This is a genomic window from Pseudomonas sp. NMI760_13 (assembly GCF_021283245.1).
Lineage (GTDB): Bacteria > Pseudomonadota > Gammaproteobacteria > Pseudomonadales > Pseudomonadaceae > Aquipseudomonas > Aquipseudomonas peradeniyensis.
On record NZ_JAJSRC010000010.1, the window covers coordinates 1 to 112,989 of the forward strand.

At 64.6% G+C, this 112,989-nt stretch carries 101 protein-coding genes, 4 tRNA genes and 3 pseudogenes (1 of these 108 only partly in view); 59 read left to right on the plus strand and 49 right to left on the minus strand.

The annotated features are described in order from the left end of the window. Positions 1–284 precede the first annotated feature (284 nt). A complete protein-coding gene (locus tag LU671_RS12765) occupies positions 285–2,696 on the plus strand; it encodes a TonB-dependent siderophore receptor (protein WP_232855831.1) in 2,412 nt (803 codons plus the stop codon). Positions 2,697–2,755: 59 nt separating this feature from the next. Here LU671_RS12765 and LU671_RS12770 read toward each other — a convergent pair whose 3' ends face one another. The 3 genes from LU671_RS12770 to LU671_RS12780 all read right to left on the minus strand — a co-directional run bounded on the left by LU671_RS12770 (position 2,756) and on the right by LU671_RS12780 (position 7,642). Next, on the minus strand, positions 2,756–3,778 hold the full coding sequence (locus LU671_RS12770) for an acyltransferase family protein (protein ID WP_269806726.1): 1,023 nt from the start codon (positions 3,776–3,778) through the stop codon (positions 2,756–2,758). 220 nt (positions 3,779–3,998) lie between these two features. Then, positions 3,999–6,998, minus strand: a complete 3,000-nt coding sequence (locus tag LU671_RS12775) for an autotransporter family protein (protein ID WP_232855833.1) — start codon at positions 6,996–6,998, stop codon at positions 3,999–4,001. Positions 6,999–7,429: 431 nt separating this feature from the next. Next, the gene (locus tag LU671_RS12780; protein WP_232855834.1) at positions 7,430–7,642 is read right to left on the minus strand and encodes a hypothetical protein; all 213 of its coding nucleotides are present in this window, start codon (positions 7,640–7,642) and stop codon (positions 7,430–7,432) included. A gap of 17 nt (positions 7,643–7,659) precedes the next feature. On the opposite strand from LU671_RS12780, the gene LU671_RS12785 reads away from it, so the two are divergent. From LU671_RS12785 to LU671_RS12795, 3 genes are all read left to right on the plus strand, one after another. Continuing rightward, positions 7,660–8,292 (plus strand): hypothetical protein, encoded by a 633-nt coding sequence (locus tag LU671_RS12785; RefSeq protein ID WP_232855835.1) that lies wholly within the window; start codon positions 7,660–7,662, stop codon positions 8,290–8,292. Between the two features lie 77 nt (positions 8,293–8,369). Next, complete coding sequence (locus LU671_RS12790; RefSeq protein ID WP_232855918.1) at positions 8,370–9,077, plus strand: winged helix-turn-helix domain-containing protein; 708 nt, start codon at positions 8,370–8,372, stop codon at positions 9,075–9,077. Next, entirely contained in the window at positions 9,078–10,400 is a 1,323-nt protein-coding gene (locus tag LU671_RS12795) for an ATP-binding protein (RefSeq protein ID WP_232855836.1), read from the plus strand. Here LU671_RS12795 and LU671_RS12800 read toward each other — a convergent pair. Further along, a complete protein-coding gene (locus LU671_RS12800) occupies positions 10,388–11,179 on the minus strand; it encodes a MipA/OmpV family protein (RefSeq protein WP_232855837.1) in 792 nt (263 codons plus the stop codon). The two genes, LU671_RS12795 and LU671_RS12800, sit on opposite strands and share 13 nt — an antisense overlap. A gap of 219 nt (positions 11,180–11,398) precedes the next feature. Between LU671_RS12800 and LU671_RS12805 the strand changes: the two genes are divergently transcribed. From LU671_RS12805 to LU671_RS12855, 11 genes are all read left to right on the plus strand, one after another. After that, on the plus strand, positions 11,399–11,713 hold the full coding sequence (locus LU671_RS12805) for a DUF2388 domain-containing protein (protein WP_232855838.1): 315 nt from the start codon (positions 11,399–11,401) through the stop codon (positions 11,711–11,713). Between the two features lie 100 nt (positions 11,714–11,813). Next, positions 11,814–12,428, plus strand: a complete 615-nt coding sequence (locus LU671_RS12810; RefSeq protein ID WP_232855839.1) for a YjfI family protein — start codon at positions 11,814–11,816, stop codon at positions 12,426–12,428. Between the two features lie 16 nt (positions 12,429–12,444). Beyond that, positions 12,445–13,146 (plus strand): PspA/IM30 family protein, encoded by a 702-nt coding sequence (locus LU671_RS12815; RefSeq protein WP_203647419.1) that lies wholly within the window; start codon positions 12,445–12,447, stop codon positions 13,144–13,146. Between the two features lie 291 nt (positions 13,147–13,437). Continuing rightward, positions 13,438–14,094: a DUF2491 family protein gene (locus tag LU671_RS12820; protein ID WP_232855840.1), complete on the plus strand. Its 657-nt coding sequence runs from the start codon at positions 13,438–13,440 to the stop codon at positions 14,092–14,094. Between the two features lie 12 nt (positions 14,095–14,106). After that, complete coding sequence (locus LU671_RS12825) at positions 14,107–14,532, plus strand: DUF350 domain-containing protein (protein ID WP_028692698.1); 426 nt, start codon at positions 14,107–14,109, stop codon at positions 14,530–14,532. A gap of 25 nt (positions 14,533–14,557) precedes the next feature. Beyond that, on the plus strand, positions 14,558–15,310 hold the full coding sequence (locus LU671_RS12830) for a DUF1190 domain-containing protein (RefSeq protein ID WP_203647417.1): 753 nt from the start codon (positions 14,558–14,560) through the stop codon (positions 15,308–15,310). Positions 15,311–15,312: 2 nt separating this feature from the next. Then, positions 15,313–16,470: a glutathionylspermidine synthase family protein gene (locus LU671_RS12835; protein ID WP_232855841.1), complete on the plus strand. Its 1,158-nt coding sequence runs from the start codon at positions 15,313–15,315 to the stop codon at positions 16,468–16,470. 374 nt (positions 16,471–16,844) lie between these two features. Then, on the plus strand, positions 16,845–17,330 hold the full coding sequence (locus LU671_RS12840; protein ID WP_203647415.1) for a formate dehydrogenase subunit gamma: 486 nt from the start codon (positions 16,845–16,847) through the stop codon (positions 17,328–17,330). Beyond that, on the plus strand, positions 17,324–18,868 hold the full coding sequence (locus tag LU671_RS12845; protein ID WP_232855842.1) for a formate dehydrogenase beta subunit: 1,545 nt from the start codon (positions 17,324–17,326) through the stop codon (positions 18,866–18,868). The genes LU671_RS12840 and LU671_RS12845 overlap by 7 nt, the downstream gene beginning before the upstream one ends. Beyond that, positions 18,865–21,741, plus strand: a complete 2,877-nt coding sequence (gene fdhF / locus LU671_RS12850) for a formate dehydrogenase subunit alpha (protein WP_232855843.1) — start codon at positions 18,865–18,867, stop codon at positions 21,739–21,741. The genes LU671_RS12845 and fdhF overlap by 4 nt, the downstream gene beginning before the upstream one ends. Beyond that, a complete protein-coding gene (locus tag LU671_RS12855; protein ID WP_232855844.1) occupies positions 21,738–21,950 on the plus strand; it encodes a formate dehydrogenase subunit delta in 213 nt (70 codons plus the stop codon). The genes fdhF and LU671_RS12855 overlap by 4 nt, the downstream gene beginning before the upstream one ends. Positions 21,951–22,120: 170 nt before the next feature. Here LU671_RS12855 and LU671_RS12860 read toward each other — a convergent pair whose 3' ends face one another. Then, a complete protein-coding gene (locus LU671_RS12860; RefSeq protein WP_203647411.1) occupies positions 22,121–22,540 on the minus strand; it encodes a GNAT family N-acetyltransferase in 420 nt (139 codons plus the stop codon). A 161-nt stretch (positions 22,541–22,701) separates the two neighbouring features. Between LU671_RS12860 and LU671_RS12865 the strand changes: the two genes are divergently transcribed. Further along, positions 22,702–24,516, plus strand: a complete 1,815-nt coding sequence (locus LU671_RS12865) for an ABC transporter ATP-binding protein/permease (RefSeq protein WP_232855845.1) — start codon at positions 22,702–22,704, stop codon at positions 24,514–24,516. Positions 24,517–24,573: 57 nt separating this feature from the next. Here LU671_RS12865 and LU671_RS12870 read toward each other — a convergent pair whose 3' ends face one another. The 3 genes and pseudogenes from LU671_RS12870 to LU671_RS29710 form a co-directional block, all read right to left on the minus strand. Then, positions 24,574–25,767, minus strand: a complete 1,194-nt coding sequence (locus LU671_RS12870) for an MFS transporter (protein WP_232855846.1) — start codon at positions 25,765–25,767, stop codon at positions 24,574–24,576. Between the two features lie 192 nt (positions 25,768–25,959). Beyond that, the gene (locus LU671_RS29705; protein ID WP_375547222.1) at positions 25,960–26,739 is read right to left on the minus strand and encodes a methyl-accepting chemotaxis protein; all 780 of its coding nucleotides are present in this window, start codon (positions 26,737–26,739) and stop codon (positions 25,960–25,962) included. Positions 26,740–26,862: 123 nt separating this feature from the next. Then, a pseudogene (locus LU671_RS29710) lies at positions 26,863–27,912 on the minus strand (cache domain-containing protein); the annotation flags it as partial. Between the two features lie 596 nt (positions 27,913–28,508). On the opposite strand from LU671_RS29710, the gene LU671_RS12880 reads away from it, so the two are divergent. Beyond that, the gene (locus LU671_RS12880; protein WP_232855848.1) at positions 28,509–28,796 is read left to right on the plus strand and encodes a hypothetical protein; all 288 of its coding nucleotides are present in this window, start codon (positions 28,509–28,511) and stop codon (positions 28,794–28,796) included. 381 nt (positions 28,797–29,177) lie between these two features. On the opposite strand, the gene LU671_RS12885 is transcribed toward LU671_RS12880, so the two are convergent. The 3 genes from LU671_RS12885 to LU671_RS12895 are packed head-to-tail and all read right to left on the minus strand — an operon-like array spanning position 29,178 to position 30,290. Then, entirely contained in the window at positions 29,178–29,627 is a 450-nt protein-coding gene (locus tag LU671_RS12885) for a GNAT family N-acetyltransferase (RefSeq protein ID WP_232855849.1), read from the minus strand. 35 nt (positions 29,628–29,662) lie between these two features. Then, positions 29,663–29,983: a helix-turn-helix domain-containing protein gene (locus LU671_RS12890; protein WP_232855850.1), complete on the minus strand. Its 321-nt coding sequence runs from the start codon at positions 29,981–29,983 to the stop codon at positions 29,663–29,665. Continuing rightward, positions 29,970–30,290, minus strand: coding sequence for a transcriptional regulator (locus LU671_RS12895; protein WP_203647405.1), 321 nt, complete (start codon positions 30,288–30,290; stop codon positions 29,970–29,972). The genes LU671_RS12890 and LU671_RS12895 overlap by 14 nt, the downstream gene beginning before the upstream one ends. A 185-nt stretch (positions 30,291–30,475) precedes the next feature. Here LU671_RS12895 and LU671_RS12900 point away from each other — a divergent pair, with 185 nt between their 5' ends. Then, positions 30,476–30,847, plus strand: coding sequence for a hypothetical protein (locus LU671_RS12900; RefSeq protein ID WP_232855851.1), 372 nt, complete (start codon positions 30,476–30,478; stop codon positions 30,845–30,847). Positions 30,848–30,864: 17 nt separating this feature from the next. On the opposite strand, the gene LU671_RS12905 is transcribed toward LU671_RS12900, so the two are convergent. Then, positions 30,865–31,437, minus strand: coding sequence for a biliverdin-producing heme oxygenase (locus tag LU671_RS12905; protein WP_203647403.1), 573 nt, complete (start codon positions 31,435–31,437; stop codon positions 30,865–30,867). A 150-nt stretch (positions 31,438–31,587) separates the two neighbouring features. On the opposite strand from LU671_RS12905, the gene LU671_RS12910 reads away from it, so the two are divergent. After that, positions 31,588–32,628, plus strand: a complete 1,041-nt coding sequence (locus LU671_RS12910; RefSeq protein WP_232855852.1) for a DUF1176 domain-containing protein — start codon at positions 31,588–31,590, stop codon at positions 32,626–32,628. A gap of 30 nt (positions 32,629–32,658) precedes the next feature. Further along, on the plus strand, positions 32,659–33,708 hold the full coding sequence (locus LU671_RS12915) for a DUF1176 domain-containing protein (RefSeq protein WP_232855853.1): 1,050 nt from the start codon (positions 32,659–32,661) through the stop codon (positions 33,706–33,708). Positions 33,709–33,850: 142 nt separating this feature from the next. On the opposite strand, the gene LU671_RS12920 is transcribed toward LU671_RS12915, so the two are convergent. Together LU671_RS12920 and LU671_RS12925 are read right to left on the minus strand one after the other, a co-directional pair. Next, positions 33,851–34,636: a sulfite exporter TauE/SafE family protein gene (locus LU671_RS12920; protein ID WP_232855854.1), complete on the minus strand. Its 786-nt coding sequence runs from the start codon at positions 34,634–34,636 to the stop codon at positions 33,851–33,853. 260 nt (positions 34,637–34,896) lie between these two features. Then, complete coding sequence (locus tag LU671_RS12925) at positions 34,897–35,499, minus strand: helix-turn-helix domain-containing protein (protein ID WP_203647400.1); 603 nt, start codon at positions 35,497–35,499, stop codon at positions 34,897–34,899. A gap of 113 nt (positions 35,500–35,612) precedes the next feature. Between LU671_RS12925 and LU671_RS12930 the strand changes: the two genes are divergently transcribed. The 3 genes from LU671_RS12930 to LU671_RS12940 all read left to right on the plus strand — a co-directional run bounded on the left by LU671_RS12930 (position 35,613) and on the right by LU671_RS12940 (position 38,313). Continuing rightward, positions 35,613–36,749: an NAD(P)/FAD-dependent oxidoreductase gene (locus LU671_RS12930; protein ID WP_232855855.1), complete on the plus strand. Its 1,137-nt coding sequence runs from the start codon at positions 35,613–35,615 to the stop codon at positions 36,747–36,749. A 12-nt stretch (positions 36,750–36,761) separates the two neighbouring features. Then, positions 36,762–37,142, plus strand: a complete 381-nt coding sequence (locus LU671_RS12935; RefSeq protein WP_110738477.1) for a RidA family protein — start codon at positions 36,762–36,764, stop codon at positions 37,140–37,142. Positions 37,143–37,248: 106 nt separating this feature from the next. Beyond that, the gene (locus LU671_RS12940) at positions 37,249–38,313 is read left to right on the plus strand and encodes a YkvI family membrane protein (protein WP_232855856.1); all 1,065 of its coding nucleotides are present in this window, start codon (positions 37,249–37,251) and stop codon (positions 38,311–38,313) included. Between the two features lie 42 nt (positions 38,314–38,355). Here the strand turns inward: LU671_RS12940 and LU671_RS29715 are convergent, their stop codons facing one another. From LU671_RS29715 to LU671_RS12950, 3 genes and pseudogenes are all read right to left on the minus strand, one after another. After that, positions 38,356–39,099, minus strand: coding sequence for a methyl-accepting chemotaxis protein (locus LU671_RS29715; RefSeq protein WP_442964126.1), 744 nt, complete (start codon positions 39,097–39,099; stop codon positions 38,356–38,358). A gap of 114 nt (positions 39,100–39,213) precedes the next feature. Further along, positions 39,214–40,245 (minus strand): annotated as a pseudogene (locus LU671_RS29720) (HAMP domain-containing protein); the annotation flags it as partial. A gap of 150 nt (positions 40,246–40,395) precedes the next feature. Further along, positions 40,396–41,274 (minus strand): LysR family transcriptional regulator, encoded by an 879-nt coding sequence (locus tag LU671_RS12950; protein WP_203647396.1) that lies wholly within the window; start codon positions 41,272–41,274, stop codon positions 40,396–40,398. 100 nt (positions 41,275–41,374) lie between these two features. On the opposite strand from LU671_RS12950, the gene LU671_RS12955 reads away from it, so the two are divergent. Beyond that, positions 41,375–41,803 (plus strand): PACE efflux transporter, encoded by a 429-nt coding sequence (locus tag LU671_RS12955; RefSeq protein ID WP_232855858.1) that lies wholly within the window; start codon positions 41,375–41,377, stop codon positions 41,801–41,803. Positions 41,804–41,928: 125 nt separating this feature from the next. Here LU671_RS12955 and LU671_RS12960 read toward each other — a convergent pair whose 3' ends face one another. Together LU671_RS12960 and LU671_RS12965 are read right to left on the minus strand one after the other, a co-directional pair. After that, the gene (locus tag LU671_RS12960; RefSeq protein ID WP_232855919.1) at positions 41,929–42,906 is read right to left on the minus strand and encodes a hypothetical protein; all 978 of its coding nucleotides are present in this window, start codon (positions 42,904–42,906) and stop codon (positions 41,929–41,931) included. Between the two features lie 190 nt (positions 42,907–43,096). Further along, positions 43,097–43,540 carry a GNAT family N-acetyltransferase gene (locus LU671_RS12965; protein WP_203647394.1) on the minus strand — a complete coding sequence of 148 codons (444 nt, stop codon included), beginning with the start codon at positions 43,538–43,540 and terminating at the stop codon, positions 43,097–43,099. Positions 43,541–43,639: 99 nt separating this feature from the next. On the opposite strand from LU671_RS12965, the gene LU671_RS12970 reads away from it, so the two are divergent. Continuing rightward, complete coding sequence (locus tag LU671_RS12970; protein ID WP_232855859.1) at positions 43,640–44,224, plus strand: isochorismatase family protein; 585 nt, start codon at positions 43,640–43,642, stop codon at positions 44,222–44,224. A 6-nt stretch (positions 44,225–44,230) separates the two neighbouring features. Here LU671_RS12970 and LU671_RS12975 read toward each other — a convergent pair whose 3' ends face one another. From LU671_RS12975 to LU671_RS13000, 6 genes are all read right to left on the minus strand, one after another. Next, positions 44,231–45,088 (minus strand): lectin MOA-related protein, encoded by an 858-nt coding sequence (locus LU671_RS12975; protein ID WP_203647392.1) that lies wholly within the window; start codon positions 45,086–45,088, stop codon positions 44,231–44,233. Between the two features lie 507 nt (positions 45,089–45,595). Beyond that, positions 45,596–46,624, minus strand: coding sequence for a lectin MOA-related protein (locus LU671_RS12980; RefSeq protein ID WP_203647391.1), 1,029 nt, complete (start codon positions 46,622–46,624; stop codon positions 45,596–45,598). 259 nt (positions 46,625–46,883) lie between these two features. Continuing rightward, entirely contained in the window at positions 46,884–47,564 is a 681-nt protein-coding gene (locus LU671_RS12985; RefSeq protein WP_232855860.1) for a GntR family transcriptional regulator, read from the minus strand. A gap of 19 nt (positions 47,565–47,583) precedes the next feature. Beyond that, entirely contained in the window at positions 47,584–48,285 is a 702-nt protein-coding gene (locus LU671_RS12990) for a FadR/GntR family transcriptional regulator (protein WP_203647390.1), read from the minus strand. Positions 48,286–48,355: 70 nt separating this feature from the next. Then, positions 48,356–49,666 carry a C4-dicarboxylate transporter DctA gene (locus tag LU671_RS12995; protein WP_110738147.1) on the minus strand — a complete coding sequence of 437 codons (1,311 nt, stop codon included), beginning with the start codon at positions 49,664–49,666 and terminating at the stop codon, positions 48,356–48,358. 209 nt (positions 49,667–49,875) lie between these two features. Continuing rightward, a complete protein-coding gene (locus tag LU671_RS13000) occupies positions 49,876–50,190 on the minus strand; it encodes a helix-turn-helix domain-containing protein (RefSeq protein ID WP_203647389.1) in 315 nt (104 codons plus the stop codon). Positions 50,191–50,433: 243 nt separating this feature from the next. Between LU671_RS13000 and LU671_RS29725 the strand changes: the two are divergent. The 3 genes and pseudogenes from LU671_RS29725 to LU671_RS13010 form a co-directional block, all read left to right on the plus strand. Next, positions 50,434–50,748: pseudogene (locus tag LU671_RS29725) on the plus strand (PAS domain-containing protein); the annotation flags it as partial. A 174-nt stretch (positions 50,749–50,922) separates the two neighbouring features. Further along, positions 50,923–52,032 (plus strand): methyl-accepting chemotaxis protein, encoded by a 1,110-nt coding sequence (locus LU671_RS13005; RefSeq protein WP_442964127.1) that lies wholly within the window; start codon positions 50,923–50,925, stop codon positions 52,030–52,032. Positions 52,033–52,044: 12 nt separating this feature from the next. Further along, positions 52,045–53,727 (plus strand): putative bifunctional diguanylate cyclase/phosphodiesterase, encoded by a 1,683-nt coding sequence (locus tag LU671_RS13010; protein WP_232855862.1) that lies wholly within the window; start codon positions 52,045–52,047, stop codon positions 53,725–53,727. Positions 53,728–53,812: 85 nt separating this feature from the next. Here LU671_RS13010 and rdrB read toward each other — a convergent pair whose 3' ends face one another. From rdrB to folD, 10 genes are all read right to left on the minus strand, one after another. Continuing rightward, positions 53,813–56,494, minus strand: coding sequence for an antiviral RADAR system adenosine deaminase RdrB (rdrB, locus tag LU671_RS13015; protein WP_232855863.1), 2,682 nt, complete (start codon positions 56,492–56,494; stop codon positions 53,813–53,815). A 1-nt stretch (position 56,495) separates the two neighbouring features. Further along, positions 56,496–59,090 carry an antiviral RADAR system adenosine triphosphatase RdrA gene (gene rdrA, locus LU671_RS13020; protein WP_232855864.1) on the minus strand — a complete coding sequence of 865 codons (2,595 nt, stop codon included), beginning with the start codon at positions 59,088–59,090 and terminating at the stop codon, positions 56,496–56,498. Positions 59,091–59,204: 114 nt separating this feature from the next. Then, positions 59,205–59,696 (minus strand): Lrp/AsnC family transcriptional regulator, encoded by a 492-nt coding sequence (locus tag LU671_RS13025; protein ID WP_050705041.1) that lies wholly within the window; start codon positions 59,694–59,696, stop codon positions 59,205–59,207. A gap of 13 nt (positions 59,697–59,709) precedes the next feature. Beyond that, positions 59,710–60,522, minus strand: a complete 813-nt coding sequence (locus tag LU671_RS13030; RefSeq protein ID WP_232855865.1) for an ABC transporter ATP-binding protein — start codon at positions 60,520–60,522, stop codon at positions 59,710–59,712. A 4-nt stretch (positions 60,523–60,526) separates the two neighbouring features. Continuing rightward, positions 60,527–61,240, minus strand: coding sequence for an ABC transporter permease (locus LU671_RS13035; protein WP_050705042.1), 714 nt, complete (start codon positions 61,238–61,240; stop codon positions 60,527–60,529). Then, positions 61,237–61,944 (minus strand): ABC transporter permease, encoded by a 708-nt coding sequence (locus LU671_RS13040; RefSeq protein WP_232855866.1) that lies wholly within the window; start codon positions 61,942–61,944, stop codon positions 61,237–61,239. Before LU671_RS13040 ends, LU671_RS13035 begins: the two co-directional genes overlap by 4 nt. 118 nt (positions 61,945–62,062) lie before the next feature. Then, a complete protein-coding gene (locus LU671_RS13045; protein ID WP_084941448.1) occupies positions 62,063–62,845 on the minus strand; it encodes an ABC transporter substrate-binding protein in 783 nt (260 codons plus the stop codon). A 391-nt stretch (positions 62,846–63,236) separates the two neighbouring features. Next, positions 63,237–64,283: an ornithine cyclodeaminase gene (locus tag LU671_RS13050; RefSeq protein ID WP_232855867.1), complete on the minus strand. Its 1,047-nt coding sequence runs from the start codon at positions 64,281–64,283 to the stop codon at positions 63,237–63,239. A gap of 19 nt (positions 64,284–64,302) precedes the next feature. Further along, the gene (gene ctlX, locus LU671_RS13055) at positions 64,303–65,220 is read right to left on the minus strand and encodes a citrulline utilization hydrolase CtlX (RefSeq protein ID WP_232855868.1); all 918 of its coding nucleotides are present in this window, start codon (positions 65,218–65,220) and stop codon (positions 64,303–64,305) included. Between the two features lie 286 nt (positions 65,221–65,506). Beyond that, complete coding sequence (folD, locus tag LU671_RS13060; protein WP_050705047.1) at positions 65,507–66,361, minus strand: bifunctional methylenetetrahydrofolate dehydrogenase/methenyltetrahydrofolate cyclohydrolase FolD; 855 nt, start codon at positions 66,359–66,361, stop codon at positions 65,507–65,509. A 255-nt stretch (positions 66,362–66,616) separates the two neighbouring features. Here folD and LU671_RS13065 point away from each other — a divergent pair. The 11 genes from LU671_RS13065 to LU671_RS13115 all read left to right on the plus strand — a co-directional run bounded on the left by LU671_RS13065 (position 66,617) and on the right by LU671_RS13115 (position 76,212). Then, a tRNA-Arg gene (locus LU671_RS13065) sits at positions 66,617–66,693 on the plus strand. Between the two features lie 35 nt (positions 66,694–66,728). Beyond that, a tRNA-His gene (locus tag LU671_RS13070) sits at positions 66,729–66,804 on the plus strand. A gap of 56 nt (positions 66,805–66,860) precedes the next feature. Further along, positions 66,861–66,945 (plus strand) — tRNA-Leu (locus LU671_RS13075). Between the two features lie 36 nt (positions 66,946–66,981). Continuing rightward, positions 66,982–67,057, plus strand: a tRNA-His gene (locus LU671_RS13080). Between the two features lie 150 nt (positions 67,058–67,207). Beyond that, positions 67,208–67,507, plus strand: coding sequence for a DUF6388 family protein (locus tag LU671_RS13085; protein ID WP_186716084.1), 300 nt, complete (start codon positions 67,208–67,210; stop codon positions 67,505–67,507). 248 nt (positions 67,508–67,755) lie between these two features. Beyond that, positions 67,756–69,069 carry a trigger factor gene (gene tig, locus LU671_RS13090; protein ID WP_203647383.1) on the plus strand — a complete coding sequence of 438 codons (1,314 nt, stop codon included), beginning with the start codon at positions 67,756–67,758 and terminating at the stop codon, positions 69,067–69,069. 91 nt (positions 69,070–69,160) lie between these two features. Continuing rightward, the gene (gene clpP / locus LU671_RS13095) at positions 69,161–69,802 is read left to right on the plus strand and encodes an ATP-dependent Clp endopeptidase proteolytic subunit ClpP (protein WP_043213484.1); all 642 of its coding nucleotides are present in this window, start codon (positions 69,161–69,163) and stop codon (positions 69,800–69,802) included. Positions 69,803–69,910: 108 nt separating this feature from the next. Next, positions 69,911–71,194: an ATP-dependent Clp protease ATP-binding subunit ClpX gene (gene clpX / locus LU671_RS13100; RefSeq protein WP_050705049.1), complete on the plus strand. Its 1,284-nt coding sequence runs from the start codon at positions 69,911–69,913 to the stop codon at positions 71,192–71,194. 155 nt (positions 71,195–71,349) lie between these two features. Next, entirely contained in the window at positions 71,350–73,746 is a 2,397-nt protein-coding gene (gene lon / locus LU671_RS13105) for an endopeptidase La (protein WP_203647382.1), read from the plus strand. Positions 73,747–73,900: 154 nt separating this feature from the next. Continuing rightward, positions 73,901–74,173, plus strand: coding sequence for a nucleoid-associated protein HU-beta (hupB, locus tag LU671_RS13110; RefSeq protein ID WP_011533117.1), 273 nt, complete (start codon positions 73,901–73,903; stop codon positions 74,171–74,173). A 179-nt stretch (positions 74,174–74,352) separates the two neighbouring features. Then, positions 74,353–76,212, plus strand: a complete 1,860-nt coding sequence (locus LU671_RS13115; RefSeq protein ID WP_186716079.1) for a SurA N-terminal domain-containing protein — start codon at positions 74,353–74,355, stop codon at positions 76,210–76,212. A gap of 221 nt (positions 76,213–76,433) precedes the next feature. Here the strand turns inward: LU671_RS13115 and LU671_RS13120 are convergent, their stop codons facing one another. After that, positions 76,434–77,474, minus strand: coding sequence for a patatin-like phospholipase family protein (locus tag LU671_RS13120; protein WP_203647380.1), 1,041 nt, complete (start codon positions 77,472–77,474; stop codon positions 76,434–76,436). A gap of 158 nt (positions 77,475–77,632) precedes the next feature. Here LU671_RS13120 and LU671_RS13125 point away from each other — a divergent pair, with 158 nt between their 5' ends. The 3 genes from LU671_RS13125 to LU671_RS13135 all read left to right on the plus strand — a co-directional run bounded on the left by LU671_RS13125 (position 77,633) and on the right by LU671_RS13135 (position 79,574). Next, on the plus strand, positions 77,633–77,911 hold the full coding sequence (locus tag LU671_RS13125) for a hypothetical protein (protein WP_046854892.1): 279 nt from the start codon (positions 77,633–77,635) through the stop codon (positions 77,909–77,911). Positions 77,912–77,925: 14 nt separating this feature from the next. After that, positions 77,926–78,693 carry a CHAD domain-containing protein gene (locus tag LU671_RS13130; protein WP_232855869.1) on the plus strand — a complete coding sequence of 256 codons (768 nt, stop codon included), beginning with the start codon at positions 77,926–77,928 and terminating at the stop codon, positions 78,691–78,693. Positions 78,694–78,776: 83 nt separating this feature from the next. After that, positions 78,777–79,574 carry an acyl-CoA thioesterase gene (locus LU671_RS13135; RefSeq protein WP_232855870.1) on the plus strand — a complete coding sequence of 266 codons (798 nt, stop codon included), beginning with the start codon at positions 78,777–78,779 and terminating at the stop codon, positions 79,572–79,574. A 136-nt stretch (positions 79,575–79,710) separates the two neighbouring features. On the opposite strand, the gene LU671_RS13140 is transcribed toward LU671_RS13135, so the two are convergent. The 3 genes from LU671_RS13140 to LU671_RS13150 form a co-directional block, all read right to left on the minus strand. Beyond that, complete coding sequence (locus LU671_RS13140; RefSeq protein ID WP_203647377.1) at positions 79,711–80,079, minus strand: Mpo1-like protein; 369 nt, start codon at positions 80,077–80,079, stop codon at positions 79,711–79,713. Between the two features lie 91 nt (positions 80,080–80,170). Beyond that, a complete protein-coding gene (locus LU671_RS13145; protein WP_203647376.1) occupies positions 80,171–81,649 on the minus strand; it encodes a methyl-accepting chemotaxis protein in 1,479 nt (492 codons plus the stop codon). Between the two features lie 86 nt (positions 81,650–81,735). Beyond that, positions 81,736–82,542 carry a TatD family hydrolase gene (locus tag LU671_RS13150; protein WP_232855871.1) on the minus strand — a complete coding sequence of 269 codons (807 nt, stop codon included), beginning with the start codon at positions 82,540–82,542 and terminating at the stop codon, positions 81,736–81,738. Positions 82,543–82,700: 158 nt separating this feature from the next. On the opposite strand from LU671_RS13150, the gene LU671_RS13155 reads away from it, so the two are divergent. The 4 genes from LU671_RS13155 (at position 82,701) to greB (ending at position 85,771) form a co-directional block, all read left to right on the plus strand. Beyond that, positions 82,701–84,107, plus strand: coding sequence for a transglycosylase SLT domain-containing protein (locus tag LU671_RS13155; protein WP_232855872.1), 1,407 nt, complete (start codon positions 82,701–82,703; stop codon positions 84,105–84,107). 111 nt (positions 84,108–84,218) lie between these two features. Continuing rightward, positions 84,219–84,653, plus strand: a complete 435-nt coding sequence (locus tag LU671_RS13160) for a DoxX family protein (protein WP_050705059.1) — start codon at positions 84,219–84,221, stop codon at positions 84,651–84,653. Between the two features lie 246 nt (positions 84,654–84,899). After that, entirely contained in the window at positions 84,900–85,208 is a 309-nt protein-coding gene (locus LU671_RS13165) for a hypothetical protein (RefSeq protein ID WP_050705060.1), read from the plus strand. Positions 85,209–85,297: 89 nt separating this feature from the next. Continuing rightward, positions 85,298–85,771 carry a transcription elongation factor GreB gene (gene greB / locus LU671_RS13170; protein ID WP_203647372.1) on the plus strand — a complete coding sequence of 158 codons (474 nt, stop codon included), beginning with the start codon at positions 85,298–85,300 and terminating at the stop codon, positions 85,769–85,771. A gap of 153 nt (positions 85,772–85,924) precedes the next feature. Here the strand turns inward: greB and LU671_RS13175 are convergent, their stop codons facing one another. Further along, complete coding sequence (locus tag LU671_RS13175; RefSeq protein ID WP_232855873.1) at positions 85,925–88,432, minus strand: ABC transporter permease; 2,508 nt, start codon at positions 88,430–88,432, stop codon at positions 85,925–85,927. Then, positions 88,432–89,115, minus strand: coding sequence for an ABC transporter ATP-binding protein (locus LU671_RS13180; protein WP_232855874.1), 684 nt, complete (start codon positions 89,113–89,115; stop codon positions 88,432–88,434). The genes LU671_RS13175 and LU671_RS13180 overlap by 1 nt, the downstream gene beginning before the upstream one ends. A gap of 10 nt (positions 89,116–89,125) precedes the next feature. On the opposite strand from LU671_RS13180, the gene LU671_RS13185 reads away from it, so the two are divergent. The 3 genes from LU671_RS13185 (at position 89,126) to LU671_RS13195 (ending at position 91,140) form a co-directional block, all read left to right on the plus strand. Further along, positions 89,126–89,731 (plus strand): arylesterase, encoded by a 606-nt coding sequence (locus LU671_RS13185; protein ID WP_232855875.1) that lies wholly within the window; start codon positions 89,126–89,128, stop codon positions 89,729–89,731. A gap of 58 nt (positions 89,732–89,789) precedes the next feature. Continuing rightward, a complete protein-coding gene (locus tag LU671_RS13190) occupies positions 89,790–90,071 on the plus strand; it encodes a hypothetical protein (RefSeq protein WP_028692618.1) in 282 nt (93 codons plus the stop codon). Positions 90,072–90,165: 94 nt separating this feature from the next. Next, positions 90,166–91,140 (plus strand): L,D-transpeptidase family protein, encoded by a 975-nt coding sequence (locus tag LU671_RS13195; RefSeq protein WP_203647368.1) that lies wholly within the window; start codon positions 90,166–90,168, stop codon positions 91,138–91,140. Between the two features lie 230 nt (positions 91,141–91,370). On the opposite strand, the gene oprI is transcribed toward LU671_RS13195, so the two are convergent. Beyond that, positions 91,371–91,622 (minus strand): outer membrane lipoprotei OprI, encoded by a 252-nt coding sequence (oprI, locus tag LU671_RS13200; RefSeq protein WP_003259780.1) that lies wholly within the window; start codon positions 91,620–91,622, stop codon positions 91,371–91,373. A 491-nt stretch (positions 91,623–92,113) separates the two neighbouring features. Between oprI and LU671_RS13205 the strand changes: the two genes are divergently transcribed. Continuing rightward, a complete protein-coding gene (locus tag LU671_RS13205) occupies positions 92,114–92,395 on the plus strand; it encodes a GNAT family N-acetyltransferase (RefSeq protein ID WP_203647366.1) in 282 nt (93 codons plus the stop codon). A 54-nt stretch (positions 92,396–92,449) separates the two neighbouring features. Here LU671_RS13205 and LU671_RS13210 read toward each other — a convergent pair whose 3' ends face one another. After that, complete coding sequence (locus LU671_RS13210; RefSeq protein ID WP_028692615.1) at positions 92,450–93,526, minus strand: 3-deoxy-7-phosphoheptulonate synthase; 1,077 nt, start codon at positions 93,524–93,526, stop codon at positions 92,450–92,452. Between the two features lie 260 nt (positions 93,527–93,786). Here LU671_RS13210 and LU671_RS13215 point away from each other — a divergent pair, with 260 nt between their 5' ends. The 3 genes from LU671_RS13215 to cysB all read left to right on the plus strand — a co-directional run bounded on the left by LU671_RS13215 (position 93,787) and on the right by cysB (position 96,444). Beyond that, positions 93,787–94,749 (plus strand): putative 2-dehydropantoate 2-reductase, encoded by a 963-nt coding sequence (locus LU671_RS13215; RefSeq protein WP_232855876.1) that lies wholly within the window; start codon positions 93,787–93,789, stop codon positions 94,747–94,749. 95 nt (positions 94,750–94,844) lie between these two features. Beyond that, positions 94,845–95,342 carry a universal stress protein gene (locus LU671_RS13220; RefSeq protein ID WP_110738113.1) on the plus strand — a complete coding sequence of 166 codons (498 nt, stop codon included), beginning with the start codon at positions 94,845–94,847 and terminating at the stop codon, positions 95,340–95,342. Positions 95,343–95,469: 127 nt separating this feature from the next. Beyond that, on the plus strand, positions 95,470–96,444 hold the full coding sequence (gene cysB, locus LU671_RS13225) for an HTH-type transcriptional regulator CysB (RefSeq protein WP_011533140.1): 975 nt from the start codon (positions 95,470–95,472) through the stop codon (positions 96,442–96,444). A 124-nt stretch (positions 96,445–96,568) separates the two neighbouring features. On the opposite strand, the gene LU671_RS13230 is transcribed toward cysB, so the two are convergent. The 5 genes from LU671_RS13230 to rloA all read right to left on the minus strand — a co-directional run bounded on the left by LU671_RS13230 (position 96,569) and on the right by rloA (position 102,146). After that, positions 96,569–97,303: a phosphoadenylyl-sulfate reductase gene (locus tag LU671_RS13230; protein ID WP_050705067.1), complete on the minus strand. Its 735-nt coding sequence runs from the start codon at positions 97,301–97,303 to the stop codon at positions 96,569–96,571. Between the two features lie 207 nt (positions 97,304–97,510). Beyond that, a complete protein-coding gene (pabB, locus tag LU671_RS13235) occupies positions 97,511–98,854 on the minus strand; it encodes an aminodeoxychorismate synthase component I (protein WP_232855877.1) in 1,344 nt (447 codons plus the stop codon). A gap of 234 nt (positions 98,855–99,088) precedes the next feature. Next, positions 99,089–100,069, minus strand: a complete 981-nt coding sequence (locus tag LU671_RS13240) for an alpha-L-glutamate ligase-like protein (protein WP_028692610.1) — start codon at positions 100,067–100,069, stop codon at positions 99,089–99,091. Continuing rightward, complete coding sequence (gene rloB, locus LU671_RS13245; RefSeq protein WP_232855878.1) at positions 100,069–101,604, minus strand: osmotic stress tolerance membrane protein RloB; 1,536 nt, start codon at positions 101,602–101,604, stop codon at positions 100,069–100,071. The genes LU671_RS13240 and rloB overlap by 1 nt, the downstream gene beginning before the upstream one ends. Before the next feature lie 5 nt (positions 101,605–101,609). After that, positions 101,610–102,146: a retropepsin-like aspartic peptidase RloA gene (gene rloA, locus LU671_RS13250; RefSeq protein WP_110738108.1), complete on the minus strand. Its 537-nt coding sequence runs from the start codon at positions 102,144–102,146 to the stop codon at positions 101,610–101,612. A 285-nt stretch (positions 102,147–102,431) separates the two neighbouring features. Here rloA and LU671_RS13255 point away from each other — a divergent pair, with 285 nt between their 5' ends. From LU671_RS13255 to prpD, 6 genes are all read left to right on the plus strand, one after another. Further along, a complete protein-coding gene (locus LU671_RS13255) occupies positions 102,432–103,148 on the plus strand; it encodes a GntR family transcriptional regulator (RefSeq protein ID WP_203647361.1) in 717 nt (238 codons plus the stop codon). Then, the gene (gene prpB, locus LU671_RS13260; protein WP_232855879.1) at positions 103,145–104,035 is read left to right on the plus strand and encodes a methylisocitrate lyase; all 891 of its coding nucleotides are present in this window, start codon (positions 103,145–103,147) and stop codon (positions 104,033–104,035) included. Before LU671_RS13255 ends, prpB begins: the two co-directional genes overlap by 4 nt. 161 nt (positions 104,036–104,196) lie before the next feature. Then, on the plus strand, positions 104,197–105,324 hold the full coding sequence (prpC, locus tag LU671_RS13265; RefSeq protein ID WP_203647359.1) for a bifunctional 2-methylcitrate synthase/citrate synthase: 1,128 nt from the start codon (positions 104,197–104,199) through the stop codon (positions 105,322–105,324). Between the two features lie 165 nt (positions 105,325–105,489). Then, on the plus strand, positions 105,490–108,078 hold the full coding sequence (gene acnD / locus LU671_RS13270; RefSeq protein ID WP_232855880.1) for a Fe/S-dependent 2-methylisocitrate dehydratase AcnD: 2,589 nt from the start codon (positions 105,490–105,492) through the stop codon (positions 108,076–108,078). Positions 108,079–108,228: 150 nt separating this feature from the next. Next, positions 108,229–109,419, plus strand: a complete 1,191-nt coding sequence (gene prpF / locus LU671_RS13275) for a 2-methylaconitate cis-trans isomerase PrpF (protein ID WP_232855881.1) — start codon at positions 108,229–108,231, stop codon at positions 109,417–109,419. Between the two features lie 158 nt (positions 109,420–109,577). Continuing rightward, entirely contained in the window at positions 109,578–111,062 is a 1,485-nt protein-coding gene (prpD, locus tag LU671_RS13280; protein WP_232855882.1) for a 2-methylcitrate dehydratase, read from the plus strand. A 181-nt stretch (positions 111,063–111,243) separates the two neighbouring features. Here prpD and acnB read toward each other — a convergent pair whose 3' ends face one another. Next, positions 111,244–112,989: the 3' portion of a bifunctional aconitate hydratase 2/2-methylisocitrate dehydratase gene (acnB, locus tag LU671_RS13285; RefSeq protein WP_203652677.1), read on the minus strand. 864 nt of this gene lie beyond the right edge of the window; the window shows 1,746 of its 2,610 coding nt (coding positions 865–2,610); the start codon falls outside the window, past its right edge — the gene reads right to left on this strand; the stop codon is at positions 111,244–111,246.

Consider the following 112,989-nt stretch of genomic DNA (forward strand, 5'->3'; position numbering starts at 1 on the left):
GGGCTTGCCCCGCGATGCGATGGCGGCCTTGACGCCCTCATCGCGGGGCAAGCCCGCTCCCACGCCTCGAATCCTCCCGCGTCAGGAATCCTCCCCTACCCGGAATCCTCTCGCGCCTCGAATTCTGGGCGATGAAGCAGGTTGAACGCCTGGGAGATTTTTTATCCTGTCACAACATTCGAGAATTTTTCGCATTTGGGGTAGCAGATTTCTCGCGCTGCTTCGGCTCTTGAGGGCGCGCGCTTCAAGCGTGCCCATGCCAACCAGTACAGGAACCCCTTTTCATGTCCGCACGCCGTACCTCGCTAGCCTGCAGCATCCGCCAGGCGACCCTCGCATTGAGCCTGTGCGCTGGCGCATTGGCGACCTCGACCGCCTGGGCCGCCCCGCAGCGCTACGATATCCCGGCCGGCAGCCTGGCCGCTGCGATCAGCCAGTTCGCCGCCGCCAGCGGCGTGACCATCAGTTTCAGCAACGACGAAACCAGCGGGCTGCATTCATCGGGGCTGCAGGGCAGCTTCGAGCTGGAGCAAGGGTTTGCGACGCTGCTGCAGGGCTCCGGGTTGCGGGTGCAGCAGGTGGGCGAAAAGCGCTATGTGCTGAGCAAGGTGCAGAACGACGGCGCCGTCGAGCTGGGTGCGACCAGTGTCGATGCCCTGGGCCTGGGCAGCACCACCGAAGGCACCGGCAGCTACACCACGGGTTCTGCCAGCACCGCGACCGGCCTGCGCCTGTCGGCGCGAGAGACGCCGCAGTCCGTCAGCGTGGTGACCCGTCAGCAGATCGAGGACCAGAACCTCACGGACGTGACCCAGGTGCTCGAGCAGACGCCGGGTGTGGTCGTCGACAGCATGGGGCCGGCCGGTAGCGACGCCAACCATATCTATGTGCGGGGTTTCCAGGTTGGCAGCATCCAGGTCGACGGCGTCAACCGCCCGGATAGCTACGGATTCCGCGATGATCTCGCCGACATGGTGTCGTACGACCGGGTGGAAGTGGTGCGTGGTGCCACCGGCCTGATGTCGGGCACCGGCGATCCCGGTGCCACGGTCAATCTGATTCGCAAGAAGCCGACCGTCGAGACCCAACGCAAACTGACTCTCAAGGCCGGCTCCTGGGACAACTACCGCACCGAGCTGGATGTGTCCGGCAAGCTGTCGGAAAGCGGCCATGTGCGCGGGCGTTTCGTGGCCTCGACCACCGACAGCAAGAGTAATGTCGACCGCCAGTCGCTGGAACGGCAGGTAGCCTACGGCGTGCTGGAATGGGACGTCACCGACAGCACCATGCTGACCGTGGGCGCGGAATACCAGGAGATGGACAACGACGGCGCGGGCAACCACGGTTTTCCGATGTACAACGCCGATGGCAGCCACTTCAACCCGTCACGTTCGTTCAACTCGGCGTCGGACTGGAGCTACCACAAGCGCAGCGCGAAGACCCTGTTCACCACCCTGGAGCACCAGCTGGACAACGGTTGGCAACTGAAGCTGAACGCCGAGCACAGTCGCCGCAGCTATGACGACGCCTTTGCCACCGCCGCCAGCGGCACCGTCAAGCCCGACGGCAGCGGCATCAGCACCTGGACGGGGCGTTGGGCAGGGGACCCGCGGCAGACGTCGTTTGACCTGTCGGCTTCCGGTCCGTTCGAGCTGTTTTCCCGTGAGCACCAGGGGTACCTGGGCGCCAGTCACTACCGCGCCTACTACCGTAACAACGGTTACCCGCTGTGGTCGTTCCAGACCATCGACAACATCCACACCTGGGACGGTTCGCTGGCAATCCCGGCGGCCATCCACACCAAGTCCACGGAGGATGCGCTGGATGAAACCCAGGACGGTTTGGTGGCCTCGGTGCGCTGGAGCCTGACCGATGACCTGGCGCTGATTACCGGTGCGCGGCTGATCGACTGGAAGCGCGACGAAAGCCATACCACCCTGGCAACCGGTGCGACCACGCGCACCTCGCGCAGCGAGACCGGGGTGGTCACGCCCTACGTGGGGCTGATCTACGACTTCGCCGAGAACTGGTCGGCCTACGCCAGCTATACCGCCATCTTCAAGCCGCAGAGCAGGCAGGATGCCAGTGGTGGCTATATCGAACCGCTGGAGGGCGTGAACTACGAACTGGGCATCAAGAGCGAGTTCTGGGACAAGCGCCTGACCACCGCCTTCAGTGTCTTCGAAGTGCAGCAGGACAACCTGGCCGTGGCCGACGGCGACAAGCTGGCACCGGACGGCAACCAGGCCTACCGCGCCGAGTCCGGCACCAAGACCCGTGGTTTCGAGATGGAGGCGGCCGGGCAGATCCTGCCCGACTGGCAAGTTTCCGCCAGCTACACCTATGCCCAGGCCGAGGACGCCGAAGGCAAGCGCCTGCTCACCGAAGTGCCACGCGATACCTTCAAGCTCTTCACCAGCTATCAACTGCAGTCCCTGCCGCAGTTGAAAGTCGGCGGCGGCGTGCGCTGGCAGGGCATGGAGTACAAGAAGAAAGCGGGACCCCATGGCGAGACGTTCACCCAGGACGCCTACAGCGTGGTCGACCTGATGGCGCAGTACGCGTTCACGCCGCAAACCAGCGTTTCGTTGAACCTCAACAACGTGCTGGACGAGAAGTACTACTCGGCGATCGGCGCGCGAGGGTGGTATGGCACCCCGCGTAGTGCCACGGCGACGTTGGTCTACGCGTTCTGACGGAGGCGGCGGGTGGTTCCCATGCGTGGGAGTCACCCGCCAGCTCCGTGGGCGAACACTCAGTTTCCGAGCGCAGGGCTGTCAGTCTGGCGCCTGTCGGTTCGCTTCGCGAGCCTTGCAACCGGTTTTTCCACCAGGTTGAAGCTGATCGCGGAAACCAGGGCTATCAGGGCAAGCGAACCGATCAAGGTCGCGGTTGGAGGCAGATCCGTATTGTTCTGCAATTCCAGCATCAGGCTGAGAATCGGGATATGGCACAAGTAGGTGGAGTACGACCAGTTACCCAGTGCATTCAGCCAGGTCATGTTGTGCAGCAGCCGCTCCTGGGAAATCGCGCAGATGACAATCAGCGCGCAGGGGATTCCCCATTTGAAGGGGTTGTGGGTGGCTTCGCCGAACCTGGCGATGACGAACAGTGCTGTTGCCAGAAGGGCAAGGGCGACCCAGGGCCGGATCGAGTTGAATGTGCCCCGCTGGTGGAGGATGCCGACCGTCACGCCGAAGAGAAACTCATAGACGATCTTGTGCTTGTAGAACTCGAACGCGCCACCCAGTTCCGGCAAGAGTTTGCGCAGCGCAAGGATGCCGAGGAAGAGTGCGGCGATACGATACTTCCCGGGGAGAAACAACGAAGCGAAAAATACGCTGTAGAACATCATTTCGTAGTTGAGCGTCCAGCCGACGGTCACGATCGGGAAATACTCTATGCCGGAGGGGTTCAGGGCCGGTATGAAGAAAATGCTCTTGAGGAAAAACAACGGCTCGAACCCTGTGAAGGGAATGACGCCTGGCAGGCAGATCAGCAACGCTGCGGTAATGGACGTGAATAACCAGTAGGCCGGGACCACGCGAGCGATTCGGTGCTTGGCAAATTCCAGGGGCGTGACAGGTTTCCTGGACACCGACAGGTAGATGACGAATCCACTGATGACAAAGAACAGGTCGACCCCGATGGCACCGTAGCGTTGCAGCGCAACGGATAGCGGGTCCATCAATTTAAAGTTGTAGGTGATCTGCATGTAGTGATGGAACACCACTATCCATGCTGCGATGGCTCGCAGGATCTGTATAGAATTCAGCATTTTTATTGTTGTTCCAACCAAACCTCAATCCTATCAAGGCTCCGCTCGGAAAATCCATTGGCGACCCTGCAAGCCGTGCTTGGCGCATGGGCGGGTCTCCACTGGGAGCCGCGGGATCAATGAGTGACACGTAGCTCCAGGCAGAGAGGGCTTGACCCGTAGCCAAGCTCAGCCCTGCTCCTTCATGTTTCCCACTGTTCGCTTACCCGCAGGGGCGGTCTCAGAACATCATCTGCCACTGCGCCGTCAGCGCCTGGTTGCGACTATCACTGCCCAGCTCGCCGCTGTACCCCAGGTTCAGGCTGTGCCGTGCCGACAGGCCAATCCCCAGCCCGGCCTCGAGCATCAGGCTGTCACGATCCAGCGCGGTGCCTTCGACGCTGAAGGCGCTGCCGCCGGAAACGAAGGCCTGGCGCACCTCACTGTCCACGCTGCCATACACATGCCGCCAGCCGAGGCTGGCCCGTGGCGTCAGGCTGATGCCGTTGTCCAGTTGGCTCAAGTGCGCCAGGCGTACGCCGAAGGTGCTGCTGAAGTTGTCCTGGCTCTGCCCGTCGACGTCCAGCGCGGCGATGCCGCCTTTCTCCCGATAGCTGTCGCGGTGATAGCGCTGGTAGCCGAGGTTGGCGAAGGGCTCGACATTCAGGCGGCCGCTGCCGAGGTTGTAACCCAGCTCGACGAAGGCCTGCTGGCTGTCGGCGTCGTAGTCGCCCTTGGGGCGCTCGCTGAAGCGCTCGAATTCGATGCGCCGCTTGCTGTCGCCGTCGTGCCGGCTGTAGGCGGCGCCCAGGCGCAGGGCCAGCGGGCCGCTTTGGCGCAAGGCATAGAGGCCGGCGTGCCAGCTGTCCAGGGTGCCCTCGTCGGCACCGCTGTCCAGGCGGGTTTTCGAATAGCCGCCCAGCACGCCCAGGCGCCAGGTGTCGTTCAGCGCCCAGTCGACGCCGAGCAGGGTGCCCTGGGTGCGTTGTTCCAGGCCGGCGCTGCCGTGGGCGCCATCCAGTTTGCCGTAGCCGCCGATGCCCTGCAGCCACACCCGGCCACGGGCGTGCGGGTCGTTGAGGTTGCGCAGCTCGCTGGGCACGCCGGTGGCTGCGACGCTCGGGGCCTGCACCGGGTCGAGCGCCAGGGCCAGGCCTGCACCGCTGCCCATCTGGTACATGGCCGCGAGCATGCTCGTGCCGACCTGGGCGCTGCTGCCGAGAATCGCGGCACCGAGGTTGGCGTTGCCGCTGCCGGCCAGTTGCTCCAGGGCCGAACTGGCCGTGGCGGGGCTGGCGTAGAGCAGGGCGCCGTAAACCGGGGTGTTGGGGTCGCTCTCCCACCAGTAGTCGTTCGGTCGGATGCTCTCGGCCAGCCGCTGGCTGTTAGGCGTGGTGGCGTACTCGGTCATCTCCACGTCGTTGCGCGTCAAGGTCATGTTCACGCGGGTGTCGGTATAGCTTAGCTCCGGAGTCAGGAACGCATAGTAAGTATCCTGAACCTGAGCGAAACGGCCGACGACCTGGCCGGCTTCGAGCAAAGTGTAGTGGCTGTGCCATGGCCATGGCGTATCACCGAAATTGGGGGTGATGCGCAGGCTGGCGTCATTGAGGTAGGCGGTGCCGCCCACCCGCAGCGCGCCGCTGCTGCCATCGGGGTTGACGCCGATATCGACGATTGCCTGGTTGCCCAGGGTCAGGTTGCCGATGACCCGGGTGGCGCCTTCGGGCTTGCTGTACAGCGTGCCGTTGACATTGAGATGGCCGACCGAGCCGCCGCCGGCATAGGTGCCCCATTGATCGACATCCACGGTGCCGTTGAGGGCGCCCTGGTTGACCAGGTGCGCGTAGTCGAACACCCGGCTGGTGTCGCTGAAGTCGCCGTGGCTGGTGACGGTCCAGGTTCCGCCCAGAACCTGCAGGGACTCGAAATTGCGGCTGTTGCCAAAACTGCCGCTGCCTGACCAGTCGTATTTGCGCCCCAGCTCCACGGTGTCATGGCCGCTGCCCCCGTCGACGAGGCCTTCGAAGCGGCCCCGTGTGGAGACCTGGAGGAGGTCGTTGCCGCCGCCCAGGTCCAGCGCCAGGCCGTTGTTGCCCCTTATCAGGCCATCGTTGACAAGCCTGTCGTCGAACGCGCCGACGAACTTGACGCCATGGCCGTTCAGTCCCTGGATGGTGCCGACGTTGCTCACCCAGGTGCCGCCCAGCGCCGCGCCATCGCGGTTGCGCGCGCTGCCGATCGTCACGCCGTTGTCAGCGCCGACGATCAGGGCGTCCGGGCCGTTGACCAGCCGGCCGCCGCCGAGTACGACGCCCTCGCTGGTGTTCGCGATGCCGTTGCGATCGAGGCCAGCGGCACCTTCGCCGCGAATCGTGCCACTGTTGGAGACCTCGCCGATGCCGGCGATACGCACGCCATCCCCGTCACCGTAGGCCTGCGCGCCATTGGCGCCACCGACGATCAGTCCACCCTGGTTGAAGACGTTGCTGTCGCCAGACGAATTGAACCCGGCGTCGTTGCGGCCAATGACCGTGCCGAAGGTGCTGAGCGTTCCATTTGCATCGGCGTTGACGCCATGCCGACCGCCATCGATCTGTCCATGGTTGGTGACATAGGTACCGGTTGCGGCGCGCAGGTTGACGCCGTCGAAGCCATCGCTGGAGATCTCGCCGAAATTGTCGATCCTGGCATTCGAGCCCGTGGTCATGCCGTCGGCGGCATAGGCACGAATCACACCGCCGCGTGCGTTGGTGACGTGGGTGGTGTAGTAGCTGCTGCCGACCATTGCATCAAGGTTGATGCCCTGGCCGAAGGCGGAGCTGATAGTGCCGCTGTTGACGATATCCAGGGAGCCGTAGGAGGTGGTGTTGTTGATGCGGATGGCGTCGCCGTTGCCCTGGATCAGCCCGCCAGCGCTGTTGTTTATCTGGTAGTAGCCTGTGGTGTTGGGCAGATCGAGGGTATCAATCGCTCTGGAACCGGTGGAGATTATCGAGCCCGCGTTGTCGATCGAGACCGAGGGGATGTAGCCGTGGTTATTCAATGTCACGGCTTGTCCGTTGGCCACGATGACGCTGCCGGTGCTACCGATGTTCAGCCTGTCGATGTTGCCTAGCTGCTGGGGAACAAAGGTGGGGGTGTCGATGAAATACTCCGCCCCCTGGGCGTGCAGCGAAGCGCCACTGGAAACGACAAGGGCAATCTGCAGGGCAAGACGGTTTTTGCGGGAACGGTGCATTTGAAGTAAACGGTCCATGTTTGCCGGATTCGGATCCGATACTCGTGCTAGCTATTTGCTATTGCAAGCCGCTCTTTTATAAAAAATCGAAATAATTCTCTGATGAGTGAGGCGGGGGCGATCGGACCGGCGGCGAAGGTGATATTGCTGACCGCCCAGCCTTGTTGAAACATCCGGCTAATCCTCGAAAGCACCTGTTACACAGGTGTCCAACCCAGCTAATCCCGTCAAGCCATAGTTCATCCGCACGTGTCATCCGCATCTCGACATGGCTGATGCGCCGCTGGTCGGGTGAATCGACCTGAAGGTGGATTCATTCAGGATTTTGTACGATGATTTTCGTATCGTGAGGAAGGGTCATACCAAAGGGCTTCGGGGCAGTCAGGCGCGCGGTAGTCGCCGCGCTCGAATCCGGGGATTACCTGCACGTCTCACGGGGTGATATCGAGGTCAAGAATCTGCTGGCCATCGGGGAGGTCGGCGCAGGCAAAGTCATCGATATCATCAATGCTTGCGACGGCAGCCACTACAGCAGTAGCCCGCACCACGCCGTGCCGGCCATCGAGGTCCATGTGCTGAAGCGCCGCGGCTGGTACATCAAGTTCTATTTCATCGAACCCCAGACGTGGTTCATCAGCGTTCACCAATGAGTATCCCGACCATGAAGATCCTGTTCGAAGGCGATACCGGCCAGGCCTTGTGCGAGCATTGCCAGGCGCTGGTCGCCATGCATTACACCCGGCGCGATGTGCCCTTCAGCGATGGCCAGGGCATCGCGCGGGATATCCTGGTGGGCGTGTGCGATGGCTGCGACACGGTGGTGGCCATCCCGCCGCAGTCCACCCCGGCGATTCGCGAGGCGCGCAAGCAGCAGCTCAAGTCCATCGAGGCGCGGCTACCGGCGGTCTATCTCGATGTGCTGGATGCGGCGATGCAGGCCGTGTGCAGCGAGGCGGGCGCGCACCTGCGCAAGCTGTTCCTGGCCCATTACTTCCAGTGGCTGGTGCAGGCCCGCCAGGGCATGGGTTTGCAGCCTGGCCACGAGGCCTTCGTGACGGCCCTGGAGGCGCAGCGGCGTCAGCGTGGGTTACAGACATCGGGGGCGACCCGGCGCTTGTCGATGAAGGTCAACGCACACATGGCCGAGGACTTTCTGGCGCTGCTGCAGCAGACCCGGATGAGCCAGACCGAGCTGCTCAAGGCGGTGATTGCGCGGATCCAGATGGACGTGCTCGAAGTGCGCGATCCGCAGGTGATCGAGGGGTTGCAGCGGTTGGTGCGGGTGGCGGGATAGGGCGCGGGCCGACATGGTAGTGACACCTGCGCAAGGGCATAATGCACGCACTTCTCTAAGGACTGGAACGCGTGATGATGGATGGCTCTGGCCCAGGCAAGGTGCTGTTGGTGGAGGACGACGTGAAGCTCTGCGGGCTGATCGCGACCTTCCTGTCGCAACATGGCTTCGAAGTGCGCGAAGTTCATCGCGGCGACCTGGCGCGGCAGGCGTTCGTCGAGTTCCGGCCGTCGATGGTGGTACTCGACCTGATGCTGCCCGGAAAGGATGGCTTGCATGTCTGCCGCGAGATCCGCGCGCTCAGCGACACGCCAATCGTGATCCTCACCGCCCGCGAGGATGACCTGGACCATATCCTGGGCCTGGAGTCCGGTGCCGACGATTATGTGATCAAACCCATCAAGCCACCGGTACTTCTGGCGCGCTTGCGCGCCTTGCAGCGCCGTCATGTGCCACAGGGCAGCACGGGCGGGGCGCTGGAGTTCGGCGAACTGAAAATAGACCCTGTGTGTCGCGAGGTGACCCTGGGGGGCGAGCCGGTCGAGTGCACCACCATGGAGTTCGACCTGCTCCAGCTATTGGCCGGCAATGCCGGGGTGATCCTGTCTCGCGACGATATCCTCAACAAGATGCGCGGCATCGACTTCGATGGCATGAACCGCAGCGTCGATGTGTACATCAGCAAGCTGCGCAGCAAGCTCAACGACACGCCGCGTGAACCGACGCGGATCAAGACCGTCTGGGGCAAGGGCTACCTGTTCAACCCGTTCGCCTGGGAGCGCTAGATGCTGCGCCTGTTCCTGGGCTTGTACCTGATACTGACGGTTGGCCTGGTGGTGGCGCTGCAGACGGTCGAGCATACCTTGGATGCGCTGCTCGCCCCGCAGATGGAGGCGGCCAGTCGCGAGACCTTTCGCGGCACGGTTCACGCGCTGGTCGAACAACTGCGTGGCGTACAGGGCGAGCAGCGCGCACAGCGCCTGGAGCGATTGCGACCTGCCTACGGTCTGGGGCTGGATCTTGTGCGGCGTGACCAGTTGGCGCTGAGCGAGCGTGAATACGCGCAGTTGGCCCAGGGCCAGCTGGTGCTGCGCGAGCAGTACACCCAGCTGTTCAGCCGCATCGATGACGGCGACCAGTTGCTCAGCGTCAAGCTGCCGCGCGAACCCAACTTCATGCCGGTATACATCGGCACGGCCTACCTGATGCTGGCACTGCTGCTGGGGGTGGTGTTGTATTTCTGGGTACGGCCACACTGGCGCGACCTGGAGAAACTGCGCCTGGCCGCCCAGCGCTTCGGCGACAACGACCTGTCGGCGCGTGTGCGCATGCCGCGGCGTTCGAGCATCAGCGATGTGGCGGGGCACTTCGACCTGATGGCCGCGCGTATCGAAGTGCTGATCGCCAACCAGCGCGAAATGACCAACGCGGTTTCACATGAGTTGCGCACACCCATCGCACGCCTGAACTTCGAGCTCGACCAGCTCAGGAAACTGCCGGACCCGGCCAGCGCCCACCAGTTGATCGGCGATATGTACGCCGACCTGGGTGAGCTGGAAGACATGGTGTCCGAGCTGCTGACCTACGCCAGCCTGGAGCACGGAGCGACCGCCATGAGCGTGCAATCGGTCGAAGCCGGCAGTTGGCTGGACAGCGTGATTGCCAGCGTAACCCTGGAAGCCGAGGCCAGCGGCGTGCAGATTCATCTGGCACCGTGTCAGGTCGAGACCTTGAGTATCGAGCCGCGATTCTTGGCCAGGGCCGTGATCAATCTGCTGCGCAACGCCATCCGTTATGCCAAAGGGCATATCCACGTCTCGCTGTCATGCAGCGGCGGTGAGTACCGGCTGCAGGTCGACGATGACGGGCCGGGTGTGCCGGTGGCGGGCAGGGACAGGATTTTCGAACCGTTCTCGCGGCTCGACAGCAGTCGTGACCGGCGTACCGGGGGCTTTGGCCTTGGGCTGGCGCTGGTGCGGCGGGTGGCGCAGTCCCACGGCGGTTACGCGCAGGTGGGCGATGCGGCGGCTGGGGGCGCGTCCTTGCGCATGATCTGGCCTGTCCGGGGCGAGACTGCCCGGACGCCTGAAAAAGGTCAGAAGGTATAGGTCATCTGGGTAACCAGTGAGGTTTGCAGGCGCTTTTCGACCAGAGGGCTATCGCCAGCATCGTCGTTCAGGTAGTCCGCCGCCAGCACGGTCGCCATGTGCCAGTGCTCGTCGAAGGGCATGCTCCAGGACAGCTCGCCACCGCGGCTGATCAGGCCACCACGGGCATCGTGGGCGTGGAACTGGCTGCCTGCGGCCTGGGCCTGGCTTACGCCATACCAGGTGCGCATATAGTCGCCGTCGCCGAACTGACTGTTGACGCTGCCCACCAACTCGCCGATGCGGCCCTTGTACAGTTGCATACCCAGGCTCAGTTTCAGGTGGTTGTAGGCCGAGCCGGTGTCGGGCTTGTCCTTGTCCTGCTCCAGGGCGTGCTCGAAGTTGGCGGCCAGCGTCAATGGGCCGAGGTGGTAGGCAGCGTCGAGCCCCAATTGTGGCCGCGACTTGATCGAACCCATGCCGTCGAGCCTGTCCGAACCTTCGAAGCCGGAGCGATGATCCTTGCGCGCGGTGCTGGCGCCCACTCGCACCCCAAGGTCGAACGTGTCGCCTTCGTGAGCCCAGCCCAGGCCCTTGCTGGTGTCGAGAAAAAAGCCGGCGGGGCTGGTGATGCTGCCACCGAGCAGCGGTGCCGTGGCCCGTTCGCCGGCTCCGCTGTAGCGAGGGGCATTGGCGATGCCGGCGTTCAGGCGATACTGCCAGTCCCCGGCGCGCAGGTCGGTGGCGCACAGCAGCAGGCAAGCGCAGGAGAGGGGCAGCAAACGATTCGATACAGACATGGCGACACTCGATGAGGATTGATGGCGCCATGCTAGGGAGCGGCTCTGCGGCAATCTTTGGCAGCTTTGTCGGGAAACTGTCAAAGACTGTTAACGGTGTCGGGCAAGCTTCTGGGTGATCGGCTTCGCACTTTTTAACAATCCTTTGCAAAGCTCATGAAGTTGCAGCAGGCGCGTCATTGCTAGGGTGCGCTCCCCTCAAGCCACCTCGAGAGTTTCATGAATATCCCGCAGCCGTTCCACCTGCTCGGTCTGTTCGCTTGCCTGCTCACCAGCCAGGCCCAGGCCACCAGTTTCGTGATGACCACTGACATGACCGTCAGCCTGAGCATGAGCGCCAGCAAAGGCACCAGCAGCTCGTTCAAGGATGACAAGATTGTCCTTGCCGCCAAGGATGACGCTGCGGCGTTCGTCGCCAGCGATGGCGCCATTCGCAGTGCGCGCATGGAGGCGGCGTTTACGCGGATTCGCCAGGTGCTGGATGAGCCTGGCGTGTCGGACCGGGCGCTGGCACAGGCGATCCTGGCGCTCTGAGTCATCCGCTTCGTTCTGCCGAGCTGGCTCACATGTGAGACTTGCGAACGTCACAATCCAGGCGTAACGTACCTCACATGTGAGACAAGGACACCCCTCGATGGCAGGCAAGAAAAGCTCCACCGACTACATGCGTGACATGCGCGCCCGGCTCAAGGCCGCGGGCCTGGTCAAGCGTGAGTTGTGGATCCTGCCAGAGCATGCCGCCGCCTTGCGCGGTATCGAGAAGGCTTTACGTCAGCCCCTCACGGGCAAACAGGTCAGAACGGAGGATTTCATGACCGAGCACAACCACTGGACGATCGAATCGCTGCACGGCGCCCTCCAGGGCCTGGAGGATGTACGCGGCGGCGCGATCGGCCTGTCCCTGCAACAGGGCGCCGAACCCAGCCTGAAGCTGGTGATGAACGAACTGGACGGCCTGCCTTTGTACATCGCCGTGGCCGGTGAGCAGATCCTGGTCGACACGCTGCTGGTTGAGGCCAGCCAGGTGAAGGATGCGGCAGCCTTCAACGATGCGGTGCTGCGCACCCGCGATGTCTTCCCGCTGTCGTCGATCGGCCTGCACACGCTGCCCTCGGGCGAGTTGGTGTACACCATGTTCGGTGCCCTGAGCGCGGCCTCGTCGCTGGACAACATCGTCCAGGAGATCCACACCCTGGCCGACAACGTCATCACCGCCGCCGAAGATTTCGAAGACTACTTCACCCACTGATTCCGGAGATTGCCCCATGAGTTTGTTGAGAAAGATCGTCACCGCCCTGCGTGGCGGCGCTTCGGAAGTCGGTGAGGCGATCGTCGACTCCCAGGCCCTGCGCATCCTCGACCAGGAGATCCGCGACGCGGACAACAACCTGATCGATGCGCGCAACCAGCTGGTCAAGATCATGGCCAAGCACAAGACCGCGCAGCAGCGCATCACCGAGTTCGACAAGACCATCGGCGACTGGGAACAGAAAGCCATCGCTGCCCTGGACAAGGGCGAGGAAGGCCTGGCCCACGAATGCGCGGCGCGCATCGCCGACCTGACCAACCAGCGCGATTCCGAGCAGGCGCTGGCCGACCAGTTCGGCGCGTCGGTCGCGACCCTGACCGCCACCGTGAGCAAGACCGAGGCGCAGATCAAGGGCCTCAAGCAGCAGGTGGACCTGGTCAAGGCCCGCGAGAGCGTGCAGCGTGCCCAGGTGAGCGCGGCGTCGGCCACCGGCGGCGCCAATGGCAGCCTGGAAACGGCGGTTGGCTCGCTGGACCGCATCAAGAAGCGTCAGAGCGAGCGTGCTGCCGAGCTGGAAGCGGCGGCGGAGCTGGCGGGCAAGGCTGACGGTAGCGATCTGGAAGCACGCCTGAAGTCGGCCGGAATCGGTGCCAGCAACAGCGGCGCCGATGATGTGCTGGCGCGCTTGAAGGCCAAGGCGGCGAAGCCGGCGGAGTGATCCGCTGAGTGGGCCGGCCTCATCGCGGGGCAAGCCCGCTCCCACGAGTAAAATCTGCACCGGCTTTGTGGGAGCGGGCTTGCCCCGCGATAAGGCCGGCCAGGCTGGCGCAAAACCCTGCCGCAGACCTGTTGGCGGAGCGCACGAAAAGCAGTATCGTGTCGCCCCCGCCAAAGGACTGCCGCGACCCAAGGGATCTACAATGTCGCCTTCTCCCCACAGGCTCTGCCTGTTCGCTTCAGCGCCTGCATTGGCTCCGGTTCCGTCACCCTCTCACCCAGGAGATGCCCCGTGGGTTGGTTGAAACGCTTCATGGGCTTCGAAGCCCCCAAACCTGCCGCCGGCAGCCCGGTCAAAGGCAACCTGCCGTTCGGCCTGGGCAGCGGGCGCATGCTCAAGCTCGACCCTTCGCTCAAGCTGCTGCTCGATGGCCATAGCGAGCTGGAAGTGCCCGGTCAGGAAGTGGTCTGGGCCGTCGGTGAGGTCGACCTCGGCCAGTCGGTGCGCCTGGCGCGCTTCTACATGGAAGACGAGGACTACTGGCTGCAGGTGGTGATGAACGGCGCGTCGGCCGACGATGTGCGCGATATCATCCTGTTCGGCTACTACAGCGTGGTGCCGGTCAGCAGCGACGCCGAACTCAAGCGACTGGTCGGCCCTGAGTCGACCATCGGCCTGCCGTACTACGAGCATGAAGGCTACGAGTTCGTCCGCCAGTGGGGCAGCGAGGAAGGGCAGACCGAGCTGACGCCGATCAGCGAGTGGGTCACCAGCCCCGAAACCAGCTACCGCATCCAGCACCTGTCGATGCTGTATGCCCGCGAAACCGGCCTGACCGATCGCCGCGAATTCCTCCTGTTGTCGGTGGAGGAGGACGAGGACGGCAATGTCAGCCTGACCACTTCGGTGGGTGTCACCCTGCAATCAACGGACTTCAACGTCATCTGACAAGGATTCACCATGCTCGACGCTCTTCGCATGTCGCTCAACGCCCAGGCAGTGATCGGCTTCATCCTCTACATCAGCGTGGCGCTGGTGCTGTTCTGGGTATTCCAGTTCATCTACACGCACCTCACCCCGCACCGCGAGTTCGCCCTGATCCGCGACAACAACAGCGCCGCGGCCATCGCCCTGGGCGGCGCGCTGATCGGCTTCTCGCTGCCGGCCAGCAACATCATCGCCTACAGCGTCAGCCTGCTCGATTTCGTGGTCTGGGTGGTGATCGCCGCGGTGGTGCAGTTGCTCGCCTTCGGCATCACCAGCCTGGTGCTCAAGGGCCTGGCCAGCCGGATCGCCAAGGGCGAGATGGCCGCCGCGATCTACGCCGCCGCCGTGGCGATCAGCGTGGGCTTCCTCAACTCGGCCTGCATGACCCCGTCGGTCTGAGCCGTTTGCGCGCAAGGAGCCCTACATGAGACGAAGTTCCGTCAAGCTGGTGCTGGCCAGCTCCCTGCCGCTGGCGCTTACCGCGTGCAGCGCGCCCGAGGAGACCTACACGGTCAGCAAGCGCAGCAACTACACCACTGTCCAGGCCTGCGTCGATGACAAGATGCCGGTGGATGTGTGTTCCGATGCCTACATGGAGGCGCTGGCCGATCACCGCCGGGTCGCCCCGACCTATGGCGACAAGGCGGCCTGCGAGGCCGATTTCGTGCCGGACTACTGCCAGGTCACCAGCGACGGCCGCTACATGCCGCGCCTGGGTGGGTTCGAGCTGGCGGTGTCGGGCGAAGTGAGCCAGTCGCAGGTCGACGCGGCACGCGCCCAGGTCGAGAACAGCGGCCAGGCCGTCAGCGGTGGCAGCAACTTCAACGGCCTGCTCACCGGCCTGCTGCTCGGTCAGATGATGAGTGGCGGGAGCCGCCAGTACTACTCGCAGCCGGTGTACCAGTACCGCGACAGCCGCGGCGACTACCGCACCACCACCCTCGGCCAGCAGATCGACCAGGGCAAGCGCTTCGAGCGCTCCGACCAGGCCCAGCAGAGTGGCGGCAGCTACAGCAGCTACTACTCCGGCAGCTCCGGCGGTAGCAGTTACAGATCCAAAACCTCGACCCGCTCCAGTGTGTCCTCGTCGATCTCCCGCGGCGGCTTCGGCAGCCAGGCCACTGCGCGCAGCGGCTGGGGCGGCAAGAGCAGCGGCGGCTTCAGCTTCGGCGGTTGAGCATGCGCAAGATCAGCATCGACGAACGCCCGGACTGGCACGCCACCGCCGAACGCGAAGGTTTTTCCTTCCACACCATCGACGGTGAGCGCTACTGGGACGAGCGCGGCTACTACCAGTTCAGCGAGGCCCAGGTCAGCCGTGACCTGGAGGCGCCCACGCAGGAACTGCACGCCATGTGCCTGGATGCGGTCGAGCGCATCGTCGACAGCGAGGCGTTGATGACCCGCCTGGCGATCCCGCCGGCGTTCTTCGACCTGGTGCGCCGTTCGTGGAAAGAGGGGCATCCGCACCTCTACGGGCGCTTCGACTTCAGCTACGACGGCCACGGCCCGGCCAAGCTGATCGAGGCCAACTACGACACGCCGACCTCGCTGTACGAGGCGGCGGCGTTCCAGCTGATCTGGCTGGAGCAGCAGATCGAGCGCGGCGTGCTGCCGGCCCATGCCAGCCAGTTCAACACCCTGGCCGAGGACCTGGTGCGGGCCTTTGGCGCCTTCGAGCGCGAAAGCCCGTTCTACTTCTCGGCCATTGCCGGCTCGGTCGAAGACCGTGGCACCACGGATTTTCTGCGCAAGATGGCCGGGCACGTGGGTATCAGTACCCGGCACATCGATGTGGAGGACATCGGCTTGAACGGCGAGGGGCGTTTCGTCGACCTCGAAGGCCGGCCGATTCCGCGCCTGTTCAAGCTGCATGCCTGGGAGCATATCTTCCACGAGGACTTCGGCCAGGCCATCGCCGGCTGCGATACCCAGTTCGTGGAACCGGCCTGGAAGTCGCTGATCTCCAACAAGGGCATCCTGCCGCTGCTGTGGGAGTGGCACGAAGGGCACCCGAACCTGCTGCCGGCGTTCCTCGACGAAGACCCTCGGCGCCCGGTGCCCAAGGGCTGGGTGCGCAAGCCGTACTTTTCCCGCGAGGGGGCCAACGTGGATATCCGCACCAGCGACGACCAGCGGGTGTTCGAGGACGGTCCCTACGACGATGCGCCGTACATCCTCCAGGGCTTCGCGCCGTTGCCGAAGTTCGGCGACAGCTACACCCTGATCGGCTCCTGGGTGATCGGCGACCTGGCCTCGGGGATCGGCATTCGTGAAGACGACTCGCTGATCACCAAGGACAGCTCGCGCTTCCTGCCCCATGTAGTGCTGGACTGACCGCCTGCGCCCCCCCTGTAGGAGCGGCCTTGTGCCGCGAAAGGGCCGCAAAGCGGCCCCGGCGATCGTTGCATCAATGCTGAAATCCTGGGGCCGCTCCGCGCCCCTTTCGCGGCACAAGGCCGCTCCTACACAGGCCATTCCTCATCCTCCGGTGGTCGGTTTCAGGACGCGCCGGGTCGCCCGCGCACAACCCCCTCGCGCAATAACTGCCATGCTCTGAGGATGCCCGTGGACCGAGCGCAGCAAGACGCCCGGCCAGGGACAACGAGGGTGCCCGGCCTGCCGCCACCGTGACCTGGCCCGCACCGCAGCTGAACACCGCCGGACCGCCGCCCGCCAACGGGCCGCCCCGGGATGCCGAGGTCTGCTGTATGCCTGATGACTTGAACCACCTGCCCCTGATCCAACGCGTCCTGGCCCGTGAGCAGGACACTCCCGGCGCCCTGTTGCCGATCCTCCACGCCATCCAGGCCGGCGCCGGCTACATTCCCGACAGCGCCGTCGCCGAGATCGCCCATGCCCTCAACCTCAGCCAGGCCGAGGTGCGCGGGGTGATCAGCTTCTATCACGATTTCCGTACCACGCCAGCGGCCCGCCATACCCTGCGTCTGTGCCGCGCCGAGTCCTGTCAGAGCCGCGGCGCCGAGGCGCTGGCCGCGCAGTTGCGTGAGCAGCTTGGGTTGGACGACCACGGTCGCACCGAGGATGGCGCGCTCGACCTGCGCCCGGTGTATTGCCTGGGCGCCTGCGCCTGCTCGCCGGCCCTGGAACTCGATGGCCGGCTCCACGCCCGCGTCACCCCCGAACGCCTGCAGGCGTTGGTGGCCGCTTGCCGCGAGGAGGTGAAGGCATGCTGAACCTGTGCATCCCCTGCGATTCGCTGGCCTGTGCCGTCGGTGCCGACCAGGTGGCCGAGGCGTTGACCCGCGAAGCCGCGCAGCGGCGCCTGCCGCTGCATATCAACCGCACCAGCTCCCGTGGTCTGTACTGGCTGGAGCCGCTGGTGGAGCTGGATACCGCCCAAGGCCGCCTGGGCTTCGGGCCGGTCACCCCCGAGGATGTGCCCGGCCTGCTCGACGCCCTGGCGGGCGACCCCGGTAGCCATGCCCTGGCGTTGGGGCCGGTCGAAGCGATTCCCTACCTGAAGTCCCAGCAACGCCTGCTGTTCGCCCGCGCCGGCATCACCCGGCCGCTGTCGCTGGACGACTATCACGCCAACGGCGGCTTTGAAGGCCTGCGCCAGGCCACCCTGCTGGACGGTGACGAAGTGGTCGCCGCGGTGCTCGACTCCGGGTTGCGGGGCAGGGGCGGCGCGGCGTTCCCCGCGGGCATCAAGTGGCGTACCGTGCGCCAGGCAATGGCCGGGCAGAAGTACGTGGTGTGCAACGCCGACGAAGGCGACTCCGGCACCTTCGCCGACCGCATGCTGATGGAGGGCGATCCGTTCCTGCTGATCGAGGGCATGATCATCGCCGGCCTCGCCGTGGGGGCGAGCATGGGCTACATCTATGTGCGCTCGGAATACCCGGATGCCGTGCGTACGCTGAACGAGGCCATCCTGCTGGCCCGCGAGGCCGGCTATCTGGATGTCGCCGGCAACGGCGTGGCCTTCCACCTCGAGGTGCGGGTGGGGGCCGGGGCGTACATCTGCGGCGAGGAAACCGCGCTGCTCGAGTCCCTCGAGGGCAAGCGCGGCATCGTCCGGGCCAAGCCGCCGCTGCCGGCGCTCGAGGGCCTGTTCGGCCAGCCGACCCTGGTGCACAACGTGCTTACCCTGGCCTCGGTGCCGATCATCCTGGCCAGGGGCGCGGCGTTCTACCGCGACTTCGGCATGGGCCGCTCGACGGGTACCTTGCCGTTCCAGCTGGCCGGCAATGTCCGCCATGGCGGCTTGGTGGAGCGCGCCTTCGGCCTGACCCTGCGCGAGCTGGTGGAAGGCTACGGCGGCGGCACCGCCAGTGGCCGGCCGATCAAGGCGGCGCAGGTCGGCGGCCCGCTGGGCGCCTGGGTGCCGCCCGCACAGTTCGACACCCCGTTGGACTATGAGGCTTTCGCCGCCCTGGGCGCGATGCTCGGCCACGGTGGCGTGGTGCTGGCCGACGACACCCTGAACATGGCGGGCATGGCCCGCTTCGCCCTGCAGTTCTGCGCCGAGGAATCCTGTGGCAAGTGCACGCCGTGCCGGATCGGCTCGACCCGTGGCGTGGAGGTGGTCGACCGCTTGATCGCGAGTACCGACCCGGCCTACCGCGCGAGCCAGGCCGGCCTGCTGCGCGACCTGTGCGACACGATGCAATACGGCTCGCTGTGCGCCATGGGCGGGATGACCCCGTACCCCGTGGTCAGCGCGCTCAAGCACTTCCCCGCCGATTTCGGCCTGGAGGCCGCGCAATGATCAACTACTTCGACCCCCGCAGCGATATCGACCTGGGCACCCCGGAGCGGGTCAACGACGTGCAGGTCAGCCTGGTCATCGATGGCCGTTCGATCAGCGTGCCCGGCGGCACCTCGGTGATGCGCGCCGCCGCCTTGCTCGGCACCAGCATTCCCAAACTGTGCGCCACCGACAGCCTCGAGGCCTTCGGCTCGTGCCGTATGTGCATGGTCGAGATCGACGGCATGCGCGGCTACCCGGCCTCGTGCACCACGCCGGTCAGCGAAGGCATGGTGGTGCGCACCCAGACACCGCGCCTGGCCGACCTGCGGCGCAACGTGATGGAGCTGTACATCTCCGACCACCCGCTGGACTGCCTGACCTGCTCGGCCAACGGCAACTGTGAGCTGCAGACCGTCGCCGGCCAGGTCGGCCTGCGCGAGGTGCGCTACGGCTATGACGGCGCCAATCACCTGAGCGAACAGAAGGACGTGTCCAACCCGTACTTCGACTACGAGCCGAGCAAGTGTATCGTCTGCAACCGCTGCGTGCGGGCCTGTGAGGAGATCCAGGGCACCTTCGCCCTGACCATCATCGGGCGTGGCTTCGACTCGCGGGTGGCGGCGGCCGGCGGCGACGATTTCCTCAGTTCCGAATGCGTGTCCTGCGGCGCCTGCGTGCAGGCCTGCCCGACCGCCACCCTGAGCGAGAAGAGCCTGGTTCAGCTGGGCCAGCCCGAGCGGGCGGTGATCACCACCTGTGCCTACTGTGGCGTGGGTTGCTCGTTCCGCGCCGAGATGAAGGGCGAGCAACTGGTGCGCATGGTCCCGGACAAGAACGGCGGCGCCAACCATGGCCATGCCTGCGTCAAGGGGCGTTTCGCCTGGGGCTACGCGACCCACCCGGACCGCATCACCAAACCGATGATCCGCAAGCGCCTGGAAGACCCGTGGCAGGAGGTCAGCTGGGACGAGGCGGTGACCTATGCCGCCAGCGAGTTCCGGCGGATCCAGCTCAAGTACGGGCGCGATTCCATCGGTGGCATCACCTCCAGCCGCTGCACCAACGAAGAGGCGTACCTGGTACAGAAGCTGGTGCGCACGGCCTTCGGCAACAACAACGTCGACACCTGCGCGCGGGTCTGCCATTCGCCGACCGGCTACGGCCTGAAGCAGACCCTGGGCGAGTCCGCCGGCACCCAGAGCTTCGACTCGGTGATGCAGGCCGACGTGGTGCTGGTGATCGGTGCCAATCCCACCGACGCGCACCCGGTGTTCGGCTCACAGCTCAAGCGTCGCCTGCGCCAGGGCGCCCGGCTGATCGTCATCGACCCGCGCCGCATCGACCTGGTCGATTCGCCCCACGCCCGCGCCGAGCTGCACCTGCAACTGCGACCGGGCACCAACGTGGCCATGCTCAACGCCCTGGCCCATGTGATTGTCACCGAAGGCCTGCTGGCCCAGCACTTCATCGACGCCCGCTGCGAGACCGAGGACTTTGCCCGCTGGCGCGATTTTGTCGCCCAGCCCGACAACGCCCCTGAAGTGCTCGGCCCGGTGTGCGGCGTGCCCGCCGAGCAGATCCGCGCCGCCGCCCGGCTCTACGCCACCGGCGGCAACGCGGCAATCTACTACGGCCTGGGCGTGACCGAGCACAGCCAGGGCAGCACCGCGGTGATGGGCATCGCCAACCTGGCCATGGCCACTGGCAACATCGGCCGCGAAGGGGTTGGGGTGAACCCGCTGCGCGGGCAGAACAACGTGCAGGGCTCATGCGACATGGGCTCGTTCCCTCACGAGCTGCCCGGCTACCGGCATATCTCCAACGAAAGTGTGCGCGCCGAGTTCGAGCAGGCCTGGGGCGTGACCTTGCAACCTGATCCGGGGCTGCGCATTCCCAACATGTTCGAGGCCGCGCTGGACGGCAGCTTCAAGGCGCTGTACTGCCAGGGCGAGGACATCGCCCAGAGCGACCCCAACACCCAGCATGTCACGGCCGCGCTGCTGGCGATGGAGTGCGTGGTGGTGCAGGACATCTTCCTCAACGAGACCGCCAAGTTCGCCCATGTGTTCCTGCCGGGCAGCTCGTTCCTGGAGAAGGACGGCACCTTTACCAACGCCGAGCGGCGCATCTCGCGGGTGCGCAAGGTGATGGAGCCGCTGGCCGGCAAGGCCGACTGGGAGGCCACCGTGGCCCTGGCCGGTGCTTTGGGTTACCCCATGCAATACCGTCATCCCTCCGAGATCATGGACGAGATCGCCCGCCTGACCCCGACCTTCCGCCGGGTCAGCTATGCCGAACTCGACCGCCACGGCAGCCTGCAATGGCCGTGCAACGACGCCGCGCCCGACGGCACGCCGACCATGCACATCGACCAGTTCGTGCGCGGCAAGGGGCGCTTCATGCTCACCGGCTACGTGCCCACCGACGAGAAGGTCAACAGCCGCTACCCGCTACTGCTGACCACCGGGCGTATCCTCAGCCAGTACAACGTCGGCGCGCAGACCCGGCGCACCGACAACGTCGCCTGGCACGACGAGGACCGCCTGGAGATCCATCCCAGCGATGCCGAGAGTCGGGGTATCAGCGACGGTGACTGGGTGGGTATCGGCAGTCGCTCCGGGCAGAGTGTGCTGCGCGCCAGGGTCAGCGGCCGGGTGGCGCCGGGGGTGGTGTACACCACCTTCCACTTCCCCGAGTCCGGCGCCAACGTGATCACCACCGACAACTCCGACTGGGCCACCAACTGCCCGGAATACAAGGTCACTGCGGTGGAAGTGGCAAAGGTGTTCCAGCCGTCGGAATGGCAGAAGCGCTACCAGCGCTTCAGTGACGAGCAGCGCAGGTTGCTCAAGGAGCGGCGGCAGGCCGAAGCGGCGGAGGTGCGCCGATGAGCAGTGACAATCTGGTGAAGATGGCCAACCAGATCGCCCATTACTTCGACAGCGAGCCGGATCACGCCAAGGCGGTGCAGGGAGTCAGGCAGCATCTGCAGAGCTTCTGGACGCCGGCGATGCGCCGGCAGTTGGGTGAACGGCTGCAGGCCGAGGGCGGCGAGGGGCTGGATGTGTTGGTGCGCGAGGCACTTCAGCCGGTGGTTTGATTGCGCAATTCACGCCTGCCCCTGTAGGAGCGGCCTTGTGCCGCGAAAGGGCCGCAAAGCGGCCCCAGGATTTCAGCGTTGACGCTGCAATCGCCGGGGCCGCTACGCAGCCCTTTCGCGGCACAAGGCCGCTCCTACAGAGGGGCGCGATAGGGCCCTGGAACGCTGGCTCAATCGCATCGCCAGAAATAGACCTGCTCCGGGTCCCCTTCGTCGAGGTGCTCGACAACGCCGCTCTCGACAAAGCCCCGGCGCTCCAGCAAGCGGCGCATCGGGCCATTGGAGCGGTTGGTCGAGGTGAACAGCTTCTGTCCCGTGCAGTCGGCCTGTATGCGGGCCAGCAGCGCGGCTCCCAGCCCACTGCGCCGATGGCCCTGGCCGACCATCAGCATCTCGATGAACGGGCAACCGAAGAAGTGTTGGTGCATCACCGTATAGGCGGCCACCTTGCCCTGTACCTCGGCCACCAGGCAATGGTACTGCCCGAGCCAGTCGGCAATCTGTTCGGCACGCTGCGGGTCCTGGCGGACGACGCTGTCGATGGCGATCAGGGCGGGTAGATCCTGTAGTCCGGCAAGGCGAATGTTCATGGCTTGGTTCTGCAGTGGCGGTGCCGCGATTATCCGCGCCCGGACAAGTCATGCACAGACGTTGTTGCAGCGCATGGCCTGGATGAAATATCCGTAATGTTTGCAGGGTTATTGCAGGTCCGGTGCTACGCTCGCAACAACATCCTCTATGGAAGCGCACCATGGACATGAACTGGCACCAGGCCCTGCAAGAGAGTTTGAGCTGGCTGGCAATCGCCTCGTTGGTCACCCTTGTCTGCTTCACCTTTACCGCCTTGCTGGCGGTGCGCTACACCCGCTGGGGGGCGCAGTTCTGGCAACTGGCCGGGCCCTATTTCAGCTTGCGCCGCAGTTGGCGACCGTTGCTGGCCTTCGCCCTGCTGCTGGTCCTGACGCTGTTCGCGGTGCGCCTGAACGTGCTGTTCTCGTTCTGGTACAACGGCTTCTACAGCGCCTTGCAGGCACTGGACCAGACCGCGTTCTGGTACCTGCTCGGGGTGTTCGCGGTGCTGGCGACCATCCATGTACTGCGCTCGCTGTTCGCCTTCTACGTCACCCAGGCGTTCAACATCCGCTGGCGGGTGTGGCTCACCGAGCGCCTGACCGCCGACTGGATGCACGGCGATGCCTACTACCGTGGGCAGTTCCTTGCCGAGCCGGTGGACAACCCCGACCAGCGTATCGAACTGGATGTGAACGCCTTCGTCAGCGGCTCCGTGTCGCTGGCGCTGGGGGCGGTCAGCGCGCTGGTGTCGCTGGTGGCCTTTACCGGCATTCTCTGGGGCCTGTCGGCGCCGCTTGAAGTGGCCGGCGTCGAAGTCCCCCGGGCGATGGTGTTCGCCGTGTATGTCTATGTGCTGGTCGCCACCTGGATCGCCTTCCGCCTCGGCCAGCCGCTGATCCGCCTGAACTTCCTCAACGAGAAACTCACCGCCAACTTCCGCTACGCCTTGATGCGCCTGCGCGAGAACGCCGAGAACATCGCCTTCTACCAGGGCGCGCAGGTGGAGCGGGGCACCTTGCTCGGGCGCTTCTTCGCGCTGATCGGCAACGCCTGGGCGCTGGTGTTTCGAAACCTCAAGTTCAGCGGCTTCAACCTGGGCGTCAGCCAGGTGGCGGTGGTGTTCCCGTTCATCCTCCAGGCGCCGCGCTTTTTCAGCGGCGCGATCAAGCTCGGCGACGTGATGCAGACCGCACAGGCGTTTGGCCAGGTGCAGGATTCGCTGTCGTTCTTCCGGGAGTCCTACGACACCTTTGCCCAGTACCGCGCCACCCTCGATCGCCTGACAGGCTTTCTCGATGCCAACCAGCAGGCCAGCGCCTTGCCACGCGTGGCCACCGTGGATCAGGCTCATGGATTGGGGATTCAGGGCTTGCAGGTGCGACGCCCCGATGGCCATGCGTTGATCGCTGATCTCGATCTAAGCCTGCATAGCGGTCAGGCGCTACTGATCAAAGGGCCTTCGGGCAGCGGCAAGACCACCTTGCTGCGCGCCCTGGCGGGCCTGTGGCCTTATGCCGAGGGCGAGGTCAGGCGACCGCTGGGGGCGCAGGCGCTGTTCCTCTCGCAGCGCCCGTACCTGCCGTTGGGCGACCTGCGCACCGCCATCGCCTATCCGGCACAGCGCGTGCCCGGTGACGATGCGCGCATGCAGCAGGCCTTGCGCCAGGTCAATCTCGCCCATCTGGCCGAACGGTTGGACGAGCAGCGCGACTGGTCGCGGATCCTGTCGCTGGGCGAACAGCAGCGCCTGGCGTTCTCCCGGGTACTGTTCAACCGGCCGCAGGTGGTGTTCCTCGACGAGTCCACCTCGGCGATGGATGAAGGGCTGGAGCATGCGCTGTATTCGCTGCTGCGCGCAGAGTTGCCGGCGACGCTGCTGGTCAGTGTCGGGCACCGCAGTACCTTGGCGGGATTCCACTCCCACCGCCTGGAGGTGGACGGGCAGGGGGGATGGTCGTTGCTGGAGCAGCAGCCGGCAGCCATGACCCTGTAGGAGCGGGCTTGCCCCGCGATGGCGTCAGGTCAGGCAATGAAGTTGTTCCTGCCGGCCTCATCGCGGGGCAAGCCCGCTCCCACGATCAGCCATGAACCACAAACCTGCCATTGTGGTAGCGGCGAACACGCCCCCCGCCATGAACGTCGCCTGATACCCCACCCAGTCCCACAGCCCTCCGGCCAGCACACTGGCCACCAGCAACGCCAACCCTGTCACCAGGTTGAACACGCCGAATGCGGTCCCCCGCAGATCCTCGGGTGCACTGTCGGCGATCAAGGCGCTGAACACGCCTTGGGTAAACCCCATGTGCAGCCCCCACAGGATCACGCCCAGGGCCAGGCCGGGCAGGCCCGGCAACCAGGCCAGCAGCAGATCGGCCAGCACCAGCAGGGCCAGCCCGATCATCAACACACCCCGTCGCCCGACCTTGTCGGAGAGTGCCCCGGCAGGATAGGCCGACAGTGAATACGCCAGCGACATCAATACCAGCACCGCTGGCGCCCACAAGGCGGCAAGGCCAAGCGCCTGGCCGCGCAGCAGCAGAAATGCTTCGCTGAAGCGCGCCAGGGTGAACAGCGTGGCCAGGATGACCAGGCGCCAGTAACCGTTGCCCAGCCGGGCCAGCTCGCGAAATGCCAGGGGCGCAGCCACTGTGCCGACTGCTGCAGGTTTTTCGGGCTCGCGGACGAAGGCAACCAGCACATAGAGCGCCATGAACGCCGGAATCACCGCCACCCAGAACACCGTCTGGAAATGGCTGGCGGTCAGCCACATCAACAGGATTGCCAGCAATGGCCCGAGAAACGCCCCGACCGTATCCAGCGCCTGGCGCAGGCCGAAGGCCGCGCCGCGCAGCTCGGCGGGGGTGACATCGGCGATCAGCGCATCCCTAGGCGCGCCGCGGATGCCCTTGCCGACGCGGTCGACGAAGCGCGCCGCGGTCAGCCATTCCAGCCCGGGGGCCAGCGGGAACACCGGCTTGGTCACGGCGGCCAGGCCGTAGCCGATCACCGTCAGCAGCTTGCGCTTGCCCAAGCGGTCGCTGAGGGCGCCGGAGAACACCTTGGTGATCGCCGCCGTCGCCTCGGCGATGCCTTCGATCAGGCCCACGGCCAGCACCGAGGTGCCGAGCACGGTGACCATGTACAGCGGGAGCAGGGCGTGGATCATCTCGGAGGAGATGTCCATCAGCAACGAGACGAAGCCTAAAGCCCAGACGCTGCGGGGGATGGGGCTGTGGTTGGGCATGGTGCTCTCGAGGGTGGCGTCGAGTTCACTGTAGCCGAGCCATACGCAAGTCCTGGTAGGAGCGGCCTTGTGCCGCGAAAGGGCTGCGGAGCAGCCCCGGGATTTCAGCGTTGATGCACAGATTGCCGGGGCCGCTTTGCGGCCCTTTCGCGGCACAAGGCCGCTCCTACAGGGCCCGCGTGAAGCCAAAGGTCACGACTTGAAGCGTCCCACCAGCCCGTTCAGCTCATCCGACAACTGCGCCAACCTGCCGGAGTCGGCCTGGGCGGAGCTGGCCAGCCCCTCTACCAGCCGTGCCTCGTCGTAGATCTGCTGGATATGCCGGTTGATCTCCTCGGCCACGCTGTGCTGCTCCTCGGCGGCGGCGGAGATCTGCAGGTTCTGGTCGCGGATCTCGTTTACCGAGAGCTGGATGCCCTCGAAACTGTCCCGCGCGCTTTCGATCGACGACACGCTGGCCCGCGACAGGTCCAGGCAGCTTTCCATCTTCTGCGAGACCTCCTGGGTCTTGCCGCCGAGGGTGTTGAGCAACTGGTCGATCTCGCCGGTGGAGTCGGCGGTGCGCTTGGCCAGCGCCCGCACCTCGTCCGCCACCACCGCAAAACCACGGCCCTGGTCGCCGGCCCGGGCGGCCTCGATGGCGGCGTTGAGCGCCAGCAGGTTGGTCTGCTCGGCGATGGCGCGGATGGTGCCGAGGATCTGGTTGATACTGCGGCTGCCTTCCTCCAGCTCGACCATGGCCTGGGACGATTCGCTCAGGCGCCGACCCAGGCGATTGACGTTGTCGGTGGTCGCCTCGATCTGCTGCTTGCCCTCGGCCACCCGGCGGTGGCCGTGCTCGGCGGCGTCGGCGGCGCTGCTGCACGAGCGCGCCACTTCGTTGGCGGTGGCGACCATCTCGTTGAACGCGGTGGACACCAGCTCCACCGCCTCGCGCTGGCGCCCGGCGGCCTCGTTCATGTTGCCGGCCATCTCGCTATTGCTGCGCGAGGCTTCGTGCAGATTGGTCGAGGCCGCGCCGATGCGCTGGATCAGCTGGCGGATGGCGGCGAGGAACTTGTTGAACCAGCCGGCCAGCTCGGCGGTTTCGTCCTTGCCCTGCACCTGCAGGTCGCGGCGCAGGTCGCCTTCACCTTCGGCGATCGACTGCAGGCCGATACTGACCTGGCCGATCGGCTTGACGATCACCCGCGAGAACGCCGCCGCCACCAGGGCGAAGACCAGGGCCAGCACCACCACGATCAACGCGGTGACATAGGTCATGCGTGTGGCCGCGGCCATCACCTCGTCGTACTCGATCAGGCCGACGAAGCGCCAGCCAAGGCCTGGCGAGGTCCACACGTTGGCCATGTAGCGCACGCCGTCGATAACCACGTCGGTGGAGCCCTGGGAAGTGGCGGCCAGTTGCGCGTAGGGTACGCCGAGGTCCTTGAGCTGCTTGAAACCGTGGCTGGCGTTGCGTGGGTCGACCAGCACGGTGCCGTCCTCGATCAGCATCACGTAGCCGCTGTCGCCCAGCTTGATGCTCTTGACCAGCTCGGTGAGGTTCTTCAGCGACACGCTGACCACGAACACGCCCTTGGCCTTGCCGGTTTCGTCGAGCAGCGCCCGGGCAGTGCCGACCAGGGCCACGTCGTCCTTGTCGTAGTAGTAGGCGGCGGTACGCACGGTCTTGTCCGGGCTGGCCATGGCGGCCTTGTACCAGGGGCGGGTGCGTGGGTCGTACTTGGCCAGTTGCGGGTCGTCCGGCCATTTGGCGTAGCTGCCGTCCTCGAGGCCGATGGACAGGATCGCCGCCGCCGGGTGGGTGGTGCCGTAGCGGGCGAAGGCGTCGATCACCTTCTGCGCGGCCTCGGGCATCGGCTGGCGGGCGGCATCGGCGCCGGTGTAATCCTTGAGCGAGGTGACCGAGGTGTATACAAGATCCTTGGCCATTTGATCGACGTTCTGCAGCGTGCCATCGAAGAACTGGCGCATGTTGCCGTCGATCTGGCGGATTTCCCGGGTGCTGCCATCGAGGAACTGGTCGACCGCCTCGCTGCGGATGTTCAGCACCGAGATCCCGCCGACCAGGGCGACCGGGATGAAGGCCACCAGTACGAAGGCCAGGATCAGTTTGTTTTTTATTTTCATGGTGACGCCCATCCGTGAGAGTGAAGGGTGTACATGGCCGCTTCGCTGGAGTGGTGGCCACTTGCTACCTTTTCTGTTTCGGCGGGCGGAATATAAACCTTTAGTAGATGTTTCGTGTACAGGAAATTTAGAAATTGTCCTGACTTTCAGGGCAAGTAGGAGGAGATGCGTGGGAGCGGCTTGCCCCGCGATGAGGCCAGGACAGTTCTTTCAAGCGGATGACTAAGACTTTCCCTATTTCACGTAGGACGTTTCCCAAGCATGCTTTTACGGCCTTTCAGCTGTTGTTCTGGCCAGTCGCGCTCCTTAGTCTTGTCCTGTCGTTGCCAATTCAACGACCGGGTGTGCAAGCCCGTACAGGTACAACGCGAAAGCGCTTTTGGGCCTTGCCGGCAGTCTGCGGTTCTGGCCCTCCAATGGCGGCTATGCGTGGGAGGCCCTTGGGCCTGCCGAGTTCCTGTACCCTCGGTCTTGCACACCTGCGTATAGCTGCCACCTATTCGAGTGCAAGCGGATTCAGGCAGTTTTCCCATGACGGTACAGGAGTGCTGAACCATGCTGAAAATCGTGCCCGACCCACCCCGCGCCTTGCCCCGGGAGGTTCGCCCATGACCCTCGATACGACTACTCGAACCTCCCGGCCCACCACGGCCAACGCTCATTTCGGCACTTGCCACGACGCCCATCCACCGATGTTCTCGGTGCATGCCGGCATTGATGGCGAGGATGCGCTGGTGTGCGCGGTAGCGGCCTTGCAGGCGGCCTACGAAACCAATGCCATGGCCCTGGAAAAAGCCAGCGAACCGCTGCGCAGCCTGCTGGTGGCGACGGAGAACTCCCTGGAAAAAGGGCTGGCCTTGGCGTCGGCTGTGCTGGATGGGATAGAGCGGGGTTGATCGGGTCGCTCAGGTACTTTCGGCGCCAAGGTTGTTGACTGTATGAGGGCCGCCAGGTGTCCGCCGCAATCCTTGCAGCGCCTATCAGATCGAGCGCCGCCCGCGCGGCGCATCGCGGCACAAGGCCGCTCCTACATTTGTTGCAACGTACCGAACCTGTCAGGCCATGGTTGCCCGCCTTGGTGCATGTCTTGAGACGAGTGGGGCGGCGGCAATGCCCGCCAAAAAATCGCGTCGAGCGCACAAGGCTAACAACCATGGCCTATCAGGCATGGTCACGTTACAACAAATGTAGGAGCGGCCTTGTGCCGCGATGCGCCGCGCGGGCGGCGCTCGATCTGATAGGCGCTGCCAGTCTCCCGCCGAACACCCCGACAAGTCTCAGCAATCGAGCATCTTGTGATAGGTCACGAAGTCCTGCTCGGCCACATACCCCAGCGATTCATACAGTGCCTGGGCGGCAAGGTTGCTCCGGGCGGTGTCCAGGCTCAACCGCTGCGCGCCCTCGGCCTGGAAAATCTCGGTCAGTTGCTGCATCAGGTAACGGGCATGACCACCCCTGCGGGCGTGCGGAGCAACGAACAGGTCATACAGCCAGTAGAAGCGCTTCATCGCCAGCGAGCAGGTGGCCGGGTACAACTGGGCAAAAGCGATGGCCTGGCCGTCGGCGTCCAGCAGCAGGTAGATGCGCGAGTTGCCGGTTTCGAGGTTGGCCTTGAGGAATGTGCGGGAAGCGGGGAGGTCATCCGCTTCCTGGTAGAACATCCGGTACTGGTTGAAGAGGTCCGCGGCGGCGTCCAGGTGGTGCAGATCACAGGCAATGACGTTCATGTCGGGGCTCGCTATCAGGCTGTCCAGCGCCCTTGCTATGTGGGGCGATCCTGCAGGATTTCATGAAACACATCCGGTCGTACAGATGCGATATGCAGTAGCGTACGTGCAGCTCCCGAAGGCGTGCGCCGGCCTTGTTCCCACTCTTGCAACGTACGTACGGAGACGCCGAGCAGCTCGGCGAACTTCAGCTGGGACAAGCCGGTCTTGCTGCGGGCCTCTGCGGCTTCGGTCACCTCGACCTGGTGTACAGCGCCAAATCGTCCGGCTTTGACATCGCGAATGGACTGAAGCAGCTCCTCTGCGATATTGCGCTTGGCATCGCGCTGCATCAGTTCTTTTTCAGTCAGGGGCATGGTTCAGTTCCTTCACGATCTGGCGCAGTACATGCGCGGGTATGCTCTCGGTGGCGCTCTTGCCGTAGATAAGCAGTGCTACCAGAACACCATTGTCTAGCTGGGCGGTGTAGATGACCCTCACGGCGCCGCGCTTGCCTTGGCCTTCGATGCGCCAGCGTACCTTGCGGCAGCCACCGGAGCCGGGGATGACTGCGCCGCCATCAGGGTTGTTGGCCAAGTGGTGCATGAACGCGCCATGTTCGTCAGCGGTCCAGTAGTCGGGCCACAGCTTCGAAAACAGTGGCGCTTCGATGATCGTCAGCATACCGCATCCTTACGTCTTTGACGTAGGGATTCTGCTGTGTGGCGCCAAGCTGGAAAAGCAGGTCTTTGTCACGAGGGGTTGCCGGCCAATACTGTGGCTTGCTGGCGGCCATTCCGGCCATTAGCATCCGTTTTCCTCACTCACGGCCCTGCGCAAACCATGGCCGGCTCCAGGATCAAGGACGAATGTTGCCGTTGCTTTCCCGTTTCCTGCTGCACGCACTGGCCTGTGTGGCGTTTCCCTTCCTCTTGAGGCTGGGCTTCGATCTGTACCGGCAGTATATCGGCCCGCCGATGGCGCGAGGCGTCAGCGTTGGCTTGGCAACGATGATGGTGTTCTACGCTTTCGTGCTCTTCAACCTGCTGATGGTGGCAATTCCAAGAACGTCAATCCGCTACGCGCTGGCGATGTTGCTGATGCTGTTGGTACTGGCATTCTTCAATACCTTGCACCCGCTGCGGGCGCTGGGCTTCGCGCTGCTATGCGGTGGTTTGTGCGGGGCGGCGATCAGCATGACGCCCACGGTGACATCGCTGTTGAACAAGTGCCGTAGGTAAGGCCCCAGCGCGGGGGATCAGCAGGCCAGCACGCGTCGCTCTTCAAGCCATTGTTCGAAGCAGGTGAAGGTCTCGACCGCTGCCTTTACCGTCCGGGCCTGGGCGGCAGGCTCCGGATCTGCGCCAGCCAGTCGAGCGAGGAAGCTGCGCCAGCGTGCGCCGGTCTGCGCGCCGTAGACGTCGAGAAACGCACCGCCGCTGTCGGCGTCGATGCCCAGGCGTTCAGCCATGGCTCGCTTGAGTAGCTGGCCGCCCAGGGTGGAGCCTTCCAGTACATACATCACACCGAGTGCACTGGCTTCATCGTCGATGCGAGGCAGGGCGTGGCACAGCGGCAGTGCTTCGACATCGATGGCCAGGGCGCTCAGGTCGCGGGACAAGGCGGGTGTCTTGTTGCGTTCGGCGGCCTGGTACCCGGCCAGCAAGGTATCCAGCGGCGCATGGAAACCGTGGTAAGCCGCAAGCAGGCGCGCATAGGCCGCCCGGTCGAAGCCTTCGCTGAAGAACGGCAGGCGCGCCTCCAGCCCTTCGTGACAGGCGCGGGTACCCTCGCGCAAGGCAAGCAACAGCGGGCTGACGGTAGCGGACATGGCGCAGGCTCTGAACAGGATGCAACCGATACTGCCAGATCCCATGGCGCCACCACCACTGCCGATTTTCCGCACCTGGCATTTGATCTGTGGAATCATTGCGCCGCCTCTGGAGTGGGGCTTTCACGGCTAAGACAGGAATGCAGCACGATGCGCGCAACAACAAGGAACTTGCTGGCCCTCGGGCTGGCGTTGCTACCCGGCCTGGTCGGCGCGGCGGAGCCAGAGCCGGTACCGGTGTACCGGGAGATCAAGGACTGGGTGGTGGGCTGCGACAACACGCGCTTCTGCACCGCGGTGCTGGCCGATCATCCGGAGAAGATGCGGGTGGGCATGCTGGTGCAGCGCGAGGCGGGCACCTGGGGTAACCTGCACCTGACCCTGGTGGGCAGCACTGACTGGTCGGGCGAGCCCCTGCTCGACGGAGAGCTACTGGTCGCACCCTGGCGCATGACCCGCGGCGTCGAGACCACCCTGGAACTGGAGGGCGCCGATGCCTATGCCGTGTTGCGGCAATTGCGCAATGGCCAGCGCCTGGTGGACGACACCCGGCCAGGGGAGCGCGTGAGTTCGCTGCAAGGCCTGAGCGCCGCCTTGCTGCTGATGGATGCGGTGCAGGGCCGGGTCGGTCACTACAGCGCGCTGATGCGACCCGGTGACAGCGTCGCCGACGCCCAGTTGCCCACCCCGGCCAAGCCCCAGGGGCCGGCCTTTGTGGCAGCCACGCCCCTTAGCGAGCAGGAACTGGCGGGCATCAACCCGGTGGTGATGGCCAAGGCGGCCGCCGAAGACCAGTTGAAGAACGAATACGATGTCGCTCCCAAGCTTGAGCTGCATGCCCTGGACAACCAGCATGCCCTGGCGTTGCTCAGCTACAACTGCAACGACTTCCATTGCCTCTACGCGTTGTACAAAGTGTCGCGAGAGGCGCCTTACGCGCTTGGGCCGCTGGAGTTCGAGGCACCGTCCAGCCCGGTGCTGATCAGCCGGATGCGCGACGCCATCGAGTTCTACCCCAAAAAAGGCGAGCTCTACAGCTATGCCAAGGACGACTATCCCGGCAGTTGCGGGGTCGAGGAAAGCTGGCGCTACGACGGCATGCGCATGCGCCTGGTCAGGTTGTCGCGGATGGACCGGTGTGCCGAAGTGGGCACTGACACTTGGCCGGTACTATGGCGCAGCGAAGGCTGAAAACGCGAAAGGGATGTCAGGGGCAACACCATGCAATGGATGAAACGCCACCGTGCGGCACTGCTGCTGGCGCTCATGGCACCACTGGCCGCGCAGGCCGAAAGCGACCCGGCAGCGCTCGAGGCGGTGCCGCTGTACCGGCAGGTCAAGGACTGGGCGGTCGGCTGTGATAACACCCGTGCCTGCACGGCGTTGCTGGCGATCGATGACGAGCTGATGAGCGGCCTGCAGACCATCGTCCGGCGCGAGGCAGGGCCGCAGGGTAAGCTCGAGCTGACGCTGCGTGTCGGGCCGGCGTTTGCCGACCAGGTGTTGCTCGATGGTCAGGAACTGTCTGCTCAATGGCGGCGGATCCAAGGTGAGTACGATTTCGACCTGCAGCTCGAAGGTGATGCGGCACTGGCGCTGATCCGTCAGATACGCAACGGCAATCGCCTGAGTTCGTTGACCGAGGATGGCGAGCTGGTGGCGTCGTTGCAGGGGATTAGTGGCGCGTTGCTGGCCATTGATGCGGTCCAGGGTCGGGTAGGGCATGCCGATGCGCTGGTGCGGGTGGGCGACGTCCCGGCTGCCGAGGTGCCTGACGCTCCTGTCGCGGCGGCGTTGCCGCAGTTTGTCGCCGCGCCTGGCATGAGCGACGAGCAGGCGCATGAAATCGGCAGGACGGTGAAGCGCCAGGCGGGTGTCGAAGGTGATGTGCCGGGCCTCAGCTTTAGCCACTATGAGGTGTACCCGCTGGACGCTGACAGTGCCCTGGTCATTCTCAATGTCGGGTACAGTGGCGAGTTCTGCGCCAATTACCTGTATCGGGTGTCTCGTGCCGCGCCCTACCAGATCAGTGAAATGGCCTTCGAGGCGCCAACGCCGTTACTGGCACCGCAGCTCAGTGGCCATGTGACGTTCGATCCGCAAAGTGGCCAATTGCAGGCCACTGATAAAAGCCTGTTGGAGCGCGGTTGCGGCCTGGTCCAGCAATGGCGCTATGACGGTCAGCGCATGCGCCTGGAGCGGGTGGCCCGGCTGGATCGCTGTGGATACGTAAAGCCGGAATTCTGGCCGGTACTGTGGCGCCTAGGTTGACATGTCCCCTGTAGGAGCGGCCTTGTGCCGCGAAGGGGGCGCGTAGCGGCCCCGGCGATTTTTCCGTCAATGCTGAAATCCTGGGGCCGCTGCGCAGCCCTTTCGCGGCACAAGGCCGCTCCTACAGGGTCTGAGGGACGGCTCAGAACGCCAGCTTGTAGCCGATCAGCAACAGCATGGTCGCCAGGCAAGGCCGCAGCACACGGTCGGAGATACGCCCGGTCAGGTGGCTGCCCAGGTAGATCCCCGGCAGCGAACCCAGCAGCAGGTAGCCCAAGAGCGACCAGTCCATGTTGCCCATGCCGGCATGCCCCAGGCCCGCCACCAGGGTCAGCGGCACGGCGTGGGCGATCTCGGTGCCGACCAGGCGGCGGGTGACCAGGAACGGGTACAGCAGGAACAGCGCCACGGTCCCCAGCGCGCCGGCGCCGATGGAGGTGAGGGTGACCATCACGCCCAGCACCACGCCGGTGATCACGGTGAGGAGGTTCAGGGTGCGGTCGCTGAGGTGGTAGTGATCGCCGGCATGCTTGCTGGCGAAGGCCTGCAGGCGCGATTTGAACAGGATCGCCAGGGCGGTGAGGATCAGCACCACCGCCAGGCCTTGCTTGATGATGGCGTTGAGCGCGGAGGTGTCGGCGTGCAGGGTGCTGAGGAACCACAGGGTCAGCGCGGCGGCCGGGACGCTGCCCAGGCTCAGCCAGCCGGTGATCTTCCAGTCGATGTTCTTGTTGCGGCCATGCACCCAGACGCCACTGGCCTTGGTGATGGCGGCGTAGAGCAGGTCGGTGCCCACGGCGGTGGCCGGGTTGATGCCGAACCACAGCAGGATCGGGGTCATCAGCGAACCGCCGCCGACGCCGGTCATGCCGACGATGAAGCCCACAACCAGTCCCGCAATGGTGAAACCGAAAGAACCTACATCCATACGCTACTCGACGCCCAGCTTGCCCGTGATCGGATGGATGCCAGCATATAGATTTTTTTATAGCCAAATAGACTTGTTCGTTATTAGGTTATAACTGGCCCGGCTCATTCACTGGCTTTGTGTAGGAGCGGCCTTGTGCCGCGAAAGGGCTGCGCAGCGGTCCTGGCGATTGTTGCTTGAACGCTGAAATCCTGGGGCCGCTCCGCGCCCCGTTCGCGGCACAAGGCCGCTCCTACAGGGGATGGGTAACCCCTGGCCTTTCACCGATCAGTCATCACCACCATCACCTGCGCATCGCCGCCATCCTCGCTCTCCGACAGGTAGATATGCCCCACCTGGCTGTCGAAATACGCAGTCTCCTGAGGCCCGATGCTGACCGCCTCGCCGGTCTCGAATTCGATGCGCACGCGTCCGCTGATGACCATGGCGAATTCCTGGCCGGGATGGCGGATAAAATCGTCGAACTGGCCGCGTTCACGGGCGATGATGCGGGCATAGGCCGGGGTCATGCGTCGCTCGGGGAAGGCGCCGGCGATCGGGTAGTAGTCGTAGGTGCCGGTGGAATAACCCGCCACCGCCGCCAGCGAATCGACTACCACGGTGGCCGGCTGCGGCGCGCCCACCGGGCCGCTGGCGCGAAACAGCTGGGCGATGTCCAGGTTCAGGGCGCGGGCGGCGGCGGCCAGTTTTTCGTAGCTTACCGAGACCTGCGCCAGCTCCATTTTCGACAGCGTGGACAGCGGTACGCCGCTGAGCGCCGACAGCTGCTTGAGTGTCATCTGCCGGGCCTTGCGCACCTGGCGCAGGCGCGCGCCGACTTCACTGCGGTCGAGCGGGGTGCGGGTGGTGGGGGCGTCGGGCATCGGGGCTCTCGGGCTATGCTGTGGTCGGGCATCTTACCTTGGTGCCTTGCGTATTTCTAAATTCTCATATATTAGAATTCTCACAAATGATAATTAGCGCCGCAGGAGCGTGCATGGGACAGGTCCACGATATTCTGATCATTGGCGCCGGCATCGCTGGCGCCTCCCTGGGTTACCGACTGGCCGGCCAGCGCCAGGTGCTGCTGCTCGAACGCGAGACGCAGCCGGGCTATCACGCCACCGGGCGCTCGGCGGCGATGTTCATGGAGGCCTACGGCACCCCGCAGATCCAGGCCCTGACCCGCGCCAGCCGGGCGTTCTACGAGCAGCCGCCGGCGGGCTTCTGCGAGCATCCATTGCTCGAACCCCGCGGCTGCCTGTATGTCGCCAGCCATGAGCAGCACGATCTGCTTGAAAGCACCTACGCCCAGAACCTGGCCAACGGCACCGCCGTCAGCCTGCTCGACAGCACGGCGGCGCTCGAGCTGGTGCCGAGCCTGCGCGGCGAACTGCTGGCCGGCGCCGTGCACGAGACCGGGGCGATGGACCTCGACGTGCACGCCCTGCATCAGGGCTTCCTGCGCGGCCTGCGCCAAGCCGGTGGCGAGGTGCGCTGCAATGCCGAGCTGGTGCAGGCGTACTATCTGGATGACCTGTGGCATGTCGAGCTGGCCGACGGCAGCCGCCTGCGCGCACGGCAACTGGTCAATGCCGCCGGCGCCTGGGCCGATCAGGTGGCCGGGCAGTGCGGGATCGGCAAGGTCGGCCTGCAGCCGTGCCGGCGCAGCGCGTTCACCTTTCCTGGCCCGGCGCAGCACGACTTCGCCCGTTGGCCGGCAGTGATCGGCGTCGACGAGAGCTTCTACTTCAAGCCCGACGCCGGCCAACTGCTGGGCTCGCCCGCCAATGCCGACCCGGTCGAGCCGCAGGACGCCGCGCCCGAAGAGCTGGACCTGGCGCTGGGGATCTACAACATCGAGGCGATGACCACCCTCGAGATCCGCCGGCCCAGCCACAGCTGGGCGGGGCTGCGATCGTTCGTCGCCGATGGCGACCTGGTGATCGGCTTCGACCCGGTTTCCCCCGCGTTCTTCTGGCTGGCCGCCCAGGGCGGCTACGGTATCCAGTCCGCCGCCGGGGCTTCGCGCCTGGCGGCCGATCTGTTGCTGGGCCTGCCGCTGTGCGCCAGCCTTGTCAGCCAGGGGGTCGAGCCAGCACGGTTGTCCCCGGCACGTTTCATCCAACCCTGAATGGAGCATCCCATGAGCAATGAAATCCAGCGTTTTCCCAGCAGCCTGCCGTTTCCCTTCTCCCGTGCGGTGAAGGCCGGGGGCTTTCTGTTCCTGTCCGGGCAGGTGCCGATGAGCCCGGGCGGCGAGGTGGTGCGTGGCGATATCCAGGCGCAGACCCGGGCGGCCTGCGAGCGTATCGCCGAGAGCCTGGCGGCGTGCGGCGCGCGCTTCGACCAGGTGGTCAAGTGCACCGTGTGGTTGTCGGACATGAGCCATTTCGCCGGCTTCAACGAGGTCTACAAGGAGTTCTTCGGTGCAGCGCTGCCGGTGCGTTCGACGGTGGCCTCGGCACTGGCGCTGGGGGTGGATGTGGAGATCGAGGTGCAGGCCTACATCGGTCAGGACAACTGACACTGTGGGAGCGGGCTTGTCCCGCGATACAGCCATCGCGGGGCAAGCCCGCTCCTACAACAACCCCTGCAACGACCCGACACAACAATAAAAACCAGAGGTGCACATGCAAGAGCAGCTGAAGATCGCCGGCGCATTCGTCGGCGTGATCGTGGGGGCGGGCTTTGCGTCCGGGCGGGAACTGCTGTTGTTCTTCGTCGATTTCGGCGTCTGGGGACTGGTCGGCGCGCTGGTCAGCGCCGCGCTGTTCACGTTTCTCGGCATGGCCCTGGCGGGGCTGGGCAACCGCCTGAAGGCCACCTCGCACAAGGAGGTGATCCAGGCCATCTGCGGTCGGCACCTGGGCGTGCTGGTCGACTGGCTCATTACCTTCTTCATGTTCGGCGTGACCGTGGTCATGCTCGCCGGTGGCGGTGCACTGCTTGAACAGCAGTTCGGCATTCCGGCGCTGGCCGGCAGCGTGCTGGTTACCGTGCTGGTGGTGGCCATCGTCTGCCTGGATGTGCAGAAGGTGATGGTGGCCATCGGCGCGATCACCCCGTTGCTGATCCTGGTGGCCTCGGCCATCGCACTGTATGCGGTGTGTACCCGCAGCTTAAGTTTCGCGGCGCTCGACCAGGTGGCCAGCCAGCAGGAGGCGGGCACCCATCACTGGTTGCTTGGGGCGTTCCTGTATGTCTCCTACAACATCGTTGCTGGCGCGCCGATCCTGGCGATCCTCGGCGGCTCGGCACGCAATGGACGGGTTGCCGTGGTCGGCGGCCTGCTGGGCGGCGCGGCGCTGGGCGGGCTGATGCTGGTGATGAGCGCGGGGCTGCTGTCGCGCCTGGACAGCGTGGCCGCGCTGCCGATGCCGATGCTGTCGATTGCCAGCGAGGTGTCGCCGCTGCTCGGGCTGGTGATGTGCCTGATCATCTTCGGGATGATCGCCAACACGGCGGTGGGGACGCTGTTCTCGTTCCTGTCGCGATTGCTGCCGGCGGGCACGGTGAAGTTTCGCTGGGGGGCGGTGGTGGCCGGTGGGGTGGGGTTCGTCTGCAGCCTGGTGGGGTTCATCAGCCTGGTAGGACAGGTGTATCCGCTGTTCGGCTACCTGGGGTTCGTGCTGATGACGGCGGTGCTGGTGGGGTGGTTGCGGCGGGGCAGGGGGGCGAAGGTGGTGGTGGCCTGAGGCAAGCCCGCTCCCGCAGTGCATGCGGGAGCGGGCGGCAGGTCAGATGCGGAAGCTGCCGACCAGTTGCTTCAGGCGCCCGGCCTGCTGGCTCAGGGCGTCGCAGTGGCGCAGGGTTTCGTTGAGGTTCTCCACCCCTTGCTGGTTCAGCGCGTTGATCTGGGTGATATCCAGATTCAGGCTCTCGACCACGGCGGTCTGCTCTTCGGTGGCAGTGGCCACCGACTGGTTCATGCCGTCGATCTCGCCGATGCGCTGGGTGACGCTGGCCAGGCGCTCGCCGGCCTCGTTGGCCACCACCTGCACGGTCTCTTCGCTGGAGACCTGGCTGGTGTTCATGGTGTGCACCGCCTCGCGCGAGCCAACTTGCAGGCTGGTGATCATGCGGTGGATCTCTTCGGCCGACTCCTGGGTGCGGTGGGCCAGGTTGCGCACTTCGTCGGCGACCACGGCGAAGCCACGGCCGGCTTCACCGGCACGGGCGGCCTCGATGGCGGCGTTGAGCGCCAGCAGGTTGGTCTGCTGGGAGATGCCCTTGATCACGTCGAGGATCTTGCCGATCTCGTCGGTGCTGGCGTTGAGGGTCTCGATCTGCTCGCAGGACTCGCTGATGCGCTCGGACAGGGCGGTCATGGCGCTGATGGCCTCTTCGACCACCTGGCGGCCACCGTTGGCCTGCTCGCTGGCGCCGCTGGCATGCTGCGAGGCATCGGCGGCGTTGCGGGCGATCTCCTGGGTGGCGGCGCCCAGCTCGTTGATGGCGGCGGCGACGCTGTTGGTGCGCATGCTCTGCTCTTCGGAGCCGGAGAGCGAGGCGTTGGAGGCGCCAACGACTTTTTCCGACAGGTCATGCACCAGGCGGGTGGCCGACGACACTTCGCTGATCGAGGCATGGATACGCTCGACGAAGCGGTTGAACGAGGTGGCCAGCTCGCCGAACTCGTCCTTCTGCTGCACGGCCAGGCGGCGGGTCAGGTCGCCTTCGCCTTCGGCGATGTCCTGCATGGCGCGGCCCATGGTGGTCAGCGGGCTCATCAGCACCGGGATCAGCAGGCCCAGCAGGCCGGCGATGACGGCCACGGCGATGAGCATGGCGATGATGGCCGAAGTGCGGAACTGGCTCAGCGGGGCGTAGGCCTTTTCTTTGTCGATCGACAGGCCGATGTACCACTGCGCCGACGGCAGGCCGTCGACCGGGGCGAAGGAGATGATGCGCTCCTTGCCATCGAGGCTCACTTCCTGGATGCCGGTTTCCACGCGCAGCGGCGAGCCCGGGTAGATGTCCTTGAGGTTCTTCATCACCCGGTCCTTGTCCGGGCTGACGATCACCTGGCCATTGCGGTCGACCAGGAAGGCGTGGCCGATGCCGCCGAAGTCGACGGCGTTGATGATGTCGACCAGGGTGTTCAGGCTCAGGTCACCGCCGACCACGCCGATCAGCTCGCCGCTACCCTTGGCCTTGACCGGCATGGCGATGGTCACCACCAGGCCACCTACCGCCGCCATGTAGGGCGGGGTCAGCATGGTCTGGTTGGCGGCCACGGCCTGGGTGTACCAGGGGCGCTGACGCGGGTCGTAGCCATCGGGCATCTTGGCGTCGGGGCGCTGGGTGAACAGGCCGGTGTTCTGGCCGAAGTAGGTGAACTGGAAGTTGCTGGTGTACGACGGTTGGTCGACCAGGCCCGGCACGTTGCTGCCGGCACCCTGCTGGGCGATGTCCTGGGCCAGGTTCTCCAGCACCAGGATGCGTCCGCTCATCCAGTTCTGCACGCTGCTGGCGGTCTGCGCGCCGGCCTGGCGCACCGAGGACTCGATGTTCTGGCGGATGGTGTTGCGTTGCAGGTAGTCGTTGTAGAGGGTGAACAGCGCAAAGGCCAGTACAACGACGGCGCAGGCACTGAGCAGGATCTTGTGGCGGAATTTCAGGTTCATGTTTCGAGACCTTGAGCCAGTGAAAGGAGGGCGCCGCGTGCTTGTGGCACGAATGGCGGAGCCTGTTGCAACGCTATCGGCCGAATCTGAAAAATGTTGAAAGACTAAATGTCGCAGTGCTTGGCGCAATTGCCCTAACAGAGTGACAAATCATTTCGAAGCCAACAGGCTCACCAGCGCCCTGGCCGCCTGGCCGAGGGGTTGCTGCTTCAGCCAGAAGGCATTGACCGGCAGTTGCAGTTCGTTGCGGGTGTTGTGGAATTCCAGGCGCACCAGGCGCCCGGCGTCGATCAGCGGCGCGACCCGCGACAGTGGCAGGTCGCCCCAGCCCAGGCCCGCCTCGACCATCTGCACGGCAAGATCCAGGCTGTCGGTGCGCCAGTGCGAGGTGCCGATCAGCGAGCGCGGGTCGGACAGCGGCAGGTCGCGGCTGCGCACCAGGATCTGGCGCAGGTTGACCAGGTCTTCAAGGTGGCGGATACGCCCTTCGCGCAGGGCAGGATGCTGCGGCGACAGCGTGGCCACCAGCGACTCCATGGCGATGTGCTGGAAGCTGCGCCGTGGGTCCACCTGCAACCCGGCGAAGGCCAGGCACAGGCCGGCGCGACCGCTGTCGAGCAATTGCAGGGCCTCCTCCTGGGGCGCGGCGAGCAGTTCGATGTCCAGCAGCGGATGGCGCTCGCCAAGGCGGGTAATGGCGTTGAGCAACGGGCGCTGGTCGATATCCGGGACCACGGCGATGGCCAGGCTGCTCTCCAGCCCGCGCGACAGTTCCAGTGCGTGCACTTCCAGCAGCCCGAGCTGTTCGGCGATCAGCCGGGCATGGGGTTCCAGGGCCTGGGCCTGGGCGGTCGGGCGCGCCTCGCGCGAGCCGCGCTCGAACAACGGGTAGCCGAGCTCCGCCTCGAGGTTGCCGATGGCCATGCTCACCGCCGAGGGTACCCGCCCGAGGGCCCGCGCGGCGGCGGAAAACGAGCCGCGGTCGAGCACGGCGAGAAACAGCAGGATGGTGTCGCTGGAAAAGTTCATGGCAGTCTCCTTTCAGTAAATCTGAAGGCTGCCGACTTTTTCTGTCAAGTTTATTGATTCATTCTGCGCGTCTTCGTCATCCCCGCAGCAAGGTAACTTTGTGCAAGGAATCAAACGCAAACTGGTCTACGTGACCTTCTATGAACTGATCGGCCTGTGCATGTCGACCCTGGGCCTGGCCTACCTGTCCGACACCCAGGCCTCGCACACCGGCCCCCTGGCGGTGATGATCACCACCATCGCCATGGTCTGGAACCTCATCTACAACACCTTGTTCGAGCGTTGGGAGAGCCGCCAGGCCAAGCGCGGCCGCAGCCTGGGCCGTCGGGTGGCGCATGCAATCGGCTTCCAGCTGACCCTGGTGGTGTACCTGATCCCGCTGATCGCCTGGTGGCTGGACATGACCCTGCTGGAGGCGTTGCTGGTGGACCTGGCGTTCATCATCCTGGTGCCGTGCTACACGTTCGTCTACAACTGGGCGTTCGACCGGATCTTCGGCTTGCCGACCTCGGCAATGGCGCCGGCCTGAGCCTTCTGTAGGAGCGGCCTTGTGCCGCGAAAGGGCTGCACAGCAGCCCCGGCGATCTATGTATAAATGCTGAAATCCAGGGGCTGCTCCGCAGCCCTTTCGCGGCACAAGGCCGCTCCTACAGATCACGGCGCTCGATAGCCCAGCAAACTGTCCTCCACCTGCCCCGACAAGTAATACACCCCAGCCATGGCCCCGCTCTGGCGGTTCTCCATCAGCTCTTGCCATTCCTGGTTCAGCGCCACATTGAGGATCACCCGTAGTTGCTCGACCATCTGCGGCTGCTCGCGGTCATGGGTGATGATGCCGTAGCCGGTTGCCGCCACCGAGATCAGCGCTCCTGCCGCCTTGCCCACTGCCGCCGCGATCGCGCTGGCGGCGCCACGCGGGGCCAGGGTGGCGCCGAGTTTCTCGCTGGCCTGGGTAGCCACTGACGATAGCCCGGCATCGGTCTGCCCGGGGGCCTTGGCGGCCTGCTGGTGCAGGTGCTGGCGCAGGGATTGCCAGGCCGGTTGCTGGTCCAGCGACTTGGCCCGCAGCAACTGGTAGAGCGAGGCGTTGCGTGCATCCGGCGGCCCCAGGGCGATGATCGGGATGTGGTTCAGGCGCTGGCTGAACTGCTCGGGCGGCGCGTTGTAGCGTTGGATGATCGCCGGCAGCTGTTGGCCGAGCAGTTGCAGGTACAGCTCGCTTGCGCGGTCGCGGATGCCCTCGGGGTTGATCTGCTCGGCCACCGGGTCGATCACGCGTTCGCGGTACTGCTCCTGCAGGTACAGGCCCAGGCGCTTTTCCGGCGGCTCGTTGCCATTGCCGCTGTTCATCGTGTACCAGGCCACCTTGAGCGTGAGCCATTGCTGGGTCCAGTAGCCGGTGAACCAGGGGATGAAATCGTTCTCGGTGCGTTGCTGCACCTGCTCCTTCCACACGCGCATGGAACGCCGTGCGTAGTCGTTGGCAGAGCCTGCGGCGGCGACCGAGGCTTCGATGATGTCCTGGTCGATGCGTTGCCAGACGGCGGGGGGCAGGTTCTGCGGTGGCGGCGGGGCCGGGGGGCGTTTGCCGGCGCAACCGGCGAGGGCCAGCAGGAGGCAGAGCGCAAACATCGCAAGGATTGATTTCACGCGGATTGCCCCCTTGGCGAGAGGCTGGGTGGTTATCCGAAGTATAGGTTTGTCTTGCGGGCCTCATCGCGGGGCAAGCCCGCTCCTACAGGTACTGCACAATACCTGTAGGAGCGGGCTCGTCCCGCGATGGGCCGCAGAGCGGCCCCCTTTGCAGGCTTGATAAACATGTTCACCCCTCCAGCTTCAAGTGCAGTAACGGATACGGATCGCCCTGGCCATCCACCTCCGAGCGGCCCACCTGGATAAACCCCTGCTTCAGGTAGAACCCCACCGCTTGTGGGTTCTGTTCATTGACGTCCACCTCACGCACGCCCAGTTCCTCGACCACGCCGGCCAGCAGCGCCTTGCCGATGCCCTGGCCACGGCAGGCGGGGTCGATGAAGAGCATTTCCAGCTTGCCGTCATGCACCCCGGCAAACCCTTGGATATGGCCTTCACTGTCCCGCCAGGCGCGCAGTTCGACAAACCCCAGGTACTGCTCGCGCACCAGCGGGCGCAGACGCTCGATATAGCCATCGGGAAGAAAGTCATGGGTCGCCCGTACCGAGGCCTCCCACAGATCGGCCAGCCGATCGAAATGTTCCGCGCCCACTGGCGCGATAGCGTGCTTCATATTGGCCTCCAAGACCCTGTGATGAATCGGCGGTCATGGTACGGCGCTCCCTGGGGCTGCGCTATGCTCGGCCTTTCATCTCTCGCACTGGAGCGTCGCATGCCCGCTGAACCGATCCCCCAGGCCGAGGCCCTGTTGCTGGTGGACGTGCAATGCGCGTTCATGGAAGGGCCCGACGCCGTTCCCGCTCATCTCGCCCTGCAGACGAGCATCGCCCGCTTGCTGGCACGTGCGCGGCAGGCCGGCGTGCCGGTGATCTTCCTGCAGAACGACGGCGCCCCCGATACCCCGGACGCCCCGCACACGGCCGGCTGGCAATTGTATTTCCCGGCGGCCCGTGGCGAGCACGTGCTGTTCAAGACCGAGGACGATGGCTTTGTCGAGACCGGGTTGCAGGCCTTGCTGGATGAGCTGGGAGTCCAGTGCCTGGCCTTGTGCGGCCTGCTCTCGGAAATGTGCCTGGCCGCCACCGCCCGCGCCGCGCTGCAACGGGGCTTCGAGGTGTTGCTGGCGCACGACGCCCACGCCACCTACGACGTGCCGCCCGGCCCAGGCGGCTCGCCGGGTGTGCCCGCCGCCCTGGCGGCGCGGGTGGCGGAATGGTCGTTGGGGGACGAAGTGTCGATCCTGCCTGGCGTCGACTCGGTGGCGTTCAGCTCGGTCGATGCAGCAGGTGAAAAGTGACAGGTCTCAGATCAGTACCTGGTACGGCGCATAGGGCCAGTCTTGCGCCAGCATGATTTCGCCGGTTTGCGGCTCCAGGGTCTTGAGATGGCCATCCAGGTCCAGGAACAGGTTCACCGCGTGCGCCTCGTTGCCGCATGCGCCAGCGATCCAGCCCACGGCGTAGGGGTAGGTTGCATTGCCGTGGTAGGCGTCGAGCGAGGCCTGGCCCTTGTAGACAAAGGCAAAGTCGTCGCAGTCGAAGCTTTCGCTGCGCCAGCGGCAGCGGCCAAGGCCCGCGTCCTGCCAGATCTGCCTGGCGTGGTGTGACGAGATGGCCTGGTAGGCACTGTCGGCTTCACAAAGTGCGTCGGCGGCAACGCTCGGCCAGGTCGTCTTGATGAGGTCGAACAGGCGTTGGCCGGTGATATGGTAACGATGCAGGGTGAAGCGCGTGGGTTCCTTTGCGGGGCTTGCCAGGTACAGCCAGTCCCAGGTGCTGCTGCCGGCCTTGAAGGCTTTGCGCTCGCCGTCGATTTCGACCTGCAGGGTGAATTGCTGGGCGTTGTTGCCGTTGCTTACGGGGCACAGGTTGATCCGCGGGTAACCTGGCCAGCCTTGGCCGGAGGCGAACAACCAAGGGTCCCTGCCGATGGGGCCATTGGCGTAAAGGCTCCAGGGGCGATCGTTCGCCGAGACGTCCAGCGTGGCAAGGCGCCCACCGCCTGCGGCCGATACGGCGATGTAGAGCACATCCGAGTTGTAGGTGTCGAAATCGCCCAGGTAGGCCCAGCCCCAGGATCCTTGCTGCTGGGCACACAGGACCCGCCCAAGTTCGTCGAACAGTACATACGACTCGTCACTGGCCAGTGTGTCCAGCGACATTGCCGCGCTGAGTTCGCCACCCGCCGGGCTTGGTCTTGGCGCGGGCGCGGCCTCTGGCGGGGTCGTGGGAACGCTATCGAGCGAATGGCTGGCTGATGTTGGAATGGTTGCAGTAGTGTTCATGGCACCTTCGGCAGGACAAGCCCGACGGGATGCCGGGATGCCCGGGAGTCTCGCGCGGATCCCGCCGCTTGATCATACGGCACGGTTTCCCTTGGGCCTGTCCAGTTCCAGCCTGTCCTCCAGGCGATCCAGGTGCGCGAATACAATGCGCACCGTTGCGGATCGGCGTGAGCTCGGCTGTTCCAGGCCGACGTGGGCATGACCCCGGCGGCCTGGATGGAGCTGGCGCGTTGAATGCCGCGAGTGGATGTCTGGAGGAGTCGCCCAAGCAGGTGGCGGCGTGGTGCGGATTCGCCAATGCCGAAACCGCGCCGGGCCTTCGAGATGCATTTCGGGTGACCCTACCGAGTGCTGCAAGCGTCATACGCCGCCGGTGCGCCCCGGTCAGATCAGGATTCTGGTCGGTGCGAAAGCCCAACTGGCCGCAGCTGCGATTTCGCCGGTCTGTGGGTCGAGTGTATTGAGCCTGCCATTCAGGTCCATGAACAGGTTCGCTGTGTACCTGTGTGCGGCATTGGCACCGGTAACCCAGCCTATCGCGTAGGGATGGGGAAGATTGCCATGATAGGCGTCCAGCGAGGCCTGAGCCTTGTAGATGAAGGCGAAATCGTCGCTATCGAAGCTCCCTTCACGCCATTGGTAGCGGCCAAGCTTCGAATCATTCCAGATCTGTTCGGCGTGGTGCGCAGAAATGCCCAGATAAGGCCTGTCAGTCTCATGGATCAAGTCAGTACTCACGCCAGGCCAGGTTTCAGCGATCAGGTCCGCCAGCCCTCGCCCCGGCACATAATAGCGGTGTAGGGTAAAGCGTGTGGCGTGGTCTGGCCTGGCGACGCGCAGGTAATTCCACGCGCCTCCCTCGGCGGCCAGGGCGCGATGTTCTGCTCCGATATTGAACGCCAGGGTGAACTGGTTCGAATCATGCCGCAGGTTGGCAAAGTGCAATTCGAGCATGGGGTAGCCAGGCCAGCGTTGGGCGGAGGCGAAAATCCAGTCGTTGTGATTGACATGGAAGTTCCAGTGTTTGTTTTTGCTCGTGGTCTTCAGGACAGTCTGGTTGCCGATGCGTGAAGTCGAGACGGAAAAGTACAGCACATCCGAATGGTAGGCGTTGAAGTCACCCAGAAAAGCCCAGTCCCACCCACCTTGTTGTTGGGCGCACAGGACGCGCCCCCGTTCGTCCATCAGTACATAGGACGCATCACTGGCCAATGCATCGAGAGGCAGGGGTGGGCTCAGTAAACCCCTGCCTGGCGCGGGTGCAGGAACGGGGTGGGCGTGCTGATCCTGTGGGTCGGCCATGGCGGTTGCCTCCCAACGGGCAAATGAAGCGCCCAGATCGTCGACAGGGCTGCGCAGCGGCAAAGCAAGGTTGTTGTGGCTCTGATGGGCGATCCTGTCAAGTGGGTTCATGGTTGTTTTGTGAGGGCTGTGCACCGTGTTCGAGCTGGCAAGTGCCTCCCGCGACAAGGGGGCTTGCGGTGAGTCTATGCCTGGGGTCGATACGGGAGAGGGAGGGGCGTCATGATCTGGCAAATCGATCATGTCAGGGTCGTGGAATGGGGTATTGGTCATAAAACCTTCTGATGGCAGCCCTGACGGGATGTCAGGGATGGCATCGAGTTTCCTGAAACTCACCCGGTAGCATCAGCCGGTAAGGTTTCCGCTCAGATCAGTCCAACTCCAGTTTGGCTTGCAAGCGATCCAGATGTTCTTGCATAAGCGCCAGCGCGGCCTGGCCGTCGCCGCTTTCCACCGCATCGATGATCGCCGCGTGCTCCTGCCACGCACAGTGCTCGCAGCATGGTGACTCGTAACGGGCGATGATCAGCGAGGTCATCGGCACCAGGCCGTTGAGGAAGCGCGCCAGCGGTGCGTTGGCGGCCATCTGCGCCAGCTTCATGTGGAACTCGCCGCCCAGGCGGATCGCCGTGCAGCGTTCGCCGCGCTCATGGTGCTGGCGCTCGCGCTCGACCAGTTGGCGCAGTTGGCGGATCTGCGCCGGTCGGGCGCGCTGGGTGGCCAGGCCGATCAGCGTGGTTTCGGCCAGGCGCCGGGCGCTGAGCACCTGGCGCGCCTGCTCGGGGTCGGGCGCGGCCAGGTGCGCGGTATGGCTGGGGCGCTGCACCACCACCTGCTGGTCGGACAGGCGCCCGAGCACCCGGCGGATCACCGTGCGGCTGACGCCGAAGGCATTGCCCAGCGCCTGCTCGGGCAGGGCGCTGCCGGGGGGCAGGCGCTGTTCGAGGATGGCGTCGAACAGCCGGGGGTAGATCTGTTCCGCCGACAGGCGGGTCTCGCCGGCACCGAGCAGGGTAGGCAGGCGGGGGGCGGCTTGGGCGCAGGCGGTCATGGTCGCTCTCCTTCTTTATTCAGGTGCCTGGTTGGTCGTCCGGGATGTTCAGGGCGATGCCCATGCGCTGGCCCTCGGCAAGGATGTGCTGGCGCATCTGCTGGCTGGCCTTGGCGCTGTTGCGCTCGCGGATCGCGCGCACCACCGCTTCGTTCTCGCTCAGGCGCGCAGCCAGGTGCTCGGGCGAGTTGCGCAGCATGGCGGCGCTCTGCTTGAGGGCATTGCCGGTCTGCTGCACCACGCTCTGGAAGATCGGGTTGGTGGTCAGGGCGAACAGCGCCTCATGGAAGGCGATGTAGGCGTTGATGCCGGCCTCGCTGTCACCGGCATCGAGGGCTTCGCGCATGTCCATCAGGGTCAGGCGCAGCTGGCCGATGTCCTGGCTGCCGGCCGATTGCGCCACCAGCCCGGCGATGAAGGGTTCGAGGGTGTAGCGCAGCTCGAGCACATCGGCCAGGCTGGCCTCGGCGACGGTGTCCGCTTCCTGTGACTGGGCGGCGTCGGCATCCAGCACCAGCACGCCCTTGCCGGGCATCGAGCGCACCAGGCCCAGGGTTTCCAGGACGATCACCGCCTCGCGCAGGCTCGGTCGGCTGATCCCCAGTTGTTCGGCCAGCTCGCGCTGGCCGGGCAGCATGTCGCCGCTGCGCCACTGACCGCGGGCCAGGGCCTGGCGGAGTTTCTCCACCACTGAATTGACTACGGTCGAAGAGCTGATCACGGTTCGCTCCTTGGTTGACGCGGCATCTTTGCGCTTGGCCGGCCGGCGCTGGGCGCCGGCGGCCTTGGGCTTAGAATTCCTGTTGATGAGGTTGGCCCTGCTTGCGGGTGATCGGGGCAAAGCCAGGCTTGTTGGCCAGCACGTTGTGGGCGCGTTCCAGGTCGATGTCCTTTTCCCAGCGGGCAATGGCCACGGTGGCGACGCAGTTGCCGATCAGGTTGGTCAGCGCCCGGCCGATGCCCATGAACCAGTCCACGGCCAGTACCAGCACCAGGCCTACTACCGGGATCGCCGGTACCGCGGTGAGGGTGGCGGCGAGAATCACCAGGGCCGAGCCTGGGATGCCGTGGGCACCCTTGGAAGTCACCAGCGACACCAGAAGAATGGTCAGCAGGTCGGTCATCGCCAGTGGCGTGCCGGTGGCGTTGGCGATGAACACGATGGCCAGGGTCAGGTAGATGGAGAAGCCATCGAGGTTGAACGAGTAGCCGGTGGGGATCACCAGGCCGACGGTGGAACTGCCGATGCCCAGGTGCTCGAGCTTGCGCATCACCTGGGGCAGCACGGCGTCGGAGGAGGCGGTGCCGAGGACGATGGACAGCTCCTCGCGCAGGTACTTGATGAGCGGCAGCAGCCTCAGGCCCGACAGGCGCATCACCGTGCCGAGGATGATCAGCACGAAGCCGGCGCAGGTCAGGTAGAACAGCGCCACCAGGCCACCCAGGTGCTGCAGCGAGCTCAGGCCGTACTTGCTGGTGGTGAAGGCGATGGCGCCGAACACGCCGATCGGCGCCAGGCGCACGATCATGCCCATGATGCGGAAGATCACGTGGCTGAGTTCGTTGATCAGCCGCGAAATGCCCGAGGCCGACTCACCCACCAGGTTCAGCGCGCTGCCGAACAGCACCGAGAACAGCAGTACCTGGAGGATGTTGTTGTCGGCGAAGGCGCCCACCACCGAGGTGGGGATCAGGTCCATGAGGAAGGTGGTGGTGCCGTGGATGTGCGCACCGCGCTCGGCCAGGGCGCCGGCGTCGGCACTGGACAGCTGGTCGAGGTGGATGTTGGCGCCGCTGCCGATGCCGGTGGAGAAGGCGAACACCAGGCCGATCACCAGGGCCAGGGTGGTCAGCACTTCGAAGTAGATCACCGATTTCAGGCCGATGCGCCCGACCTTCTTCAGGTCGCCGGCGCCGGAAATGCCGCTGACCACCACGCAGAACACGATCAGGCCGATGAGCATCTTGATCAGCTTGATGAAGCCGTCGCCCAGGGGTTTGAGTTGCAGGGACAGGTCGGGGAAGCTCAGGCCGCAGACAATGCCGAGGGCAAGGCCGAGCACAACCTGGAGGAAGATCGAACGCGAACACCATTTGAGCATGGGAGGAGTCTCTGGTCGGTGTCCTTGCCCCCCAAGCCACACGGAGCGAAAGAGCGCAGGACTTAATTATTGTGGTCTTACCGGTTTGTTCACTGCCGAGCCATAAAACGCCGATTTTTTTTACTTTGCAAGTGATTTCGGCCTTACCGGTCTGACCAGTTGTGGTGCAGTGACGGTGCTTCTGCTCTAGCGTGGTGCGCGGGGGGATTTCACGGCTTGGCCAGCACCTGATCGACGGCGGCGATCAGCTTGCCGAGGTCCTTGGGAGGGGCGTTGTGGATCACGCCGAAAAGGTAGGCGCGTTGTTCGTCTTCATCGTCAGGGTCGCTGAAGAACACTTTCGGCTTGATCCCCAGTGCCTCGGCGAAGCTCACCAGCGATTCGATGCTGGGGGTGTAGGTGCCGGTTTCGAAACGGCTGATGGTCTTGGGGTCGAAGCCGGTTCGCTCGCCCAGTTGCGCCTGAGTGAAGCCCGCCAGTTTGCGGTAGCGGCGCAGGGCTGGACCTAGACCTGTTCTCGTCATCGCTCAATTCCAATTTAGAATCAAGCACTTAACGATATATGTCGATATGGCGCAACGCCATGATTCGTCACCTTTATTTGCAAAATGTGATGGAATTCGTAGAATTCGCCGCTTTGATTGATCAGTCATTCAAGTAGTCGTCCAGGGCGATCCGGCCATTTGCCGGCCCGTGTGCAAGCGTTGTCGGACATTGGAACTGATCCAGGATGAACGGTTCCGGCGCCCCTGGCCTCCTGTCAGGCCATGCGTCGGGCCGTGTATGAATGGAGTCTCATCGTGCGTCTGAACCTGCCGGTCAATCCGGTCGAGCAAAGCTTTCCCGAGCACCAGCGGCTGATTTCGGCGACCGACACGGCCAGCCTGATCACCTACTGCAACGCCGAGTTCGCCGCCATCAGCGGCTACAGCCAGGACGAGCTGATCGGCAGCCCGCACAACCTGGTGCGCCACCCGGACATGCCCGAGGCGGTGTTCGAGCTGATGTGGCAGTACCTCAAGGCCGGCCGCAGCTGGATGGGCATCGTCAAGAACCGCTGCCGCAACGGCAACTTCTATTGGGTCAACGCCTACGTCACGCCGATGCTCGACAACGGCCAGGTGGTCGGCTACGAGTCGGTGCGCGTGCGCCCGACCCGCGAGCAGGTGGCCCGCGCCGAAGCCCTGTACGCCCGGCTGCGTGACGGCAAGGCGGCGCTGTCGCCGACCCGGCGCCTGGCCCTGCTGGGGCGGGCCATGGCGCTGCCGCTGCTGGCGGGGGCCGTGGCCATTGGCGCCAACCAGATCTTGCCTGAACTGCCCGCCCAGGGCCTGACCCTGGCGCTGTTCGCCGGTGTCGGCCTGTGGGCGCAAAGCCGTATGGGGCGCCACTTGCGGCGCATCGTTCAGGTTGCCGACAACACCTTCAGCGACCCGGTCGCGGCCTTGACCTACAGCGACCTGCCCGGTGCCGCCGGGCAGCTGGAGCTGATCCTGATCAGCGAGGAGGCGCGCCTGAAGACCGCGCTCACCCGCCTGAGCGACCTCGCCGCGCAGATGGCCGGCGCCGCCCAGGATGCCGGGCGGCTGTCGCGCAGCACCGAGTCGGCACTGCTCGAACAGCGTGCCGAAACCGACCTGACCGCCACCGCCATGACCGAGATGGCCGCCTCCATCGGCGAGGTCGCCGGCCACGTGCAACTGACTGCCGAGCAGGCGCACACCGCGCACCTGCTGGCCGGGCAGGGCAGCCAGGTGGCCGACGCCAGCGGCGCGGCGATCCAGAGCCTGGCCGGCACGGTCGGGCAGATCAACCAGGCGGTCAACGAGCTGGCCGGTCAGACCGGTGCCATTGCCGAGGCAGCCGGAATGATCCGCGCCATCGCCGAGCAGACCAACCTGCTGGCGCTCAACGCCGCCATCGAAGCGGCCCGCGCCGGCGAGCAGGGACGCGGCTTCGCGGTGGTCGCCGACGAGGTGCGCGCCCTGGCCGACAAGACCCGCCAGTCGACCCTGCATATCCAGTCGATCATCGACAGCCTGCGCGGCGGTGCCGAGCAGGCGGTGAGCATCGCCAGCCAGGGCCTGGAAGGCGCGCAGCAGGGCGTGACCCAGGTCGCCCTGACCCGGGAGGCCCTGCAGGGCATCCAGCACGCGGTGCAGCGCATCAGCGACATGAGCCAGCAGATGGCCGCAGCCTCGCAGGAGCAGTCCAGCGTGGCCGAGGATGTCTCGCGGCAGATCAACGGCGTGGCCGGCACGGTGCAGCAGAGCGCCCGCCGCGCCAATGCCGCCGCCGTGCGCGGCGCGGAACTGGAGCAAGTGTGCGCCGGGCTGCGCGCCCTGGTGGAGCGCTTCAACCGCTAGGTTGCGAGGCTTATGGACGACAACTACCGCGCGGCCGTCGATGCGGCCGCGATCTTTTCCGAGACCGACCTGCGCGGTTGCATCACCTACGTCAACCAGCAGTTCTGCAGCATCTCCGGCTACAGCCGCGAGGAACTGCTGGGGGCCAACCACCGCATCCTCAATTCCGGGTTGCACGAACCGACCTTCTTCCTCGAGATGTGGCGCGCCCTGGCTGCTGGCCGGGTGTGGAAGGGCGAGATCTGCAACCGCGCCAAGGACGGCTCGTTGTACTGGGTGGACAGCACCATGGTGCCGCTGATCGACCCGCACACCGGCCAGGTGCGCAAGTACGTGTCGATCCGCTTCGACGTGACCGAGAAGCGCCAGTTGCTGCACACCCTGCAGTGGCGGGTGGGGCATGACGTTTTGACCGGCCTGCCGAATCGCGCCTACCTGTCCGACCTGCTCAACCAGGCCTTGGCGTTCTCCCGCCGGGAGAGTATTCCGTTGGCGGTGTGCATGCTCGACCTGGATGGCTTCAAGGCGGTCAACGACGGCTACGGCCATGCCACCGGCGACCTGCTGCTGGTGGAGGTCGCCCGGCGTCTGCAGCACATCCTGCGCGGTGGCGATGCGGTGGCGCGCCTGTCGGGCGACGAGTTCGTGCTGATCCTGCGCCATATCGAAGGCCCGCAGCAGTTGCATGCCGCGTTGCAGCGCATTCTCCAGGCGCTGGCCGCGCCCTATGTGGTGCGCGAGCAGTCGTTGAGCCTGAGCGCGAGCATCGGCGTGACGCTGTTCCCGCAGGATGACGAGGACGCCGACACCCTGGTGCGCCATGCCGACCAGGCCATGTACGTGGCCAAGCAGCGCGGGCGCAACCGCTACCACCTGTTCGACGTGTCCCAGGAGCTTGAGCTCAAGGCCACCCACCAGACCGTGGCGCGGGTGCGCCAGGCCCTGCGCCAGGGCGAACTGTGCCTGCACTACCAGCCCAAGGTGAACATGCGCAGCGGTCAGGTGATCGGTTTCGAAGCCTTGTTGCGCTGGATGCATCCGTCCAAGGGGCCGGTGCCGCCGGGGGAGTTTTTGCCCTTCGTGGAGCAGACCGACCTGATCGTCGAGCTGGGCGAGTGGGTCATCGACCAGGCTCTGACCCAGTTGCAGCAGTGGCAGCTGTCCGGGCGAGACTGGTCACTGAGCGTCAACATCGCCGCCCGCCAGCTGCAGCGCGGCGACTTCGCCCAGCGCCTTGAGCGCCTGCTGGCGCGTCATCCCGGGGTGTCGCCCGGGCATCTGGATCTGGAGATCGTCGAATCGGTGGCGATCGACAATCTGCCGCGGGTCGGCCGTTGCCTGGATGCCTGCCGAGCCCTGGGCGTGCGTTTTTCGCTGGACGACTTCGGTACCGGCTATTCCTCGTTGAGCTACCTCAAGCGCCTGCCGGCGCAGACCATCAAGATCGACAAGTCCTTTGTGCGCGACATCCTTCATGACCATGACGACCTGACTCTCACTGGCGCGGTGATCGGCCTGGCGCGGGCGTTCGGACGCGAAGTGATCGCCGAGGGCGTGGAGACTGTCGAGCACGGACGGCTGCTGATGGAGCTGGGCTGCGAACTGGCCCAGGGTTACGGCATCGCCCGGCCGATGCCGGTGGAGGCGGTGGCGCAATGGGTAGCGGACTACCGGCAACCGCAGGCGTGGCGCTGAGGGCCTGCTGTCGGTACAGCTTGTGGCAGCGGCGCACCGCCGCTCCCACGCTGGTGATGCTTGCGTCTTTGGTCCCGGCGCGATGTCAGCGGTCCCTGAACACCGGCCGATGGTTGCGCTGGAACTGATCGTTGGCATAGATCCGCAGTCGCTCCAGCCATTCCTCGGTTCGGGTCCTGGAAATGCCCATCGCCTTGGCCGCTTCCTGAAGCAGCGCATACTCGGTGCGCAAGGTCGTCGGAATCACCCCAGGATCGTCGGTATTGATCGTGACCCGGATGGGCCCGCGTCGCAGTCCGAAGCGATTGTGTACCGCGCCGCGCTCCAGCGTGCTCTCGTCCGGAGGGTTCCAGCGGAAGATCGGGTGATCGGCGTGCTTGCCGATCCGCGCGATGTACACATTCGAACTGGGATTGGTCTCGAAGATGATCCCGCGCTGGTCGCAGGTTTCGATCAGGTGGTCCTGCAACGCCTCCATGAACTCCAGCTCTTCCGGGGTTTCGTAGTCCAGCAGCAGGCCTTGCTCGCCTGGCATCGGCGGGGTCTCGACCAGGGCGTGGCGCTGGATGCGCACATGCACCATGCGGGGCTTGTACTCGGCATGGCTGAGCAGGGTGGAACGACGCCAGTACAGCAGCGCCGCCCCCGGGTCGTCATGCTGGCCATTGAGCTTGAGGAAGTTGACCGTGCCGAGGATCTCCCGGTCGGGCAGGGCGGCGCGCATCTTGTCGTCGAGGGGTTCGTCGAGCCGGTACTGCTCGAGCATGTGGAAGCAGTTGCGGCGCAAGCGCCAGGCTTCATGCAGGGTGTGCGGGTTGATGTAGCGCCGCGACTCTTCGGGCTGGGATTGCGCCTGGCCTTTGCCGAGCTTCTGCCGAGGGTAGAACGCATTGAGGTAATGAGGGCTGGTCCAGGCGACATGGGGCACGAACTGGGCGATACGGCGTTCCAGCCGCGGCAGGATCTGATTCGCCAGCGGGACGCAGGTTGCCAGTTGCGTGGCGTGGTGCCAGAGCCACACCAGGTTGTCCAGGTGCTCGTCCACCGGCAGCAGCATGTCGCCCTGGTTCTGGCACCACTGCAGCGGCGACACGCCGACCGCCAGCGCATGGCCGATGCGGTCACCGTGGCGCATCTCGCAAAAGTGCACGGTCTCGTCGATATGGCGCATGCCCGACAGAGGGTGGGCATAGTCCTCGCCGGTGTGAATGCTCAGGTGCAGCCCGCCCTGGAAGCCATCGCCGTGGCCGGCCGGCTGCAGGCCGGCACGCAGCCAGCGCAGCATAGGAGCGTAGAGCTCGTTGCGGGTCGTGTTCTCGTCGCCGGCGACGTCCAGCCCGCGCACCCAGGCGCTCGGCTCGAAACGGAAGTGCTCGCTGACCTTGCCATGCAGAAACTCAGGGGACGACCAACCGGAATGTTCTCTGAGCTTTCGGTGCAGTTTCTCGCCGTCGGCCCAGATCTTGCCGCGTTTGTGCAGGTGCTCCACCCGGCGCAGGAAGTGGATGCACAGGTGCCAGCGTTCCATGCGTGAGCGGAAGTGTTTGGCTTGGTGCAGGGTGACCGGCTTGAGCGGTGTGATTGGCTGTTGGCCATGGTGCTGTTCAAGGGCGCTGACCCAACTGGCCATGTGCTCGCTGGTGAAGATGCTTTCGGTGATCTTCAGTTCGGCGCAATCCTCGGGGTTCTGGAACAGTTGGCGGGCGCATGCGCGGCCGTACGTCAGCAGCTGTTTCTGGGGGTTGTGCCTGGAGGCTTTGCTGAACCCGCCATAAATCGTCGTAAAGCGCGTCAACCCCTGGCCGTCCATCAACAGCTTGCGCCGTTCGGCCATCAGCGCCAGAACCAGGTAGAAGATGCCCATGCGAAGCACGGGAGGCGCTTCGGCATCCTGGTACTGAGTCCACAGCCAGATCAGTAGCCACAGCCAGGCTTTGCTCAAGTCACCCGCAGTGATGGCCTGGGCCAGCTGCAGTTTCATCCAGCTGGGGTGGCGGCGGTCATCGGTGTGCGGCTGCAGGGTGCTGAAGCCCGGCCAGCTGAGGATCAGCGGCCCGTCTGTCAGGTGCGCCTTGCCCAGGGTGCGCTGGTACAGCTTGAGAATCTTGCCTGGGTTTGCATCCAGGCGCCCCGGCCATTCGCCGAGTAGCCCGTGGCAGAGGCGATGCAGCGGTGCGAAGGCTTCCATGCCTGGCTGGTGGGTGATCTGGTTCATCAGAATGATGCCGTCGAAATGCGCACCACCCAGGTGTACGTGCCCTTCGGAAAAGGGTTTGTTGGCAATCGACGGTGGGCTGAACAGCGGTTGCTGGGCCTGCACGATGCGCTGGGCGTCGGCTGCCGACAGGTGCGGGTTCTGCCTGAAGCGTTGCGCCAGGTGCCAGGCGACGATTAGCGTCGGATCGACCATGGCGCACAGGTGGGCGTAGTCCGTCAGGTACTCGGGGCGGTAGTGGACATGGTCGCCGTTGCACAGGAAGAACGTCCGGAACAGGGTGTCCAGAGCGTCCAGCCGTGGTATGCGGAACAGTTCGTTCGGGCACAGTTGTTCTGCGGCGAGTTTCAGGTCATTGAGACGGAAACGGCCGTAATGATGTCTGTCCAAGTCCTCCCGCAGGCAGCGTTGGTAGCTCTCGACGAAGCGCCCAGCATCGCAGAGGCGCTGGGGCAGGTCTCGCGAGAGCAAGTCGGCCTTGAGGTGTTCGGCCAGTTCGCTGCTGGAGAGAAAGTTACCAGTGGTGAGTTCGAGGAGAGAAATTAGAAACATTTCAGCTTTCCGAAGTTCCGGCCTTTTTGGCGAGGGCGTCAAAGTACTGGTTGCTTCGGATAGTGTAAATGCTGAAGCCTAACTGAATGCACTTGTTCTCAATTTCCTCAATGTCAGTGGAGGATGGGTGTGCATTTTTTAGCGTATCCTCTATTTTTCCGGAGATGTTAAAATGTTTTTTGATGGTGGTGGCGATCAGGCGAGGGTTCGGGCTGCCGTCGATGTCCTGATCTTCGTTGTTTTCTGGATTGATCTGGTGGCCTTTGATGAGGAGCTCAATTAAATCAAATAATGGGTGGTGCGCCAGCGCGAATGTGTATGAGCGAGTCTCTTGGCCAAAAGAGCGTTTGTCGGCGGCTCGCAGTAGGGGTTGTATGTTTTGTTTGTAAGCAAGATTCTGCTCGAAATTATCGTTTGCGCCTACATTGAAGCTTGTGAGTACAAGAGGCATTCCGAAAATTTCCCCCTTTTCTACCCTGGCAAAAGCATTCCATAAGGTTCTGAATGCACTCCTAGCTGTAAGTAAAATGCTTGCGATGTTTGGGTTGCCGTGATTCTGGTTAGCCCTCAGGGGAGGGTTGAAGGTAAGGGTTTTTGCGAAGTAGTTATTCATTACATTGAACGTTAGCCAGCTCGATAGGAATTGTTGGTCGATATGGTAATCGCGCCGCCAAGCGTTGATTTTTTCACTGAAGCCAGATAGTCCGTAGCTAGATTCTTGGTCAAATTCGTCAAAGGTGCCTTCTACGTAGTTTTCGTGGTTGCCAAGTGTGCCAGGAAGTGAGTGAAAAGGTACGCGATTGAGAAGGTTTAGAATATCTTTTGGAGATATGTCTCTCACAAGGCTGGAAATTACCAGTTCAAAAATTCTGCCGCTGAAGATGGTTTCGGTTTGTCGGCTCTCGCTGAAGTAACTGCGGTATTGCATTAGGTGAATGATAAACTGTGAAGCCTTGTCTGGCTGTTCGAAACTGCCGGAGGCGCGACCAATTTCCGGCAGTGCGTAGGGGACTGGCTCCTCGCTGATAAGTTTTAGCCATTCCTCGGGGGCGCGCCCTTTCCAATCATCGGGCAATGGTGACGTAGATTTGCCTGGGAAGGTGGCGATGCTCTCCTTACTTAGTTTCAAAGGCTCGAATAAACGAGTAGCAAATAATTCGGAGAGATGACGGTTTGGGTTTTTACCAATTTCGATGAAATGCAGGTCTGCCTCTAACGCCAGGCAGGTCGCGGCATGCGCATGCTTATGGTGCATGTAGTTAAGCAGGATTTTCTTCGATTCGATAATCCGTTCATTCCAGTTGTCGGGTTTGTTATTTGTTTTACTGTCAGCTTCAGTGAAGAATTTATTGTAAGCATGATCCCTGGCTGTTTCCCGCTGGGATCTTCCTCTCAGACTCTGCGCGTGCTGGTACTCTCGTGGGAAATCTTCCAAGGCGGAGAGAACGCCAGTGGGCATGAAAATTAATCGGTGCAGGCACCAGTCGCTATTAAGTGACACCCCTGCCGAATCCAAGGCCTTGCTTAAAGCAGGGATTTCTTTTCTGAATGCAAAGACCAGCTGTGCGAGCTCTCGTACTGTCTCAACTTCGTAATTTAGTCTTCGCCCAGGCAAGTTATTCAGCCTGTCATTGAGGAGCGCGTCCAGCCAGCGTGAAAATACAGGGAGTGGGAAATAGACGTCTTCGTGTTTGGCTAGGAAGATTCTCGGATTTTCCAAGTAGCTTGAGGCGGTTGGCATCTCCATTCGCAGGTGCAGGGGCATGATCTTTCTTTGGTAGTCTGTTGCGAGGTCGTTCGCGGTCTTTCGAGTCTCCCGGTCACCCGATTTACTATCTTTAGTAAGTTTTGAGTAAAAATTCCTCCAGGTTACCTCGTGGTAGAGTCCGAGATCACCGCTGATGATCGGCTGTACATAGGGAGAGGTTAGGTAGCGGCGAACGACTTCAAGATTGTCAAATGCGCGGTTGAGCGAAGTGTCGACGTCGTCAATAGGAAGAACCAAAAGCTTCTTGTCGATGAGGTCAAGGGCTTTCTTGAAAAGGTCGTGAACTTGCTGGTTGAGGTCATGGCTGCCCATAAAGGCGCGCAGCTTGTCGAGTCCGTATTTGTTGCGCTGCGATTGCAGTGCCTCCAACGTACTGCCGAGTAATTGCAGTTGGTGATGGAACTCTTCTGACTTCGGTGTCGCCTTGCTTAGAGCTGCTGCTACTGCCTTGTCTCGAATGATCGCGGCAACGATGACATTTAGGAATAAGTCGTCACTGTCTTCCAGTAGGGTGGGGTCTACAGGTTTAAGGACATGGATCTCGTTTGCCAGCCTGTCGTTTTTATGATCGTCCAGATATAGGCTAAGGTTGACCAACACTGAACTTTTACCGGTGCCTCGCTTGCCGTCGATCAGAATTGCGCTGTGAGAACGATGTTGGTCGAGATCATCGTTTTTAGGTAAGTTATCGAGGCTTTCTTCCAGTAGCTTTGCCAGCGAATCATAGATATCCCGCGCCAGCAACGTACTGTGCTCCCGCTGCGCCGCCTGTTCCTTCTGCTCGATGGGAAAACGAATACGCGAATCGTTGGATTGCTTGCTGGCCACGGCTGTACATCCCTGGAAATGTGGAAACGCCCCGCGGTTTCACCCGCGAGGCGTGGTCATTGGATCCAGTAATGTTACTAAGCCACTATCTTGCGCCACAAGCGCTACCTTGGCTCAAGCCTGCGGCGCGGTACTCTTCACCGCCGCCAGCTCCGGATGCGCCACCAGCTTGTCGATATGCAGCTCGTCGTTGTTCATCCAGGTCTCGGTCAGCACCCGGTAGTGCTCCATGTCGCGGCAGCGCATGCGCAGGCTGTAGTCGAAATGCCCGCTGATCAGCTGGCACTCGTAGACCTGCGGGCAGGCGCGCACGGTGGCCTCGAAGGCCCGCTGCGCCGAGCGCCCGCTCTGGTTGGACAACGCCACCAGCACCAGCAACGACAACCCGGGGGAGACCTGCTGCAGGTCGATGATGGCCCCGTAACCGCGGATCACCCCGCGCCGCTCCAGCTTGCGCACCCGTTCCAGGCAGGGCCTGGGGGTCAGGTGCACGAGGGTGGAGAGCTTCTCGTAGGTGATCCTTCCTTGGTGTCGCAGCACGTCGATGATCGCTTCGTCGATGCGATCCAGCGGTGCGGCGGCGGGGGTGATGGCCTTGGTATCCATATGCGGCGTGACTTCACTTCAGACGATTGGAGAGGAACTGCCGCAGGCGCTCGCTCTGTGGCTGGTCGAGGATCTCGGCGCTGCCGCTTTCCTCGACCAGGCCCTGGTGCAGGAACAGCACCTGGCTCGACACCTGGCGGGCGAACCCCATTTCATGGGTGACCATGAGCATGGTACGTCCTTCCTCGGCGAGCGTCTGTATCACCTTGAGCACTTCGCCGACCAGCTCGGGGTCCAGTGCCGAGGTGGGCTCGTCGAACAGGATGATTTCCGGCTCCATCGCCAGCGCCCGGGCGATGGCCACGCGCTGTTGCTGGCCGCCGGAGAGAAACGCCGGGTACTGGTCGGCGGCGCGGGCCGGCAGGCCGACCTTGTCCAGGTACTTGCGTGCCCGCGCCTCGGCTTCGCCGGCGCTGATGCCCAGCACCTTGCGCGGTGCCAGGCAGATGTTCTCCAGCACCGTCAGGTGGCTCCACAGGTTGAAGTGCTGGAACACCATGGCCAGGCGCGTGCGCAGGTTTTGCAGCTGGGCCGCTGGCGGGGTGCCCTTGCTCAGGTCGAGGGTCTGGCCGTCGAGGGTGATGCTGCCGGCGTTGGGCTTTTCGAGGAAGTTGATGCAGCGCAGGAAGGTGCTCTTGCCCGAGCCGCTGGCGCCGATCAGGCTGATCACGTCGCCCTTGCGCGCCTGCAGCGAGACGCCCTTGAGCACCTGGTGCTCGCCGTAGTGCTTGTGCAGGCCGTCGACGCTGAGCTTGAGGGTGCCGGCATGGGCTCGCGCCAAGGGGGCCTGTTCGAAGGTGGTGAGTGGCAGTGCGGTAGCGGTCATGGGTTCAGCCTCGTACAGGGTCAAGGAAGCGCATCCAGCGCCGTTCGGCCACGCGGAACAGGCCGACCAGGGCGAAGGACAGCAGCATGTACAGCAGGGCGGCCACGCCGAAGGCCTGGAAGGTCAGGAAGGTCGCGGCGTTGGCGTCGCGGGCCACCTTGAGGATGTCGGCGACGGTGGCGGTGAAGGCCAGCGAGGTGGCGTGCAGCATCAGGATCAGCTCGTTGCTGTAGGCCGGCAGCGAGCGGCGCAGGGCCGCCGGCAGGACCAGGAACAGGTTGAGCCTCCAGCCGCGCAGGCCGTAGGCCTGGGCCGCTTCCAATTCGCCGGCGGGCAGGTTGCGGATGGCCCCGGCGAAGATCTCCACGGTGTAGGCGCAGGTGTTGAGCACAAAGGCCAGCAGGGTGCAGTTGAGCGCGTTGCGGAAAAACTGGTCGAGCAGGGCATGCTCGCGCACCACCTGCAGGCCGTAGAGCCCGGTGTAGCAGATCAGCAGCTGGATATAGAGCGGCGTGCCGCGGAACACGAAGGTGTACAGCTGCACCGGCAGGCGCAGCCAGGCGTGGCGCGAGGTGCGTGCCAGGGCCAGGGGTAGCGACAGGGCGAAGCCCAGCACCATGCTGGCCAGGAACAGCCAGAGGGTCATGGCCAGGCCCGACAGGCCGCTGCCGTCGTGGTACAGGTAGGCCAGGCCGTATTCCTGAAGGAGTTCGATCATCGCGCCAGCTCCTTGATGCCGATGTTGTAGCGCCGCTCGAGGTGCTTGAGCAGGCGGTTGGACAGGGTGGTGATGAGCAGGTACACCAGGCCCGCCAGGCACAGGAAGAACAACACGTCGTTGGTGCTCTTGCCGGCGTTCTGCGCGGCCTTGACCAGGTCGGCCAGGCCGATGATCGACACCAGCGCGGTGGACTTGAGCAGCACCAGCCAGTTGTTGCCCAGCCCTGGCAGGGCAAAGCGCATCAGTTGCGGGAACAGCACCAGCCGAAACCGCTGTGCCCGGCTCAGGCCGTAGGCAGTGGCGGCCTCCAGCTGGCCGGCGGGCACGCTGAGGATGGCGCCGCGAAAGTTCTCGGTGAAGTACGCGCCATAGATGAAGCCCAGGGTGATGACCCCGGCGCCGAACGGGTCGATCTCGACATAGTCCCAGCCCAGCGCCTCGGTCAGGTCGTTGAGCCAGATCTGCATGCTGTAGAAGATCAGCAGGATCAGCACCAGGTCCGGGACGCTGCGGATCAGCGTGGTGTAGAGGGTGGCCGGCAGGCGCAGCAGTCGGGATCGCGACAGCTTGGCGCTGGCGCCGATCAGGCCGAGCGCGAGGCTCAGCGCCAGCGACAGCAAGGCCAGCTTGACGGTCATCCAGGTGCCCTGGGCCAGCAGCGGGCCGAAGCCTTGCAGGCCGCTTGTGAGGAAGTCGTGCATGACGGGGATCTCGCGGTGGTTTCTTCGCGGGTGAACCCGCCCCCACAGGATGTGCGCAGGCCGAAGGCTGGTGGTTACCTGTGGGAGCGGGCTTGCCCGCGAAGAGGCCGGTGGGAACTCACTCGTTATAGATATCCAGGTCGCCGACGTACTTCTTCTGGATCTCGGCGTAGGTGCCGTCGGCATGGATCATGGCGATGCCCTTGTCGAGCAGGGCCTTGAGCTCGGGGTCGGTCTTGCGCAGGCCCATGGCGATGTCCAGCGGCAGGGTCGGGTCCTTGATCGCCGGGCCGCTCCTGAAATCGGCGCCTTCGGGCTTGGAGAGGAAGTTCAGCTGGGCTTCGAGCTTGTCGGTGACGGTGGCGTCGAGACGGCCATTGAGCAGGTCGGCGTAGTTCTGGTCCTGGCCCTGGTAGGCCTTGACCTGCGCGCCCAGCGGCGCCAGCACAGCGCGGGCGTAGGCCTCCTGCAGCGAGCCCTGGAGCACTCCGACCTGCTTGCCCTTGAGCGATTCGGCGCTGTCGCCGAAGTCGGCCGACTTGCGCACGATCACCGAGGTGGGGCTGAGGAACAGGCGGTTGCTGAAGTCGATCTGCTTCAGGCGGGCCGGGGTGACGGCCATCGACGACATGATGGCGTCGAACTTGCGGGCGCGCAGGGCGGGGATCATGCCGTCGAATTCGTTGTGCACCCAGGTGCATTTGACCTGCAGCTTGGCGCAGATGGCATTGCCCAGGTCGATGTCGAAGCCTTGCAGGCTGCCATCGGCGGCGACGGATTCAAACGGCGGGTATTCGGGGAAGACGCCGAAGCGGATTTCGGTCCACTCCTTGGCCTGGGTGAGGGTGGTGGCGCACAACGAGAACAGCAGCACGCCGAGGCGTTTTCGCATGGAGGGCATGGTCTTGGGTCCCTGGGTGTTGTTATTGGTAGTAGGGCGATTAGCGCGTGTAGGTCCGTCGGTGACTCATGGGTCGGGCTCAGAATGCGCGAGATAGACAGGTTTTTTGTGTCGTTTGCCTGCGCGTGGGCTGCCGGATTCGGCTGTAAAGATTCTTTTTGCAGCCGAATCGGCTGTTCCGACAAAGATTTACGGAAGTGCGACAGCGGTTTCTGTCAGGTCGAGCGACCGTCATGCTTGTCGGTCGCGGTGTACGCGGTCCCCTGTAGGAGCGGCCTTGTGCCGCGAAAGGGCTGCGCAGCGGCCCCAGATATCAGCTTCGACGCACAGATTGCCGGGGCCGCTTTGCGGCCCTTTCGCGGCACAAGGCCGCTCCTACAGGGGGGGGCTGTCAGGCGGCGCTGGCCTTGCGTTGCGCCGCTTTCGGCTGCAGCAGGGCAAACAGGTCCTTCGGATTCTCCAGCTGCGGCACCAGCGCGATGTCGCGCCCGATGTCCAGCGCCCTGGCCACATCCAGCACATAGCGCAGCGCCGAGTAGTCCTCCAGGGCGAAGCCGACCGAGTCGAACAGCGTCACCTGCGTGGCGTTCTCGCGCCCTGCGGCGATCCCCTCGACCACCTGCCAGAACTCGGTGGTCGGCGAGTCCGCCGGCATCTGCTGGATCTCGCCCTCGATCCGGCTCTGCGGTTCGTACTCGACGATCACCCGCGCCCGCTCGACGATGTCGCGGTGCAGCTCGGTCTTGCCCGGGCAGTCGCCGCCCACGGCATTGAGGTGCATGCCCGGCTCGATCATCTGTGGGGTGAGGATGGTGGCGTAGGCCTTGTCGGCGGTGACCGTGGTGACGATGTCGGCGCCGCGCACCGCCTCGGTCACGCTGCCGACGATGGTCAGTCTCAGCTCTGGGAAACCGGCCAGGTTGGCCGCCAGTTTCTCCGAGGCCTTGCGGTCGATATCGAACAGACGGATCTCCTCGATGCCGAGCAAGGTATGGAACGCGATGGCCTGGAATTCGCTCTGCGAGCCGTTGCCGATCAGCGCCATGCGTTTGCTGTCCGGGCGCGCCAGGTAGCGGGCGGCCAGGGCCGAGGTGGCGGCGGTGCGGATGGCGGTGGTCAGGGTCATCTCGCTGAGCAGCACCGGCGCGCCGGTGTCGACATCGCCCAGGGCGCCGAAGGCCATCACTGTGAGCAGCCCATTGTGGGTGTTCTTCGGGTGGCCGTTGACGTACTTGAAGGCGTACAGGTTGGCGTCGGACACCGGCATCAGTTCGATCACCCCGTCCGCCGAGTGGTTGGCCAGGCGCGGGCATTTCTCGAAGTCGTGCCAGCGCAGGTAGTCCTGGCGGATGTACTCGGCCATCTCGGCCAGGCAGGTGGGCAATCCCTTGCGGTTGACCAGGTGGGCGAGGTCGTGCACGTCGATGTAGCGGGTCATGATGATTCTCCTTGTCGAGTCAGTGGCGCGAGGGCAGGTGGACTTCGGCGAGCATGCAGCGCGCGCTGCCGCCACCGATGCGTTCGATATGGTCGATGTTCACCACCAATGGGTGGCTGTGCCGCTCGACCTGGCGGCGCTGGTCGGTGTCGAGCGCCTTCCAGGCGCTGCGCGACATGACCAGCAGGGAGCGGCCGTCGCGGTCGTGGACTTCGAGCATGTTGCCGGCGAAGTTCTCCAACTGGTCGAAGTTCAGCGCCAGCACCTGCTTGCCGGTGTCGCGCAGCGAATGCTCCAGGGTGCGGCGTTCATCGGGGTGGGGCAGAGCGTCGAGGCAGGCCACGGCGAGCTGGCGGCCGACGTTCATCATCACGTTGCTGTGGTAGATCGGCGCCTGGCGGCGGTCCATGGCGTTGAACAGGCACAGGCGGTAGTCCAGGCGCTCGGCGAACTGGCGCAGGGCGCGTTCGTGGGTGCGCCCGGAGTGGCAGGCGTAGCTGATGCGGTGCTCGCGGTCCAGGACCATGCTGCCGGTGCCTTCGAGGAACAGATTCTGCTGTTCCAGCGGGCTCAGGTCGATGGTGCGCTGGATGGCGAAGCGCTCCTGCAGCACGCCCAGTACGCCCTTGCTGCGCTCCAGGCGGCGGTTCTCGCCCTCCATCGGGTACAGCACCAGGCTGCCGTCGGCGTGGCTGCTCCACCAGTTGTTGGGGAAGATCGAGTCGGGGGTGTGGGGTTCAGGGGTGTCCTGCACCACCAGCACATCGACGCCGTGCTGGCGCAGGGTGTCGACGTAGCCGTCGAATTCTTCCAGGGCCTTTTCGCTGGCGGCCTGCGGGTCCAGAGGCGCCTGCTGGAAGCGGTTGTTGGCGGCGGTGTCGGGGTTGAAGGCGAACCGCGCCGGGCGAATCATGAGGACGGTATTTGTTGTTTGCATTGGGCACGCATCCACGGGTGGGCTGTGTGACCATTGTCAGAGGGATCGCGAGGCAATCCCGGCTGAAGCGTGGAGGGTGGGCAGCCGGTCCAGCTGAAATGGCTAGCTTGGCAGCGGAATCGGCTGATATAGCACTCGTGGGAGCGGGCTTGCCCCGCGATGGCGTCGGCAGCCCCATCGCCATCGCGGGGCAAGTCGGGTCGCCGCATCGCCGCTCCCACGAGGATGAAGTGCACAAACGAAAACGGCGCCTCGAGAGGCGCCGTTGCGTCATTGCCGGAACATCCTACTTGTGCAGCTCTTCAGCCGCATACAGGGTGTTCTCCAGCAGGCAGGCGCGGGTCATCGGGCCCACGCCGCCCGGCACTGGGGTGATCCAGCCGGCGCGGGGCAGGGCAGTCTCGTAGACCACGTCGCCGACCAGCTTGCCGTCGTCCTGGCGGTTGATGCCGACGTCGATGACGATGGCGCCTTCCTTGACCCACTCACCCTTGACCAGGCCCGGCTTGCCGGCGGCGACCACCACCAGGTCGGCGCGGCCGACGTGGCCGGCCAGGTCCTTGGTGAAGCGGTGGCAGACGGTGACGGTGCAGCCGGCCAGCAGCAGCTCCATGGCCATCGGCCGGCCGACGATGTTGGACGCGCCGACGATCACCGCGTTCATGCCGTACAGGTCCTGGCCGGTGCTGTGCAGCAGGGTCATGATGCCCTTCGGCGTGCACGGGCGCAGCAGCGGGATGCGCTGGGCCAGGCGGCCGATGTTGTAGGGGTGGAAACCGTCCACGTCCTTGTCCGGGCGGATGCGCTCGAGCAGCAGGGAGGCGTCCAGGTGCTCGGGCAGCGGCAACTGCAGCAGGATACCGTCGACGGCCGGGTCATCGTTGAGGCGATCGATCAGGTCGGTCAGGGCTTGCTGCGTGGTCTCGCTGGGCAGGTCGAACGCCTGGGAGATGAAGCCGACCTCTTCGCAGTCCTTGCGCTTGTGCGAGACATAGACTTGGGAGGCCGGGTCGGTACCGACCAGGATCACCGCCAGGCCTGGCGTGCGCAGGCCCTGCTGGCGACGCTCGGCGACACGTTGGGCGATCTGCTGGCGCAGGTTGGCGGCGATCGCCTTGCCATCGATTAGGTGTGCAGTCATAGACGCGTGATTAACCATCGAGAAGGGAACATATATAAGAAGCGCGCATTCTCGCACGACACGGCCCAAGGGCAAAGGCGGGTGGTCGGGCAAATCCCCTAACCCCTTCAATAATTTAAATTTTTTTGCGAAAGGTGTTGACGACCTGCGGGGTCGCCTATAAGATTCGCCGCACTTGTCGGGCACTGCCTGGCACGGGTTGGCAAAGTCGGGCAGAATAAGCGGTTCGTTTGTTCGGTTGGACTGTAAGCTTAAGCGCCCGTAGCTCAGCTGGATAGAGCATCCGCCTTCTAAGCGGATGGTCGCAGGTTCGAGTCCTGCCGGGTGCGCCATTAAGGCCTGGGCAAGTAAGCAGTACCGCAATATGGTGGGCGTAGCTCAGTTGGTAGAGCGCCGGATTGTGATTCCGGTTGTCGTGGGTTCGATTCCCATCGTCCACCCCAGATTCTGCAGGGGCGCCTCGATTGAATGATCCGGCGCCTTTGTTTTTGAGTTTCATGCGGACGTGGTGAAATTGGTAGACACACTGGATTTAGGTTCCAGCGGCGCAAGCTGTAAGAGTTCGAGTCTCTTCGTCCGCACCATGTTTCTGTAAGGCTGTACCGCAATACTGCATTATGGTGGGCGTAGCTCAGTTGGTAGAGCGCCGGATTGTGATTCCGGTTGTCGTGGGTTCGATTCCCATCGTCCACCCCATATTTGAAGAAGGCGCCCGGATCGGATGATCGGGCGCCTTTTTCGTTTCTGCCGTACGGCCCTCGTGGCTACTGGTGGCGGAGCGATAAAAGCTGATAGATTTCAGCCGGTTGAAGGGCTGGCCGAGATGCCGGCAGAGGAATAGCGCAGATGATCGCAAAAGAAGCGCGCCAGGCCCTGGCGCTGCAACGTTTCGCCGAGGCCAATCCGCAGCTGCTCGAAGAGGTCCGCGAGTTGGATGCTCGCGAGCAGGCCCAGCAGATCGAGTGGGCGTTCGAGGATGCGGCGCAGGAGCAGGGCGTCGAGCCCTGGGAGTATGCCTTGCAACTGATCGCCGAGTCGCCGGAGCAACTGCAGGCCATGCGCCTGGAGACGCATCGCGAGGTGGCCGAGGCGCTGGGCATGGCCTGGGAAGAATACTGCCAGTTCAACGACCTCGATCCGCAGTAAGGCGGACGATCGTTCTGGCTGTTGTTTGTTTGACAAGGTTTTACAACTGCGCGGGCCACAAGGGTCTGCGCGGCCGTGAATGAAACAGGCTCGACGCCAAGGCGGGCGGGCCTTTCAAGGAAATCGACCGGCGCGGTCCGCCGACAATCCGGGTGGGGTGACTTCTGCTTGATGAGTCACTAGAATGTTTGCCCTTGATTCTGGAGTCGGGCTATCGCCGGCTAACGTCTGTGCAACGAGGAATATCCATGCAAGTTTCTGTTGAAAACACTTCCGCTCTCGAGCGCCGCATGACCATCGCCGTTCCGGCCGAGCGCGTCGAGAACGAAGTCAACAAGCGTCTGCAGCAGACTGCCAAGCGCGCCAAGGTTGCCGGCTTCCGTCCGGGCAAGGTGCCAATGAGCGTGATCCGCCAGCGTTTCGAAGCCGATGCCCGCCAAGAGGCTTTCGGTGACCTGGTCCAGGCTTCCTTCTACGAAGCCATCGTCGAGCAGAAGCTGAACCCGGCGGGCGCGCCTGCCGTCGAGCCGAAGTCGTTCGAGAAGGGCAAGGACCTCGAGTTCGTCGCCATCTTCGAAGTCTTCCCTGAATTCACCGTTGCCGGTTTCGAGTCGATCGCCGTCGAGCGCCTGAGCGCCGAAGTGGCTGACGCCGACCTGGACAACATGCTGGAAGTCCTGCGCAAGCAGAACACCCGTTTCGAGGCCGTCGAGCGCGCCGCTGCAAACGACGACCAGGTCAACATCGACTTCGTCGGCAAGATCGACGGTGAAGCCTTCGCCGGCGGTTCGGCCAAAGGCACCCAGCTGGTGCTGGGTTCCGGCCGCATGATCCCGGGCTTCGAAGACGGCCTGGTAGGCGCCAAGGCTGGTGAAGAGCGCGTGGTCAACGTGACCTTCCCAGAGGACTACCAGAACCTCGACCTGGCTGGCAAAGCCGCTGAGTTCACCATCACTGTCAACAGCGTATCGGCCCCTGTGCTGCCAGAGCTGAACGAAGCCTTCTTCGCCCAGTTCGGCATCAAGGAATCGACCCTGGAAGGCTTCCGCGCCGAAGTTCGCAAGAACATGGAGCGTGAGCTGCGTCAGGCCATCAAGGCCAAGGTCAAGAACCAGGTCATGGACGGTCTGCTGGCCGCCAACCCGGTCGACGTGCCGAAAGCCCTGCTGGAAAACGAAGTCAACCGTCTGCGCGTGCAGGCTGTCCAGCAGTTCGGTGGCAACATCAAGCCTGACCAACTGCCGGCCGAGCTGTTCGAAGAGCAAGCCAAGCGCCGCGTCGTGCTGGGCCTGATCGTCGCCGAAGTGGTCAAACAGTTCGACCTGAAGCCGGACGAAGCCAAGGTTCGTGAAGTCATCGAAGAGATGGCCTCGGCCTACCAGGAGCCTGAGCAGGTCATCGCCTGGTACTACAAGAACGACCAGCAACTGAACGAAGTCCGTTCGGTTGTGCTGGAAGAGCAAGTTGTAGATACTGTCCTGCAGAAAGCGACTGTGACCGACAAATCGGTCTCGTACGAAGAAGCCGTCAAACCAGCACAGGCTGCTGCCGACGCTGAGTAACAGGCTACTCTCGTAGGAAACCCCCACAAGCCAGCCTTCGCGCTGGCTTGTGCGTATTCAAGCCATGACTATTTGGGAGCGAGTGCAGGACATGTCCCGCAATTCTTATATTCAGCAAAGCTCTGACATCCAGGCCGCAGGCGGTCTGGTCCCGATGGTTATCGAGCAGTCCGCCCGTGGCGAACGTGCCTACGACATCTATTCGCGCCTCCTGAAGGAGCGCGTGATCTTCCTGGTCGGCCCCGTAGAAGACTACATGGCCAACCTGGTGGTGGCGCAGTTGCTGTTCCTTGAGGCGGAAAACCCGGACAAGGATATCCATCTTTATATCAACTCCCCGGGCGGCTCGGTAACTGCCGGCATGTCGATCTACGACACCATGCAGTTCATCAAGCCGGACGTCTCGACCATCTGTATCGGCCAGGCCTGCAGCATGGGCGCCTTCCTGCTCGCGGCCGGTGCCGCCGGCAAGCGCCACTGCCTGCCAAACTCGCGGGTGATGATTCACCAGCCGTTGGGCGGCTTCCAGGGCCAGGCGACCGACATCGAAATCCACGCCCAGGAAATCCTCAACATCAAGGCGCGCCTGAACGAGCTGCTGGCCCACCACACCGGCCAGGACCTCGAGACCATCAAACGCGACACCGAGCGCGACAACTTCATGAGCGCCGCGCGCGCGGCCGAGTACGGCCTGATCGACTCGGTCTACGACAAGCGGCAACTGGCATCCTGAAGCAATGCGCCAGAGCGTTCGGGCGCTGATTGCGCCCGAGCGCGGACTTGAAAAAGCCAGCGATTGCCTTCATCTTGTGTTTCAAGCCTACCGGATTGGATCGATCGAATGACTGACACCCGTAACGGCGAGGACAACGGCAAATTGCTCTACTGCTCTTTCTGCGGCAAAAGCCAGCATGAAGTGCGTAAATTGATTGCCGGCCCCTCGGTATTTATTTGCGACGAGTGCGTCGACCTGTGCAATGACATCATCCGTGAGGAGGTGCAGGAAGCCCAGGCCGAGAGCAACGCGCACAAGTTACCCTCGCCGAAAGAAATCAGCGGAATCCTGGACCAGTACGTCATTGGTCAGGAGCGCGCGAAAAAGGTGCTGGCAGTAGCGGTGTACAACCACTACAAGCGCCTGAACCAGCGTGACAAGAAGGGCGACGAAGTCGAACTGGGCAAAAGCAACATCCTGCTGATCGGGCCGACCGGCTCGGGCAAGACGCTGCTCGCCGAGACGCTCGCGCGCCTGCTGAACGTACCGTTCACCATTGCCGACGCCACCACCCTGACCGAAGCCGGTTATGTCGGTGAGGACGTCGAGAACATCATTCAGAAACTGCTGCAGAAGTGCGACTACGACGTGGAAAAGGCCCAGATGGGCATTGTCTACATCGACGAGATCGACAAGATCTCGCGCAAGTCGGACAACCCGTCCATCACCCGTGATGTCTCGGGCGAGGGCGTGCAGCAGGCGTTGCTGAAGCTGATCGAAGGCACCGTGGCCTCCGTGCCGCCGCAAGGGGGCCGCAAGCACCCGCAACAGGAATTCCTGCAGGTCGACACCCGCAATATCCTGTTCATCTGCGGTGGCGCCTTCTCGGGCCTGGAAAAGGTCATCCAGAACCGCTCGACCAAAGGCGGCATCGGCTTCAGTGCCGAAGTGCGCAGCAAGGAAGAGGGCAAGAAGGTCGGCGAGTCGCTGCGTGAGGTCGAGCCGGACGATCTGGTCAAGTTCGGCCTGATTCCGGAGTTTGTCGGCCGCTTGCCGGTGCTGGCGACCCTGGACGAGCTGGACGAGGCTGCGCTGATGCAGATCCTCACCGAGCCGAAGAACGCGCTGACCAAGCAGTACGCCAGGCTGTTCGAGATGGAAGACGTCGACCTCGAGTTCCGCAGCGATGCGCTCAAGGCCGTGGCACGCAAGGCTCTGGAGCGCAAGACTGGCGCCCGCGGCCTGCGTTCGATTCTCGAGGGCGTGCTGCTCGACACCATGTACGAGATTCCTTCGCAGAAGGATGTCAGCAAGGTGGTGATCGACGAGAGCGTCATCGAAGGCTCGTCGCAGCCGCTGCTCATCTACGAGAACAGCGAGCCGCAAGCCAAGGCCGCCCCCGACGCCTGATCGGGCAAGGGGCAGCACGCAAGAAGGGGCCTTTCAGGCCCCTTTTTGCATTTCATGGCCTGGGCGCTTGTAATTTCCCAGGGCTGCCCCCACATTAGCCCCAAGCACCATTTCCAACGGTTTCCGGCCACCAAGGCCGCTGTAGAGGCGAAATCATGAAGACCACCCTCGACTTGCCTCTTTTGCCATTGCGTGACGTCGTCGTCTATCCGCACATGGTCATCCCACTGTTCGTGGGGCGTGAGAAGTCTATCGAGGCCCTCGAGGCCGCGATGACGGGCGAGAAGCAGATCCTCCTGCTGGCCCAGAAGAATCCGGCCGACGATGATCCGGGCGAAGACGCCCTGTATCGCGTGGGCACCGTCGCCACCGTGCTGCAACTGCTCAAGCTGCCCGATGGCACCGTCAAGGTGCTGGTCGAGGGTGAGCAGCGCGGCGCCGTGGAGCGTTTCAACGAAGTCGACGGCCATATCCGCGCCGAAGTCAGCCTGATCGACGAAACCGAGACCGCCGAGCGCGAGTCCGAAGTGTTCGTGCGGACCTTGCTGTCGCAGTTCGAGCAGTACGTGCAGCTGGGCAAGAAGGTCCCCGCCGAAGTGTTGTCCTCGCTCAACAGCATCGAGGAGCCGGGTCGCCTGGTCGACACCATGGCCGCGCACATGGCGCTGAAGATCGAGCAGAAGCAGGAGATCCTCGAGATTGTCGACCTGCAGGCCCGCGTCGAGCACGTGCTGGCGCTGCTGGACGCCGAGATCGACCTGCTGCAGGTCGAGAAGCGTATCCGTGGTCGGGTCAAGAAGCAGATGGAGCGCAGCCAGCGCGAGTACTACCTGAATGAGCAGATGAAGGCCATTCAGAAGGAGCTCGGCGATGGCGACGAAGGCCACAACGAAGTCGAGGAGCTGAAAAAGCGCATCGACGCCGCCGGCCTGCCGAAAGACGCCCTGGCCAAGGCCCAGGCCGAGCTGAACAAGCTCAAGCAGATGTCGCCGATGTCGGCCGAGGCCACCGTGGTGCGTTCGTACCTCGACTGGCTGGTGCAGGTGCCGTGGAAGGCCCAGAGCAAGGTGCGCCTGGACCTGGCCAAGGCCGAGGAAATCCTCGATGCCGACCACTACGGCCTGGAAGAGGTCAAGGAACGCATCCTCGAGTACCTCGCCGTACAGAAGCGCGTGAAGAAGATCCGTGGTCCGGTGCTGTGCCTGGTCGGCCCGCCCGGCGTGGGCAAGACCTCGCTGGCCGAGTCGATCGCCGCCGCCACCAACCGCAAGTTCGTGCGCATGGCCCTGGGCGGCGTGCGTGACGAGGCTGAGATCCGTGGCCACCGTCGCACCTACATCGGTTCGATGCCCGGTCGTCTGATTCAGAAAATGACCAAGGTCGGTGTACGCAATCCGCTGTTCCTGCTCGACGAGATCGACAAGATGGGCAGCGACATGCGCGGCGATCCGGCCTCGGCGTTGCTGGAGGTGCTCGACCCCGAGCAGAACCACAACTTCAACGACCACTACCTGGAAGTCGACTACGACCTCTCGGACGTGATGTTCCTGTGCACCTCGAACTCGATGAACATCCCGCCGGCGCTGCTCGACCGCATGGAAGTCATCCGTCTGCCGGGTTACACCGAGGACGAGAAGATCAACATCGCGGTCAAGTACCTGGTGCCCAAGCAGGTCAAGGCCAACGGCCTGAAGAAGGACGAGCTGGAGGTCGATGTTTCGGCCATCCGCGATATCATCCGCTACTACACCCGCGAAGCCGGCGTGCGTGGCCTGGAGCGCCAGATCGCCAAGGTCTGCCGCAAGGTGGTCAAGGAGCACACCGGGGCCAAGCAGGTGAAGGTCAAGGTCAGCGGCGAGCAGCTCGAGCAGCTGCTGGGGGTGCGCAAGTTCCGCTACGGCCTGGCCGAGCAGCAGGACCAGATCGGCCAGGTCACGGGCCTGGCCTGGACCCAGGTGGGCGGCGAACTGCTGACCATCGAGGCCGTGGTCATCCCGGGCAAGGGCCAGTTGATCAAGACCGGCTCGCTCGGCGACGTCATGGTCGAGTCGATCACCGCCGCGCAGACGGTGGTGCGCAGCCGTGCCCAGAGCCTGGGGATCGCCGCAGACTTCCACGAGAAGCGCGACGTTCACATCCACATGCCCGAAGGCGCCACGCCCAAGGATGGCCCGAGCGCCGGTATCGGCATGTGCACCGCGCTGGTGTCGGCCCTGACCCAGATCCCGGTACGCGCCGACGTGGCGATGACCGGTGAGATCACCTTGCGCGGCCAGGTCCTGGCCATCGGTGGCCTCAAGGAAAAACTGCTGGCGGCACACCGCGGCGGGATCAAGACGGTGATCATTCCAGAGGAGAATGTTCGCGATCTGAAGGAGATTCCGGAAAATATCAAACAGGATCTTCAGATCAAACCGGTCAAATGGATTGACGAAGTCCTCCAAATTGCGCTGCAATACGCCCCGGAGCCCTTGCCAGATGTGGCTCCGGAGATTGTCGCGAAAGATGAGAAGCGCGACGGCGATGCTAAGGAAAGAATCAGCACGCACTAGTACGTATTTCGCTGGGGGGCTTCGGTTGACAGCATTTTCGGCCCCTTGCTATAAAACGGCACGCCAGTGTCAACAGGCCACCCAGCGCTCGTTTCATTAAGCTTTTCATTACATACTTAGAAACAAACTCAATAGAGAAATAAGGGGACTTAGAGTGAACAAGTCGGAACTGATTGACGCTATCGCCGCATCTGCTGACATCCCGAAAGCTGTAGCCGGCCGTGCGCTGGACGCAGTCATCGAATCCGTCACCGGCGCCCTGAAGCAAGGTGACGATGTGGTACTGGTTGGCTTCGGTACCTTCTCGGTCAAGGAGCGCGCCGAGCGCACCGGCCGCAACCCGCAAACCGGCAAGGCGATCAAGATCGCTGCCGCCAAGGTTCCAGGCTTCAAGGCTGGCAAGGGCCTGAAAGACGCCGTCAACTAAGTCGTCTTTCAGCCGGCCCGGCATCGTCAGGGCCGACCGCGTGACGGCGGGTCGCAAACGTTCCCGCTGGCACGCTCGCTTCGAAAAGGCGCATCCACTGGATGCGCCTTTCTTCTATCAGGATTCTACCCACGCTCCGCGGTTGTCGACGCAGTGGTACAGCCGTTTCTGGGGGACGCATGCTGCAGAATATCAGGGACAATTCACAAGGTTGGATTGCCAAGACCATCATCGGCCTAATCGTCGTGTTGATGGCGTTGACCGGCTTCGAGGCCATTTTCCAGGCCGCCAGCCATAGCCAGGACGCCGCCAAGGTGAACGGCCAGACCATCAGCCAGAACGAGCTGAGCCAGGCCGTGGACATGCAGCGCCGCCAGCTGATGCAACAGCTGGGCAAGGATTTCGACCCTGCGCTGCTGGACGAGAAGATGCTGCGCGAAGCAGCGCTCAAGGGGCTGATCGATCGCAAGCTGCTGTTGCAGGGTGCCGAAGACGCCAAGTTCGCTTTTTCCGAGGCCGCGCTGGATCAGCTGATCCTGCAGACGCCTGAATTCCAGGTCGATGGCAAGTTCAGCGCCGAGCGCTTCGACTCGGTCATCCGCCAGATGGGCTACGGCCGCATGCAGTTCCGCGAGATGCTCGCCCAGGAAATGCTGATCGGCCAGCTGCGCACCGGCCTTGCCGGCAGCAGCTTCGTCACCGACAAGCAGGTCGAGGCCTTCGCCCGCCTCGAGAAGCAGACCCGCGATTTCGCTTCACAGACCTTCAAGGCCGACCCGGCCGCGGTCAAGGTGAGCGATGACGAGGTCAAGGCGCACTACGACCAGCACGCCAAGGAATTCATGACCCCGGATCAGGTGGTCATCGACTACCTCGAGCTGAAGAAGTCGGCCTTCTTCGACCAGGTCAAGGTCGACGACGGCGAGCTCAAGGCCCTGTACGAGAAGGAGATCGCCAACCTGGGCGAGCAGCGCCATGCCGCGCACATCCTGATCGAGGTCAACGACAAGACCGACGATGCCAAGGCCAAGGCCCGCATCGAAGAGATCCAGCAGCGCCTGGACAAGGGTGAGGACTTCGCCAAGCTGGCCAAGGAATTCTCCCAGGATCCGGGTTCGGCCAACACCGGTGGCGACCTCGGCTTCGCCGGCCCTGGCGTGTACGACCCGGCCTTCGAGGACGCGCTGTACAAGCTGAACAAGGACCAGGTGTCCGCACCGGTACGCACCGAGTTCGGCTACCACCTGATCAAGCTGCTGGGCGTGCAGGCGCCGGATGTGCCGAGCTTCGCCAGCCTGAAGGACAAGCTGACCCACGAGCTGAAGACCCAGCAGGTGGAGCAGCGCTTCGTCGAGGCCACCAAGCAGCTCGAGGACACCGCCTTCGAAGCCTCCGACCTGGCCCAGCCGGCCCAGGACCTGGGCCTGAAGGTGCACACTTCGGCGGCCTTCGGTCGCGAGGGCGGCGAAGGCATCACCGCCAACCGCGCGGTGATCCAGGCCGCGTTCGGCGAGCAGGTGCTGGAAGAGGGCGCCAACAGCAACGCCATCGAGCTGGATCCGGAGACCGTGGTGGTACTGCGCGTCAAGGAACACCGCAAGCCTGAGCAACTGCCGCTGGAGGCCGTGGCCAAGAACATCAGCGAGCACCTGGCCAAGGAGAAGGCGATTGCCGAACTCAAGGCCAAGGCCGACAAGCTGATCGCCGGTCTGCGTGAGGGTTCGGCCAAGGCCGAAGGCCAGGGCTGGAAAGTCCACGAAGCGGTCACCCGCGGCCAGGACGGTATCGACCCGGCCGAGCTGCAGGCGGTGTTCCGCCTCGGCAAGCCTGCGGCCAAGGACAAGCCGGTCTACGGCAGCGTGGTCCTGGGCGACGGCAGCCTGGTGGTCCTTCAGCTCAAGGGCGTCAACGAAGGCGCCGCCGCCACCGACGAAGAGAAGGCGCAGATCCGTCGCTACCTCGCTTCGCGTGCCGGTTCGCAGGACTTCGCGGCCTATCGCAAGCTGCTTGAAGGCAGTGCCGACATCACGCGCTACTGAGTGGTGCGCTGATCACGAAACAGGCCGCGTATGCGGCCTGTTTCGTTTCCGATGTTCGGAACGCTCTGCTGCCTCCTCTCTCTCCCTCTGTAGGAGCGGCCTTGTGCCGCGAAAGGGGCGCGAAGCGGCCCCAGGATTTCAGCGTTGACGCTGCAATCGCCGGGGCTGCTGCGCAGCCCTTTCGCGGCACAAGGCCGCTCCTACAGGGATCGCGCGCGTAGCTACCGCCGAACCCCCTCATGATTGTCCAGCGTATCCCGCGCAACCTCCCGCCCCAGGGCGATCAGCTCCGGCGCCTTGTAGAACTCGAAGAACCGGCACACGCGCTTGGGCACGTTGATCAGTATGTCCGGCGGGTAGCCGGCGATCTTGTACTGGGCCAATGACGTCTGCATCACCTCGAAGCTCTGGTTGATCAGGTCGAGCAGGGACGCGGGGCCGACGTTGTCGACGATGAACGAACCCGTGGCCGATTTCGGCGCCCCCTCGCTCTGCGGCGCGGCCGCCGGCTGCTGGCCCTCGGGGGCGGCGCTTTCAGCGAGCCACGGGTTGGGGCTGGCCAGCCCCTCGGCGGTGATTTCCTGCTCCAGGCGGATCAGCTGTTCGGCTGGCTTGCGGCGAAACGGCAGGCGCGAGCCGAGCGAACTGATCAAGGCATCGAAGCGCATCTTGAATGCCGCCGGGCGCTCGATCACCGGCAGTTGGTATTGCTTCTGGTTGGTGGCGTTGAGGTTGACGGCGATGATCAGGTCACAGTGGCTGGACACCACCGGCACGATCGGCAGCGGGTTGAGGATGCCGCCATCGACCAGCGTGCGGTTGCCTTGCACCACCGGGGTGAACAGGCTGGGAATGGCCGCCGAGGCGCGCATGGCCTGGTGCAGGCAGCCCTCCTGGAACCAGATCTCCTGCTGGTTGGTCAGGTCGGTGGCGACCGCCGTGTAGGGGATGCGCAATTGCTCGATGTTGATTTCGCCAACGATCTTGCGGATCTGCCCGAACACCTTGTCGCCACGGATCGCCCCCAGGCGGAAGCTGACGTCCACCAGGCGCAGCACGTCGAGGTAGTCCAGGCTCTCGATCCAGCTGCGGTATTCGTCGAGTTTGCCGGCGGCGTAGATGCCGCCGATCACCGCGCCCATCGAGCAGCCGGCGATGCAGCCGATCTCATAGCCGCGTCGTTCGATTTCCTCGATCACGCCGATGTGCGCGTATCCCCGGGCACCACCGGAGCCCAGCACCAATGCCACGCGTTTGCCCATGACCTTTTCTCCCGCCGCTGTGCCACCATGGTCCAACAATGCACCCATTACCACCTGTGCTTCAATGTAGTCCGCGCTGGACTACGCTGAGCAGGGCACTTTTCGTTTGCTTTGCCGTCGAACGGCCACCTTAGTTTTTCACCCTCGAGGTATTACCGATGAAAGCCTGGATCACCCTTCCTCTGATTGCCCTGGCCCTGGCCGGCTGCGCGGGCAAGACGGCCTATCGCGACAGTTGCGCGACCCAGCTCGATGCCGCCTGGAAGGAACTGGACCTGGCCAAGGCCGAAGGCTTTGCCGGCACCGTGAGTTACTCCAAGGCGCTGTCGTTGTTGACCGGCGCCAAGACCCAGCAGCAGTTCGAAGGCTTCGAGGGCTGTACCCGCAAGGCCGAGAAGGCCCGTTTCTATATTCGTGAATCCCGCGCCGGGCGTTGACCGAGGAGCTGCCCATGTCCGTCATGCTCGATCATGTGGTCGGCCAGATCCTTGCCCTGCAGGTGCGCCTGCTGGCTTGCCGCGAGCGCCTGGCCGCCGACACCGACCGCGAGGCGTTGCACGACCTGCGCATCACCTTGCGGCGTCTGCGCAGCCTGCTGCGGCCGTTGCGTGGCCTGCCGGGCGTCGAGCAGCTCGAACAGTCGGCCGGAGCGTTGGGCACCCTGACTACGCCGCTGCGAGACCGTGAGGTGCTGGCGGCGCAGTTGACTCATCGCGGGCACATACAGGCAGGCGAGCGGCGTCAGGAGGGCAGGGCGCGCACCTATGCCGGTGTTGCGGCCAGCGCCCAGCTCAACCGCGTGCTGGCGATTCTCGATGCGTTTCCGATGTTCCTGCGTGCCGCCGGCCGTGAAGGGCTGGCGGCGAAGCTGGAGCAGCGCATCGACAAGCGCCTGCACAAGCAATGGCACAAGCTGCAGACGGCCCTGGCGGATCCTGCCCACGACCGCCACCGCCTGCGCCTGCTGATCAAGCGGGTACGCTATGGCGACCAGGCCTACCCGCAACTCGAACACGCCGGCAACAAGCTGCAGCGCCTGCTCAAGGCGGCCCAGGGCGACCTGGGCGACTGGCACGACCGCGTGCAGTGGTTGCTGCAGGTGCGCGAGCACAGCGACCTGCTCGGCTGCAAGGTGGCCTGGGAGCATGAGCTGCATGCCGCCGAGGCGCGCTCCGACCTCACCCTCGAAGCACTGCAAAAGGCCCTGGCGCGCCGTTAGTCCCGGCAAATGACCGATATGCGGGCTGTGGCTGGCGTGATCGCTGGTTACTATCGGTTTTTTTGGCGCAGGAGCCCTGGCACATGAACTTCACAGAATTGCTGGCAGCCGCCCGCGCGCACCCCGAGGCAATCAGCGTGCCCGCCGGCTGGGCCCAGGGGCGCGCGGTGTTCGGCGGCCTGATGGCGGCGATGGTGCACGAAGCGATGCGCCAGAAGCTGGGCGACGACCGCCCGGTGCGTTCGCTGGCCATCACCTTCGTCGGCCCGGCGGCGCCGGATGTGCCGATCAGTCTGGAGGTCGAGGTGCTGCGCGAGGGCAAGGCGGTCAGCACCTTGCTGGGGCGCGCCGTGCAGGATGGCCAGGTGGTGACCCTGGTACAGGGCAGCTTCGGTGCCGGTCGCCCTTCCGTGGTGGCGGTCGACGCGCCCACCGCGATGCCGATGAAGCCGCTGCAGGAGGCAGCGCCGGAGTTGCCCTTTATCAAGGGCATTACACCGGAGTTCATGCAGCACGTGGCGTTTCGCTGGGCGGTGGGCGGCCTGCCGTTCAGTGGCAACGACTCGCGCCATATGGGTGGTTGGGTGCGCCTGCGCGATGCCGCCGAGGAGCCGGTCGGGGTGGCGCACCTGCTGGCATTGGTCGATGCCTGGCCGCCCAGCCTGCTGCCGTATCTCAAGCAACCCGCCGCTGGCAGCACGCTGACCTGGACCATCGAGTTCGTGCAGCCCACGCCGCAGCTGTCGACCCTCGACTGGTGCCGCTATGTGGTCGAGACCGAGTATGCCCGTGATGGCTATGGGCATGCGGCCGCGGCGTTGTGGACGGCAGAGGGCGAGTTGCTGGCGTTGAGCCGGCAGACGGTGACTGTGTTCGCCTGAGCCATCTTCGTCAAGCCAATCGCGGGGCAAGCCCGCTCCCACGCCGCCCTGTGGCGCTTGTGGGAGATCGCCTAGCCTGGCGCGCAGGGTACAGAGTTCCAGCGTGGGAGCGGGCTTGCCCCGCGATGTATTTCAGTCAGTGGCGATGCTTGTGTCGCTCGCGCCAGGCCCGCCACCAGGCACCGCTCAGCACGAAGCGCGGGAAGGTGATGAACTGCTCGGTGAGCAGGCGTTGCACGGCGTCCTTGCGGCCACTGAACGGCTCGGGTTGCTCGGCTTCCAGGCGGTGCCCCTGGCGTTGCAGACCCAGCCCGGCCACCAGGGCGATGATGCCCACGGCGATCTGCGACAGGTCCAGCCCGAACAGCCCCGACAGCACCAGCAGCGCGCCAAGGATGAACAGCGGCACGGCGATCAGGTGCAGCACCAGGTTGGCGGGGTGGCGATGGTTATGGTGGTAGCCGCGCCATTGCCAGGCGGGCAGGTTGGGCAGTCGCTTGCTCATGGACAGATCCTCTGGGGCCTGTCCAAAGCTTAGTGCGGCCCCCGGGCGGGGGCCAATCGAGGCTGGCTATGGTGGCCATAGCCGGCGCGGGTCACAGCTTTAGCTGGCCGATCGCCTTGTTCAGCTCGCCGGCGAGGGTCGCCAGTTCACTGCTGGTGGTGGCCGAGCCCACGGTCTGCTGCACGGTCTCCTCGGTCACGTCGCGGATGCTGACCACGGCGCGGTTCATCTCCTCGGCCACCTGGCTTTGCTGCTCGGCGGCCACGGCGATCTGGGTGTTGCTTTCGCGCATCTGCGCCACGGCGCTGGTGATTTCGGCGAGGGCCTCGCCGGCTTCGCGGGCCTGCTTGACGCAATCGTCGGCCTTGTACGAGCTTTCCTGCATGAAATCCACCGCGTCGCGGGTACCGGCCTGCAGGTCGGCAACCATGGTGGTGATCTCGTCGGTGGAGGTCTGCACGCGCTTGGCCAGGTTGCGCACCTCATCGGCGACCACGGCGAAGCCGCGGCCCAGGTCGCCGGCGCGGGCCGCCTCGATGGCGGCGTTGAGGGCGAGCAGGTTGGTCTGTTCGGCGATGCTGTGGATGACCCCGACCACACCGTTGATCTTCTGGCTGTCATCGGCCAGCTGGCGGATCATCTCGGCGGTCTGCTGCACGCCGCTGGAGAGCCCGGCAATCGAGTCCTGCACGCGGCTGACCACGGCCTGGCCGCTGCCGGCCAGGGTGTCGGCGGTCTGCGACAGGTCGCGGGTGGCGCCGGCATGCTGGGCGATGTGGTGGACGGTGGCGGTCATCTCGTTGATCGCGGTGGCCGCCTGGTCGGTCTCGCTCTGCTGGCCGATCATGCCGTGGCGCACCTCGTCCATGCTGCCGGCCAGGCGCGCGGCACCGGAGTCCAGCTGCGCGGCGGTGCGCGCCACGGTGCTGACCACGCGGTGGTAGGTGGTCTGCATGGCGTTGAACGCGCCGGCCATCTGCCCGACTTCGTCGCCGCAGGCCAGTGGCACCCGGGCCGAGAGGTCGCCGGTCTTCTCCACGTGCAGCATCACGTCCTTGAGGGTGTTGAGCTGGCTGAGCAGGAAACGGATCAACAACTGCGAGGCGCAGAGCATCGCCAGCATCAGGATCAGCACGCACACGGCGTAGTTGCTGAAGCGGTCGAAATAGACCTGGCGCAGGCTCGGCGACTGGGCGATCAACGCAAGCTGCTGATCCCCCCGGCGCAGCACCTGGGCGCCGCGCAGCGGGTTGTCGCCGAGGATCCAGGCACCGGGCAGCTCGACCCAGCCCTGGCCGTCGCGCAGGGCTTCGAGGGGTTCGCCGGCGAACTGTGGTGTCTGGCCATTGCGCCAGGTGATCAGGTTGGCCTGGGCGGGCAGGGCCTGCCCGGCGGGCCAGGCCGCCAGCAGTTCGGCCTGGGCCTGGGCTTGCGCCTGCGCACCGCTGGCGCGGGCCTGCTGCTCCAGGTACACCGCGTAGAGCACCAGCATCAGGGTGGTGACGAAGGCCACGGCATTGACGGCCCAGAACTTGTATTTGAGGGAAACGTTGCTAAGCCAGGCACCCATGGTAGGTCTTCTCTGAGTTGGCGGAAACATTATTGGCAAGGTGCCATCATTGTGCCCGCCAAGGCCAGGGGCCTTGTTGATATGCGTCAAGAAACCCCAGGCAGGCCAAAGAACGCGCGGGCGCAGGCGCTGGTGTGGGCGGCGGTGTGCGCTGCGGTTTCATGGCGGTGCAGGGCCACCTCGCGCAGCACCTCGGGCAGGAAGGCCGGCTCGTTGCGGCCGTTCTTCGGCTTGGGCCGCAGGCTGCGGGGCAGCAGGTAGGGCGCGTCGCTTTCGAGCATCAGGCGGCCCTCGGGGATGTTGCCGACCAGGGGATGCAGGTGGGTGCCGCGGCGCTCGTCGCAGATCCAGCCGGTGATGCCGATGTGCAGGTCCAGGTCGAGGTAGGCGAACAGCGCCTGGCGCTCGCCGGTGAAGCAGTGCACCACGGCGGCGGGCAACTGGTCGCGGTAGTCCTTGAGGATTGCCAGCAGGCGCTCGCTGGCCTCTCGCTCGTGGAGGAACACCGGCAGGCGCAGTTCGACCGCCAGTGCCAGCTGCGCTTGCAGGGCTTTTTCCTGGGCCGGACGCGGGGAAAAGTCGCGATTGAAGTCCAGGCCGCATTCGCCCACGGCCACCACCCGTGGCTGGGCGAGCAGTTCGCGCAGCTGGCGTTCGCTGCCGCTGCTCCAGTGGCTGGCGTCGTGAGGGTGCACCCCGGCGGTGCTGAACAGGCGCTGGCCAGGTTCGTCCAGGCGCTGGCACAGTTCCAGGGCCTCGGTGCTGACGTCCAGGCTGGTGCCGGTAAGGACCATCTGTGCCACGCCGGCCTCCACGGCGCGCTCGACGATGGCGGCCTGCTGGTCGTGGAAACTGCTGTTGGTCAGGTTGACGCCGATATCGATCAGTTGCATGGTGCTACCTCGTGCCGCGGGGCGGCCAGCATAGCAAAAACCGGGATATCGAGAAAAAACCAAGAACTTCAAACGTTTGCCGTGGTCTGTTGCGGTCATTTATCACGGATCGATCACAGCACATGGTGCCCGCCAACCGCTCTCGGACCCTTATCCCCATGTTGCGAACCTTTTTGACTTGCCTGTTGCTGTCCGGGCCGCTGGCCGCCGTGCCGGCCGCTGCCGGCGAAGCCGGGCCGCAACAGCATGTGCCGGCCAGCCAGGCGCGTGACCTGGCGCAGATCCGTTCGAGCAAGGTGCTGCGGGTGCTGGTCAACCAGAGCCGCAACAGCTCCGGCGAGGTCAAGGGTGAGCCGGTAGGGGTCGAGTACTACCGCTTGCGCGCCCTGGAGCATGCCCTCAATGCCCGGGTCGCCGACGGCCAGGAAATCACCCTGAAGATCATCCCCCGCGCCAAGGAGCAGCTGCTTGCGGCATTGCAGCGCGGCGAGGGCGATCTTGCCGCCCCCGGCGAGCTGCTCGACCCGAGCGTGGTGCGCGGAGTTGGCGTCAGTGCCCCGGTGGTCGACCAGGTGCCGCTGCAACTGGTCGGGCGCAAGGGCGAGCGCGGCTACAGCCGCCCCGAGCAGTTGTCCGGGCGCACCGTCGCCCTGACCACCGCCAGTGCCGCGGGCGCGGCGATCCAGGCGATCAACCAGCAGCTGGCCCTGCGCAAGCGGGCACCGATCAAGGTGGAATGGGTCGACCCGACGCTGGCGGTGGAGGATGTGCTGGAGATGGTCCAGGCCGGCATCTACCCGTTGACCGTGGTGGAGCGGCCGATCGCCCAGCGCTGGGCGCGGGTGATGCCGCGCCTGCGGGTGGACAGCAAGCTGCAGCTGGCCCCGCCCCAGGCTATGCGCTGGTATGTGCGCCAGGACGCGCCGATGCTGCAGGCGGCGGTGGATCGCTTTCTCGCCACCTACCGCGCGCCGGACAACCAGGACGCGGCCTTCGAACGCATCTACCGGCGCCAGTACCGGGTGCACAACCCGCTGGCTCGACAGGATCGCCAGCGCCTGGAGTCGGTGCGCCCGGTGCTGCAGAAGCACGGTGGCGATCAGCAGTTCGACTGGCTGAATCTGGCCGCCCTGGCGTTCAAGGAGTCGACCCTCGACCCCAAGGCACGCGGCACCGGTGGCGCCCACGGGCTGATGCAGATCACCCCGTCGGCGGCCCAGCGGGTGGGGGTGAGCAACACCGCCACGGTGGACGGCAATGTCCAGGCCAGCGCCCGCTACCTGGCGCTGATCCGCCGCAAGTTCTTCGCCAGCCCGCAGCTCAACGAGCGCGAGCGCATGGCCTTCATCCTGGCCGCCTACAACCTCGGGCCGGAGCGGGTCCAGGCCATGCGTGCCGAAGCACGGCGGCGTGGGTTCAATGGCAACCAGTGGTTCTTCCAGACCGAGCGCATCGCCATGGAGCAGGTGGGCATGGGGCCGGTGAACTTCGTCAACAGCGTCAACAAGTACTTCCTCGCGTTCAACCGAGAGCGGGCTTCCCTGGAGCGTGTGGCGAAGCGCTAGATAAATCTAATTATTCGATAGAATTTACGCGATTATTGCGATTTTCTTATTCGATGATTTGATTAAGATGGCGCTCATCCAACACACACCTGCTCAAACAAGGAAGCAAACATGAATCACTCCCTCAAAGCCCTGTTCACCACCCGCGCCGGTTATGGCCTGAGCGTCGTGCGTATCCTGGTCGGCATCATCTTCATGGCCCATGGCGCGCAGAAACTGTTCGGCCTGTTCGGTGGCTACGGCCTGGAAGGCACCGGCCAGTGGATGGAAAGCATCGGCCTGGCCCCAGGCTACCTGATGGCCCTGCTGTCCGGCAGCGCCGAGTTCTTCGGCGGCCTGGCCCTGGTGGTCGGCCTGCTGGCCCGCCCGGCGGCGCTGGCACTGAGCGTGACCCTGGTGGTGGCGATCTTCTCGGTGCATATCGGCAACGGGCTGTTCATGTCCAACAACGGCTACGAGTTCGCCCTGGCGCTGATGGCCGGTACCGTGGCGGTGCTGATCGAGGGCGCCGGTCGCCTGTCGCTGGACCGCCTGATCGCACGCTGATCGTCAATCGCGGGGCCAGCCCGCTCCCACGAAGTTTGTGGGAGCGGGCTGGCCCCGCGATTGCTTTTGCACAAGCGCTTGTAACTTCATGCGTCTGCCTCTAGCATACCGATTGCGCCGATTTAAACAGCTACTTGCGGGGCGCAGGAGAGGCCCCGACGGGTCATCCGAAATACCGCTAAAGCGCTGGTTCGGTGACGCCTCCCACCGCTGCCCAGCGGGAACAGCGAGGCGGAGAGAGACTCCATGAGTTGCCCACGTACCAGTGTCTGCTTGACCCCCCTGGCCAAGAACCAGGCTTCCCGTACCCCGCGCATCCTGCTCGGCGGCCAGCATCAACCCACGCTTTTGCGCAATCTCGATGGCTTTTCCCGACGCAAGGGCCAGGCCTGTGCCTTCCTCATCCAGTTCTCCGACAGCTGTGAACAGCTCGACCAGTACGGCAACGACCGCTTCGACCTGGCTGTGATCCAGGCGCCCGCAGCAGAAGAGGCCGCCGAGGTCATCGGCCAGCTCACCCGCATTGCCCGCCAGGGGTTGATCACCCGGCGTTGAGCGGCGTGTCGCGTCCAGCCTTTTTTCGCTAAGCTCGGTCTCCCGGTGGGCGCCTGTCGCCCGCTGCGGATGCACTGAGGAGACAGTCGTTGAGCACCAACATCATCACCATTGAAGGCCATGCTGCGCTGAAGCAGGAGCTTGACCACCTGTGGCGGGTCTATCGCCCGGAAATCACCCAGAAGGTCACCTGGGCGGCATCGCTGGGCGATCGCAGCGAGAACGCCGACTACCAGTACAACAAGAAGCTGCTGCGCGAGATCGACCGCCGCGTGCGCTACCTGCGCAAGCGCCTGGAAGACGTCAAGGTGGTCGAGTACTCGCCTCAACAGGAAGGCAAGGTGTTCTTCGGTGCCTGGGTGGAGATCGAGAACGATGACGGCGAGCAGCTGCGCTTTCGCATCGTTGGCTATGACGAGATCCACGGGCGCAACGACTACATCTCCATCGACTCACCAATGGCCCGGGCCCTGCTAAAGAAGGGGGAGGGTGACGAAGTGCTGGTGCACACGCCCACGGGCGAGGCGACCTGGTATGTGAACAGCATCCGCTACAACCTCTAGCTGGCGACTCCTGTAGGAGCGGCCTTGCGCCGCGAAAGGGCTGCGAAGCGGCCCCGGGATATCAGCATCAAGGCAACGATCGCTGGGGCCGCTACGCAGCCCTTTCGCGGCGCGAGGCCGCTCCTACAGGGGGAAGCGTAAGCCTCCGAATATTCACCCCTCGCGCAACACCGCCAACGGGCTGGCATTGAGCGCGCGACGCGTGCCGATCACCCCGGCTGCGCCCACCAGCACCGCCCCGGCCAGCGGCAGCGCCAGCAGCCACGGATGCGGTGCCCAGTGCAGGTCGAAGGCGTAGCGGTACAGCGCCCAGGTGATCAGCTCGCACCCCAGTGCCGCCAGCACACCGCTGGCCGCGCCGAGCAGGCCGAACTCGATGCGCCGCGCCTTGACCAGCAACGGGCGCGCCGCCCCCAGCGCGCGCAGCAGGGCGCCCTGGCGGATGCGCTCGTCGAGGGTCGCCTGCAGGCCGGCAAACAGCACCGCCAGCCCCGCCGCCAGCACGAACAGCAGCACATACTCCACCGCCAGGGTGACCTGGGCGAGGATGCTGCGCAGCTGCGCCAGCAGCGCGTCGACCTGCAGCACGGTCACCGCCGGGAAGGCCCGGGACAGGGCGACGATCTCCTGGTCGTGGCCCGGCGCCAGGTAGAAGCTGGTGAGGTAGGTGGTGGGCAGGCCTTGCAGGGTGCCCGGCTGGAAGATCATGTAGAAGTTGGGCTGGAAGCTGTCCCAGTGCACGCTGCGCAGGCTGCTGACCCGGGCCTGGCGCTGCTGGCCGCCGATGTCGAAGGTCAGCAGGTCGCCCAGTTGCAGGTGCAGGCTCTGCGCCAGCTCCGCTTCCACGGAAACTCCGGGGACTTCATCACCGGCGGGCGCCTGCTGCCACCATTGGCCGGCGCTCAGGGCATTGCCCTGGGGTAGTTCGGCGGCCCAGGTCAGGCTGAGATCGCGCTGGATGGCGCGCTCGCCGGTGGATTCCTTGCTGACCAGCTGGCGCACCGGCTGCTCGTTGATATGGGTCAGGCGGCCGGGAATCACCGGGTACAGCGGTGCGGCGCTGGCGTTGATCTGGGCCAGGCGCTCGGTGAACGGCTGGCGCTCGTCGGGCAGGATGTTCAGGGCGAAATGGTTGGGCGCATCCTTGGGCAACTGCGCCTGCCAGGTGTCGAGCAGTTCCGCGCGCAGCAGGGCGACCAGGCCCATCGCCAGGAGGATCAGGCCGAAGGCCAGGGCCTGGCCGGCGGCGGCCAGCGGGTGGCGTAGCAGTTGCCCGAGCCCCAGGCGCCAGGCCAGCGGTGCGCCGCCCAGCAACCGGCGCAGGCTGCGCAGGCCGAGCAGCAGCAATCCACCCAGCAGCAAGGCGGCGATCAGCCCGCCGCCGAGCAGGGCGAAGGTCAGCAGCAGGTCCAGGCTCAGGCGCCACATGATCAGGCCCAGGGCGAGCAGGGCGGCGCCATACACCAGCCAGCTGCTTGGTGGCAGCGGCAGCAGGTCGCGGCGCAGCACACGCAGCGGCGGCACGCGACCAAGGGCCGCCAGCGGCGGCAGGGCGAAGCCGGCCAGGGCCACCAGCCCGGTGCCGATGCCGGCCAGCGCCGGGGTGAGTCCGCCGGGTGGCACCTGGCTGGGCAGCAGGCCTTCGAGCAGGCGGAACAGCCCCAGCTGCGCCAGCCAGCCGAGCAGGGCGCCGGCCAGCGCGGCGACGACGCCGAGCATGGCCAGTTGCAGGCTGTAGAGGCCGAGGGCCTGGTGCCGGGATAGTCCCAGGCAGCGCAACAGGGCGCTGGCGTCCAGGCGCCGCGCGGCGTAGCGGCTGGCCGACAGGGCTACGGCGACGCCAGCCAGCAGCACCGCCACCAGGCTGGCCATGTTCAGGTAGCGCTCGGCCTTGCCCAGGGCGCCGCCGATCTGCCGGTTGCCGTCGCGGGTGTCGAGCAGGCGCTGATTGGCTGCCAGGCTTTGTTCCGCTGTCTGCCGGTACTGTTGCAGGGCATCGATATCGCCGCGCCACAGGTCGCGGTAGCTGACCCGGCTGCCGGGCTGGATCACCCCCGTGGCGTCGAGGTCGGCGAGGTTCATCAGCACCCGTGGCGTCAGGCTGTAGAAATTGTTGGCGCGGTCGGGCTCGTAGGTCAGCACGCGGCTCATGCGCAGGGTCTTCATGCCCACGTCGATGCTGTCGCCGATGGCCAGGCCCAGCGCCGCGAGCAGGCGCGGCTCGACCCAGGCTTCGCCCGGCGCGGGGCCGCCACCAGGTGTTTCCTCGGCGTAGGGCGCCGCCGCGCTGCGCAACTGGCCGCGCAGGGGGTAGGCGGGGTCGGCGGCCTTGATGCTGGACAGCTGGATGCCGTTGTCGGCGCCGACCACGCTGGTGAATTCCACCACCCGCGCATGGCTCAGGCCCAGCGCCGTGCCATCGGCGATCTGCTGCGCGCTGGGCGGGGCGCTGCCCTGCAGGACCAGGTCGGCGCCGAGGAACTCGCTGGCGCGCAACTGCATGGCGCCGTTGAGGCGGGCGCCAAAGTAGCCGATGGCGGTACTGGCCGCCACCGCCACCAGCAAGGCGAAGAACAGCACGCGTACTTCGCTGGCGCGGGCATCGCGCAGCAACTGGCGCAGGGCCAGGACACACAGTCGCGGGAACGATAGGCGGGTCATCAGGGCTCCAGGGGCGCCACCAGGCGACCGGCATCCAGACGGATCAGGCGACGGCAGCGCTTGGCCAGGCGCTCGTCGTGGGTCACCAGCACCAGGGTGGTGCCGCGCTCCTGGTTCAGCTCGAACAACAGGTCGCTGATGCGCTCGCCGGTGTGGCTGTCGAGGTTGCCGGTGGGCTCGTCGGCGAACAGCACCGCCGGCTGCGCGGCGAAGGCGCGGGCGATTGCCACCCGCTGCTGCTCGCCGCCGGAGAGCTGGCGCGGGGTATGGCTCAGGCGCTTGCCCAGGCCGACCCGCTCGAGCAGGTCGCGGGCGTGTTCGCGGGCATCGCGCCGACCGTCCAGCTCCAGCGGCAGCATGACGTTCTCCAGGGCGTTGAGGCTGTCGAGCAACTGGAACGACTGGAACACGAAGCCCACGTGCTCGGCGCGCACCCGGGCGCGCTGGTCCTCGGCGAGGGGGCCGAGGTCGTGGCCGGCGAGGATCACCTTGCCGGCGCTGGGCCGGTCGAGACCGGCGAGCAGCCCCAGCAGCGTGGACTTGCCGGAGCCGGAGGCGCCGACGATGGCCAGGCTGTCGCCCTGGGCGAGGTCGAGGGAGAGGGCGTGGAGGATGGTCAGGTCGCCTTCCGCGCTGGGGACCACTTTGCTAAGGTTCTGCGCAACGAGAATGCTGGGGCCCATGGAGAATCCGATGCGAATGTGGTGGTTGAGTGCCGGCCTGGCCCTGTGTTGCCTGGCCCAGGGCGCGGCGGCGGGAACGCTGCTGGTTGTCGGCGATAGTATCAGCGCCGGTTTTGGCCTGGATACCCGCCAGGGGTGGGTCAACCTGCTGCAACAGCAGTTGAAGAAAGAGGGTTTCGACGACCAGGTGGTCAATGCCTCGATCAGTGGCGACACCAGTGCAGGTGGCCAGGCGCGGCTGCCGGCGCTGCTTGCGGCGCACAAGCCGGACCTGGTGGTGCTGGAGCTGGGAGGCAACGATGGCCTGCGCGGCCAGCCGCCGCAACAATTGCAACAGAATCTTGCCGCGATGATCGATCAGTCTCGCCAGGCCGGTGCCAAGGTGCTGCTGCTGGGCATGCGCCTGCCGCCGAACTATGGCGTGCGCTACACCACGGCATTCGCCCAGGTCTATGAACAGCTGGCCGCCGATAAAAAGGTGCCGCTGGTGCCGTTCTTCCTCGAAGGCGTGGGCGGGGTGCCGGAGCTGATGCAGGCCGATGGCATCCACCCGGCTGCGACCGCCCAGCAGCGCCTGCTGGAAAATGCCTGGCCGGCGATAAAACCCTTGCTGTGACGCTTTTATCGGGGGCCGCTTTCGGCTAATGTTGCGCCCCCCGTTTCGAGTGCCCCCGATGCCGCGCCCCGCCTGGTCCCTGTACGCCTATCAACTGATCGAGCCCGATGAGCAGCTCGACCTGTTTGCCTGCCAGGAAGTGCGCATCCACCTGGCCGCCCGCCAGCTCGAGCTGGGCGTGCCGGTCGACCGTACCTTGTGCGGTGGCCTGCTCCCGGCGCAGCCGCGCTGGTCGGGTGTGGAGCGGGCGATCTACCGCGACGAGCGCCTGTGCCCGCTGTGCCGGGCGATCCTCGATGCCCAGCGGCGCGGCATGCGCCCGGTGTGGCCGGAACTCTGAGCGCCTTTCATCATCTGAAACGCTTGCGCCTCCCGCTCGTTTGGGCGCGGGTGTACAATCGTTGTCTTGACTGATCTTTCGAAGGATTTCCCGGATGTTGCCGCGCTTTCCCGCCGTCACCCGTAGCCTGACCCTGGCCGCCCTGCTGGCGACAGGCCCCGCTGTTGCGCTGGAACTGCCGTTGCCAGCTCCCGGTGAAGACGTCGTCGGCCAGGTCCATACCATCAAGGCCAAGTACGAGGACACCTTCGCCGACATCGGCACCGCCAACGACCTCGGCTACCTCGAGATGATAGCCGCCAACCCGGGCGTCGACCCCTGGCTGCCGGGCGCCGGTACCGAAATCGTCCTGCCGACCCGCTACATCCTGCCGCCGGGCCCGCGTGAAGGCATCGTCATCAACCTGGCCGAATATCGCCTGTACTACTACCCGAAAGGGCAGAACGTGGTGCACACCTTCCCGCTGGGTATTGGTCGCGAGGGCTGGGGTTCGCCGATCGCCAACACCAAGATTACCGCCAAGACGCCGAACCCGACCTGGACCCCGCCAGCCTCGATTCGCGCCGAGCACGCCGCCGATGGCGACATCCTGCCGACGGTGGTGCCAGCAGGGCCGGACAATCCGCTGGGGCCGTTCAAGTTCACCCTGGGTGTACCGGGCTACCTGATCCACGGCTCGAACAAGAAGTTCGGCATCGGCATGCGCACCAGTCACGGTTGCTTCCGCATGCTCAACAACAACGTGCTGACCTTGTCGAAGATGGTTCCGGTGGGTACCCCGGTGCGCATCATCAACGAGCCGTACAAGTTCGGCATCAGTGCCGGCAAGGTCTATCTCGAGGCGCATACACCGCTGGACGACCACGGCAATCCGTCGGTGGTCGACAAGCACACCGCGGTCATCAATGCGTTGCTCAAGCGTGAAGACCTGGCCAACAACTTGCGCATGAACTGGGACATGGTTCGCGATGTGGTGGCGGCCGAAGACGGCATGCCGGTCGAGATCGCCGTGCCAACCAATGGTGCAAGCGCGCCGATGGTGTCGAGCATTCCGCCAGAACTGCAGTAAGCGATTGCCCGCTGGCAACTAGCGGGGCACTTTGGGGCCGCCTTGCGGCCCATCGCGGGACAAGCCCGCTCCTACAGGTACGGTAAACGCCATGCCTTTAGGCATAGGCTTGTCCCGGGGTGGGTCGCCAGGCGGCCCCAGTTGTTTGGGCGGCATCACCTGGCTTTTTTGCAGGCAATAAAAAAGCCGACCCACAAGTGGGTCGGCTCCATAACAATCCGTGAGGATTATTACTTGCGGCTGGCTTTGTCCAGCATACGCAGAGCGCGCTCGTTGGCTTCGTCAGCGGTCTGCTGAGCCTTCTGAGCAGCTGCCAGAGCGTCGTCAGCTTTGCGGTAGGCTTCGTCTGCACGAGCCTGGGCGCGAGCTGCTGCGTCTTCGGTAGCAGTCAGGCGAGCTTCGGTTTCTTTGGATACGCTGCTGCAACCGGTAGCCAGAACTGCGGCCAGAGCCAGAGCAGAGAATTTCAGAACGTTGTTCATCGTGTTCCCCTTCAAGGACTTTCTATTAAATAGCCATCTCTCGGAAAAGAGAAACTGGCCGGCGTACATAGTACCCATTACTTGTAGTAAGTAAACTGACTGAGCGCAAGAACTGCAAAAAAAATGCTGTGGACGGCCCCGGCGACGGGGTTTGTAAACAAAGTGTGAAAATCCTGGCCAGCCTTCGCAAGCGATTGTAGTACAGGAACTTTTTTGTTGAACTAAGGGTGACTTTAACTGTCGACCGGCGTCTTAGCCCTTGAACATCCGGTTGCTGTTGCCGGGCCTCGGGCGGATGGCTGTCAGCATTTTCATTCTGCACAGCTTGAGCATTCTCGCTGGTGCCGCCTACTATTTGAGGGGGCCATCGATGCAGAACGATCCCGGTCGCGCTGCTGTCGAAGGGGCAACAGGTGGCGTAGAGGTTCCTCCGCCGGATAAACCATATCGGTAAGGTAAGGGTCTGCCGACAAGACCTGCGAGGAGTAGTGATGAGCGAAACGCTGACCATCCACCATGACCAGGCCGGTCATCAGTTCGAGACCACCGTGGACGGTCACCGGGCCTATCTGACGTACATGGACCTGGGCAAGCAGACGCTGGACATCTATCGCACCTTCGTCCCCAATGCCCTGCGCGGTCGCGGGATTGCCGCCGCACTCACCGAGAGGGCGCTGGAGTACGCCGAGCAGATGGGCTACACGGTGATCCCGTCGTGCTCCTACGTCGAGCGCTACATGGAGCGTCAGCAGCGGCATTCGAGCAAGGCCTGACACGGCACACATGAAAACGCCGGGCATTGCCCGGCGTTTTCGTTTGCACGTCTTTTAGCCGCGCTGGCGCTTGGGCAGTACATCCTTGAGCTTGGCATGCATGCTGCGCAGGGTCTTCTCGGTGGCCGCCCAGTCGATGCAGGCATCGGTGACGGACACGCCGTACTGCAGTTCGTCGAGGTTTTTCGGAATCGCCTGGCAGCCCCAGTTCAGGTGGCTCTCGACCATCAGGCCGATGATCGACTGGTTGCCTTCGAGGATCTGGTTGGCGACGTTCTCCATGACCAGCGGCTGCAGGGCCGGGTCCTTGTTGGAGTTGGCGTGGCTGCAGTCGACCATGATGTTGGGCTTGATCTTGGCCTTGACCAGATCCTGCTCGCACAGGGCGACGCTGACCGAGTCGTAGTTGGGCTTGCCGTTGCCGCCGCGCAGCACCACGTGGCCATAGGCGTTGCCCTTGGTGGTGACGATGGACACGCCGCCTTCCTGGTTGATGCCCAGGAATCGGTGCGGCTTGGACACCGACTGCAAGGCGTTGATGGCCACGGTCAGGCCGCCATCGGTGCCGTTCTTGAAACCGACCGCCGAGGACAGGCCCGAGGCCATCTCGCGGTGGGTCTGGGATTCGGTGGTGCGGGCGCCGATGGCCGACCAGCTGATCAGGTCCTGCAGGTACTGCGGGGAGATCGGGTCGAGCGCTTCGGTGGCGGTGGGCAGGCCCTTCTCGGCCAGGTCCAGCAGCAGTTGGCGACCGATGTGCAGGCCGTCCTGGATCTTGAACGAGTCGTCCAGGTACGGGTCGTTGATCAGGCCTTTCCAGCCGACGGTGGTCCGCGGCTTCTCGAAGTACACGCGCATGACCAGGTACAGGGTGTCGGAGACTTCCTCGGCCAGCACCTTCAGGCGCTCGGCGTACTCGTGGGCGGCCTTGATGTCGTGGATCGAGCAGGGGCCGACCACCACGAACAGGCGATGATCCTTGCCGTCGAGGATGTTGCGCACCACTTCACGGCCGGCAGTCACGGTCTGCAGGGCCTTGGCGCTGAGGGGGATTTCCTTCTTGAGCTGATCGGGGGTGATCAAGGTCTCGTTGGAGGCAACGTTAAGGTCATCGATCGGTAAATCAGCCATCGTGTTACTCGTCAGGTCACGGGTGCCGGCCGCCAGCGATCCCCGTGCGGCCCAGCAGCAGATTATTCGCAGCGGGGAGGCCGAACCTTAGCGCGTTAGCGGGGGCGCGACAATGGGCTGGGGCCCGTCGATACGGGGTTTTTGCCCATCGGGTGGCGTTTGCGGGCGGTTCGATGTCGGCTGGGAGGATTTGGTCGCGATGGCCGGCACGCGGGTATAGTGGCTGACCCACAACAATGACTCTCGCTCAGGAGCACGGCATGGCGTCCCTCGACCCTCGCATTGGCAATCCCCGCATCGGCATCATCGGCAGCGGCGCAATCGGTGGATTCTACGGCCTGATGCTGGCCCGCGCCGGCTTCGACGTGCACTTTCTGTTGCGCAGCGAATACCTGGCCGTGCGCGAGCAGGGGCTGCGCCTGGACAGCGCGGTGCATGGCCAGGTGCACATGCCGGTGCAGGCCTACGCCTCTGCCGCCGACATGCCGCCCTGCGACTGGCTGCTGGTGGGTGCCAAGGCCACCAGCAACGCGGAGCTGGCGCCCTTGATCGTGCAGGCCGCGGCGCCCGATGCCCGGGTGGTGTTGCTGCAGAACGGCCTTGGCGTCGAGGAGCAGTTGCGCCCGGCCTTGCGCCCGGACCTGCACCTGCTCGGCGGCCTGTGCTTCATCTGCGTCAATCGCGAGGGCCTCGGTGTTATCCGCCACCAGTCGCTGGGCGCGGTGAACCTGGGCTATCACAGTGGTCCTGCGCAGGACGGCGGGGCTGCCGTGGTGGAGGAGGGCGCCGGGCTGTTCCGGGCCGCGGGCATCGATTCCCAGGCCATGGCCGACCTCGATCAGGCGCGCTGGCAGAAGCTGGTGTGGAACGTGCCCTACAACGGCCTTTCGGTGTTGCTGCAGGCCAGCACCACGCCCTTGATGGGCGATGCCGACAGCCGCGCGCTGATCCAGGCGTTGATGGCCGAAGTGGTGGCGGGCGCCAAGGCCAGTGGCCGCGAGCTGCCGGCGGGCTATGCCGAGCACCTGTTCCGAATCACCGAGAAGATGCCGGACTACTGGCCGAGCATGTACCACGACCATGTCCAGCAGCGGCCGCTGGAGCTGCAGGCGATCTATGCCGAGCCCCTGGCCCGGGCCCGCGCGGCCGGTTGCGCGTTGCCGCGCATGGAGGCGTTGTACCAGGCCCTGGCGTTCATCGACCGGCGTAATCGGCAGGCCTGAAGCCCGCGGCGGCTGTGCGCCGGACGGCCAGGCGACCGCCGATGGCGCTGCTAAGCTCAAGCTTGCTCTGCCGTCGCGGCAGTCGAGGAGGTCGAATGATCCGTTCCATGCTGTTTGCCACTGACCTCGGTGTCTATGCGCCCTTCATCATGCAGCACGCCCTGGCCCTGGCGCGGACCTTCAACGCAGAGCTGTATGTGATTCATGCCGTGGAGCCCATGGGCCAGTTCGCCGAATCGTTGCTGCAGAGCTACCTCGATGAGCAGACCCTCGATGCGCTGCACAGCGAGGGCGTCAACACGGTCATGGCCAATATCGAGCAGCGGGTGCTGGAGAACTTTCGCGACGAGATGACCGAGCCGGCCGACCTGGCATTGATCCGCGCGGTGCGGGTGCGCCAGGGCGATCCGGCCCAGGTGATCCTCGAGCAGGCCCAGCGGTTGTCGGTCGACCTGCTGATCTTCGGCAGCCACAGCGCCGGCGCGGGGGTGGATGTGCCGATCGGCCGCACGGCGGTGCGGCTGCTGCAACTGTCACCGGTGCCGGTGTACATGGTGCCGTTGGCTCACCATCTTGGACGTAGGAAATCGTGAACCTAGCGGTAGGACTTTTTCCAGCGAACGTAACAAAATAGTTCTAGATTTATTTCTCAAGCCACTAATATAGTTATAACTCGTCGCTGCCGGCGCGCCGGTGACCTACCGCCTTTGAGGGATATCTATGAAGCTTCAGCAACTGCGCTACATCTGGGAAGTGGCGCACCATGACCTCAACGTTTCCGCGACGGCGCAGAGCCTGTACACCTCCCAACCGGGTATCAGCAAGCAGATTCGCCTGCTCGAGGACGAGCTGGGCGTCGAGGTCTTCGCCCGCAGCGGCAAGCATCTGACCCGCGTCACCCCGGCGGGCGAGCGCATCATCAATACCGCCGGCGAGATCCTGCGCAAGGTCGAAAGCATCAAGCAGATCGCCCAGGAATTCTCCAACGAGAAGAAGGGCACCCTCTCGATCGCCACCACCCACACCCAGGCGCGCTACGCGCTGCCGCCGGTGATCAGCAACTTCATCAAGCAGTACCCGGAAGTCGCCCTGCACATGCACCAGGGTTCGCCGATGCAGATCGCCGAGATGGCGGCCGACGGTACCGTCGACTTCGCCATCGCCACCGAGGCACTGGAGCTGTTCGGCGACCTGATCATGATGCCGTGCTACAAGTGGAACCGCTGCGTGGTGGTGCCCCAGGGGCATCCGCTGACCAAGCTGCCGAAGCTGACCCTGGAAGCGGTGGCCGAGTACCCGATCGTCACCTACGTGTTCGGCTTCACCGGCCGTTCCAAGCTCGACGAAGCGTTCAATCACCGTGGCCTGACGCCGAAGGTAGTATTCACCGCCGCCGACGCCGACGTGATCAAGACCTATGTGCGCCTGGGCCTGGGCGTGGGCATCGTGGCCAAGATGGCGGTCGACCCGAAGCTCGACAGCGATTTGGTGTGCCTGGACGCCAGCGAGCTGTTCGAGGCCAGCATCACCAAGATCGGCTTCCGTCGCGGCACCTTCCTGCGTGGCTTCATGTGCGACTTCATCGAGAAGTTCGCGCCGCACCTGACCCGTGAGGTGATGGCCAAGGCGATCCAGTGCCATAACAAGCAGGAGCTCGAAGAGCTGTTCGAAGGGGTCGAGCTGCCGGTGCACTGATCTGAAATAGCTGGGGCCGCTTTGCGGCCCTTTCGCGGCACAAGGCCGCTCCTACAAGGGAAACGTAACCCTCTGTAGGAGCGGCCTTGTGCCGCGAAAGGGGCGCGAAGCGGCCCCAGCTATTTCAAGCCTTGCTGATCAGGTTGCCGGCGTGCAACCCGCACTCCTTCTGCGTCGACTCTTCCCACCACCAACGCCCTTCGCGCTCGTGCTGGTTCGGCAGCACCGGCCGGGTGCAGGGCTCGCAGCCGATGCTGATGAAACCGCGCTCGTGCAGGCTGTTGTAGGGCAGCTCGAGCATGCGGATGTAGCCCCAGACTTCCTCGCTGGTCATCTGCGCCAGCGGGTTGAACTTGTACAGGGTGCGCTCCGGGGTGGAGAAGGCGCTGTCGATCTCCAGCGCCGCCACCTGGCTGCGGGTGCCGGGGCTCTGGTCGCGGCGCTGGCCGGTGGCCCAGGCGCTGACGGTGGCCAGCTTGCGGCGCAGCGGTTCGATCTTGCGGATGCCGCAGCACTCGCCGTGGCCGTCCTTGTAGAAGCTGAACAGGCCTTTTTCCTTGACGAACGGGTCGAGCTTGTCGCGATCCGGGCTGAGGATCTCGATGGGCAGGTTGTACTGCTCGCGCACCTGGTCGATGAACCGGTAGGTCTCCGGGTGCAGGCGGCCGGTGTCGAGGCTGAACACCTTGACCTGCTTGTTCAGTTTCCAGGCCATGTCCACCAGCACCACATCCTCGGCGCCGCTGAAGGAGATCCACAGGTCATCGCCAAAATGCTCGAAGGCGAGCTTGAGGATCTCCTGCGGGGACTTGCTGGCGTAGGTCGCGGCCAGGGCGGCGACGTCGAAGGGTTGGCTCATCAGGCGGTTTCCATCGGTTGAGTGGCGCTGTGCGCTCGTAGTGGTCAGATGGTAACAAAAAATGGCGGGGCAGACGTTTATCTCAAGGGTTTGTGCTGCCTGCGCGGGCCCTTTCGCGGGTAAACCCGCTCCCACAGGTGTCGAGTGATCCCGGCAGTGGCGCAGGCCTTGTCGGAGCGGGCTTGCCCGCGAAGCAGGCGCCGCCGATCACAAGGCCTGCAGCGTTTCCATCAGCACTCGTACCTTGGCGATCGACTCTTCATATTCGGCCTGCCAGTCCGAGTCGGCCACCACCGCGCCGCCACCCCAGCAACTGACCTGGCCATCCTTGACCAGCAGGCTGCGGATGGCGATGGAACTGTCCATCTCGCCGCGCACATCGACATACAGCAGCGAGCCGCAGTACAGCGCCCGGCGCGCCGGCTCCAGCTCGTCGATGATCTGCATGGCGCGGATCTTCGGGGCGCCGGTGATCGAGCCGCCGGGGAAGCTGCCGGCGATCAGGTCCAGGGCGTCCTTGTCGGCGGCCAGGCGGCCGACCACGCTGCTGACCAGGTGATGAACGTTGGGGTAGCTCTCCAGGCTGAACAGCTCCGGCACCTTCACCGAGCCGGTCTGGCAGGTACGGCCGATGTCGTTGCGCAGCAGGTCGACGATCATCAGGTTTTCCGAGCGGTCCTTGGGGCTGGCCAGCAGCTCGGCGGCGTTGCGCGCGTCCTCGGCCGGGTCGGCGGCGCGTGGGCGGGTGCCTTTGATCGGGCGGGTCTCGACCGCGCCCTGGCTGACGCGGATGAAGCGTTCGGGGGAGAAACTCAGCAGCGCCGTGCCTTCATCCAGCTGCTGGTAGCCGGAAAACGGCGTCGGGCAGGCGGCGCGCAGGGCCTGGTAGGCGTGCCACGGGTCGCCCTGGCAGGGTGCGCGAAAGCGCTGGGTGAGGTTGATCTGGTAGCAGTCGCCGGCCTGGATGTAGCGCTGCACCTGGTCGAACGCCGCCCGGTATTGCTCGGGGCGAAGATCACCGGTCATCGGCGCGAGCAGGTGGAAGTCACCGCTATCGCCCAGGGTGCTGGCCTCGAACAACGTGATGAGCCGTTGCCGCTCGTCCTCGGGCAGGCTTGGGTGGAACACCAGCTGGCTGCTGCACAGCCGATGGTCGGACACCAGTGCCCAGGCATACAGCCCCAGCCGGGCGTCGGGCAGGCCAAGGTCGTCGACCGCATGCGTCGGCAGCTGCTCCAGGCGCCGGCCGAAGTCGTAGCTCAGGTAGCCGATCAGGCCGCCGGCGAACGGCAGCTCGATGCCCTCGGGCAGTTGTGCCGTCCCCAGGTCGGCCAGGGCCTGGCGCAGGCGCTGCAGGTAGTCGCGACCGTCTTCCTCGGGGCGTGCCTGCAACTGCTGCAGCGGCCAGGCGCTGAGCAGGTCGTAGCGGCCGCGTTCGGCGCCTGGGCGGGCGCTGTCGAGCAGGGTCGCGCCGGGCGCGCGGCGCAGGCGTTCGAAGTAGAAGGCAGGGTCGGGCTGGTAGGGCAGGGGGTGGAGCGTACAGGTCGGCATCAGGATGGACGGCGATGAACAAGCGAGGTGGGCGATTGTAGACCCGTGGGGGGAATGCGCCTAGCGCTGGCAACGACATTCGCCATCCGGATTTGCGCAATCCCCCTGTAGGAGCGGCCTTGCGCCGCGAAAGGGCTGCAAGGCAGCCCCCGGGATTTCCGCGTTGATGCAGAGATTGTCGGGGCCGCTTTGCGGCCCTTTCGCGGCACAAGGCCGCTCCTACATGGAGCGCGGTTACAGTGGGTTGACGTGCCCGAACAGCCCTTGCGAGACCTTCACGCGCTGCTCGGCATCCTCGCTGCGACCTTCCTTGGCCAACATCTCCAGGTGCGCCTCGATGGCGTGGGTGCGCTGGGTCAGGCCGCAGTCGTTGGCGATCTGGATGTTCAGGCCGGGGCGGGCGTTGAGCTCGAGGATCAGCGGGCCCTTGTCCTGGTCCAGGACCATGTCCACGCCGATGTAGCCCAGGCCGCACAGCTCGTAGCAGCTGGCGGCGAGCTTCATGAAACCGTCCCAGTTCGGCAGTTGCACGCCGTCCACCGCGTTGGTGGTGTCCGGGTGCTTGCTGATGATCTTGTTCAGCCAGGTGCCGCGCAGGGTCAGGCCGGTGGCCAGGTCCACGCCCACGCCGATGGCGCCTTGGTGCAGGTTGGCCTTGCCGCCGGACTGGCGGGTCGGCAGGCGCAGCATGGCCATCACCGGGTAGCCCATCAGCACGATGATGCGGATGTCCGGCACGCCTTCGTAGCTGATGCTCTTGAAGATCTGGTCCGGGGTGACCCGGTACTCGATCAGCGCGCGGTCGCGGTGCCCGCCCAGCGAGTACAGGCCGGTGAGGATGCTGGAGATCTGGTGCTCGATTTCCTCGTGGCTGATGATCTTGCCCGAGACCGTGCGGTAGCGGTCCTCGAAGCGGTCGGCGATCACCAGGATACCGTCACCGCCGGCGCCCTGGGCCGGCTTGATGACGAAGTCGCTGCGTCCGCCGATGATCTCGTCGAGTTTCTCGATCTGCTTCTCGGTTTCGATGATGCCGTACATCTCCGGCACATGGATGCCGGCCGCCAGGGCGCGCTCCTTGGTGATGATCTTGTCGTCGACGATCGGGTACAGGTGGCGCTTGTTGTACTTCAACACGTAGTCCGCGTTGCGCCGGTTGATACCCATGATGCCCCGGGCCTCCAGGGCTTTCCACGTCTTGATCAGGCCAAACATCAGGCGTCAGCCTTCTTCAGGAATGCCTTGAAGCGCACGAGCTCGGTCAGGCGGTAGCCGCGGTAGCGACCCATCGCCAGCATGAAGCCCACCAGGATCAGCAGCACCGCCGGGAAGGTGAAGACGAAGTACACCGCTTCCGGCACGGTCATCAGCAGGTGCGCGATAGAGGCGGCGAACAGGGTGCCGACGGCCACTTTCATGGCATGGCCGCCGCCACGCTCTTCCCAGGTGATCGACAGGCGCTCGATGGTCATGGTCAGGATCACCATCGGGAACAGTGCCACCGACAGGCCGCGCTCCAGGCCCAGCTTGTGGCTGAACAGGCTGATGGCCGCGATCAGCACCACGACGAAGGTCAGCACCACCGACAGGCGTGGCAGCATTTGCAGTTTCAGGTGTTCCAGGTACGAGCGCAACGACAGGCCCAGGGCGGTGATCACCGTGAACAGGATGATGCCGAAGCCCAGCTGGGTCTCGCGGAAGGCCAGGGCGATCAGCACCGGGGTGAAGGTACCCAGGGTCTGGATGCCGATCAGGTTGCGCAGCACCAGGATCACCAGTACGCCGATCGGGATCATCACCATGATCATGAAGGTCTGCTGGGTCTGCAGCGGCAAGCCGTACAGCGAGTACTCGAGGAAGTCGGCGTCGGTGTTCTCGTCGGTCAGCTTGGCCAGGCGGATGGCGTTCATCTCGCTGTTGTTCATGCTGAAGGTGACGTTGGCTTTCTTGCCACCATCGACGGTGATCAGGTTGTCGTCGCCGGTCCACCACAGCAGGCGGTCACTGGGCAGACCCTGCTCGCCGGTCTCCGGGTTGAAGTACAGCCAGTCGTTGCCATTGAAGCTGCGCAGCCACAGTTCGGGGCTCTGCGGGGTGTCGGCCACCAGGCGGATGGTGTGGACCTTCTCCAGTGGCACGTGGGCAATGGACAGCAGCAGGTCGATGATCTGGGCTTTTTTCATGGGCGAATTGTCGCCGGCCAGCAGCAGCTTGGCGTTGTCGTCGCTGGCATTGTTGACCCGCTTGATGGTTTCGCTGACGAAGGTCTCGACGTCGGCCGAGTGCTGGCGGATCGGTGCCATCAGCGCTTCGGCGGCGATCTTCTCCGGGCCCTCGACGGCCAGGCTGTCGCGGAAGGTCGGGCCCTTGATCTTGGTCTTTTCGTTGCTGTAGCGCTTGGTCAGCACCAGCCGGTAGTAGAGGGTCTGGTTGCCGCTGGCGCGACGGGCCGACCAGGTCACCTTGCGGTTGCCGTCGGCGCGGTTGACGCTGACCCCGTAGTTGTTGGAGATGAAGCTCTCGTTGAGGCTCACGTAGTCACGGTTCAGCGGGGGCACGAACATCTGCACCTTGACCGGATCCTTGGCGCTGGCGACGAACTCGACCTTGGCGTCGATGTTCCACAGGTCGTCGGTCTCGTCCTCGGTCACCGGGATGCCGAGGGCGAAGATCTGGTAGGCCGTGATCGCGATGCCCAGCACTACCAGGACGGTGATCAGGACTTTCAGATGGAGGGTAAGAGAGCGCATCGGAATTACTCTGCTTTGGGAGCTTCGGTGGCGCAGGCAGGTTTGCCGGCCGCGTATTTAAGGCTTGGGTCGACCAGCGCACCGAAGTGCTTGAGGGCCTCGGAACCGATCAGCAGCGGGAACTGGAAGGCGCTGCGGTCGGTGAGGTTGACCTCGATGGTGCGTCGTGTCTGGCCCATGCAGATGTCGAGTTCGATGACCGGGCGGGCAGTGTAGGCCTTGCCCGAGTCGGCATCATAGTCCCCGGCGCGGCGCTTGATCTTGCTGACGCGGGCCAGGGGGCGTTCGATGGGGTGCTTGTGCGCGGCGTCGATGGCCAGGTAGAAGCGCACCCAGCTCTCGCCGTTGCGCTTGAAACGCTTGATGTCGCGGGCGCTGAGCGAGGCGGTCTTGGCGCCGGTGTCGAGCTTGGCCGCCACTTCCAGGTCTAGGTCGCCCAGGCGGGCGTATTCGTTCAGGCCGTACACGGTCTTCTCGGCCGCGGGCGCGAGCGCCGGCAGCAGGGTCAGGCAGAGCAGCAATAAAGCGGGTTTGAGTCTCATAGTCCTGGCGCGGTGCTGTGCAGGTTTCAGGGCAAGGCGACTGGCCAAGCGTCCTCATTGATCTGTCAACAACATGAAATGATGACAGACACACTATCCATGCTCCCGAAGGAGCGCGGCATTCTATCACGCCGGTGTGTTGACGCCAGCGCGCCCGCGATCTGACCGCATCAGCGCGGGGTAAGTTCGTTATTAGACGATTGTCGACAATATTCTTTTTGTCTTTGACTCCACTTCTCTATTTGGCTAGTTTTGGCGTCACTGATTTTGAAGGTGTCGACAATCATGCTGGACACAGCCCCGGCCACCACGCTGCCCCACGACGAGACCGAGACCCTCTCGGAGCACGTCTTCCGGCGCATCCAGGCCGCCATCGTCAAGGGCGAGATCGCCCCTGGCAGCAAGATCTCCGAGCCGGAGCTGGCGCGCACCTACGGCATCAGCCGCGGCCCGCTGCGCGAGGCGATTCACCGCCTGGAGGGCCAGCGCCTGCTGGTGCGCGTGCCCCATGTCGGCGCCCGGGTGGTGTCGCTCAGCCATGCCGAGCTGATCGAACTGTACGAAATCCGCGAATCCCTTGAAGGCATGGCCTGCCGACTGGCCGCCGAGCGCATGAGCCAGGCGGCCATCGACGAGCTGCGCCACGTGCTCGACACCCACGAGCGCGACGCCGCGTTCCAGGCCGGGCAGGGCTACTACCAGCAGGAAGGCGACTACGACTTCCACTACCGGATCATCCAGGGCAGCGGCAACCAGACCCTCTACAAGATGCTCTGCGGCGAGCTGTACCAGCTGGTGCGCATGTACCGCATCCAGTTCTCCAGCACGCCCAACCGTCCGCGCCAGGCCTTCGCCGAGCACCACCGCATCCTCGATGCCATCGAAGCTCGCGACGGCGAACTGGCAGAACTCCTGATGCGTCGCCACATCGGCGCATCCAAACGCAATATCGAGCGCCACTACCAAGGTGCCGACAACAATAGCCCACGAGGTGAGTCATGACAGTGAAGAGCACGCCCGGCCAGCGTTTCCGTGACGCGGTCGCCGCCGAACATCCGCTGCAGGTGGTCGGGACCATCAACGCCAACCACGCCTTGCTGGCCAAGCGCGCCGGTTTCAAGGCCATCTACCTGTCCGGCGGCGGTGTCGCCGCCGGCTCCCTGGGCCTGCCGGACCTGGGCATCAGCGGCCTGGACGACGTGCTCACCGACGTACGGCGCATCACCGACGTCTGCGACCTGCCGCTGCTGGTGGATGTCGACACCGGTTTCGGCGCCTCGGCCTTCAACGTCGCCCGCACCGTCAAGTCGATGAGCAAGTTCGGCGCTGCCGCCATTCATATCGAGGACCAGGTCGGCGCCAAGCGTTGCGGCCACCGCCCGAACAAGGAGATCGTCTCGCAGCAGGAGATGGTCGACCGCATCAAGGCCGCCGTCGACGCCCGTACTGACGACAGCTTCGTGATCATGGCGCGCACCGACGCGCTGGCAGTGGAGGGCCTGAACGCCGCCCTGGACCGCGCCGCCGCCTGCGTCGAGGCCGGCGCCGACATGATCTTCCCGGAAGCCATCACCGAGCTTTCGATGTACAAGACCTTCGCCGACCGGGTGAAGGCGCCGATCCTGGCCAACATCACCGAATTCGGCGCCACGCCGCTGTACACCACCGAGGAACTGGCCTCGGTCGACGTGTCGCTGGTGCTGTACCCGCTGTCGGCCTTCCGCGCCATGAACAAGGCGGCCGAGAACGTCTACACCGCGCTGCGCCGCGACGGCACCCAGAAGAACGTGATCGACACCATGCAGACCCGCATGGAGCTCTACGATGCCATCGGCTACCACGCCTTCGAGCAGAGCCTCGATGCGTTGTTCGCGCAGAAAAAAGGGTAAATGAATACCTGTGCCGGCCTCTTCGCGGGTAAACCCGCTCCCACAGGTCTCAGAGATTGCGCCAAACCTGTGGGAGCGGGTTTACCCGCGAAGAGGCCGGCACAGGCAAACCGATTAGCCAGAAAAGACTTCGATAACAAATTCAAGAAAGGAGAAACACCATGGCCGAAGCAAAAGTACTCAGTGGCGCGGGCCTGCGTGGCCAGGTGGCGGGCCAGACCGCGCTGTCGACCGTCGGCCAGGCCGGCGCCGGCCTGACCTACCGCGGCTATGACGTGCGCGACCTGGCCGCCGGCGCCGAGTTCGAGGAAGTCGCCTACCTGCTGCTGTACGGCGAGCTGCCGAGCAAGGCCGAGCTTGCCGACTACAAGCGCAAGCTCAAGGGTCTGCGCGACCTGCCGCAAGCGCTGAAGGAAGTGCTTGAGCGCATCCCGCGCGACGCCCACCCGATGGACGTGATGCGCACCGGCTGCTCGGTGCTCGGCACCCTGGAACCGGAACTGACCTTCGACGCCCAGCGCGAGAAGACCGACCGTCTGCTGGCGCTGTTCCCGGCGGTGATGTGCTACTGGTACCGCTTCACCCACCACGGCGTGCGCATCGACTGCACCAGCGACGAGGACACCCTCGGCGGCCACTTCCTGCACCTGCTGCACGGCAAGAAACCGAGCGCGCTGCACGTCAAGGTGATGAACGTCTCGCTGATCCTCTACGCCGAGCACGAGTTCAACGCCTCGACCTTCACCGCCCGGGTCTGCGCCTCGACCCTGTCCGACCTGTACTCCTGCGTGACCGCCGCCATCGGCTCGCTGCGCGGCCCGCTGCACGGCGGCGCCAACGAGGCGGCGATGGAACTGATCGAGCGCTTCCAGACCCCGCAGGAGGCCACCGCCGAGCTGCTGCGCATGCTCGAGCGCAAGGACAAGATCATGGGCTTCGGCCACGCCATCTACAAAGAGTCCGATCCGCGCAACGAGGTGATCAAGGGCTGGGCCAAGCAGCTTGCCGACGAAGTCGGTGACACCGTGCTGTACCCGGTTTCCGAAGCCATCGACAAGACCATGTGGGAACAGAAGCGCCTGTTCCCCAACGCCGATTTCTACCATGCCTCGGCGTACCACTTCATGGGCATCCCGACCAAGCTGTTCACCCCGATCTTCGTCTGCTCGCGCCTGACCGGCTGGGCCGCGCACGTGTTCGAACAGCGCGCCAACAACCGCATCATCCGCCCGAGCGCCGAGTATGTCGGCGTCGAGCAGCGCCAGTTCGTGCCGATCGAGCAGCGTTGAGCTGAAGCCGCTGGGGCTGCCTTGCAGCCCTTTCGCGGCACAAGGCCGCTCCTACAGGGGGCGGCGCAACATCTGTAGGAGCGGCCTTGTGCCGCGAAAGGGGCGCGCAGCGCCCCCCGTGGCCTGACCTGCAGTCCGCATACCGTGACCGAGCCCGATAACGATATGAACACCGCATTCCGCAAGAACCTGCCAGGCACCGCCCTGGACTACTTCGACGCCCGTGCCGCGGTCGAGGCGATCAAGCCCGGCGCCTACGACGGCTTGCCATATACCTCCCGCGTACTGGCCGAAAACCTGGTGCGTCGCTGCGATCCGGCCACCCTCGACGCATCGCTCGAGCAACTGATCGAGCGCAAGCGAGACCTCGATTTCCCCTGGTTCCCGGCCCGCGTGGTGTGCCACGACATCCTTGGCCAGACCGCCCTGGTCGACCTCGCCGGGCTGCGTGACGCCATCGCCGACAAAGGCGGCGACCCGGCCGCGGTCAATCCGGTGGTGCCGGTGCAACTGATCGTCGACCATTCGCTGGCTGTGGAATGCGGTGGCTTCGACCCGCAGGCGTTCGACAAGAACCGCGCCATCGAGGATCGCCGTAATGAAGACCGTTTCCACTTCATCAACTGGACCAAGCAGGCGTTCAAGAACGTCGACGTGATCCAGCCGGGCAACGGCATCATGCACCAGATCAACCTGGAGAAGATGTCGCCGGTGATCCACAACGATCACGGCGTGGCCTACCCGGACACCTGCGTCGGCACCGACAGCCACACCCCGCACGTGGATGCCCTGGGTGTGATAGCCATCGGCGTCGGCGGCCTGGAGGCCGAGAACGTGATGCTCGGCCGCGCCTCGTGGATGCGCCTGCCGGAGATCGTCGGCGTCGAGTTGACCGGTCGCCTGGCGCCGAACATCACCGCTACCGACCTGGTGCTGGCGCTCACCGAGTTCCTGCGCAAGCAGAAGGTGGTCGGCGCATACCTGGAGTTCCACGGTGCCGGCGCCAGCGCGCTGACCCTGGGCGACCGCGCCACCATCTCCAACATGGCCCCGGAATACGGCGCCACTGCGGCGATGTTCGCCATCGACCAGCAGACCATCGACTACCTCAAGCTCACCGGCCGCGATGACCAGCAGGTGCAGCTGGTGGAGACCTACGCCAAGGCCACCGGCCTGTGGGCCGACAGCCTGGCCAAGGCCGAGTACGAGCGTACCCTGAGCTTCGACCTGTCGAGCGTGGTGCGCAACATGGCCGGCCCGTCCAACCCGCACGCCCGGGTGGCCACCAGCGACCTGGCGGCCAAGGGCATCGCCGGCCAGTGGGAAGAAGTGCCGGGGCAGATGCCGGATGGCGCGGTGATCATCGCCGCCATCACCAGCTGCACCAACACCAGCAACCCGCGCAACGTGATCGCCGCCGGCCTGCTGGCGCGCAACGCCAACAAGCTCGGACTGGTCCGCAAGCCATGGGTCAAGTCGTCGCTGGCGCCGGGCTCCAAGGCCGTGCAGCTGTACCTCAAGGAAGCAGGGCTGGAGCAGGAACTGGAGCAACTGGGCTTTGGTATCGTCGCCTTCGCCTGCACCACCTGCAACGGCATGTCCGGCGCGCTGGACCCGGTGATCCAGCAGGAGATCATCGACCGCGACCTGTACGCCACCGCCGTGCTGTCGGGCAACCGCAACTTCGACGGGCGCATCCACCCGTACGCCAAGCAGGCGTTCCTGGCTTCGCCGCCGTTGGTGGTGGCCTATGCCATCGCCGGCACCATCCGCTTCGATATCGAGAAGGATGTGCTGGGCGTGGTCGACGGCAAGGAGATTCGTCTGAAGGATATCTGGCCGAGCGATGAAGAGATCGACGCCGTGGTGCGCGCCTCGGTCAAGCCCGAGCAGTTCCGCCAGGTGTACATCCCGATGTTCACCATCGAGGAGGACAAGGGGCCGAAGGTCGCGCCGCTGTACGACTGGCGCCCGATGAGCACCTACATTCGCCGCCCGCCTTACTGGGAAGGCGCCCTGGCCGGTGAGCGCACCTTGCGCGGCATGCGCCCGCTGGCGGTGCTGCCGGACAACATCACCACCGATCACCTGTCGCCGTCCAACGCCATCATGCTCGACAGCGCCGCGGGTGAGTACCTGGCGAAGATGGGCCTGCCAGAGGAGGACTTCAACTCCTATGCCACCCACCGCGGTGACCACCTGACCGCCCAGCGTGCCACTTTCGCCAACCCCAAGCTGTTCAACGAGATGGTGCGCAAGGACGACGGCAGTGTGAAGCAGGGTTCGCTGGCACGTATCGAGCCGGAAGGCAAGGTGACCCGCATGTGGGAGGCCATCGAGACCTACATGCAGCGCAAGCAGCCGCTGATCATCGTTGCCGGTGCCGACTACGGCCAGGGCTCGTCCCGTGACTGGGCGGCCAAGGGCGTGCGCCTGGCTGGTGTCGAGGCCATCGTCGCCGAAGGCTTCGAGCGTATCCACCGCACCAACCTGGTGGGCATGGGCGTGCTGCCGCTGGAGTTCAAGCCGGGCTCCGACCGCAAGACCCTGGGCCTGGATGGCAGCGAGACGTACGACGTGCTCGGCGAGCGCACGCCGCGGGCGACGCTGACCCTGGTGGTGACGCGACGCAACGGCGAGCGTGTCGAGGTGCCGGTGACCTGCCGCCTGGATACCGCCGAAGAGGTGTCGATCTACGAGGCGGGTGGCGTGTTGCAGCGCTTTGCCCAGGACTTCCTGGAAGGCGCGGCCTGAGTGAGCGGGGCCGCGTTGCGGTCCTTTCGCGGCACAAGGCCGCTCCTACAGAGAGACGCGCTCGCCTGTAGGAGCGGCCTTGTGCCGCGAAAGGGCTGCAACGCAGCCCCAGGGATGTTCGCCGAAACGAAAAGATCAGGAAGCACGACAATGGCCCACGTACCCCAAGTAAAAATCCCCGCCACCTACCTCCGTGGCGGCACCAGCAAAGGCGTGTTCTTCCGCCTCCAGGACCTGCCCGAGCAGGCGCAGATTCCTGGCCCGGCCCGCGACGCCCTGCTGCTGCGGGTGATCGGCAGCCCCGACCCGTACGGCAAGCAGATCGACGGCATGGGCGGCGCCACCTCCAGCACCAGCAAGACAGTGATCCTGTCTAAGAGCATCAAGCCCGACCACGACGTCGACTACCTGTTCGGCCAGGTCTCGATCGACAAAGCCTTCGTCGACTGGAGCGGCAACTGCGGCAACCTGTCCGCCGCGGTCGGCTCGTTCGCCATCAGCAGCGGGCTGGTCGATGCCGCGCGCATTCCGCGCAATGGCATCGCCACCGTGCGGATCTGGCAGGCCAACATCGGCAAGACGATCATCGCCCATGTGCCGATCACCGAAGGCCAGGTGCAGGAAACCGGCGATTTCGAGCTTGACGGCGTGACCTTCCCGGCCGCCGAGGTGCAGCTGGAATTCCTCGACCCGGCCGCCGACGAGGACGGTGACGGCGGGGCGATGTTCCCCACCGGCAACCTGGTCGACGACCTCGAGGTGCCGGGTGTCGGCACCTTCAAGGCGACCCTGATCAATGCCGGCATCCCGACCATTTTCGTCAATGCCGCCGATATCGGCTATACCGGTACCGAGCTGCAGGACGCCATCAATGGCGATGCTGCGGCATTGCAGCGTTTCGAGACCATCCGTGCCCATGGCGCGGTGCGCATGGGGCTGATCGAGCACATCGACCAGGCCGCCGGACGCCAGCACACGCCGAAGGTGGCGTTCGTCGCAGCGCCGACCGGCTATACCTCCTCCAGTGGCAAGGTTGTTGCCGCCGAGGACGTCGACCTGCTGGTGCGCGCGCTGTCGATGGGCAAGCTGCACCACGCGATGATGGGTACCGCGGCGGTCGCGATTGGCACTGCCGCAGCGATCCCGGGGACGTTGGTCAACCTTGCCGCCGGTGGCGGAGAACGAAGTGCCGTGCGTTTCGGCCATCCGTCCGGAACGCTGCGGGTCGGGGCCGAGGCGCGTCAGGTGGACGGGCAGTGGACCGTGACCAAGGCAATCATGAGCCGAAGCGCTCGGGTGCTGATGGAGGGCTGGGTGCGCGTGCCTGGCGATAGTTTCTAAGGCATCAGTGGCGTTCGGCTTTCGTTGGTTGGGGCCGCTTTGCGGCCCTTTCGCGGCACAAGGCCGCTCCTACAGAGGATTGCACTCTCCCTGTAGGAGCGGCCTTGTGCCGCGAAAGGGCTGCAGAGCAGCCCCGGCAATCCAGAAGGGAGCTGTATATGAGCGCAAACGTAGACCTCAACACCCGCCCTGACTACGACCAGGTCCTGCAGACCCTCGCCGACTATGTGCTCGGCTATCGCGTCGATTCCCCCGAAGCCCTCAGCACCGCCCGCCATTGCCTGATGGACACCCTGGGCTGCGGCCTGCTGGCCCTGCGCTTCCCCGAATGCACCAAGCACCTCGGCCCGCTGGTCGAGGGCACCCTCGTTCCCCATGGCGCCCGCGTACCCGGCACCAGCTACCGTCTCGACCCGGTCAAGGCCGCCTGGGATATCGGCTGCATCGTCCGCTGGCTGGACTACAACGACACCTGGCTGGCGGCGGAGTGGGGCCATCCCTCGGACAACCTCGGCGGCATCCTGGCGGTCACCGACCACCTGTCGCAGAAGCGCGTGGCCATCGGCGAGGCGCCCCTGGTCATGCGCGAGGTGCTCGATGCCATGGTCATGGCCCACGAGATCCAGGGCGTGCTGGCGCTGGAGAACTCGTTCAACCGGGTCGGCCTGGACCATGTGCTGCTGGTCAAGGTCGCCTCCACGGCGGTTTGCGCCAGGCTGATGGGCGCCAATCGCGAGCAACTGCTGTCGGCGCTGTCCCACGCCTTCGTCGACGGCCAGGCCCTGCGCACCTACCGCCATGCGCCCAATGCCGGCTCGCGCAAGTCATGGGCGGCGGGGGATGCCTCCAGCCGCGGCGTGCGCCTGGCCGATATCGCCCTGCGCGGCGAGATGGGCGTGCCCGGCGCGCTGACCGCCAGGCAGTGGGGCTTCTACGATGTGTCGTTCAGCCACACCAACAAGGACCTGGCGCTCAAGCCCGAGCCGCTGCGTGAACTGCGCCTGCCGCAGCCGTTGGGCAGCTACGTGATGGAAAATGTGCTGTTCAAGATCAGTTTCCCCGCCGAGTTCCACGCCCAGACCGCCTGCGAAGCCGCGGTGACCCTGCATCCGCAAGTGCGCAACCGCCTGCACGAGATCGACCGGATCGTCATCACCACCCATGAGTCGGCAATCCGCATCATTTCCAAGGAGGGGCCGCTGGCCAACGCCGCAGACCGTGACCACTGCCTGCAGTACATGACAGCCGTGCCGCTGATCTTCGGCGAGCTGGTGGCCGAGCACTACGAGGATGCCTTCCATGCCGCGCACCCGAGCATCGACCGACTGCGCGAGAAGATGGTGATCGTCGAGGAGCTGCGTTTCAGCCGCGAGTACCTGGAGGCCGACAAGCGCTCCATCGCCAATGGCGTGCAGGTGTTCTTCAAGGACGGTTCGCACACCCCCCAGGTGGTGGTGGAGTACCCGATCGGGCATCGGCGGCGGCGGGAGGAGGGGATGCCGTTGCTCGAGGCCAAGTTCAGGGAGAACCTGGCGACGCGGTTTGCGCGGCAGCGTTGTGAGGCGATCCTGGATGTGTGCAAGGATCAGCAGACGCTGGAGGCCATACCGGTGCACAGGTTCGTTGATCTGTTCGTTATCTGAGGCTGCCTGTTCCGGCCTCTTCGCGGCTAAAGCCGCTCCCACAGGTCTATCGTGATCTTGAAGAGTTCGGGTTTCCTGTGGGAGCGGCTTTAGCCGCGAAGAGGCCAGCAAAGCCAACACAAGCCAACAAAAAAGCCCCGGTATCGCTACCGGGGCTTTCGCTTACAACGTACTGCTCAGCTTACGCCTGAACCACCGGGATCTTGGCGTTGGCCGCCGCTTCGCGGAACTCGGCGATCTGGTCGAAGCTCAGGTAGCGGTAAACGTCGGCAGCCATGCTGTCGATGTCTTTCGCGTACTGCATGTACTCTTCGACGGTCGGCAGCTTGCCGATGATCGAAGCCACAGCAGCCAGCTCGGCCGAGGCCAGGTACACGTTGGTGGCGTCGCCCAGACGGTTCGGGAAGTTACGGGTCGAAGTGGAGACCACGGTGGAACCGGTCTGCACACGTGCCTGGTTACCCATGCACAGCGAGCAGCCTGGCATTTCCATGCGCGCGCCAGCCTTGCCGTAGATGCCGTAGTAGCCTTCTTCGGTCAGCTGGTGGGCGTCCATCTTGGTTGGCGGGGCCAGCCACAGACGGGTAGGGATACCGCCCTTGACCTTGTCCAGCAGCTTGCCGGCGGCGCGGAAGTGACCGATGTTGGTCATGCACGAACCGATGAACACTTCGTCGATCTTCTCGCCCTGTACCGAGGACAGCAGGCGGGCATCGTCCGGGTCGTTCGGCGCGCAGAGCACAGGCTCTTTAACGTCGGCCAGGTCGATCTCGATGATCTCGGCGTATTCGGCATCGGCGTCGGCCGACAGCAGCTCAGGCTTGGCCAGCCAGGCTTCCATGGCCTGGGCGCGGCGCTCCAGGGTGCGGGCATCGCCGTAGCCTTCGCCGATCATCCAGCGCAGCAGGGTGATGTTGGACTGCAGGTACTCGGCGATGGCCTTCTCTGGCAGCTTGATGGTGCAACCGGCGGCGGAACGTTCGGCCGAGGCGTCGGACAGCTCGAAAGCTTGCTCGACGGTCAGGTCGTTCAGGCCTTCGATCTCCAGGATGCGGCCGGAGAAGGCGTTCTTCTTGCCTTTCTTCTCGACGGTCAGCAGGCCCTTCTGGATCGCGTAGTAAGGGATGGCATGGACCAGGTCACGCAGGGTGATGCCAGGCTGCAGCTTGCCCTTGAAGCGGACCAGGATCGACTCCGGCATGTCCAGCGGCATGACGCCGGTAGCGGCGGCGAAGGCCACGAGGCCGGAACCGGCCGGGAACGAGATGCCGATCGGGAAGCGGGTGTGCGAGTCGCCACCGGTGCCGACGGTGTCAGGCATCAGCATGCGGTTCAGCCAGCTGTGGATGATGCCGTCGCCCGGGCGCAGCGACACGCCGCCACGGGTGCGGATGAAGTCTGGCAGGGTGTGGTGGGTGGTGACGTCGATCGGCTTCGGATAGGCCGCGGTGTGGCAGAACGACTGCATCACCAGGTCGGCGGAGAAGCCCAGGCACGCCAGGTCTTTCAGCTCGTCGCGGGTCATCGGGCCCGTGGTGTCCTGGGAGCCGACGGTGGTCATCTTCGGCTCGCAGTAGGCACCTGGACGCACGCCCTGGCCTTCCGGCAGGCCGCAGGCGCGACCGACCATCTTCTGCGCCAGGGTGAAGCCCTTGGTCGAAGCGGCTGGCTGCTCGGGTTTCTTGAACAGGTCGGAAGCCCCCAGGCCGAGTTCGGCACGGGCTTTCTCGGTCAGGCCACGGCCAACGATCAGCGGAATACGGCCGCCGGCGCGGACTTCGTCGAGCAGTACTTCGGTCTTCAGCTCGAAGCTGGTGACCAGTTCGTCGCTGCCATGACGGCGTACTTCACCTTTGAACGGGTAGACGTCGATGACGTCGCCCATGCCCAGGTTGGTGCAGTCGAATTCGATCGGCAGGGCGCCGGC

Coding starts and splice junctions, on each gene's coding strand:
- LU671_RS12765 (WP_232855831.1), top strand. CDS start 285: ATGTCCGCACGCCGTACCTCGCTAGCCTGCAGCATCCGCCAGGCGACC.
- LU671_RS12770 (WP_269806726.1), bottom strand. CDS start 3,778: ATGCTGAATTCTATACAGATCCTGCGAGCCATCGCAGCATGGATAGTG.
- LU671_RS12775 (WP_232855833.1), bottom strand. CDS start 6,998: ATGCACCGTTCCCGCAAAAACCGTCTTGCCCTGCAGATTGCCCTTGTC.
- LU671_RS12785 (WP_232855835.1), top strand. CDS start 7,660: ATGAAGATCCTGTTCGAAGGCGATACCGGCCAGGCCTTGTGCGAGCAT.
- LU671_RS12790 (WP_232855918.1), top strand. CDS start 8,370: ATGGATGGCTCTGGCCCAGGCAAGGTGCTGTTGGTGGAGGACGACGTG.
- LU671_RS12795 (WP_232855836.1), top strand. CDS start 9,078: ATGCTGCGCCTGTTCCTGGGCTTGTACCTGATACTGACGGTTGGCCTG.
- LU671_RS12800 (WP_232855837.1), bottom strand. CDS start 11,179: ATGTCTGTATCGAATCGTTTGCTGCCCCTCTCCTGCGCTTGCCTGCTG.
- LU671_RS12805 (WP_232855838.1), top strand. CDS start 11,399: ATGAATATCCCGCAGCCGTTCCACCTGCTCGGTCTGTTCGCTTGCCTG.
- LU671_RS12810 (WP_232855839.1), top strand. CDS start 11,814: ATGGCAGGCAAGAAAAGCTCCACCGACTACATGCGTGACATGCGCGCC.
- LU671_RS12815 (WP_203647419.1), top strand. CDS start 12,445: ATGAGTTTGTTGAGAAAGATCGTCACCGCCCTGCGTGGCGGCGCTTCG.
- LU671_RS12825 (WP_028692698.1), top strand. CDS start 14,107: ATGCTCGACGCTCTTCGCATGTCGCTCAACGCCCAGGCAGTGATCGGC.
- LU671_RS12830 (WP_203647417.1), top strand. CDS start 14,558: ATGAGACGAAGTTCCGTCAAGCTGGTGCTGGCCAGCTCCCTGCCGCTG.
- LU671_RS12835 (WP_232855841.1), top strand. CDS start 15,313: ATGCGCAAGATCAGCATCGACGAACGCCCGGACTGGCACGCCACCGCC.
- LU671_RS12840 (WP_203647415.1), top strand. CDS start 16,845: ATGCCTGATGACTTGAACCACCTGCCCCTGATCCAACGCGTCCTGGCC.
- LU671_RS12845 (WP_232855842.1), top strand. CDS start 17,324: ATGCTGAACCTGTGCATCCCCTGCGATTCGCTGGCCTGTGCCGTCGGT.
- fdhF (WP_232855843.1), top strand. CDS start 18,865: ATGATCAACTACTTCGACCCCCGCAGCGATATCGACCTGGGCACCCCG.
- LU671_RS12855 (WP_232855844.1), top strand. CDS start 21,738: ATGAGCAGTGACAATCTGGTGAAGATGGCCAACCAGATCGCCCATTAC.
- LU671_RS12860 (WP_203647411.1), bottom strand. CDS start 22,540: ATGAACATTCGCCTTGCCGGACTACAGGATCTACCCGCCCTGATCGCC.
- LU671_RS12865 (WP_232855845.1), top strand. CDS start 22,702: ATGGACATGAACTGGCACCAGGCCCTGCAAGAGAGTTTGAGCTGGCTG.
- LU671_RS12870 (WP_232855846.1), bottom strand. CDS start 25,767: ATGCCCAACCACAGCCCCATCCCCCGCAGCGTCTGGGCTTTAGGCTTC.
- LU671_RS29705 (WP_375547222.1), bottom strand. CDS start 26,739: ATGGCCGGCAACATGAACGAGGCCGCCGGGCGCCAGCGCGAGGCGGTG.
- LU671_RS12880 (WP_232855848.1), top strand. CDS start 28,509: ATGACCCTCGATACGACTACTCGAACCTCCCGGCCCACCACGGCCAAC.
- LU671_RS12885 (WP_232855849.1), bottom strand. CDS start 29,627: ATGAACGTCATTGCCTGTGATCTGCACCACCTGGACGCCGCCGCGGAC.
- LU671_RS12890 (WP_232855850.1), bottom strand. CDS start 29,983: ATGCCCCTGACTGAAAAAGAACTGATGCAGCGCGATGCCAAGCGCAAT.
- LU671_RS12895 (WP_203647405.1), bottom strand. CDS start 30,290: ATGCTGACGATCATCGAAGCGCCACTGTTTTCGAAGCTGTGGCCCGAC.
- LU671_RS12900 (WP_232855851.1), top strand. CDS start 30,476: ATGTTGCCGTTGCTTTCCCGTTTCCTGCTGCACGCACTGGCCTGTGTG.
- LU671_RS12905 (WP_203647403.1), bottom strand. CDS start 31,437: ATGTCCGCTACCGTCAGCCCGCTGTTGCTTGCCTTGCGCGAGGGTACC.
- LU671_RS12910 (WP_232855852.1), top strand. CDS start 31,588: ATGCGCGCAACAACAAGGAACTTGCTGGCCCTCGGGCTGGCGTTGCTA.
- LU671_RS12915 (WP_232855853.1), top strand. CDS start 32,659: ATGCAATGGATGAAACGCCACCGTGCGGCACTGCTGCTGGCGCTCATG.
- LU671_RS12920 (WP_232855854.1), bottom strand. CDS start 34,636: ATGGATGTAGGTTCTTTCGGTTTCACCATTGCGGGACTGGTTGTGGGC.
- LU671_RS12925 (WP_203647400.1), bottom strand. CDS start 35,499: ATGCCCGACGCCCCCACCACCCGCACCCCGCTCGACCGCAGTGAAGTC.
- LU671_RS12930 (WP_232855855.1), top strand. CDS start 35,613: ATGGGACAGGTCCACGATATTCTGATCATTGGCGCCGGCATCGCTGGC.
- LU671_RS12935 (WP_110738477.1), top strand. CDS start 36,762: ATGAGCAATGAAATCCAGCGTTTTCCCAGCAGCCTGCCGTTTCCCTTC.
- LU671_RS12940 (WP_232855856.1), top strand. CDS start 37,249: ATGCAAGAGCAGCTGAAGATCGCCGGCGCATTCGTCGGCGTGATCGTG.
- LU671_RS29715 (WP_442964126.1), bottom strand. CDS start 39,099: ATGCGCACCAACAGCGTCGCCGCCGCCATCAACGAGCTGGGCGCCGCC.
- LU671_RS12950 (WP_203647396.1), bottom strand. CDS start 41,274: ATGAACTTTTCCAGCGACACCATCCTGCTGTTTCTCGCCGTGCTCGAC.
- LU671_RS12960 (WP_232855919.1), bottom strand. CDS start 42,906: ATGTTTGCGCTCTGCCTCCTGCTGGCCCTCGCCGGTTGCGCCGGCAAA.
- LU671_RS12965 (WP_203647394.1), bottom strand. CDS start 43,540: ATGAAGCACGCTATCGCGCCAGTGGGCGCGGAACATTTCGATCGGCTG.
- LU671_RS12970 (WP_232855859.1), top strand. CDS start 43,640: ATGCCCGCTGAACCGATCCCCCAGGCCGAGGCCCTGTTGCTGGTGGAC.
- LU671_RS12975 (WP_203647392.1), bottom strand. CDS start 45,088: ATGTCGCTGGACACACTGGCCAGTGACGAGTCGTATGTACTGTTCGAC.
- LU671_RS12980 (WP_203647391.1), bottom strand. CDS start 46,624: ATGAACCCACTTGACAGGATCGCCCATCAGAGCCACAACAACCTTGCT.
- LU671_RS12985 (WP_232855860.1), bottom strand. CDS start 47,564: ATGACCGCCTGCGCCCAAGCCGCCCCCCGCCTGCCTACCCTGCTCGGT.
- LU671_RS12995 (WP_110738147.1), bottom strand. CDS start 49,666: ATGCTCAAATGGTGTTCGCGTTCGATCTTCCTCCAGGTTGTGCTCGGC.
- LU671_RS13000 (WP_203647389.1), bottom strand. CDS start 50,190: ATGACGAGAACAGGTCTAGGTCCAGCCCTGCGCCGCTACCGCAAACTG.
- LU671_RS13005 (WP_442964127.1), top strand. CDS start 50,923: ATGGCGCTGCCGCTGCTGGCGGGGGCCGTGGCCATTGGCGCCAACCAG.
- LU671_RS13010 (WP_232855862.1), top strand. CDS start 52,045: ATGGACGACAACTACCGCGCGGCCGTCGATGCGGCCGCGATCTTTTCC.
- rdrB (WP_232855863.1), bottom strand. CDS start 56,494: ATGTTTCTAATTTCTCTCCTCGAACTCACCACTGGTAACTTTCTCTCC.
- LU671_RS13025 (WP_050705041.1), bottom strand. CDS start 59,696: ATGGATACCAAGGCCATCACCCCCGCCGCCGCACCGCTGGATCGCATC.
- LU671_RS13030 (WP_232855865.1), bottom strand. CDS start 60,522: ATGACCGCTACCGCACTGCCACTCACCACCTTCGAACAGGCCCCCTTG.
- LU671_RS13035 (WP_050705042.1), bottom strand. CDS start 61,240: ATGATCGAACTCCTTCAGGAATACGGCCTGGCCTACCTGTACCACGAC.
- LU671_RS13040 (WP_232855866.1), bottom strand. CDS start 61,944: ATGCACGACTTCCTCACAAGCGGCCTGCAAGGCTTCGGCCCGCTGCTG.
- LU671_RS13045 (WP_084941448.1), bottom strand. CDS start 62,845: ATGCCCTCCATGCGAAAACGCCTCGGCGTGCTGCTGTTCTCGTTGTGC.
- LU671_RS13050 (WP_232855867.1), bottom strand. CDS start 64,283: ATGACCCGCTACATCGACGTGCACGACCTCGCCCACCTGGTCAACCGC.
- ctlX (WP_232855868.1), bottom strand. CDS start 65,220: ATGCAAACAACAAATACCGTCCTCATGATTCGCCCGGCGCGGTTCGCC.
- folD (WP_050705047.1), bottom strand. CDS start 66,361: ATGACTGCACACCTAATCGATGGCAAGGCGATCGCCGCCAACCTGCGC.
- LU671_RS13085 (WP_186716084.1), top strand. CDS start 67,208: ATGATCGCAAAAGAAGCGCGCCAGGCCCTGGCGCTGCAACGTTTCGCC.
- tig (WP_203647383.1), top strand. CDS start 67,756: ATGCAAGTTTCTGTTGAAAACACTTCCGCTCTCGAGCGCCGCATGACC.
- clpP (WP_043213484.1), top strand. CDS start 69,161: ATGTCCCGCAATTCTTATATTCAGCAAAGCTCTGACATCCAGGCCGCA.
- clpX (WP_050705049.1), top strand. CDS start 69,911: ATGACTGACACCCGTAACGGCGAGGACAACGGCAAATTGCTCTACTGC.
- lon (WP_203647382.1), top strand. CDS start 71,350: ATGAAGACCACCCTCGACTTGCCTCTTTTGCCATTGCGTGACGTCGTC.
- LU671_RS13115 (WP_186716079.1), top strand. CDS start 74,353: ATGCTGCAGAATATCAGGGACAATTCACAAGGTTGGATTGCCAAGACC.
- LU671_RS13120 (WP_203647380.1), bottom strand. CDS start 77,474: ATGGGCAAACGCGTGGCATTGGTGCTGGGCTCCGGTGGTGCCCGGGGA.
- LU671_RS13125 (WP_046854892.1), top strand. CDS start 77,633: ATGAAAGCCTGGATCACCCTTCCTCTGATTGCCCTGGCCCTGGCCGGC.
- LU671_RS13130 (WP_232855869.1), top strand. CDS start 77,926: ATGTCCGTCATGCTCGATCATGTGGTCGGCCAGATCCTTGCCCTGCAG.
- LU671_RS13135 (WP_232855870.1), top strand. CDS start 78,777: ATGAACTTCACAGAATTGCTGGCAGCCGCCCGCGCGCACCCCGAGGCA.
- LU671_RS13140 (WP_203647377.1), bottom strand. CDS start 80,079: ATGAGCAAGCGACTGCCCAACCTGCCCGCCTGGCAATGGCGCGGCTAC.
- LU671_RS13145 (WP_203647376.1), bottom strand. CDS start 81,649: ATGGGTGCCTGGCTTAGCAACGTTTCCCTCAAATACAAGTTCTGGGCC.
- LU671_RS13150 (WP_232855871.1), bottom strand. CDS start 82,542: ATGCAACTGATCGATATCGGCGTCAACCTGACCAACAGCAGTTTCCAC.
- LU671_RS13155 (WP_232855872.1), top strand. CDS start 82,701: ATGTTGCGAACCTTTTTGACTTGCCTGTTGCTGTCCGGGCCGCTGGCC.
- LU671_RS13160 (WP_050705059.1), top strand. CDS start 84,219: ATGAATCACTCCCTCAAAGCCCTGTTCACCACCCGCGCCGGTTATGGC.
- LU671_RS13165 (WP_050705060.1), top strand. CDS start 84,900: ATGAGTTGCCCACGTACCAGTGTCTGCTTGACCCCCCTGGCCAAGAAC.
- LU671_RS13175 (WP_232855873.1), bottom strand. CDS start 88,432: ATGACCCGCCTATCGTTCCCGCGACTGTGTGTCCTGGCCCTGCGCCAG.
- LU671_RS13180 (WP_232855874.1), bottom strand. CDS start 89,115: ATGGGCCCCAGCATTCTCGTTGCGCAGAACCTTAGCAAAGTGGTCCCC.
- LU671_RS13185 (WP_232855875.1), top strand. CDS start 89,126: ATGCGAATGTGGTGGTTGAGTGCCGGCCTGGCCCTGTGTTGCCTGGCC.
- LU671_RS13190 (WP_028692618.1), top strand. CDS start 89,790: ATGCCGCGCCCCGCCTGGTCCCTGTACGCCTATCAACTGATCGAGCCC.
- LU671_RS13195 (WP_203647368.1), top strand. CDS start 90,166: ATGTTGCCGCGCTTTCCCGCCGTCACCCGTAGCCTGACCCTGGCCGCC.
- oprI (WP_003259780.1), bottom strand. CDS start 91,622: ATGAACAACGTTCTGAAATTCTCTGCTCTGGCTCTGGCCGCAGTTCTG.
- LU671_RS13205 (WP_203647366.1), top strand. CDS start 92,114: ATGAGCGAAACGCTGACCATCCACCATGACCAGGCCGGTCATCAGTTC.
- LU671_RS13210 (WP_028692615.1), bottom strand. CDS start 93,526: ATGGCTGATTTACCGATCGATGACCTTAACGTTGCCTCCAACGAGACC.
- LU671_RS13215 (WP_232855876.1), top strand. CDS start 93,787: ATGGCGTCCCTCGACCCTCGCATTGGCAATCCCCGCATCGGCATCATC.
- LU671_RS13220 (WP_110738113.1), top strand. CDS start 94,845: ATGATCCGTTCCATGCTGTTTGCCACTGACCTCGGTGTCTATGCGCCC.
- cysB (WP_011533140.1), top strand. CDS start 95,470: ATGAAGCTTCAGCAACTGCGCTACATCTGGGAAGTGGCGCACCATGAC.
- LU671_RS13230 (WP_050705067.1), bottom strand. CDS start 97,303: ATGAGCCAACCCTTCGACGTCGCCGCCCTGGCCGCGACCTACGCCAGC.
- pabB (WP_232855877.1), bottom strand. CDS start 98,854: ATGCCGACCTGTACGCTCCACCCCCTGCCCTACCAGCCCGACCCTGCC.
- LU671_RS13240 (WP_028692610.1), bottom strand. CDS start 100,069: ATGTTTGGCCTGATCAAGACGTGGAAAGCCCTGGAGGCCCGGGGCATC.
- rloB (WP_232855878.1), bottom strand. CDS start 101,604: ATGCGCTCTCTTACCCTCCATCTGAAAGTCCTGATCACCGTCCTGGTA.
- rloA (WP_110738108.1), bottom strand. CDS start 102,146: ATGAGACTCAAACCCGCTTTATTGCTGCTCTGCCTGACCCTGCTGCCG.
- LU671_RS13255 (WP_203647361.1), top strand. CDS start 102,432: ATGCTGGACACAGCCCCGGCCACCACGCTGCCCCACGACGAGACCGAG.
- prpB (WP_232855879.1), top strand. CDS start 103,145: ATGACAGTGAAGAGCACGCCCGGCCAGCGTTTCCGTGACGCGGTCGCC.
- prpC (WP_203647359.1), top strand. CDS start 104,197: ATGGCCGAAGCAAAAGTACTCAGTGGCGCGGGCCTGCGTGGCCAGGTG.
- acnD (WP_232855880.1), top strand. CDS start 105,490: ATGAACACCGCATTCCGCAAGAACCTGCCAGGCACCGCCCTGGACTAC.
- prpF (WP_232855881.1), top strand. CDS start 108,229: ATGGCCCACGTACCCCAAGTAAAAATCCCCGCCACCTACCTCCGTGGC.
- prpD (WP_232855882.1), top strand. CDS start 109,578: ATGAGCGCAAACGTAGACCTCAACACCCGCCCTGACTACGACCAGGTC.